This is a genomic window from Bordetella genomosp. 5 (genome assembly GCF_002261315.1).
Classification (GTDB): Bacteria; Pseudomonadota; Gammaproteobacteria; order Burkholderiales; family Burkholderiaceae_B; genus Bordetella.
Genome location: NZ_NEVP01000001.1, coordinates 1 through 115343 on the forward strand (window position 1 = coordinate 1; position 115343 = coordinate 115343).

The window sequence follows — 115343 nt, forward strand, 5'->3', positions numbered from 1 at the left end:
ACGTTCGATATCTTCTTCTGCCATCACTGCCTCGGGCAGATCGATTTAAGGACCGCGAAGTAACCTGGTCAACCTGTTACCCATGTCCCCGCACACCTGTCACCCATGTCCCCGGTCCATACACGCTCCCACCTTGGGGCGGCCCGGCGGTGGGAGGGCAGGCCCCCACGCCGCACTCGCTGCGCTCGCTTGCTGCCCCCCGAGGGGGCGCTCCCACCTTGGGGCGGCCCGGCGGTGGGAGGGCAGGCCCCCACGCAGCAGCTACGCGCGCTCGATCAGAACGAAAAAAGCCCCGCGACTCATCGTGAGCCGCGGGGCTTTCCGCCAATCGGAAATCAGGCCGATTTCTTCAGGGCTTGCACCTTGTCGGTGGCTTCCCAGGTGAACTCGGGTTCCGAGCGGCCGAAGTGGCCGTAGGCGGCGGTCTTGCTGTAGATCGGGCGCAGCAGATCCAGCATGTTCACGATGCCCTTCGGACGCAGGTCGAAGTGCTCGCGCACCAGCTTGGCGATCTGGTCGTCGGGGATGACGCCCGTGCCTTCGGTGTAGACCGTGATGTTGATCGGTTCGGCCACGCCGATGGCGTAGCTGACCTGCACCTGGCACTGGCGCGCCAGGCCGGCGGCCACGATGTTCTTGGCCACGTAACGGGCGGCGTAGGCGGCCGAGCGGTCGACCTTGGACGGATCCTTGCCCGAGAAGGCGCCGCCACCGTGGGGGCATGCGCCGCCGTAGGTGTCGACGATGATCTTGCGGCCGGTCAGGCCGCAATCGCCTTGCGGGCCGCCGATGACGAAGCGGCCGGTCGGGTTGACCAGGAACTTGGTCTGCGGCGTGATCAGGCCTTCGGGGAAGCAAGGCTTGATGATGTCTTCGATCACCGCTTCGCGGATGGCTTCCTGGGTGATTTCGGGCGCGTGCTGGGTCGAGAGCACGACCGTGTCGACTTCGACCGGGCGGCCGTCGACATAGCGGAACGTGACCTGCGACTTGGCGTCCGGGCGCAGCCACGGCAGACGGCCGTCCTTGCGCAGCTCGCTCTGGCGCTGCACCAGGCGGTGCGAATACCAGATCGGCGCGGGCATCAGGTCGGGGGTTTCGTCGCAGGCGTAGCCGAACATCAGGCCCTGGTCGCCAGCGCCCTGGTTCAGGTAGTCCTCGGAGGTGCGATCCACGCCCTGGGCGATGTCGGGCGATTGCTTGTCGTAGGCGACCAGCACCGCGCAACCCTTGTAGTCGATGCCATAGTCGGTGTTGTCGTAACCGATGCGGCGGATCGTGTCGCGGGCGACCTGGATGTAGTCGACGTTGGCGGTCGTGGTGATTTCACCGGCCAGGACGACGAGACCGGTGTTGCACAGCGTTTCGGCGGCGACACGCGCGTTGGGGTCCTGGGTGAAGATGGCGTCCAGAATCGCGTCGGAGATCTGGTCAGCGACCTTGTCGGGGTGACCTTCGGAGACGGATTCGGAAGTGAAGAGAAAATCGTTGTTGGCCACAGATGCGTCCTTCAGAGCCGGCCAAGCCGGTGCACAGGTTGAACGAGGCGCGTTGCGCCCCGGATCGGGTTCCCTGGCGGGAGGTCATCTGGGCGCGACGCTTTAGCGGATTTGGCATGGCACAAGCCATGTCGTCGCCCCGCAAGTTGTCGGTTAACTCGGCGACCTGCCGATTTTAGGCGAAAATGCAGGGTTTATGCTCAGAGGACAGCGGGAGTTCCGGCCCTGTTCTTCATTCTGGCGCCGCGACGTGGCGCCCGCGCGCGCGCCGTCCGTCCGTTATCGCCGTATTTTCCTCATGCTGATTGCCCTGTTCCGCCTGATCGCCGCCCTGCCGCTGCCCGTGCTGCACGCGGGAGGCCGCGTGCTGGGCCGTCTCGCCTACGCCTGGCCCGGCAAATACCGCCAGCGCCTGCGCGCCAACGCCGCGCAGGCCGGCTACGACTCGCCCGCCTTCGCGCGCCGCGCCGCCGGCGAGATCGGCGCCATGATCGTCGAAATGCCCAAGGTCTGGTTCCGCAACGAAGACAGCCTCGCCAAGGTTATTTCGGACGACAACGATGTGGTGAGCCAGGCGCGCGCCGAAGGCCGCGGCATTCTGTTTCTCACGCCGCACCTGGGCTGCTTCGAGATCACGGCGCGTTATCTGTCGCGCCAGATGCCCATGACGGTGATGTTCCGCCCGCCGCGCAAGCAGATCCTGGCGCCGCTCCTCGAAACCGCGCGCAACAGCTCGGCCGTCAACGCCGTCCCGGCCACCATGCAAGGGGTGCGCGAGTTCGTGCGCGCGCTGCGCCGCGGCGAGTCGGTCGGCATGCTGCCCGACCAGGCGCCGGGCGTGGGCGACGGCGTCTGGGCGCCGTTCTTCGGCCGCATGGCGTACACCATGACGCTGCCGGGCAAGCTCGCGAGCCAGACCGGCGTGGCCGTCATTCTCACGGCCGGCGAGCGCCTGCCGGGCGGGCGCGGCTGGCGCATCCACTACGTGCGCGTGCCCGAGCCGCTGCCCGCGGATCCGGCCGCCCAGGCCGCGCTGTTCAATCAGTCCATGGAAACGCTGATCCGCCGCTTCCCCCAGCAATATCTGTGGGGCTACAACCGCTACAAGACGCCGCGCGGCGCGCCGCCGGCCCCGGCCGACGCCCCGGCCACCGCCACGCAATGAGCACCTTCAAGACCCGCGCCCTCACCGGGCTGTTCACCTGGTTCGCGCGCCTGCGCCCGGCCAGCCGCCAGCGCGCCGGCGCGTTCGTGGGCTGGCTCGCGCTGCGGCTGGGCAAGTCGCGCGTTCGCATCGTGCGCAAGAATCTCGATCTCTGCTTTCCCGATGTCACCCCCGAGCAGCGCGAGCAATGGGTGCGCGAGCACTTCCGCGCGCTCGGCCAGTCCATCGTCGACCGCGGCGTGCTCTGGTACGGCAGCCCCGAGTCGATTCGGGAGATGGTCACGCAGACCGGCGCCGATCGCATCAACACGCTGGCGGCCTCGGGCCGCCCGGTGATCCTGCTGGCGCCCCACTTCATCGGGCTCGACGCCGCCGCCACGCGCCTGACCATGGAGGTGCCCAGCGGCGCCACCATGTACACGCCGCAAAGCGACCCCGACGTGGACGCGATCGTGCGCGCCGGCCGCGCCCGCTTCAACGAGGTGTTTCTGGTGTCCCGCAAGGACGGCATCCGCGACCTGATTCGCCATTTCCGCGAAGCGCGGCCGGTGTATTACCTGCCCGACATGGATTTCGGCCGCAACGGCTCGGTCTTCGTGCCCTTCTTCGGCGTCCAGGCCGCCACGCTGGTCGCCACCGCGCAGCTCGCGCGCAAATGGAACGCCGCGGTGCTGCCCATCCTGGACTTCTGGGATCCGGCCACCGGCAAGTATCACGTCGAGGTCCTGCCCGAGCTCGCCGATTTCCCCGGCGATGACTCGCTCGAAGACGCGACCGCGCGGCTGAACCGCGAGATCGAGGGCTGGGTGCGCCGCTGCCCCAGCCAATACTATTGGGTGCACCGCCGTTTCAAGACCCGGCCGCTGGGCGAGGCGAAGTTCTACTGAGCGCTGCTTTTGCCGGTCGGAATGGGCGATAATCGTCCGATGATCTGGAACTTCACCAAAATGCACGGCGCCGGCAACGACTTCGTCGTGCTCGACGGCGTGCGTCAAACCATCGACATGACGCCCGAACGCGCACGCGCGCTCGGCGATCGTCATTTCGGCGTGGGCGCCGACCAAATCCTGCTGGTCGAGCGCTCGACCCGCCCCGACGCCGACTTCCGCTACCGCATCTTCAATAACGACGGCAGCGAAGTCGAGCATTGCGGCAACGGCGCGCGCTGCTTCGTGCGCTTCGTGCACGAGCAGGGTCTGTCCGACAAAAATCCGCTGCGCGCCGAGATCATGGGCGGCGCCATCCTGGTGCTCGACGAGTCCAGCGATCAGCAGGTCACGGTCGACATGGGCACCACCCGCTTCGAGCCCGAAGCGCTGCCGTTCGACACCGCCGGTCTGGCGTCGCGCCAGCAGGCCCACGACACGCTCTACGAATTCCCGCTCGACGCGGCGCCGGGCTGGGCGCAGGCCGCCCTGCCGCGCAGTGTCGAGCTCTCGGCCATCGCGATTTCCAATCCGCATGTGGTCCAGATCGTCGAAGACACCGAGACGGCCCCGGTCGAGGTGATCGGCCCGATGCTCGAATCGCATCCGCGCTTTGCCCGCCGGGTCAACGTCGGCTTCATGCAGATCATCGACCCGCACAACATCCGGCTGCGCGTCTACGAGCGCGGCGCAGGCGAAACCCTGGCCTGTGGCACCGGCGCCTGCGCGGCGGTCGCCGCCGGCGTGCGCCGCGGCCTGCTGGATTCGCCCGTGCGCGTGCAGACGCACGGCGGCGTGCTGACCATCAACTTCGACGGCCAGCACCTGCGCCTCACCGGGCCGGCCACGTCGGTCTTCAACGGCCAGGTCGACATCGATGCGCTGGTCTTCTCCATGGCCCTGAGCCGCTGACGGCGCGCCGTCGCGTCCGCTAATCCCCGAGTCATGTCCACTACCGCTCCCGCCTACTCCGCCCAAGAGATCGCCGACTTCCTGCAACAGAACCCCGGCTTCTTCGAAGCGCACGCCGAGGTGTTCTCCACGCTGCAGATCCCGAGCCCGCACGGCAACCGCGCGATCTCGCTGGCCGAACGCCAGATCCTGACGCTGCGCGAACGCACGCGCACGCTCGAATGGCGCCTGAACGAACTCATCGGCAACGCCGGCGACAACGAATCCATCAGCGCGCGCATCACCTCGTGGTGCGCGCGGCTGCTCGCCGAAGACCAGGCCGCGCACGTGCCGGGCGAGATCGCCCTCGGCCTGGCCGAGCAGTTCGACCTCGACCACGCCGCCCTGCGTCTCTGGAACCTCACCGCGATCCCGGCCGACGGCTACGGCGCGCCGGTCTCCGAAGACGTGCGCGCCTTCGCCGACAGTCTCAAGACGCCGTATTGCGGCAACGACACCGAGTTCGAGGCGGCCTCGTGGCTCGACGGCAAACCGCGCTCGCTGGCCCTGGTGGCGCTGCGCGCCACGCCCGATGCCGACGCCTTCGGTCTGCTGGTGCTGGGCTCCGACGATCCGGCCCGGTTCACGCCGGAGATGGGCACGGCCTTTCTCGAAACCATCGGCCGGCTGGCTTCGGCGGCCGCCCAGCGGCTCGCGCGCACCCCGCGCGCCTGAGCCCCGTCACAGGCGCCCCCATGACCGCGCCCGCCGACGACACGATCGCGCTCACCGCGCCGATGCAGGCCTGGCTGACGCATCTGCAGACCCAGCGCCGTTATTCCGACCACACGCTGTCGGGTTACCGGCACGAGCTGCGCCGTCTGGTGCAGCTGCTCGCCGCGGCACGCGTGACGCCCGAAGGCGTGGCCAACGGCCACATCCGCCAGTTCGTCGCGCGCCTGCATGCCCAGGGCCTGGGGCCGCGCAGCCTGGCACGCACGCTGGCCGCCTGGCGCGGCTTCTATCAGTGGTGGGCACCAACGGCGGGTCTGGCCGGCAATCCGGTCTCGGGCGTGCGCGCGCCCAAGGCGCCCCGCGCCCTGCCCAAGGCCCTGTCCGTCGAACACGCCCAGGCGCTGCTCGACCACGCCCCCGCGCGCCTGGCCACCGATCCCGCCGGCAAGCGCGACCACGCGATATTCGAACTGTTTTATTCGAGCGGGCTGCGGCTGTGGGAGCTGGTGGGCCTGGATTTCGAATACCGCAAATCGGCGCAGCATGAGTCGCGCGGCTGGCTCGATCTGGCCGAAGGCGAAGTGATCGTGCTGGGCAAAGGCGGCAAACGCCGCAGCGTGCCCGTGGGCGCCTCGGCCCGCACCGCGCTCGCGCAATGGCTGGCCGTGCGCGATCAGCTCGCACGCGACCCCACCGAAGCGGATGCCGCCGCGCTATTCGTCGGCGCACGCGGCGCACGCATCTCGCCGCGCGTGGTGCAGGCGCAGCTGGCCGCGCAGGCGCTCGCCGCCGGCCTGCCCTCGCACGTGCATCCGCATGTGCTGCGCCACAGCTTCGCCAGCCACGTGCTGCAGTCCGCACAGGATCTGCGCGCGGTGCAGGAGATGCTGGGCCACGCCAACATCTCCACGACCCAGGTCTACACCCGGCTCGACTTCCAGCACCTGGCGCGCGCCTACGACCAGGCGCATCCGCGCGCCACGCGCAAACGCTGAAGCTTTCCCCGGCGGGTCGCCCGTCGACGTGCAGCCGGCCAGGCGCGGCTGGCGAGGCGCGGCCGGCCAGGCGCGGCCGGCTAGGCGCGGCCGGCTAGGCGCGGCCGGCTAGGCGCGGCCGGCTAGGCGCGGCCGGCCAGGCCTCGCCGCCTTCCTTCCATCAATACGTCAGACGCACCCCGAGCATCACCGTGCGGCCCGGCAGGGGCGCCACGCGCGAGATGAACGACGCGTGGTTGTACGCCAGCTTGTTGAGCAGGTTGTTGCCGCGCAGGTACACCTCGTAGCTGGTCGGGCCCATCGCACCGCGATAGCTCAGCGTGGCGTTCACCAGGTCGTAGCCCGGCGTCTCGCTCTCATAGGCCGCGATATCGTTCTGGCGGAACACGTGCGCGTACTCCACGCCCGCGCCCCAACGCTGCCAGCGCGCATCGGCCCGCACGCCCAGACGCGCGGCCGGGATGCGCGGCAGGTCGCCGTCGCCGCCCGTCAGCTTGCCGCGCACGTAATCGCCGAACACACCGGCCGAGTACACCGGCGTGAACTGATAGCGCAGTTCGCCTTCGATACCCGCGAACGTCGCATCGCGCTGGGTGTACTGGATCAGACGGAAATCTTCGAACTGATCCAGCGTGTTGGCGTAGATGTAGTTGCTGACGCGGTTGTGGAACACGCTGGCGCGCGCGGTCAGGTCGCCCGAATGCTTGCGCAACGTGAAGTCGATATTGCGCGAGGTTTCGCGGCCCAGGCCGGCATCACCGATTTCGTAGGTGTTGGTTGCCAGGTGCACGCCATCGGCATACAGCTCCTGCGCGTTGGGCAGACGCTGCGAACGCGAGAACGACAGCGTGGCCGAGTACTGCGGCGCGAAGTCCCACACGGCGGCGGCGGAATACGAGGTGCCGCTCTGGCTGTTGCGGGACGCGTCGCCGGTCGGGCGGATGCGCTGCCAATCCTGGCGCGCACCGAGTTCGAAGCGCCAGCTTTCTCCCAGGCGGTATTCCTCGAGCAGGAACAGACCCAGCGTATTGGTCTTGCTGCGCGGCAGAAAGGCTTCTTCGCCATCGGCGCGGAAATCGCTGTAGGCGTGTTGCGCGCCGAAGACCCCGCGCCAGCCGAACAGCGGCTTGTGCGTGAGCTCGAGCCGCATGTCGTGCGCCCGGTTCTTGAAGGTGGTGCCCACCTCGCCGCCTTCGATCTCGTCGTGGCGATAGTCGGTCAGGCCGCCACGCAGGCGGATCAGTTCGAATCCGGCGAACGGATCCCGATACTCGGCGCGCAGGTCGACGCGGTCGCTGCGCAGCTTCACGTACGGCACGGCGCCATGATCGTGGTCATGGTCGTGATCGTGTCCGTCTTCGTCGTGGTCGTGATCGTCGTGACCGCCGCAATGCAGATGCGTGCCGTGCGGATGGCAACCTTCGTATTCGTGGTTGTGCCCGGGCAGGCCGTACTCGCTCTCCAGGTGCGTGAACGAAACGCCCACGTAGCCGCGCGGCGTGATCCACGACATGCCCACCGAGCCCTGTGCCGATTCCGCATACGAGCCTTCGAGCTTGTTGCTGCTCCAGTTCGGCACGCGGTAGTCGTCGGAACGGCGCTTCAGGCCCTCGACGCGGACGGCGAATTCGCCCGCGCCGGCGGTGATGCCCACGGCACCCGCGCGTTCACGCGTGCCGGTCGAGCCGCGCAGTTCGAGCTCGGCCTCGACGCCGCGATCGGGCACGGCCGTGGGAATCTTGCGGTCGATCACGTTGACCACGCCGCCGATCGCGCCGCCGCCATACAAGAGCGCGGCCGGGCCACGCAGCACTTCGATGCGTTCGGCCAGGAGCGGCTCGGTGGTGACCGCGTGGTCGGGCGAAATGGTCGAGGCGTCCATCAGCTCGGAGCCATCGCTCAAGACCTTCACGCGCGGCGAGGTCTGGCCCCGGATCACGGGTCGCGACGCGCCGGCGCCGAACGTATCGGCATGCACGCCGGGCTCGTTGGCCAGCGTCTCGCCCAGCGTGGCGCCTCGGCGCAGCAGCAGATCGTCGCCCTGGAGCACGGTCACGGGACGGGTGGCGCGGTCGGCCTCGCCGCCGAGCGGATCGGCCGAGACCGTCACCGGCGCGAGCTCGCGCACAGGTGCCTGTGCCTGTGCCTGTGCCTGTGCCTGGGCCTGGGCCTGGGCCTGGGCCAGCGGCGCGGCCGCCCACAGCGCCATGGCCAGCATCGGCACGTGCGGCCGGCGCAGCGCGCCGCCCGCCAATGCCGTCGCACCCGGCACGCGCTTCACGCTGCGCGCCTGCCCCATTCCTCTCGATTTGCCCGGCTTGTGGCCTCGCATCGCCCTGCTCCCTGGATGTTATATAGTTTCAACAAGGCCGGAATGATATAACATTCTTTTTCCAACGCAAGCCATGCGCAGCAAAAAAGCGGCGCGGGATCGCTCCCGGCACCGCTTTTCAAGGCCTCGCGCGCGATCGCGCATGGCCGGCAAACACTCAGAACCGCGTGCGGGCGGCGCTCAATTCAGCGCAAGCTGTCCGCCCAGCAGCAGGATGCCGAGGGCCAGCACGAAGACGGCGGCCAGTGCGTCGATCAAATAACGCAGCCGTGCGGCGGCCGGCGACGAGAGCCGGGCACCCAACCGCACCGCGCCCGCGCGGGCCCAGGCCGCCAGCATCGTGAGCACGGCCACGGTCAGGCCGGTGCCAACGCCCATGGCCAGGGCGGCCGCCACACCGGCGATAAAAAAGCCTTGCGCCAGCGCGAACACCAGCACGATCAGCGCGCCGCTGCACGGGCGCAGGCCCACCGCCGCGATCGCCGCCGTCGCACGGCGCAGATCCAGCTTGCCGGAAACGGCGTCGGCGGGCGCCACATGCGCGTGACCGCAACCACAATCGTCGTGATGGGAGTGGGCGTGCTCGTGCGCATGTGCATGCGCGTGACCATGCGGCTGCACAGGCATCGGCTGGTCCGCGTGTCCGTGCCGGTGCCCATGCTCATGTGCGTGCGCATGCTCATGATCATGACCGGCGTGATGGACATCACCGCCATGAGCGCCATGCGCATGGCTCGCGGCGCGCGCCGGCAACAACGGGCGCACCGCCTTGCGCCACACCAGCCACAGTCCCAGCGCCACGATGAGGCCATACGAGACCATCTCGAGCCAGGCGGTGGCGCGGTTCATGCCGGCGGCGGTCACGCTCAGCACCCAGCCCAGCACCGCCACCATGACGATGGCGACCAGTGCCTGCAACAACGCCGACACCAGGGCGAGAATCGCGCCATTGCGTGCCGTTTGCCGGTTCGCCACCACATAGGCCGCGATCACGGCCTTGCCGTGCCCGGGCCCGAGCGCATGAAAGACCCCATAGGCGAAGGACAGGCCGAGCAGCAGCCAGGCTGCCGTGCCGTCGGCCTGCCAGGCGCGCACCGCGCCGGTCAGCTGCCGATAGAAGTGGGATTGCCACGCCGCGATCTGGCCGAATACACCGGACATCCAGCCCGGGCCGGCGCCGCCGGACTCGGGAACGCCGAAAGGATGGGACTGGGCCCACGCAGCCTGCGCCAGGCCCAGCGCCAGTACCGATCCGCACAGCCACAACACCGCGCGCCAGAGACGCGCGCGGGAATCCTGCCTTACGAGCATGTCACCTCGATACGATGGGTGAGGCCCTTGGTGATGGCGTAGAGCTCATCGGGCAAGGCCTCCGGGTCGGCGGGGATCGCCGCCAGTTGCTGCATGGTCTGCCAGTCGAGTTCGCGCGGCTTCTGGTAGCGCTGTTTGCAGCCGGCCGGCGCCTGCGCCATCGTGATGGCGCCGGGCGCGTCGAAGGCGTAGGCCACGAAGTAGGTCGGATCGTAGATGTCGATCTGCACCCCGTCGGGGCCGACCTTGGCCGGCGTCGCGAGCGGCAGCTCGAACGACAACGCCAGACGGCCCTTCTCCCACGTGACCCGCGCATCGCGCGGCGGGCCGTAGGTCTGCATGGCCTCGCGCACCGTCACGCGCGTGAAGTAGTGCGAGATTGGTTCGCCCAGTGCCTTCATCCAGTCGTCGGCCATGCCACGCAGGATCTCGGGCGAGAAGCTGCCATCGGCCTGCTTCTTGAGCCCCTGCGTGGCGTAGGTGCCGAACATTTCATCGAACTGCCAGTGTTCGCGCACGGCCGCCAGCCGGCCCTGCGCATCGAACACCACGGTGGCGCGGGCGTCGATCCACATGTGCGGATGCGCCTGCGCCGGCGCGGCGGTCATCATGAGGACGGCCGCCGCCCCGGCAGCGCTCAGCGCCGCAACGCCGCGGCGAGTTGATCCACGTTCCATTCAAACATCCCGAGATAGGTAGCGCCCGGCTGCCCCGGCTGGGACAACGCATCGGAATAGAGCGTACCACCCACCTTGGCGCCCGTTTCGCGCGCGATCTGCTCGACCAGGCGCGGGCTGGAGATGTTTTCGACAAACAGCGCGGGCACCTGTTCCTTGCGCACTTGGGCGATGATGCGCGCGACGTCGGCGGCCGAGGGTTCGGACTGCGTCGACAGGCCTTCGACCGGGATGAAGGTCACGCCATAAGCGTCGCCAAAATAGCCGAACGCGTCGTGCGAAGAAACAATCTTGCGGCGCGCCGGATCGATGGCGCCGAGTGTTGCGCGCGTCTTGGCGTCGAGGGCTTCGATACGGGCGACGTAGGCGTCGGCACGCTGACGGTAGGCCTGCGCATGGGCAGGATCCACGGCCGCCAGGCCGCGCTCGATGTTGCGCACGTAGATCACCGCATTGCGCAGATCCTGCCAGGCATGCGGGTCCAGCACGTGATGATGCGCGCCGTGCTTGTGCGCATCGTCATGCTTGTGCGCGTGCTTGTCCGCGCCGGCCTTGGCACCATGATCGTGGTCGTGCTTGTGATCTTGGTCGTGCTTGTGATCGTGGTCGTGATCGTGGTCGTGGTCGTGGTCGTGGTCGTGGTCGTGGTCGTGGTCGTGGTCGTCATGATCATGATCGCCGTCGTGCTCGTCGCCCCCCTGGAAGCGGCGCACCTTCACGCCCTCGGCGGCCACCACGGTCTGGCCCTTGAAGCCCGCCGCCTGCGTCAGGCGCGGCAGCCAGGTTTCGAAGTCGATGCCATTGACCACCAGCAGCCGGGCCCGCGCCAGTTCGCGCGCATTGCCCGGCGTCGGCTCATAGGTGTGCGCATCGCCATCGGGCCCGACGAGCGTGGTCACCGACACGTTGTCGCCGCCCACTTCGCGCACCATGTCGCCCAGGATCGAAAAACTGGCGACCACCGGCACGGTCTGGGCGGCGGCGCCCGCCCCCCACAACGCGGCGCCCGCGGCGAGCGCCAGCGCGGCACCGCGTCGTCCTGCCCATGCCCAGGCCGCGCCCGTTGCGCGGCGTGCGTTCTTGTTCATTGCATCTCTCCCGTGATTCGCGTGCCGCGGCGGCGATGACGCAGCCCCAGCCATATGCCACCCAGCGGCCCGATGGCCACCGAGCCCAGATAGATGACCCCGGCGGCCAGGATGATGGCGGGCGAGGCCGGTAGATCGAAGTGAAACGACAGCAACAGACCGACGACGCACGAGGCCATCGCCAGCGCCGTGGCCAGCGCGATCTGGCCGCCCACGCTGCGGGCCCAGAACCGCGCGCTCGCGGCGGGCAGCATCATCAGCCCCACCACCATCAGCGTGCCCAGCACCTGAAAGCCGCCGACGAGATTGAGCACCACCAAGGTCAGAAACACGCCGTGCGCCCAGGCGCCGGCACGGCCCTGCATGCGCAGGAAGCCGGGGTCGAAGCATTCGTAGACGAGCGGGCGATAGACCAGCGCCAGGGCCAGCAACGTGACCGACGCCACGCCGGCCGCCATATAGAGCGCGTCGTCGTTCATGCCCAGCACCGTGCCGAACAGCACGTGCATCAGGTCGGTACTGGACCCGCGCAGCGACACCAGGATCACGCCCAGTGCCAGCGAAATGAGATAGAAGGCGGCGAAGCTGGCGTCTTCACGCAGCGGCGTGAGCCGGGTGACCAGCCCCGAGAGCAGCGCCACCGCAAGACCGGTGAGGATGCCGCCCGCCATCATCGCGCTCACCGACAGGCCGGCGAGCAGATAGCCCGCCGCGACGCCCGGCAGGATCGCGTGCGACATCGCATCGCCCATCAGGCTCATGCGGCGCAGCACCAGAAACACGCCCACCGGCGCGGCGCCCGCCGCCAGGGCCAGCGCGCCGGCCAGGGCGCGGCGCATGAAGCCGAACTGCACGAAGGGATCGGCCAGCGCGTGCACGACGGATGCCCACAGCGTCATGGCGCCTCCGCGTCGAGGGCCACGACGGTCGGCGCCCAGGCCTGCACCCGCCCCACCCCGTCCTCGCGCCCGAGCAGCAGCGTCTGATCGAAATAGCGCCGGGCCACCGCACGGTCGTGCAGCACGGCGATCACCGTGCGCCCCTCGACATGCAGCTCGCGCAGCAGCCCGCAGAGCGAATGCACGGTCTCGCGGTCGACTGCGGCGAACGGCTCGTCGAGCAGCAGCAACTGTGCATCCTGCACCAGCAGGCGCGCGAACAGGGCGCGCTGCAGCTGCCCGCCCGACAGTGTATCGAGGCGGCGGCCCGCCAGGCTCTCGATGCCGGTGCGCTGCAACGCCTCGGCCACGCGCCGCCGCTCGGTCGCGTCCATGCCGCGCCAGGCGCCCGTGCGGCACCACGCGCCCATCGCGACCAGCTCATGAACGTCGATCGGAAAGCCGAGATCCAGTTCGGCGCGCTGCGGCAGCCAGGCCTGCGCCACGGCACGCGCCGCGGGCCGGTCGAGCGACCCCGAGAGCGGCGCGAGCGCGCCGGCCAGGCCCTTCATCAGCGTGGACTTGCCCACGCCGTTCGGGCCGAGCACGGCCGTCATCGAGCCGCGCGTGAAGCCGCCACTGACGCCGCGCACCACGGCCTCGCCGGCCCAGCCGAAATCGGCGCGGTCCAGCGTGAGCAACGCATCCGCCGTCGTCATGCCGCCCCCGGGCCCATCGCCCAGGCGATCAGCAGCCAGATCAGCGCCACCGCGACGGCGGCACCGAGCAGGCGCCGCCAGGCCGGTTGGCGCAGCAGGGAAAAGGCAGGACGGACGGGAGGGGGAGAAGACGACATGGCGGACCGGCGCAGCGGACAGATGGGCGCTGCCAGCAAGGGCCACGCGGGAACAAGGAAAAACGCGGCGCCGGGGCGCCGCGCAAAAAGTGCGCGCCGTGCCGGTGGACCGGCGCACCAAATATTATGTTATATCATAACAATACGACTTGCCAAACGGGTCTTTGGCGCGAAGCCCTGCGTTTTCTGCTACCTTCGCGTCATTCCGGTCCGCCCTTGCGCTCTCTTTTCAATCGCGGCCCGGTTCACCACAGAACGCCATGTCCGCCACTTCCCGTACCTCCCGCGCCGATCACGTCAGCGAGCAACTGCGCCTGGCCGACACGCTGTGCGCCGAGCGCGGACGGCGGCTCACCCCGATCCGCCGCAAAGTGCTGGAGTTGCTCCTGCGCGAAGGCCGCAGCCTGAAGGCCTATGAGCTGCTGGAGGCGATGCGCGCCGTGCATCCCGGCGCGGCGCCCCCCACCGTGTATCGCGCCCTGGACTTCCTGATGGAAGAAGGCCTGATCCACCGGCTCGACGCCGTCAATGCCTGGACCGCCTGTCATGACGCGGCCGGCGCGCCGCACGACCTGCTGGTGGTCTGCACGGGCTGTGGCGCCGTGGCCGAGGTCAGCGACCCCGCCATGAGCCGCCAGCTGGCCGAGCGCGTGGCCCAGACCGGCTTCGCGCTGGCCACGCACGAAACCGAGATCCGCGCGCTGTGCCCGCAGTGCCAGAAAGACCCGGCCAAGGCCGGCGCGGCACACGCCCATCACCACCACTGAGGCGCCCCGCGCGCGCCCAGGCACGAAACGTGCTGCCTCTGGCTCTTGAATTGGCCAGATTTGCCCCCATTTGACCGGATCAACCGATACCTGGCTGCTTACGGGGCATCATCTGCACCCATCCCGGCCCAGGGTTGCCACGGGTTTGCCCGTGACTGCCGACTGTGCTGTAATCCTGCGTCCGGTCGCGTATGCGACCCCTTGCAGCCCCAATATCGAGCCGCGCTGCCGCGTCCTGCGAAGGACACAGCAAAGTGACGGCAAGCCCGCCGGCCCGCAAGTCTCCGAGATCCGCTCTCAGACACCCGCGGCGCCCGCCGGCCCGCCCCACGATCTGGCCATGCGCGGCCCGAACCTAGCCTCTAGCACCGCCATGAACACCCCGCGCAGTTTGGACAAAATGGTTCCCGTCACCATCCTCACCGGCTTCCTCGGTGCAGGCAAGACCACCCTGCTCAAGCGCATCCTGACCGAATACCACGGCAAGCGCCTGGCCGTCATCGAAAACGAATTCGGGCCGGAAAGCATCGACAACGACCTGCTGGTGCAGGACAGCAACGAAGAAATCATCGAGCTGTCCAACGGCTGCATCTGCTGCACGGTGCGGGGCGACCTGATGCGCACGCTGGCCGATCTGCGCACCAAGCGCGAAGCCGGCGAGCTGACCTTCGAGCGCGTGATCATCGAGACCACCGGCATGGCCAACCCCGGCCCGGTGTGCCAGACGTTCTTCATGGATGACGAGATCGCCGAGTACTACCGTCTCGACGCCGTCATCACCGTGGTCGATGCCAAGCACGGCATGGCCACCCTCGACGCCCAGGAAGAGGCCCAGAAGCAGGTCGGTTTCGCCGACCGCATCCTGGTCTCCAAGAAAGACCTGGTCAACGATGTCGACTACGAAGCGCTGCGCGCCCGCCTGGTGCAGATCAACCCGCGCGCGCCGATCACCCCGGTGCACTTCGGCGAAGCCGACCTGAAGTCGATCATCGACATCAGCGGTTTCAACCTGAACTCCATCCTCGACATCGATCCGGAGTTCCTGGCCGACGAGCACCCCGACGCCAAACACGATCACGACCACGATCATGGCCATGGCCACGATCATGGTCACGACCATGACCACGACTGCGGCGCACACTGCGATCATGGCCATCATCACCATCATCACAAGCACAACGACGACATCGGCGCGTTCGTGTTCCGCTCGAACAAGCCGTTCGATCCGGCTCGCCTCGAAGAATTCCTGGGCGGCGTGGTGCAGGTGTATGGCCCCGACCTGATGCGCTACAAGGGCATCCTGTACATGAAGGGCATCAACCGCCGCATGTTGTTCCAGGGTGTGCACATGATGATGGGCGCCGAGCCCGGCAAGCCCTGGACCTCTTCGGAGAAGCCCTCGACGAAAATGGTCTTCATTGGCCGCAAACTGCCGCAGGAGATTTTCACCCGCGGTCTTGAGCAGTGCCTGGTGGGCTGAAACAAGCCCGCCGCACAATAAAGCAACCCAGTAGAACCGTACTGCGAGGATCCCTGGCGCACGTACATCAAGGTTATACGGCCAGCCGGAATGCGCCGGAAGGCGGGATCTGGATCGATTCATAGTGGAGTGTTTTCATGGCTACGAAGGCAGCAACCAAAAAAGCAAGCAAGTCGACGAACGAGGCGACGACTGATCTGCCCAGCGAACAGGATTTGCTGGCCATGTCCGAAGCCGACTACATGAACGACCGCCAGCTGGCGTTCTTCAAAGAGCGGCTCAAACAACTCGAACAGGACATCCTGGCCAACGCCGGCGAGACCACCGAGCACCTGCGCGAAACGCAGTTCGTACCCGATCCGGCCGACCGCGCCACGATCGAAGAAGAGCACGCGCTCGAGCTGCGCACCCGCGATCGCGAGCGCAAGCTGCTCAAGAAGGTGCAGCAGGCCATCGCCCGCATCGACAGCGGCGAATACGGCTGGTGCGAAGAAACCGGCGAGCCGATCGGCGTGCCGCGTCTGCTCGCGCGCCCCACGGCCACCCTGTCGCTCGAAGCCCAGGAACGCCGCGAGATGCGCCAGAAGCTGTACGGCGACTGATCCTCCGATCGTCACAGTTTTTTACGCCACACAGGGCTATGCTGGTTCTCCAGCATGGCCCTTTGTCTTTTGGGAAGCGCCCGCGCAGGCCGCGGATCGCCGCGGGCCTCGCCAGGGCGATGGCACCCGACAAGTTGTCTTGAAATCGCGCCGACCATCCCCAGCTAAGACCTTCAAAGGAAGGAACGCATGGAACAATTTCACGCCACTACCATCGTCTGCGTCCGCCGGGGCAATCACGTCGCGCTGGGCGGCGATGGTCAGGTCACGCTGGGCAACATCGTCATCAAGGGCACCGCGCGCAAGATCCGCCGCCTGTACCACGACAAAGTGCTGGCCGGTTTTGCCGGTGCCACCGCCGATGCCTTCACGCTCCAGGAGCGCTTCGAGGCCAAGCTCGAAAAACACCAGGGCCACCTGATGCGTGCCGCCGTCGAGCTCACGCGCGACTGGCGCACCGACCGCGTGCTGCGCCGTCTCGAAGCCATGCTCATCGTGGCCGACGTCGAGCACACGCTGGTGCTCACCGGCAACGGCGACGTACTCGAGCCCGAACACGGTCTGGCCGCCATCGGATCCGGCGGCGCCTATGCGCAATCGGCCGCGCTCGCGCTGCTGCGCAACACCGAACTCGCGCCGGAAGTCATCGTCAAACAGTCGCTGGAGATTGCCGGCGACCTGTGCATCTATACCAACCAGAATCACGTGATCGAGACGCTGGGCGGCTGACGCCCCCGCGCCCGGAAGGACCCGACCGCCATGTCCGCATCGAACATGACCCCCGGAGAGATCGTCTCCGAACTCGACAAATACATCATCGGCCAGAACCGCGCCAAGCGTGCGGTTGCCGTGGCGCTGCGCAACCGCTGGCGCCGCCAGCAGGTCGCCGAGCCGCTGCGCCACGAGATCCATCCCAAAAACATCCTGATGATCGGCCCCACCGGCGTGGGCAAGACCGAGATCGCGCGCCGTCTGGCCAAGCTGGCCAACGCGCCCTTCATCAAAATCGAAGCCACCAAGTTCACCGAGGTGGGTTATGTGGGCCGCGACGTCGACACCATCATCCGCGACCTGACCGAATACTCGATCAAGCAGACGCGTGAGATCGAGATGCGCCGCGTGCGCTCGCATGCCGAAGACGCCGCCGAAGACCGCATTCTCGATGTGCTCGTGCCGCCGCCCCGCAACGCCATGGGCACGCCCGAGCGCGGCGAAGACAGCACCACGCGCCAGACCTTCCGCAAGCGCCTGCGCGAGGGCCTGCTCGACGACACCGAGATCGAGATCGAGATCGCCCAGGCCGCGCCGCAGCTCGACGTGATGACCCCGCCGGGCATGGAAGAGATGGCGGAGCAGCTGCGCGGCATGTTCGCCGGCATGGCCCGCGACAAGACCAAGCCCAAGAAGATCAAGATCAAGGAAGCCCTCAAGCTCATCACCGAGGAAGAAGCGGCCAAGCGCGTCAACGAAGACGACATCAAGACGGCCGCGATCGCCAACGTCGAGCAGAATGGCATCGTGTTCCTCGACGAGATCGACAAGATCGCCGCGCGCCAGGAATCCGGCGGCGCCGAAGTCTCGCGCCAGGGCGTGCAGCGCGACCTGCTGCCGCTGGTCGAGGGCACCACGGTGAACACGCGCTACGGCATGGTGCGGACCGATCACATCCTGTTCATCGCGTCGGGCGCGTTCCACCTGGCGCGTCCGTCGGATCTGATCCCCGAACTGCAGGGCCGCTTCCCGATCCGCGTCGAGCTCGACTCGTTGTCGGCCGACGATTTCGTGCGCATCCTGTCCGAGACCGACGCGTCGCTGGTCAAGCAGTACACCGCCCTGCTCGAGACCGAAGGCGTGACGCTCGACTTCACCGACGAAGGCATCAAGCGGCTCGCGGAGCTGGCCTTCTCGGTCAACGAGCGCACCGAGAACATCGGCGCGCGCCGTCTGTACACGGTGATGGAGAAGCTGCTCGACGAGCTGTCCTTCGACGCCACCGCCAGCAGCGGTCAGGCCGTGAAGATCGACGGCGCCTACGTGGATGCCCAGCTGGCCGAAACCGCCAGCAGCCAGGATCTCGCGCGCTACGTGCTGTAACGCAACGCCGCGATATCAGCGGGCCCCGCGCGGGCCCGCGGCACCAACGACAAGGCCCGGCATTGCCGGGCCTTGTGCATGATGGGTCGCGCGTCAGGCGCCGCAGGCCGACGTGTCGTGCGTCACGCCGCGTGCGTCAAACGCCGTGCGCCAGGATTATTTGGAAATCGCCGTGACGATGTACCGCCCATCCTTGCGGGTGGCGGTAAACGACACTTTGTCGCCGGCCTTGATATCGGCGAGCAGCTTGGGCTCGGCCTGATACACCAGGGTCATGGCGGGCAGGTCGAGCGCGGCGATCGCATCATGCTTGATCGTCACCGTGCCGGCAGCCGGGTCGATGCGCCGGACTTCGCCGCTGGCGCTGGCCTGCTGGGCGAACGCCATGGGCGTGGCCAGGCTCACCACGGCCATGGCCGTGGTCATGGCGAACGTCGAACCGAGTTTGCGGGAAAAGCCCATCTGTACCTCCAAAACAGCGGTGCGCCGTGGCGCACCCACCTACACAGCATAGCGTTTATGCAGCGGCTCCGACCCTGTGCAAACGCAACAAGTCTGACCATATTTATACCGTACCGCACCGCGTCTCCCGCCGCCCGGCGCCCGGCGCCCGGTGCCCGGCGCCCGGGTGCCCGGCGCACTAAAATAGCGGCCCGGATTTCATTCTGCAAGGATTCGTCATGGCCAACCGCTTGTCCGTCATTGCCACCCGTACCGGAGACGATGGCACCACCGGCCTGGGCGACGGCACGCGCACGCCGAAAGACGATGCGCGGGTCATCGCCATGGGCGATGTCGACGAGTTCAACAGCACGCTCGGGCTGCTGCTCTGCGAAGAACTGCCCGCCGATGTCGCGACCGACCTGCTGACGATGCAGCACGATCTCTTCGACATGGGCGCCGAGCTATGCATTCCGGGCCATGTCGCGGTGGCTCCTGAGCAGGTGGCGTTCCTGGATGCGCGGCTGGCGCACTACAACGCCAATCTGCCGCCCTTGCGCGAATTCATTCTGCCCGGCGGCAGCCGCGCCGCCGCCCTCGCCCACCTGGCGCGCACCAGCGCGCGCCGCGCCGAGCGTGCCGTCATTGCGCTGGCCCGCCAGGCTTCGGTCAACGCGCCGCTGCGCCAGTACCTTAATCGCGCCTCCGACCTGATGTTCGTGCTGGCGCGGTACGTCAATCAGGAAAAGGGCCTGCCCGACGTGTGCTGGACCAGCCGCAATTCGCGCGTGCAGCCCTGACATCCACGCGGCGGGCCCGGCCAGGGCCTGCCCCGCGTCGTCGCCATTTGTTTTTGTGAGAGTGTTGCCCCTCACCGTGTGCATCACTACGGCTTCCGTCCGCGCGATCCGCGCTTTCCTGAAGCCAGCACACGATGTCTCCTATCCAGGCTCTTTCCCGCGCCGGCGCTCGCCGGGCGAGTGCGTTTCTCATCGTTCTGATCCTGTCGGCCTGCGGTGGTGGAGGCGGAGGAGGCGGCGGCGGGGGTGGTAGCGGCGGTGGTGGCGCAGGCGGCGGAGGCACGACCGGTGGCGCGACCGGAGGCGCGACGGGAGGCACGGCAGGCGCAACCGGAAGCACCGGAGGAAGAGGCACCGGAGGAGGAAGCACCGGAGGAGGAGGCACCGGCAGCGCAGGAGGCACCGACAGCGCCGCCAGCACGAACACCGCGCCCACCCCCAGCGTTCCGACCTCCAGCGCGCCGGCCGAGGAGGCGCCGAACAACGCGGGGGATCCCCTCGCGGCGCCCGCCCCGACCGCGGCCAACTTCAATGCCCAAGGCGTGCGCATCGGCGTCCTCGACGGCGGCTTCAACGGCGACGGTATCCTCGACCACCCCGCCGCCGTGGCCGCCGCCTTGCAGGAGATCATCGCGCCCGAAGACGCCGAGCTCGGCTCGCACGGCGCGATCGTCAGCCGGGTGATCGGCGGTCGGGACATCGGCGACGGCTTTCCACAGGGGCTCGCCTACGGCTTCAGCCTGTACCAGGCCAACGCGGGCGCCATCGTGACCGAGGCCATGCTGAGCAACCGGCTGGGCGCGTTCGCCGCGCGCAACGTGAGGATCGTGAACAACTCCTGGTCACTGCCGTCCGACCCTGCCTTCCTGCTGCCCGATGGCGATCAAACGCGGCCCGACTCGCTCATGGTGACCACGCTGTTTCCGCCGCTGCGCACGGCCGTCCTCACCAACGGCATGCTGCTGATCTGGGCCGCCGGCAACGAAACGCAGGACAATCCTTATCTGATGGCCGGCGCGCCCGCCGTCGACCCTACGCTCGAGCGCGGCTGGCTCGCCGTCGTGCAGCTGCAGGCCGACAACACGCTCTCGCCCTGGTCCAATGCCTGCGGCGTCGCGGCCAACTGGTGCCTCGGCGCGCAGGCCCCCAACAACCTGCGCGGCACCTCGTTCGCGGCCCCGGTCGTCACGGCCGTGGCCGGCCTGGTCTCGCAGGCCTACCCCTGGATGGACAACAGCGCGCTGCGCCAGACCATCCTGTCCACCGCTGACGACCTCGGCAATCGCGCGCTGTACGGCTGGGGACGCGTGAATCCCGAGCGCGCGGTGCGCGGGCCGGCCCTGTTCGACACCGGGCTCACGCTCGGCGGCAACTTCGTGGCCAACTTCGATGCCGTGCAGTCCACCTTCTACAACGACATCGCGGGCAATGCCGGCCTCGACAAGCTCGGCACCGGCACCCTGATCCTCACGGGCAGCAACACGTACGCGGGCGCCACGAACGTGCTGGGCGGCACGCTCGGGCTCTCCGGCAGTCTTGCCAGCGACGTGAACGTCGGCGCCGCCGGCACGCTGCTCGCCAAGGGCGGCGTGGTGAATGCCTCGGTCAACAACGGCGGGCGCACCGAGGCCCGCGGCACCGGCCTGCACATCACGGGCGACTACACGGCCCAGGACACGTCGACCACCGCCGTGCAGCTCGGCAGCATCATCACGGTCGGCAGAACGGCCACGCTGGCCGGTTCCACGTTGCAGGTCCTCAAGCCCGAGGGCAGATACGTGGTCAGGTCGCGCGAAACCGTCCTTCGGGCTGGCAGGCTCGAGGGCACGTTCAGCAGGGTCACGGCCGAGAACGGCCTGCTGTACGTCGTCAGCGCCCGCTACTCGGCCACCCAGGTGGAACTCGACACCCAGCGGCGCAACGTCGCGCACGCGGCACAGGATTTCTTCGGCGCCGACGCGACCCGCCAGTCCGCCGGACACGCCGTCGAGACGGCCTTCCGGGCGGCCGACGCGAAGGTCCAGGGCGCGGCGAGCAGCGCGTCGGACGCCTTCGTCGCCGCCGCGGCCAAGCTGCAATCCGTGGCTTCGCGCACCGCACTGGGCAACACGCTCGACAGCGTGAGCGGACAGATCTTCGCCTCGTCCCAGGCCCTCGCCTTTCAGCAGTCGCAAACCGTCGACCGCGCGCTGACGCACCGTCTGGACAGTCTGGCGTCGGCCATGGCCGCGCCGGGTGCCTGGCTGAACCTCACCGGCGCCGCCGGCACGCTGGCCCAATCGGGGTTCGCCCGCGCGGACACGCGCCTGTTCGCCGCACAGGCGGGCGCAGATCAGCGCGTCGGCCCGAGCACCGTGCTCGGCGGCGCCTTCACCTGGTCCGACGCCAACGCACGCTTCGATCGTCATGGCGGCGGCGCCACCAGCCGTGGTCAGGGCGTGTCGCTATACGGCCGCCAGGGCGACGACACCGGCCCGTACCTCGCGGGCCGCGTGGGTTACGACTGGCTGCGCGCCGACGTCAGGCGCGAGATTCTGGCCGGCGACGCGCGCCGCGTGGCCAGCGCGCGCCAGGATCGGATGGCGAGCGCCTACGCCGAGCTCGGCTACACCTTCGCAGATGACGACGACCGCCTGACGCCCTTCGTCGGCGTCTCCTACGATCGCCTGCAACGCGGGCGCCTCGACGAAAGCGCCCATGCGTTCGGACTGAAGGCCGCCGCCGCGACGCACGCGCAGGCGGGGGCCGCGAGCGGCATGCGTTTCAGATGGAAGCCCGGCAGCTGGGCCGGACGCGATACGGTGTTTTCGGCTTATGCGGCCTATCGCTATGCAAACGCCGAACGCCTCGATTTCACGGCCGCCTTCACGGGCGCGCCGGACGCCACGTTCCGGGTCCAGGGCATCGGACTACGACGCCACAGCGGCTGGGCCGGCGTGGGCGCGGCCAGCGGGCTCGATGAACGGCTGTCGTGGTTCGTGCATTACGACGTGCAGGCCAGCGCGGGCGGCGTCGCCAATCACGTGCTCTCGGCCCGCATGCGCTACCGCTACGACTGAGCCCGGCGCTACCGCGATCGATCGCGGCACGCCGAGGCAGCGGCCCGCAGGGCGGGCCGTCCGGCTCAGTTCACGCCGGCGGCGTGGGCCTGTTCGTCGGCGTGGTACGAAGACCGCACCATGGCGCCCACGGCGGCATGCGAGAAGCCCATCGCGTAGGCCTCGCGTTCGAACATCGCGAAGGTGTCGGGATGCACGTAGCGCAGCACCGGCAGGTGATGCTCGGACGGCTGCAGGTACTGGCCGATGGTGATCATGTCGACGTTGTGCTCGCGCATGTCACGCATGACCTGCAGGATCTCTTCGTCGGTTTCGCCCAGGCCCAGCATCAGGCCCGACTTGGTCGGCACCTCGGGATGCAGCTTCTTGAACTCGGCCAGCAGCTTGAGCGAGTGCATGTAGTCCGAACCCGGACGGGCCTGCTTGTACAGGCGCGGCACGGTTTCGAGGTTGTGGTTCATCACGTCGGGCGGGCCGGCGTTGAGAATGGCCAGCGCGCGATCCAGACGGCCGCGGAAATCGGGCACCAGCACTTCGATGCGGGTGTTGGGCGAGAGCTCGCGGATCTGCGTGATGCAATCGACGAAGTGAGCGGCGCCGCCATCGCGCAGATCGTCGCGGTCGACCGAGGTGATCACCACGTACGAGAGCTTGAGCGCGCCGATCGTGCGCGCCAGGTTGCGCGGCTCTTCGGTGTCGAGCGGGTCGGGGCGGCCATGGCCCACATCACAGAACGGGCAGCGGCGCGTGCACTTGTCGCCCATGATCATGAACGTGGCCGTGCCCTTGCCGAAGCATTCGCCGATGTTGGGGCACGAGGCCTCTTCACAGACCGTGTGCAGATTGTGCTCGCGCAGGATGCGCTTGATGTCGTAGAAGCGCGAGCCCGGGGCGGCGGCGCGCACGCGGATCCACTCGGGCTTTTTCAGGCGTTCGGCCGGAACGATCTTGATCGGAATGCGCGCGGTCTTGGCTTGCGACTTCTGCTTCTGCGTGGGGTCGTAGGCCGGGGCGGCGGCCTGCGCTTCCTTCGAGGGATCGGGAGACTCGACGATCTGGGACATGAGGCACCTTCAGGCCCGGGCGGCGAACGGCCAGGCGGTCTGGGGAAAAAAAGGCATTTTACTCCCCCGCCGTCGCGAGGCCGGATCCGGCCCGCGCCGACGGGGCGCGACAGGTGGCGGGCGGCAGGCCCGCCGGGGGCTGGGCAGCGCGGCTCTGCGCGGCATCGATCGCGCGGGCCAGTGCCGCCGCGAGCTCGCGGGCCAGCACCTCGCCCACGTCACGCGGACCGGCCACGACACCGCACGCCGCCATATCGACGGTGCGCAGGCCTTCGTAGCCACAGGGATTGATGCCGTCGAAGGGCGTCAGGTCCATGGCGACGTTGAGCGCCACGCCGTGATAGGCGCAGCCGTTGCGGATCTTGATGCCCAGCGCGGCGATCTTGGCCAGCTCGTCGCCGCCCTGCGCGACGTACACGCCCGGCGCGCCGGGCTTGCGACAGGACTCGATGCCGTGCCGCGCGAGCGTGGCGATGGTGGCGTCTTCGAGTAGCGCGACGTACTCGCGCACGAACAGGCCGGCGCGGCGCAGGTCGAACAGCGTGTAGGCCACGACCTGGCCCGGCCCGTGATACGTGACCTGACCGCCGCGATCGCAATGCACGACCGGCACGCAGCCCGGATTGAGCAGGTGGGCGGGGCTGCCCGCCTGGCCCAGCGTGTACACCGGCGCGTGCTCACAGAGCCAGATCTCGTCGGGCGTGGCGGGCTGGCGCGCCGCCGTGAAGGCGCGCATGTCGTGCCACACCGACGCGTAGTCGGCGGGCGCATCGAGCCACGTGATCATCCGTGCGATTCCGGCCGCCAGCGCTTACAGGACGATGGACACCATGGGGTGGCCATGCAGCGCGCGGTACAGCGCGTCGAGCTGCTCGCGCGAGGTGGCGCGCACGGTGAACGTGAGGCCGAGGTAGTTGCCGCCCTTGCTGGGCCGCATCTCGACCGACGCGGGATCGAAGGCGGGATCGTGCTCGAGCACGATGGCGGTGAGTGTCTGGGCGAATTCCGGATGCTGCTTGCCCATCACCTTGATGGGGAAGTCGGACGGATATTCGATGAGGGATTCTTCGGGGGGGATATTCATGGTGTGGACCAGCCTCTGCGAGAGCCTGCCCGCGTGGCACGGCCACCGCCGGGCGGCGCATGCCGCCCGGGCGACGTGAAACGGCTACAGGGCAGCGATGCGGGCATCATAACCCGCGCGCAGTCGTGCAAAAACAGGGCCGGGCTTGCCGGTGCCCACGGGCTTGCCGTCGAGCTGGGTGACGGCGAGCACTTCCTTGGTGGCCGAGGTGATGAGGATCTCGTCGGCGGACTCGACCTCGGCGCGCGGCAGGGCGCGCATCTCGAACGGGATGCCGGCCTCCTGTGCGAGCTCCGCCATCAGGCCGTACCGGATCCCTTCGAGGATCAGGTTGTTCTTGGGCGGCGCCAGCAGCGTGCCGTTGCGCACGACCCAGATATTGGCCGACGCGCCTTCGCTCAGGAAGCCATCGCGGAACTGCAGCACTTCTTCGACGCCCGCGTCGACGGCGGCCTGCTTGGCCAGCACGTTGCCCAGCAGGGACACCGATTTGATTTCGCAGTGCAGCCAGCGCTCGTCGGGGATCGAGATCGTGCTGACGCCGCGCTCGCGCTGCGCCTGGCCGGGCGGCACATAGGGCGTCGCCATGCCGAACAGGGTGGGTGTGACGGGCTCGGTGGGAAAGCCGTGGTCGCGCTTGGCGACGCCGCGCGTGACCTGCAGGTAGATGAGACAGGTGGGCGCTTCCGAGCGGATCACGAGCTGATCCACCAGGGCGACCCAGCCCGCGTGCTCGAGCGGGGCGGGGATGCGGATGGCCTTGAGGCTGCGCGCCAGCCGCGCGAGGTGCTCGTCCATGCGGAACACCTTGCGGTTGTACACCGGCACCACTTCGTAGATGCCATCGCCAAAAATGAAGCCGCGGTCGAGAACCGAAATCTTGGCTTCGTCGAGCCGTGTGAACTCGCCGTTGAGATACACCTGGCTGTCGCCCGGCATGCCCGGAATCATGGAATGCTCCTGAGGGATGTGGCGGCGAGCCGGCCCCGGCTCGCCTCGCCGCAGGACCGGATGCCGGGGCGGCCGGCACGGCGGGCGACCTGGCGGCAGCCACGCGGGCGGCACGCGCCGTGGCGCGGCCCTGCATCGCGCAGCTTACACCCGGCGGACGCCGTTGCCCACGGCGCCCGGCTCAGGCATTACTGGAACCAGCGCTTGACCGTGTCGACCATGCGGCCGAAGAAGCCGGCGCGTTCGACATCTTCCTGCACCACCAGCGGCTCGACACGCAGCACCTTGTTGTCGAGCGTGAGTTGCAGCGTGCCGACCTGCTGGCCCTTGGCGAGCGGGGCGACGAGCGGATCCGTGCGCTGCGCCACCGGCTTGATCTCGCCGGCCTTGCCGCGCGGCACCGAGAGCACGACCGGATTCGGCGGGCCCAGCTTGACCGTCTCGACCTTGCCTTCCCAGACGCGCGCATCCAGGCCCGGCTGCGCCTTGTCGTAGAGCTTGACCGTGTCGAAGTTCTGGAAGCTCCAGTTGAGCAGCTTCAGGCTTTCTTCGGCACGCGTGGACTCGCTGTCGGCGCCCAGCAGCACCGTGAGCACACGGCGATCACCGCGCAGCGCCGTCGACACCAGGCAATAGCCGGCGGAGTCGGTGTGGCCCGTCTTCATGCCATCGACCGACGGATCGGCCCACAGCAGGCGGTTGCGGTTGGGCTGCGTGATCTTGTTGTACGTGTAGCTGCGCTGCTTGTAGTAGTGGTAGTACTCGGGGTGATCGGCCACCAGGTGCGCGGCCAGCGTGGCGAGGTCGCGCGCGCTGGTGATGTGCTGCGGATCGGGCAGGCCGGTGGCGTTCATGAAGTGGGTGTCCTTCATGCCCAGCCGCTGCGCCTGCTCGTTCATCAGCGCGGCGAACGAGGCTTCGCTGCCGCCCACGGCCTCGGCCAGCGCGACCGAGGCGTCGTTGCCCGACTGCACGATCATGCCCTGGATCAGTTCGTCGACCGTGACGGGTTTGCGCGGCTCGATGAACATGCGCGAGCCGCCCGTGCGCCAGGCGTGCTCGGAGACCGGCACCTGCTGATCGAGCGTGAGGCGCTTTTCGTCGAGCGCATTGAAGACCACATACGCCGTCATGATCTTGGTGAGCGATGCGGGCTCGACCTTCATGTCGGGATTGGAGCTGGCCAGCATCTGGCCGCTGCCGACGTCGATGGTGACCCAGGCCTTGGCCGCGATCGTCGGCGCGGGCACCGCCGAGAGCTCGCCCACGGCCACCGTCGGGGCTGGCGCGGCGGTCGTGGTGGCCGGCGCGGGCGCGGCCGTCTGCTGTGCCTGCACGGGAACGCTGGCGGCCAGCATGGCGGCCAGAACAGCACCCGTGAGCACGCGGCGCGCGAAAACGGTAGGAGCGGTGGCGGAGGAATCTGCGGAGAGGGGCAAGGTCTTCATCGGCTACGAATGGGGGGGAAAGAGGCGCCGGCTCTGGTGGCCGGCTCGAGGCACACAATTATAGGCAGCGTATCCGACAGCCCCCGGCGGGGAATGTTCCGCAACATGCAACCCGATGCTACGCGTTCAATCCAGCGCGACTTTGAGGCGGGCCTGCACGAGCTGGCGCAGCGAGAGCAGCTTGCCGTGGAAGAAATGCGATGCGCCCGGAATCACGACCAGCGGCAGGTTGCGCGGCCGCGCCCAATCCATCGCTTCGGCCAGCGGCACGACTTCGTCGGTCTCGCCGTGCACCAGCAGCGCATCCTCGGGCAGCTGCACCTCGCGGAACTGGAAACGGCCGACGGCCGGTCCCATCAGCATGACGGCGGCCGGCGCGCGTGCCGCGTCCTGCTCGGCCAGCGTGGCATACACCTGCGCGGCCACGGCGGTGCCGAAGGAAAAGCCGCCCAGCACCCACGGCAGATCCGCGAGTTCGGGATGCTGTTCCCGCACCTGTTCGACCAGGCCCAACATGTCTTCGGTTTCGCCGACCGCCTTGTCGAAGGTGCCTTCGGAGCCGCCCACGCCGCGGAAATTGGGGCGCACCGCGAGCAGACCGTGCTGCACGCAGGCCCGCGCGATCGTGGTCACGACCTTGTTGTCGCGTGCGCCGCCCTGCAGGGGATGCGGGTGCAGGACCAGTGCCCAGCCACGCGGCGCGTCGTCGGGCCAATCCAGGGCACATTCGATGCGGCCGGCGGCGCCGGTGAACGAGGCGATATCAGTACGGGCAGGCATGGCAGGGCGAACTCGGTAAGCAGTGAACGAAGAGGAATGGTAACCGGCGCGCCCGCTAAGGCGCCGCCCGCGTGGGCGCGGCCGCTGGCGGCAGCGTGCGCGCCAGCCAGGCGGCGATCTCGTCGGCGGCCGCGTCGGTGGCGCGGCGCAGTGCCTGCACGCCGCCCGGCGCATCCTGCGTGGCGGCCGGCACCGCGTGGGCCACGCGCACCTGACCCAGCACCTTGCGGTTCTGCACGGCGATGGCCTGCAGCACGATGCGGCCTTCGCTCTGCTGGCCATCGGTGGCGAAGACCTGCTCGAAGCGCATCAGCGTGACCTGCACCTGGATCGCGGCCGGGATCGCGCTGTCGGCCATCACCGGGCCTTCGCGCGACAGCCGGTCGATCAGGCGCTCGCGCACCAGCGTGGCGGGCGGCTGGCTCCAGCGATAGGTCGCGTACGAGCGCGGGCTCGCGCTCTCGCCCACGCGCCACACCACGCCGCTGTCGTTGAGCGCGGGCGCGGCCGTGTAGGCGAGCTGGATCGGCACGCGGGCCGGCAGCGGCGCGCCCGTCGTGGGCGCGCTGTCCGGACCGAGGTCGAACAGCGTGGGGGAATCGGCCACGCGGCCCACGCTGCAGCCGGCCAGCAGCAGCGCCGCCAGCAGGACCGGCGCGGCCAGGAATGCGCGCGGGCGCATCGAAGAATGCATGCTCATCGGCTTCATCTCCCAAATCCGGCGAAGCCGGCCTCGCCCGGGCCGGGCGCCGCGGGCGCCGGTCCGAACAGAATCGATTGCGGGGTGTCGCCCACGTTGCGCAGCGTGCGGTTGGCGCTGCGCGCGGCCGAGTCGACGCTGCGCGCCATGTTGGTCATGGCGGGCAAGGTTTCCTGATCCAGCCGTGACGCCGCATAGGCGATGTCCTGCAGGCTCGAGGTGGCGAGCGACAGCGGCCCGTTGGGCGCGTTCAGACGCGCCACCGCCTCGCGCGCCGACTGCGCCAGCAGGCCGATCTCGCGCGAGCTCTTGTCGATCGAATCGACCAGCGGCCCCGCCTTGGCGAGGGCCGGCCCGAGTTCGCGGCTGGCATCCTTGAGCTGCGCCGTGATGGCGGTGACGTTGTTCAGCGCCTCGGTCAGTGCCTGCACGTTCTGCGGGCTCACGATGTTGCGCAGCTGCTCGGCGGTCTGCTCGAAGTTGTTCAGCAGCGCCCCGCCGCGCTGTTCGACGCGCTCGAGAAACCCGGGGCGCAGCGGAATCGTGGCCGGACGCTCCTCGGTGGACGCCAGCCGGCGGCCGGAGCTGCCGTCGTCGCGCAGATCCACGTTGGCCAGACCGGTCACGCCCTGCACGCCGATCTCGGCCCAGGTGGACGCGGTGATGGGCGTGGTGGGCGCGACACCGATGCGGATGCGCACCTGGCCCGGCCGCTCGGGATTGAGGCCGAGCGACTGCACCTTGCCCACCGGCACGCCCTGATAGCGCACGGCCGATTGCGCCGACAGGCCGCTCACCGGCGTGGTCGACACGATCTCGTACACCGTGACGGCGGCGCGGTCGCGGCCGACCCAGATGGCGATCAGCGCGGCGGCCACCAGCAGTACCAGTGTGAACGCGCCCGCCAGCAAGGCGTGACTACGATTTTCCATTGCCCGGCTCCTTGGGTGCCAGATCTCCCAGCGCGCGGCGGCCGCGCTCGCCCAGGAAAAAGCTGTGTATGAAGGGGTGATCGACTTTCAGCACCTCGGGCACCGTGTCGCAGACGATCACGCGTTCCTCGGCCAGCACGGCAACGCGCGTGGCCAGCGCCAGCAGCGTGTCGAGATCGTGCGTGACCATCACGACGGTGAACCCGAGCTGCCGATGCAGCGCACGGATCAGGTCGACGAATTCATCGGAGCGCACGGGATCCAGCCCGGCCGTGGGCTCGTCGAGAAAGAGCAATTCGGGGTCGAGCGCCAGCGCGCGCGCGAGCGCCACGCGCTTGACCATGCCGCCGGACAGATCGGAGGGGTTCTTGCCCGCGTCCTGCGCGGTCAGGCCCACCATCGCGAGGCGGCTCATCACCACGTCGCGCACCAGGTCCTCGGGAATGGTGCGCAGCTCGCGCAACGGCAGGGCCACGTTGTCGAACACGGTCAGCGCCGAAAACAGCGCGCCCGCCTGAAACAGCATGCCCCAGCGCGTGGAGAGCCCCATGCGCTCGCGCGGCGTCAGCCCCGCGAGCGGATGTCCCAGCACTTCGACCGTGCCGGCCGCGGGCGGGTTCAATCCCAGCAGCGTGCGCAGCAACACCGTCTTGCCCGAGCCCGAGCCACCCACCAGCGTCATGATCTCGCCCGGATAGACGGTGAGGTTGAGCCTGTCGTGCACCACGTGGTCGCCGAAGGCCGTGCGCAGGCCCTGCACCGCAATCACGGGGCGCACGGTGAGCTCGGACTCGGCGAACAGGCGGGCTTGGACGGCGGTGTTCATCAGATCCTCAACAGGCTCAGCACGATCGCGAACAGCGCGTCGACCAGGATCACGCCGGTGATGGCCGTCACCACCGATGCGGTGGTGCCGCGTCCCAGGCTTTCGGTGTTGGGCTGGATGCGCAGGCCGAAGTGGCAGGCGATCAGGGCGATGAGGACGCCGAACGTCACGCCCTTGGCGACGCCGATCCAGTAGTTGGTGAGCGTGATGGCATCGGGCAGCGACTTGAGGAACCACTCGGCCGACACGCCCAGCTGCGCCTGCGCGGCCAGCATGCCACCGAGCAGCGCCATCGCATCGGTCCAGATCACGAGCAGCGGCATCGTCACGGCGAGCGCGACCACGCGCGGCAGGATCAGGCGCTGGCTCTGCGAGATGCCCATGACCCGCATCGCATCGAGCTCTTCGGTGACGCGCATCACGCCGATCTGGGCCGTGATGGCCGAGCCGGAGCGGCCGGCCACCAGAATGGCCGCGAGCACCGGGCCCAGTTCGCGCACGATGGAGACCCCGAGCAGACGCACGATGAAGCGGTCCGCGCCGAAGAGCTGCAGCTGCTGCGCCGACAAGTAGGAGAGCACCACGCCGATCAGGAAGCCGACCAGCGCGGTGATGCCGAGCGCCTGCGCGCCTGTGCGATAGATCTGTGCCGAGATTTCGCGCCACGGCGCCCGCGCGGGCCGCGCCAGCATGGCGCCGAAGTCGAGCACGAGCTGGCCCAGCATGATGAGCAGGACGTAGCCATGATGCGCGGCGTCGAAGATCGCCTGACCGATCGCGCGGATCCAGCCCAGGCGATCCGTCGGGGGCTCGGGCGGGCACGGCTCGCCGCGATGGCGCGCCAGGGTATCGAAGACGTCGCGCTGACCGTCGGTCAGGCGGACGCGCTCGGGCAGCCGCTCGCCCCAGGCCCGCCACAGCACGGTGGCGCCGATGGTGTCGAGCCGGCCAATATCGCGCAGATCCCAGCGGGCATCCTTGCCGGCGCGGGCGAGCAGGGCCCGGCGCGTCTGGACCTCGCCGGGTGCCGACAGGGCCTCGATGCTCCAGTCGCCGGCCACCACGCAAACGCCGCTGTCCAGCCGCAATGGCTGGGCGGGACGCGCGGCGGTATGGGGGTTTTGATGCATGTATCGTCGAACACTGAACCGTAAGTCGCACCGTAACAGAATCATATACGGCCCGCCCGGGTCGAGTGACCTACAATCCCGCCCATGTCAGTACCCGCCAGCCCCCTCGCCTTGCCCGCGCCCGACGAATTGGCGCGCGCGCTCGCTGCCCGCCTGCCCGGATTCCAGGACATCGCCTGGGTTGCCGAAACCGGCTCCACCAACGCCGATCTGATGGAACGCGCCCGCGCCGACGCCGGACCGCGGCCGTGGCTGCTGGGTGCGCACGCGCAGCAGAGCGGCCGCGGCCGCGCGGGCCGCGCCTGGGCCAATGCCGTGGGCGACACGCTGATGGTGTCCTGTGCCTACGAGATCCGGGTCCCGCCCGCCCGGCTGCCGGCGATTTCGCCGCTCGCGGGCCTGGCCGCCTGCGAGGCCCTGCGCGGGCTCTCCGGCTCGGCCGGCCTGTGCGTGAAGTGGCCGAACGACGTGCAATGGCACGACGCCAAGCTGGCCGGCATTCTGGTCGAGTCGGTCCGCACGCCCGGCACCGACTCGCACACCGTCGTGATCGGCATGGGCGTGAATCTGCGTGCCGCTGCCGCGCTGAGCGCGTCGCTGGGCCGCGAGGTGGCCGACTGGAGCCAGGTCACGGCGCACAGCCCGAGCGCGCCGGCCCACATCGCCGACATCGTGGCCGCGCTGGCCCTCGCCTGGCAGGACGCCATCACCGAGCTCGAGCGCGACGGTTTCGAAGCCTTCCAGGCCCGCTATGCCGGCCTCGACGCGCTGATCGGCCGTCCGGTCACCGTGCAGGATCAGGGCCGCGTGCTGCATGAAGGCGTAGCCTGCGGGCTCGACGGATTGGGCCGGCTGCAGGTCCGCACCGAGCACGACACGATCACCGTGTCGGTCGGCGAGATTTCCGTGCGGGCCCGCGCATGAGCCCCGTCGCCCTGCCCTCGCTCACCCTGCTGATCGACTCGGGCAACAGCCGGCTGAAGATCGGCTGGCTGCGCGCCGACGGCGCACGCGAACCCGAGCCGCTCGCGTTCGACAACCTCGATTTCGAAGCCTTGGGCCGCTGGCTCGACACGCTGCCCGAACGCCCGGCCCAGGCCGTGGGCGTGAACGTGGCGGGCGCGGCGCGCGGCCAGGCGATCGCCGACACCCTGGCCCGCTGCGGCTGCGCCGTGCAGTGGCAGCACTCGCGCCGCGACGCGCTCGGACTGCGCAACGACTACGCCAAGCCCGAACAGCTCGGCGCCGACCGCTGGGCGGCCCTGCTGGGCCTGCTCTCGCGGCTGCCCGCCGGGCATCCGCCCGCGATGCTGGCCTGCTTCGGCACGGCCACCACCCTCGACACGATCACGCCCGACAATGTCTTTCCGGGCGGCCTGATCCTGCCCGGCCCGGCCATGATGCGCGCGTCGCTCAAGCACGGCACAGCCAACCTGCCGTTGGCCGAAGGCCCGGTCGCCGACTTCCCGATCAACACCTTCGAGGCCATCACGAGCGGCATCGCGGCGGCGCAGGCCGGCGCGGTGGTGCGTCAATGGCTGGCCGCGAGCCAGCGGCACGGCGCCCCCGCCGAGATCTATGTGGCGGGCGGCGGCTGGCCCGAGGTGCGCGATGAAACCGAACGCCTGCTGGCCGAGGTCGGCGCGGTGACCATGCCGCGCGTGCTGCAGGGGCCGGTGCTCGACGGGCTGGCCGCCCTGGTCACCCACGGCGCGGTGCAGGCATGAGCCGTGCTGCAACCCCCCATTCCGATTACCAGGGACGCTGATCCATGCGCATTCTGTTCTTCCTGATCGTGCTGGCCAACGTGTGGGCCTATGGCCTGGGTCAGGGATGGCTGGGCATCCGGCCCGACGACGAAGGCCGCGACTACCGTCGCGCCGCGCAGGAACTCAACGCCGATCGCGTGGCCGTGCTGCCGCTCGCGGCGGGCAGCCAGGGCCGCGCGCCCTGAGCGTTCATTCTTCGCGCCGCGCGGGCCTGAGCCAATCCGAAATCGCCGCCACGGTGCGCGCCACCGCGCCGGCATGCGCGCTGGTCCAGCGGCGCGCGGCGTCGGCCCTGGCCGACAGGGCCGGCGCATCGCGCAGCCAGGCCTGAGCCAGCGCCACCGCGCCGGCGGCATCCGCGGCGCGTTCGGCCGCACCGGCCTCGATGGCATCGGCCACCGCCTGCTCGAAATTGTGCGTATGCGGCCCCACGATGACGGGCGTGCCGGCCGCGCAGGCTTCGATGAGGTTGTGCCCGCCCAGTGGCGCGAAGCTGCCCGCCACGATGGCCACGTCGGCGCAGGCGTAATAGAACGGCATCTCGCCGAGCGAGTCCCCCACCACCACGTCCACCGCCGCGTCCGGCACGCCGGGATGCTCCGAGCGGCGCGCGACGCGCAGTCCGGCGTCGCTCAAATGACGCGCCGCCTCGTCGAACCGGTGCGGGTGCCGCGGAATCAGCAAAAACAGCACGCGCGGCGCCTGCGCCCGGGCCGCCGCGATGGCCGCCGCGAACGGCGCGTCTTCGCCCTCGCGCGTGCTGGCGATCGCGATGACGGGACGATCGCACGCCGCCCGCCACTGCCGGCCCGCCTCGAGCTGTGCCGCGGGCAGGCTCACATCGAACTTAAGATTGCCAATGACCTGGATGCGCGTCGCGCCGGCCTCGGCCAGGCGCACGCCGTCGTCCGCGGTCTGCACCAGCACGCGGTCGAGTCCGGCCAGCGCCTCGCGCATGACCTCGCCCTGGCGCCTGGCGCGGCGCAGCGAGCCGGGCGAGAAACGGCCATTGACCAGCGCCATCGGCACGGCCGCCGCGCGCGCGGCGGCCAGCACGTTGGGCCAGATCTCGCGCTCGACGATCAGGCCGCAACGGGGCCGCGTGGCCGCCAGAAAGCGCGCTGCCGCCGCCGGAAAATCGTAGGGAAGCCAGGTCTGGCGCAACTGCCCGCGCGCGATCGCGGCCTCGAACAGCCGTGCGCCTTCGGCGCGGCCGGTGGCGGTCATGTGCGTGAGCAGCAGCGGCAGGCCGGCGTCGAGCAGGGCCTGGATCAGGGGTTGCGCGGCGCGGGTCTCGCCCAGGCTGACCGCGTGCACCCAGACCGGCACATCGTCGCGGGCAGCCTCGGCGGGCACGTGACCGAAACGCTCGCGGCCGAGGATGTCCCATTGACCCGGCGTGCGGCGCGCGCGGCGCCACATGAAGAGCCAGAGCAGCGGCGCCAGCGCGCGCAGGGCCAGGGTATAGCCGCCGCGCCGCATCTCAGGATGCCGCCAGGGCCTGTTCCACCGAGGCCATCACGGCCTCGCGCGAGGGCGAGGCGCCGCGATCGCCCAGGCTGGCCGTGAAATTGGAGCCGACCAGCGGCGTGCGCACCGGCGTGGAGGCCCGGTAGATGCCGATGGTGGGACGGCCTAGCGCGGCCGACAGATGGGTCAGACCGCTGTCCAGGCCCACCATCAGGCGCGCGCCGGCCAGCATGCGGGCCACGGACGTGAGATCCATGCGGGGCAGGATCTCCACGCCTTCCATGCCCGACACCAGCGCGGCCGCGCGCTGCGTTTCCTGTTCGTTGCCCGCCAGCAGGCGCAGCGTGCAGCCGGCGCCCTGCAGGCGGCGGAACACCGCGCGCCAATCGTCTTCGGGCCAGAGTTTGTCGTCGCGGCTCGCCGACGGCATGATGATCGCGTAGCCGCGATCGCTGTTCACATGATGCAGCCGGCGGCCGTCGTCGCCGCCGATCGTGAGCTCCGGCAAGGGATCGGTCATGGGGCGCGCGAACCCCTGCAGGCCGAAATCGGGCGAGCCGGCGTAGGTATAGCCGAAGGTCTGCGCGGCCAGCTTGCGCTGACGGATGACGGCGGGTTGCCAGAACTCGACGCGATGGCGCACGTTATAGAAGAGCGAGGCCAGCGGCTCGCGCGCCGAACGCCAGTCCAGCCCGTGACGCACGCCGTGCGTCTGGCGCACCAGCCAGGCGGATTTGAGCAGCGCCTGCATGTCGAGCACGATGTCGTAGGGTTCGGAGCGCAGGCGTTCGCGCAGTTCGGCGCGCTCGCGGCGCACCTGCTCGGACCACCAGGCTTTGCGCCAGCGGCGATGCGCGACTTTGATGACGTTGGTCACGGCGGGATGCCATGCCGGGATCTCGGCGAACGCTTCTTCCGCGATCCAGTCGATCTTGGCGTCGGGGACATGCCGGGCGATGTCGGAAATCGCGGGCAGCATGTGCACCAGGTCGCCGAGCGAGGAGGTGCGGACGATCAATATGCGTGTAGCCATCAATAAAGGACGCGCCGCGGTGACGGCTTAGGGTTCGAGAGTGCTCGAAATGTACAACAATTAGCTACGGGGCTGAAAGCGCGGGAGGTGCCGCTCGGGCGTGCACTTTTTCGGTGCGCGCGCCCTGACGCCCCGTGAGCGGCGGAATCAGGGACATGGCGACCAGAACCCGGGGGCCGAGACAATCGGGCACCAGGCTGGCTTGGTCGCCCCTCACGCCTTCCTTATAATCGCGTTCTTAGTCCGGCACGCGCCGGGCGTCCGGATCCGCCACGAGCGCAGACCGGCACACCAGTGGGCCATGCCCGAATCACGGCGAACGCGCCCGAACACCGAATGTTGAAACGCACGCCCATCTGGCTATTTGTTAGCGCGCTCGCGCTCATGCCAACCCTCATGCTCTCGACTTCGACGGGAGGAAGCAAGGCTTATTACATTCTCCTGCTGGGATCGCTGGTACTCATCCTCATGATGCCGGGCTCGCAGCGTGCGATTCAGCGCCAGGACCGCCTGCTCTGTGCGGCCTTCGCCCTGCCCTTGCTGGCCGCGATCGTGAGCGCCGCCGCGAATCACGTCTGGAGCGACGTGAACTTCGAACGCGGCTTCAGGCTGGCCCTCGGCGCGCCGCTGATGCTGCTGGCGATGCAATACATCGGGCAGGAGCGCCTGCGCCATGCCCTGTGGGGAGTGATCCTGGCCGGCGTGGTCTCGACCGCCTGTGTGGTCGCGCTGATCTTTCCCGACTTCACCGAACGCCCCCTGACGCCCGCGTTCAATGCGGTGACATACGGCAATCTGATGCTGCTGATGGCGGTCATCGCCCTCTTTTCGATCCCGATTCCGCTGCTGCCCAACGCGCGCCTCGACAAGGCCGTCAAGCTGCTGACCACGACGGCCACGTTCATCGGCTTCATTCTGACCCAGACGCGCAGCGGCTGGATCGCCCTGCCCATCTTCATCGTGCTGGCGCTGGTGTTGTTCACGCGCATGCGCCATCCGCTGCGGCTGGGCGCCGCGCTGCTGTGCCTGCTGCTGGGCGTGCTCGCGCTCGGCTCGCTGAACCCGACACTGCGCGACCGGGCCGAGCTGATCCTGAGCGAGACGTCGGAATGCATGACGGACAACGCCACGGCGGATACCTCGATCTGCGTGCGCCTGCAGCTCTGGCGCAGCTCGCTCGAGATGGCGGCCCGCCACCCGCTCACCGGCGTGGGCAGCGGCGCCGCGTTCCAGCAGTCCCTGCGCGAGGCGCAGCAACGCGGCGAGGTATCCGAGTACGTCGCGTCCAATTACGGCGAACCGCACAACGACCTGATCGAGGCCGTCGCGGTCAATGGCGCGCTGGGCGCGATCGCGCTGCTGCTGCTGTATTTCGTGCCGGCCGGCGTGTTCCTGCGCCGGCTCGTGACCCTGCAGGCCATGCCGCTGCGGGCGGCGGCCGCGATGGGCGCCGCCACCTGTCTGGGCTTCGCCATCTTCGGCCAGACCGAATTGATGTTCCGCGGCATGCGCACGGTGGGGTTCTACGTGGTGCTGGTCATGCTGTTCGCCGCGCTCTCCAGCGCCAGACCGGCTCGTCCACATACCGGAGCGCAAGACCCCGGCGCGGCCTGAGCGTGCCCGTGACACTCCTGATATTTGAGCGTACAGTGGTTCAAAACATATCAGGAGACAGCCATGCGCATTGCCGATGCCCAATGGATTCCCTCCACGCAGCACCAGACCTGGGACGCCTTGCTCGACCCGGCGGTGCTGCAGAAATGTCTGCCGGGCTGCGTTCAGATCACGCAACGCACCCCGAGTGAATATCACGTGGCGATCCACGCCAAGTTTCCCGGTATCGACGCCCAATACGAGGGCGAGGTACTGCTCTCCGAGCTAAAACCGCCCCATTCGCTGTCGCTTGCCTTCGAAGGCAAGGGCCCGGCCGCCGGCATGGCCATCGGCACCGCCCAGGTCACGCTCTCCGACAAAGACCGCGGCACGCGCGTGGCCTACACGGTGGCGGCCATGGCGGGCGGCAAGCTGGCCGAATGCGGCGAGCCGCTGATCCTCAAGGCCGGCGGCAAGATGGTCGAGCGCTTCTTCGCCAATTTCATCGACCACATGGCCGCGCAGCCCCGGCTCGAGCCGCCCCCGCCGCCGCCCGAACCCGAGCCTCGCGGCCTGGCCAACTCGCGCTGGTCCTGGGTCGCGGCCCTGGTGGTGGTCGTCGTGCTGGTGGGATATCACAGCTTGTTCAAATGAGCGCAAGGCAGCGGTGATATCCTTTTCGCATGAGCGCCCCATCACCCACCCCTGCCGAATCCGTTCCCCCTACGCCCCCCGCTCACTCGCGCCATGACCTCCTGATGGCCATGGCCGGGGTGGCCGCCACCGTGGTTCTGGTGGCCTTCGATTCCACCATCGTCAGCACCTCGATGCCCCGGGTGGCCGCCGCGCTCAACGGCATGGCGCTCTATGCCTGGGTGGGCACGGGCTACCTGCTCGCTACCGCCGTCTCGATCATGATCTTCGGCCGGCTGGGCGACATGTTCGGGCGCAAGCCCCTGATGCTCGTGTCGGTGGCCGTGGTGGCGCTGGGCTCGATCGCCTGTGGCCTGTCGCAGTCGATGGAGCAGCTGATCGCCTTCCGCACCCTGCAGGGGGTCGGCGGCGGCATGATGATCGCGACCGCCTTCGCCGCGCCAGCGGATCTGTTCCCCGACGCGCGCGAGCGGGTCCGATGGATGGCGATGGTGTCGGCGGCCTTCGCTATGGCCAGCGGCATCGGGCCGGTGCTGGGTGGCGCCGCCACGCAGGCGCTGGGCTGGCGCGCCGCGTTCTTCATCGCGCCGATCGCCGCCGCGGCCGCCTTCTTTCTGCTGTGGCGCTATTTCCCCCGGATCCCGCCCGCGCACTCGGGCAGCGCCCGCATCGACTGGGTGGGCGCCATACTGCTGGTGATCGGCGTGGGCGCCCCGCTCGCCGCGCTGGAGCTGGGCTTCGCGCCGGGCGACCGCGCCCATCCGATGCTGGCGGCCGCGCTCGCGGTGGCCGGCGTGGCCGCGCTCGGCATTCTGCTGCCCTACGAACGCCGCACCACCAACCCGATCTTCCCGTTGCGCGTGCTGGCCGGTGCCGAACCGCGCCTGCTCAATCTCGCGGCGGTCGCGGTGGGCGCGGTGATGTTCATCCTGATTTTCTACAGCCCGCTGCTGCTGCAGAACGAGCTGCACTACTCGCCCAGCCAGGCGGGCCTGGTGCTCACGCCGCTGGTGGCCGCCATCCCGCTGGGCAGCATCGTCAACGGCCGCCTGTTTCCGAAGCAGACCGAACCGCAACGCCTGATGGTGTTCGGCGCGCTGCTGCTGGCCGTGGGCTCGGCCATGGTGCTGGCGATCGGCACCGACACGTCGGTGTACTGGATCATCGCCGCCTTCACGGTCAATGGCACGGCGCTGGGTTTCCTGCTGCCCAACCTCACGCTGTTCATGCAGATGCTCAGCGAACGGCGCGACGTGGGCGTGGCCTCGGCCCTGGTGCAGACCACGCGGGCGGTGGGCAGCGCGGCCGGCACCGCGCTGGTCGGGATCGCCATCACGCATTCCTCGGTCCTGTCCGGCGTGCGCGCCGGCCTGATACTCTGCGTCCTGCTCTCGCTCGGCGCCGCCGTGGTGGCGCATCGCGTCAAGATGAAAAACCTGATGATGCGACGCGCGAGCTGATCGCCCCGGCCGCGCGGCCGCCCTCTCCTCTTCTGTCGTCATCATCATGCAGCGTCGTGATCTCCTCGAGTTGCTGGCCCTGGCCGCCGTCTGGGGCGGCTCGTTCCTGTTCATCCGCGTCGCCGTTCCCGAATTCGGTCCGGCGGCCCTGATCGAGCTGCGCGTGGGCCTGGCCGCGCTGTTCCTGCTGCCGCTGGCCATCGCGCGCCGCCGCCTGCCCGTCATTGCGCGCCACTGGAAGGCCATCCTGGTGGTGGGCGCGCTCAACGCCGCCCTGCCGTTCCTGCTCTATGCCTACGCGGCCCAGTCGCTGGGCGCGGGCTTCCTGTCGGTGGCGAACGCCGTCACGCCCGTGTGGGGCGCGGTGATCGGCTGGATCTGGCTGCGCGACCGCCTGCCCGCCGCCCGCGTCGCGGGGCTGATGCTGGGCTTCTGCGGCATCGTGGTGCTGGTCTGGGACAAGCTCGATTTCAGCGCCGGCGGCACCGGCTTCGCCGTGCTGGCCGCGATCTCGGCGCCGATCTTCTACGGTGTCGCCGCCAACTGGACCAAGCGTTACCTCACCGGCGTGGATTCGCTGTCCAGCGCCACGGGCAGCATGCTGGGCGCGGCGCTCGTGCTCGCGCCGCTCGCGAACATGTACTGGCCCGAACAGCCCGTCTCGTTCGAGGCGTGGCGCGCCACGGTGCTGCTGGCCGTGGTCTGCACCGGCATGGCCTACATCGTGTTTTTCCGCCTCATCGCCGTGCTGGGGCCCACCGCGGCGGTCAGCGTGACCTTCCTGGTGCCGGTATTTGGGGTGTTCTGGGGCGTGTGGCTGCTCGACGAGGCCCTGACCCCGCAGATCCTGGCCGGGGCCGGCGTGATCCTGGCGGGCACCGCGCTGGCGCTCGGGCTGGTGCGGCTGCCGGGCCGCCGCCCGGCCTGAACGGCGGGCCGCGGCCTCCGGACCTCAGTACTGGCCGGTGCGGCCGGTGAGCGCCACGCCGATGCGCAGCACCGTATAGGCCACCGTATCGATGGCGCGCCACCACCAGGCGCGGCGGCGGTACTCGATCGGGCGCACGAAACGCCCGCCTTCCTCGATCGCGGTTTCGAGCCGCGTCTGCAGATCCCAGGCGAAGGGCTGATCGTCGACCACCACATTGGCCTCGCGCGCCAGCAACAGGCTGAACGGGTCGAGGTTGGATGAGCCCACCGTCGCCATGTTGTCGATGACGGCGACCTTGGCGTGCAGATAGCCCGGCATGTATTCGTAGATCTCGATGCCGTCGCGCAGCAGCTGGTCGTAGAGCGCGCGCGTGGCGTAATACTGCATGTAGTACTCGGGCTTGCCCTGCAGCAACAGCCGCACCCGCACGCCGCGCGAGGCGGCCTGGGCCAGCGCCTTGCGGAACTGATGGCCCGGAAAGAAATAGGCGTTGGCGATGAGAATGTCGCGCCGCGCATGCTCGATGCCGTACAGATAGGCGCGTTCGAAGGTCTGACGATGGCGCAGGTTGTCGCGCAGGATCAGCGCGCCCCGCAGGTTGCCGCAAGGCGCCGCGTGCAGGTGGCGCGGCTTGCGCAGCCGCAGCCGGCGCCAGTCGCTTGGATGACGCCGCACGCGAGCCCAGTTCAGCCGCACCCAGAGCAGATCCTGGGCGTAGATGATCTCGGGCACGAGCGGGCCGCACACGCGCACCGCGAAATCGAACCGCGGCGCCGGGATGTGATCGTGTTCGTCGAGATCGTCGAAGTCGTCGACCACGTTGATGCCACCCACGAAGGCCGTGTGGGCGTCGATCACCGTGACTTTGCGATGCAGGCGGCGCAGGCGGCTGCGCGAAAACCGGAGCCGGCCCCACCAGCGCGGCTCGGGGCGGAAGATGCGGCATTGCCCGCCGGCGGCCACGATGCGCTCGCGCACCGCCTCGGCCGTGCCCGCGCTGCCAAAACCATCGATGACCACGCGCACCTTGACGCCGCGCTGGGCGGCGCGCTCGAGGCTGTCGAGCACGCGGCGGCCGGTGCGGTCGAACACGAAAATGTAGGTCTCGAGGTGCACGCTGGTGTGCGCGGCATCGATCGCCGCGCACAGGGCGGGGAAGAAATCCGCGCCATTCTGCAGCAGGTCGATCTGGTTGCCCTCGGTCCAGTGAATCCGGACGATGCTGGGTTTCACGGCAGCTCGAGCTCCGTCAGGAGCGGCGCATGATCCGAGAGCTTGGCCCACTCGCGCCCGCGCAGCACCCGTGCGCTGCGCACGGCGAAGCCGCGCTGATAGATGCGATCGAGGCGGAACCACGGAAACACCGCCGGGAACGTGCGGGGCGGTGGCAGCGGGCAGTAGGCGCCGCCCATGCCGAGCTGGTTCTGGCGCTCGAGCATGGTGGTGCTGCCGGGCACGCCGCGCAGCACATTGGTGAGGCGGCGCATCGAATCGCGCAGGCGCGGCAGATCGCCGCCGGCCGTGCGCGGCGCATGCGAAAACACTTCGTACAGGCCCAGCTGCTGCACGAACATGGGCGCGAGCCGGTCGCCCCAGTCGTTGAAGTCACCGGCGATCAGCAGCGGCGCGCCGTCGGGCACCTCGCGCTTGATGCGTTCGGTGAGCAGCTGGATCTGCCGCGCGCGGCTGCCGGCAAACAGCCCCAGATGCACGACGAAGCAGTGCACCTCGGTGCCGCCCACGTCGATGCGCGCATGCAGCATGCCGCGCTGCTCGAGGCGGTGATCGGAGATGTCTTCGTTTTCGTGGCCCAGAATCTCGAAACGCGACAGCAGGGCGTTGCCATGGTCGGTGGAGGGGCGCACGGCGTTGCGGCCGTAGGCGGCCTGCATGCGCAGGGCGGCCGCGAGGGATTCGTGCTGCTGATCGAGCACCGACGATTGCTGGTTGCGCCCCTGCACTTCCTGCAGGAACACCAGGTCGGGCCGAAGACCGTACAGGCCCAGGCGCAGGTCGTTGAGCGACTCGCGCGTGCCGAGCGAGGACCGGCCTTTGTGAATGTTGTAGCTGACTACGCGAATAAGCGACATAGAGTCGTATGGCGCCTCATCAGAACAGAAGCTTGGGACGGAACGGCCCGGGTGCTCCTGCCTGCCCGGGCCGCCGCGGCGCCGTCTCGCACGGCGCCGCGTTTCCAGCTTACCTTACTTCACTTCGGTGTTGCGCAGACGGATGTGCAGCTCGCGCAGCTGCTTCTCGTCGACTTCGGACGGCGCCTGGGTCAGCAGGCACTGTGCGCGTTGCGTCTTCGGGAAGGCGATCACGTCGCGGATCGACTCGGCGCCGGTCATCATCGTGACGATGCGGTCCAGGCCGAAGGCGATGCCACCGTGCGGCGGCGCGCCGTATTGCAGCGCGTCGAGCAGGAAGCCGAACTTCTCACGGGCTTCTTCAGCGTCGATCTTGAGCGCGCGGAACACCTTGCTCTGCACTTCTTCGCGGTGGATACGGACCGAGCCACCGCCGATTTCCCAGCCGTTGAGCACCATGTCGTAGGCCTTGGCGAATGCCTGGCCCGGATCGGTCTGGAGGAAGTCCTCGTGACCGTCCTTGGGGCTGGTGAACGGGTGGTGGGCGGCGGTGTAGCGGCCTTCTTCTTCGTCGTATTCGAACATCGGGAAGTCGATGACCCACAGCGGCTTCCAGCCCGCGGCCGACAGGCCGGTCTTTTTGCCGAATTCGCTGTGACCGATCTTCACGCGCAGCGCGCCGATCGCATCGTTGACGACCTTGGCGCGGTCGGCGCCAAAGAAGATGATGTCGCCGTCCTGCGCGCCGGTGCGGGCGAGCAGCTCGGTGATCGCGGCATCGTGCAGGTTTTTCACGATGGGCGACTGCAGGCCCTCGCGGCCCTTGGCCACTTCGTTGACCTTGATGTAGGCCAGGCCCTTGGCGCCGTAGATGCCGACGAACTGGGTGTAGGCGTCGATCTCGCTGCGCGAGAGCTCGGCACCGCCCGGCACGCGCAGCGCCACGACGCGGCTGCCCGCGGTGGTGGCGGCGGCCGCGAAGACCTTGAAGTCGACGTCCTTCATGATGTCGGCCACGTCGGTGAACTCGAGGTTCACGCGCAGGTCCGGCTTGTCGGAGCCAAAGCGCTGCATGGCTTCGGTCCAGGTCATGGTGGGGAACTGCTCGGGCAGCTCGACGCCCTGCACCACCTTGAACACGTGGCGGATCATGCTTTCGAAGATCGCGCGGATCTCGAACTCGTTGAGGAACGAGGTTTCGCAATCGATCTGCGTGAATTCAGGCTGGCGGTCGGCGCGCAGGTCTTCGTCGCGGAAGCACTTGGTGATCTGGTAGTAGCGGTCGAAACCCGACACCATCAGCATCTGCTTGAACAGCTGCGGCGACTGCGGCAGCGCGAAGAAGTGGCCGGCGTTCACACGCGAGGGCACGAGGTAGTCGCGCGCGCCTTCGGGCGTGCTCTTGGTCAGCATCGGCGTTTCGATGTCGATGAAGCCGAGCTCGTCCAGGAACTTGCGCACTTCGATCGACACGCGGTAGCGCAGCATCAGGTTGCGCTGCATCTGCGGACGGCGCAGATCGAGCACGCGGTGCGTGAGGCGGGTGGTCTCGGACAGGTTGTCGTCGTCGAGCTGGAACGGCGGCGTGACCGACGGATTCAGGATCTCGAGTTGCTGGCACAGCACTTCGACCTCGCCCGACGCCAGATCGGCGTTGGTCGTGCCTTCGGGACGCAGGCGCACCAGACCGGTGATGCTGACGCAGAATTCGTTGCGCAGGCGCTCGGCGCTGCCGAAGGCTTCGGCGTTGTCCGGATCGAACACGATCTGGGCCAGACCGGTACGGTCACGCAAGTCGATGAAGATGACCCCGCCGTGGTCGCGGCGGCGGTTCACCCAGCCGTACAGGGTGACAGTCTGGCCGAGATGGTCACGGCAAACCTGGCCGGTGTAGCAGGTACGCATGCGGGATAACTCCGTGTATAGGCTGTGAGCGTAAGGGTTACGGTTCGGCGCGCGGGGCCGGAGGCTCGCCGTGCGTCGGGGATAGGGCTTCGGGAGGATGGCCTGCCTGGACTGGCGGGGCCACCACCCCCATCGAAACGATGTACTTCAGGGCTGCGTCGACCGTCATTTGCAACTCGATGATCTGGTCGCGCGGCAGGATCAGAAAGAATCCGGAGGTCGGGTTCGGCGTCGTGGGCACGTACACGCTCAGATGCTCGCCCGGCAGATAGGATGCCACTTCACCGTTGGGCGTGCCGGTCAGAAAAGCGATGGTCCATGACCCTTGACGCGGGTACTGGATCAGCACGGCCTGACGGAAAGCCCGGCCGTTCGGCGCCAGCACGGTGTCGCTGACCTGTTTGACCGAATTGTAGATGGAACGCACCAGCGGGATACGCCCGAGGATACGTTCCCATTGGTCGAACAGGCTGCGGCCCAGCAGATTGGCGCCCAGCACGCCGGTCACGAGCACGACCGCGATCACCAGCACGAATCGAAAGCCTGGGATCCCGACGCCGAACAGCGATTCGGACGACAGGAACCGCGGCACGAAACCTTCGAGCGTATCGACCAGCAGACCGAGCACCCAGACCGTGATGGCCAGGGGCATCCAGATCAGCAGGCCGGTGATGAAGTACTTCTTGAACACGGCGTGCCCGCGGGGTGGCTCAGCTGGCCGTGCCGGACGTGCCGCCGCTCGCGGCCGGGGCCGCGGGGGCCGCTGCCGGGGCGGCCGGAGCCGACGCGGCGCTGTCGCCTGCCGGCTTGCCGCCCTGCGAGCCACCACGGAAATCGGTGACGTACCAGCCCGAGCCCTTGAGCTGGAAGCCGGCGGCGGTCACTTGCTTGGTGAACGTTTCCTGGCCGCACTCGGGGCAAACCGAAAGCGGCGCGTCGGAGATCTTTTGCAGGACGTCGTTGGCAAAGCCGCACGCACTGCACTTGTAAGCGTAGATAGGCATGAAGTCAGGTTCCAGGCCAGGCGCCACACGATGTGGCGGGACATGGCGGCGGGCGCACGCGGCGCCCGCGGGCTGCCGAAGGCGACGAGCCGGTCCGGCAAAAACTACGGGAAAGACTTGAATTTTAGCGTTTTTCCGCGGCCGTACCGGGATCGGTGCTCAGACGGGCAGCAGGAACATGCAGGCCGCCACGCCGGTGGGCACCAGCGCGGCCAGAAACAGCTTGCCCGACGAGATGCTGCCATCCGGAAATTGGTTCTTCAGGATGGCGAACCCGGCGGGGTTGGGCGCGTTGGCGATGACGGTCAGACCCCCGCCGGTCACGGCGCCGGCCACCAGCATGTAGCGCCAGGCATCGCTCGTGCCTTCGACCAGCGAACCCAGATACGTGAGCGCCGCGTTGTCGGTGATCGCCGTGAGCGCGGTGGCGCCCCAGTAGAGCACCGTGGGCGAGAGGCCGCCGAGCAGATCCTGCAGCCACCACTTCTGCAACCCGCCCAGCACCACCAGCCCGGCGAGGAAGAAGCCGACCATCAGGCCCTCCTTGATGAGCAGGCGATTCTGATGGCGCTTGTAGGCTTCGGCAAAGCCGATGAACATCATGAGCAGGCCGAGGAAGACGGCCGGGTGGTGTGCGGTGAGCACCACGGCGACCAGGAACACGAGGTGCACCAGAATGACCCACGCGGGCACCGCGGTGCGCGTGTCCTCGCCCTCGCCCGCCGCCACGCCCTTGCCCAGCCCGCCGTCGACCAGCGCCTCGCGGCAGAGGAAGGTGAGCAGCGCCGCGTTGATGATCACGGCCACCGCCGCGCGCCAGCCGAAGTGCGTGGCCATGAAGGTCGTGTCCCAGCCGAACGTGGACGCCACCATCAGCACCGGCGGCGCGGCATACGACGTGAGCACGCCGCCGATCGACACGTTGACGAAGAGCACGCCCAGGGTCAGATACTTGAAGCCGGCGCGCCCATGCACGCGGAAATAGCCGTCACGCAGCAGAATGGCCGCGAGCGTCATGGCGGCCGGCTCGGTGATGAACGAGCCGCCCAGCGGCACCAGCGCCATCACCACGAAAAAGGTCGCGAGCTCGCGCCGCAGCGGCAGGCCGCGCGCCACGATCTTGACCATGCCACCGACCAGCTCGAGGATGGGACGGCTGGCGGCCACCACCATGATCACGAACACGAACAGCGGCTCGGTGAAGTTGCGCGTGTCCATGTACTCGATCGCGCTGCCCGTGCCGGACAGCAGGGCCATCGCCACGATGAGCACGAAGGCCCACACGCCGAACACGGCCTCCACCTCGGAGAGCAGGTGCCACACCCCCGCGTGCGGGCCGTTGCGGTGCGCCATGCGGGCAAAGAAAGGCACCGAGAAGGTATGGATGACGGCCACCGCGAACAGCAGGGTGGCGATGAGCTCTAAGGTGGACGGCATGAATGAATCCGTGGGCGACCGGGCGCCGGCGAAGGCGGGCGCGGACCCGTACAGGGTGGGAAGTGGCGCAATATACCGCAGCGGCCCGCCGGGGTCTTTCAGGCAAAGCCCGTATGTCCTGTGTACGGCCAGACGCGGCGCGCCCGGCAGCGGCGGGACGGCGGACCGCGGCGGCGCGGCCCGGGCGGCCCGACGCGCGGCTCAGGCCGCCCGGGCCTGCGCGCGCGCTTCGCGAATAAGCCGCGCGCCCTTCTCGGCGATCATGATCGTGGGCGAGTTGGTATTGCCCGACGTGATGGTCGGCATGATGGACGCGTCGACCACGCGCAGCCCGGTCACGCCATGCACGCGCAGCTCGGCGTCGACGACCGCATGCGGATCGCGCCCCATCTTGCACGTGCCCACGGGATGAAAGATCGTGGTGCCGATCGCGCCGGCCGCGGCGGCCAGGTCTTCGGCGGATTGCGCGGCCTCGCCGGGCCGATACTCTTCGGGCCGGTAGCGCGCCAGCGCGGGCTGCGCCACGATCCGGCGAGTCAGCCGGATGCTGTCGGCCGCGACCTGGCGATCCTCGGGCGTGCTCAGGTAATTGCACAGGATTTCGGGCGCCTCGAGCGGATCGGGCGACACGATGCGTACGTAGCCGCGGCTGGTCGGACGCAGATTGCAGACCGATGCCGTGAACGCAGGAAAGGCGTGCAAGGGATCACCGAACTTGTCCAGCGACAGCGGCTGCACGTGGTATTCGACATTGGCGCGCGGCTGGTCCGGGCTGGAGCGCGCAAAGGCGCCCAGCTGCGAGGGCGCCATGCTGAGCGGGCCGCGCCGGCCCCACGCGTATTGCGCGCCCATCATGAACTTGCCCCACATCGTGGCCGCCACGGCGTTGAGCGTACGCGCGCCATGCACCCGATAGACCAGCCGCAGTTGCAGATGGTCCTGCAGATTGCCCCCGACACCGGGCAGGTCGTGCACCATCTGCACGTTTTGGTACTCGAGCCAGTGCCGTGGCCCCACGCCCGACACCTGCAGCAGTTGCGGCGAGCCCACCGCGCCCGCGGCCAGGATGACCTCGCCGCGCGCGTAGGCGGTGCGCACGCCCGCCGCGTCGGTATGGAACGCCACGCCTTGCGCACGGCGCTGCTCGAACACGATGCGGCGCGCCCGCGCGCCGGTGATCACATGAAGGTTCGGACGCTTCATCGCGGGCCGCAGGAAGGCCTTGGCCGTATTCCAGCGAATGCCGCCGCGCTGATTGACCTCGAAGTAATCGCAGCCTTCGTTATCGCCCTGGTTGAAGTCATCGATCTTCGGAATGCCGGCCTGCGCGGCCGCGTCGCGAAACGCATCGAGCAATTCCCAGGACAGGCGCTGGCGCTCGACCCGCCACTCGCCACCCGCGCCATGAAACGCGTTGGCGCCGGCATGATGATCTTCGCAGGCCTTGAAGAGCGGCAACACGTCGTCCCAGCCCCAGCCGGGGTTGCCGAGCGCGGCCCAGCCGTCGTAGTCGGCGCGCTGGCCGCGCATATAGATCATGCCGTTGATGGACGAACAGCCGCCCAGCACGCGCCCCCGCGGATAACCGAGCTCGCGGCCATTGAGCCCGGGCTCGGGTTGGGTGCGATAACACCAATCGGTGCGCGGGTTGCCGATGCAGTACAAGTAACCCACGGGGATGTGAATCCAGTGCCAGTTGTCGGCCCCCCCGGCCTCGAGCAGCAGCACGCGGACAGCCGGATCGGCCGACAGCCGGTTGGCCAGCAGGCAACCCGCCGAACCCGCCCCCACGATGATGTAGTCGTATGTCAGATCGGTCGCGCCGCCAGCCTTGCCCATGGGGTGATGTCTCCGGAACGTTGCACGTGCGTCCGCGCAATTCGTCAGACCGGAGTTGTAGTCCAGGGCCAGCCTCCTGCCTACTCGGGTCGTCCCCAGGAAAAATCAGGACGGAACCTAAATGCGCTAAGGTGGTCAGGTTTATTCAGGAATCTGTCAGGCACGCGCGATGCGTTCCGACAGTTCGCGATGACCGCCCACCGCCCGCCCCGACCGGGGACGCGCCGCAACCGGAGAACCCAAATGCAAGTGCTCACTCACACTAAGAACCGCATGTTTCCAGGATTGAAGCTTGCGTTGTTGGGCACCGCCGCCGCATTGATCGCGCTTCCGGTGGCGGCCCAGGCCGAGAATCCCCCGCGCTGGGTCGAGCTGGACGTGCCTTATGTGCCCACCCCCGACGGCGCGGTCGCCAAGATGCTCGAGATGGGCGAGGTCGGTCCGCGCGACACCGTCATCGACCTGGGCTCCGGGGACGGCCGGATCGCGATCGCCGCCGTGCGCGACCGTGGCGCACAGACCGCCATGGGCGTGGACATCGACCCCGCGCGCGTCAAGGAAGCCAACGCCAACGCGCGCAAGGCCAAGGTCGAAGGCCGCGTGACGTTCAAGAAGCAGGACCTGTTCAAGACCGACATCTCGAAGGCGTCGGTCCTGACCATGTATCTGCTGCCCGACGTGAACCTCAAGATGCGCCCTGTGATCCTCGACAAGCTCGCGCCGGGCTCGCGCGTGGTGTCGCACGCCTTCACCATGGGCGAATGGGAAAGCGACCGCCGCGAAATGGTCGACGGCCGTTCGCTCTATCTGTGGATCGTGCCCGCCAAAGCCGCCGGCACCTGGCAGGTGCAAAGCCCCGAGGGCGCGTTCTCGCTCACGCTGCAGCAGCAGTTCCAGAAGGTGCAGGCCAGCGCCGAACGTGACGGCAAGGCGCTACCGGTGAGCGCGGCCACGCTGCGCGGCCCCGAACTGCGCTTCACGCTGGACGACGGCGGCAAGCCGCGCCAGTTCGTGGGCATGATCGAAGGCGACCGCATGCTTGCCCGCTCCGGCGACGGCCTGCAGGCCGATTGGCAAGCCACGCGGCAGGCCCGATGAGCGGCCCCCAGGATGGCCTGACCCTCTCCGCGCCCGCCGAGTCCACGCAACCGCCCCGCCTGTCGGTGCTCGACGCCGTCGCCGTGCTGGTCGGCGTGGTGGTCGGCATCGGCATCTTCGGCTTTCCGCCGCTGGTGGCGCAGCATGCGTCATCCGAGTTCGTGTACCTGGCATTGTGGGCCGCGGGCGGATTCGTGATGCTGATCGGCGCGCTCTGCTACGCCGAACTGGGCGCGTCCTATCCGGGCGCCGGAGGCGAGTATCTGTACCTCACGCGCGCCTGGGGCGCGCGCGCCGGGCTGCTGTTCGCCTGGGCGCGCTGCACCGTGATCCAGACCGGCGCGATCGCCGTGGTGGCCTTCATCTACGGCGAATATGCGCAGCAACTGCTGCCGCTCGGCCCCTACGGGGTGGCGCTGCATGCGGCCCTATCGGTGGTGGCGCTGACCGCGCTCAACATCGCGGGCACGCAGCCATCCAAGCGTCTGCAGTGGGTGTTCACGATCCTCACGCTCGCCGCGCTGGCGGCCGTGCTGCTGGCCGGCCTGACCGCCGCGCCGCAGACCGACGCCACCGCGATCGACATCGCGCCGCTGGCCGGCAACACCGCCGGTCTGCTCGGCATGGGCATGGTGTTCGTGCTGCTCACCTATGGCGGCTGGAACGAGGCCGCGTACCTGAGCGGCGAGCTGCGCGATCCGGGGCGCAACATGAGCCGCGTGCTGCTCGCAGGCACGGTCGTGGTGACGGTCGCGTACCTGCTGATCAATCTGGCGCTGTTGCAGATCTTCGGCCTGCAGGGGCTGCGCGACACCAACGCCGTGGGCGCCGCGGTCATGCAGCTCGCGGCCGGCCCCTACGCCGCGGCCTCGCTCAGCATGCTGATCTGCGCGACGGCGTTGAGCACCATCAACGGCACGATCCTCACCGGCGCGCGCCTGTACTACGCGCTCGGCCGCGACGTGCCGCGCCTGCGCGGTCTGGCGGGCTGGAGCGCGCGCGGGCACGCCCCCGTGAACGCGCTGCTGGCCCAGGGCGGCATCACGCTGGTGCTGGTGCTGATCGGCGCCTTCAGCGCCAACAGCGTGCAGACCCTCGTGGCCTACACGGCGCCGGTGTTCTGGCTGTTCATGATGCTGGTGGCCGCATCGGTATGGCGTCTGCGCCAGCTCGACCCCGACCGGCCGCGGCCTTTCCGCGTGCCGGCCTACCCGCTCACGCCCGCCCTGCTGGCCTTGGCGTGCGCGGGCCTGGTCTATTCGAGCTCGGTGTATGCGGGCCTGGGCGCGCTGCTCGGGATCGCGGTGCTGATCGCGGGCATACCGCTGTTGCGCATGCTGCGGCCGGCTCAGGCGCAGGGGTAGCGACGGTCGAGCTCGGCCACGGCCGCGTCGAGCTGGTCCACCAGCGCGGCGCCGGCCGCGGCCATCGGCGCCCGCACCTGCGCGCGGATCATGCCCTGGCGCGCGAGCAGGCCCTTCACCGGGCCCGGATTGGGCTCGGCGAACAACAGCTTCATGATGGGCGCCAGCGCGTGGAACAGCTGACGCGCCAGCGCCACCTGCTGCGCCTGCATGGCCTGGTACAGCGCCACGAACAAATCCGGCCGCACGTGCGCCGAGGCGGCGATCAGGCCGCTGCCGCCCAGGGCCAGCGTGCCCAACACATTCAGGTCTTCGCCGGCCAGCACCTGCAGGCCGCCGTGCGCGATCAGCGCCTGGGTCTTCTCCACCGAGCCGCCGCAATCCTTGATCGCGCGGATGTTGGGATGATCGGCCAGCCGCAGCAGCGTGGCCGTATCGATCTGCGCGCCGGTGCGATACGGAATGTCGTAGAGCAGCAGCGCGGCGGGCGAGGCCTCGGCCAGGGCCTCGAAATAACTCAGCAGACCGGCCTGGCTCGGGCGCACGTAATACGGCGCCGGCGCGAGCAGGCCGGCCAGCGGCCGCGTCGCGAACACGGCCAGGCGGCGCAGCACGTCGCGCTGATGATTGCCGGCCAGCCCCATCACCACGGGCATCGCGCCCGCCTCGTCCAGCACGGTGTCCAGCGTGGTGAGCTGCTCGTACTCGTCCATGGCCGCGGCTTCGCCGGTGCTGCCGCACACGACCAGGCCGTCGACGCCGGCGCGCCGATAGTGGCGCACCAGACGGCGCAGCGCGGCGAGGTCCGGTCCTTCGTCATTGAACGGGGTGACCAGCGGCACCCACACGCCGTGGAACGACGCGGGCGCGCTGGCCGGAAGCGCGGCGCGCGCGGCGGCCGTCGCGGCCTCGTCGAGAATGGATTGGGCCGTGGCGCCGGCGGCGGCGGAAAGCGTTGCGATCGACATGAGCACTCCTTCGGTGCGGACCGTAATGGTGACCGTGCAGATACGCGAAGGGGTGTAGAGAAAGGGAATGCGCGTGTGAGCGCAGCCGGTTTCGCCGCTGTTCCGTCGCCCATCTGACGGAACAGCAAGCTCCGGTCAGATGAGCTGCTGTTTTTTGGATTTCAGGCCGGCACGCGACGACACCGCACCGAAGGCGCGGGAGAGGTCTGCGTGGGAAAAGGCCTGGTTCATGAAAACAGTATCGGGATAAAAGAGGATCGCCGAGCCGGCATTCTGCCGCGCCCCGCGCGCGCCTGTCAACGCGGCGGCGCGTTGAGGCTCTCCGTGAAGATCTGGCAGAGCGCTTCCATGCCGGCGCGGTCTTCGTCGTCGAAACGGCCGGGGGTCGGGCTGTCGACATCCCACACGCCGAGCAGCGCGCCGTTGCGTTCGAGCGGCACCACGATCTCGGAGCGCGAGGCCGCGTCGCACGCGATGTGGCCCGGGAACGCGTGCACGTCGGGCACCACCTGCGTCTCGCGCGAGCTGGCCGCCGCGCCGCACACGCCGCGCTCGAGCGCGATGCGCACGCACGCCGGTTTGCCCTGGAAGGGGCCGAGCACCAGCTCGCGGCCGTCGAACAGATAGAACCCGGCCCAGTTGATATCGGGCACCGCCTGCCACACCAGGGCGCTGAAATTCGCGGCGTTGGCGATCAGGTCGTATTCGTCGGTGAGCAGGGCTTTCATCTGCGCGGCCAACTGGCGGTAGAGCTCGGGCTTGGATTCGGCGGAGAACGTGGCGGCTTCGAACATCGTCTGGTTTCTACTTGTAACTGTACCGGCAAAAATCGGTGGGATTGATTTTAGGGGCGTTTCACGGGGCCACGGCCGGGCGCGGGCCTTATGCAACAATTAGTTTTTACCGCAAGTGTCTATACCTCTCTTCGATACCCCTGCCATGGACAAGCCCTTCGAACCCGCGTGTTCGTTTTCCGAACGCGCCCAGCAACTCACCAGCTCCGCCATCCGCGAGATCCTGAAGGTCACCGAGCGGCCCGAGGTCATCTCGTTCGCCGGCGGCCTGCCCGCCCCCGGCGGCTTCCCGGTGGAAGTGGTACGCGCCGCGTTCGACAAGGTCCTGTCCACCAATGGCCGCGCCGCGCTGCAGTACGGCCCCACCGAAGGCTATGCACCGCTGCGCCAATGGGTGGCCGACGACCTGAACAAGGCCGGCGCCGACGTCACGGCCGACCAGATCCTGATCGTGTCGGGCTCGCAGCAGGCGCTGGATCTGCTCGGCAAGGTGCTGATCGACAAAGACAGCAAGGTGCTTGTCGAAGACCCCAGCTATCTGGGCGCGCTGCAATCGTTTTCGCTGTATCAGCCGCGCTTCGTGCCGGTGCCCACCGACGAGGGCGGTCTGATTCCCGAGGCGATCACGGCCGAGCTCGCCGCCGACGCGCGCTTCCTGTACGCGCTGCCCAATTTCCAGAACCCCACCGGCCGCACGCTGAACCTCGCACGCCGCGAAGCACTGGTGGCGCGCGCCGCCGAATTCGGCCTGCCCATCATCGAAGACGACCCCTACGGCGAGCTGCGCTACGCCGGCGAGCCGCAGCCCGGCCTGCTGGCGCTGGGCAACCGGGTCGGCGCCACGGTGATCCGCCTCGGCACGTTCTCGAAGGTGCTGGCACCGGGCCTGCGCCTGGGCTACATCGCCGCGCCGCGCAACATCATCCACAAGCTGGTCCAGGCCAAGCAGGCCACCGATCTGCACACGCCCACCCTCACGCAGATGGCCGTCTACGAGATCGTGAAAGACGGCTTCCTCGACGAGCACCTGCCCAACGTGCGCGAGATCTATCGCAAGCAGGGTCGCGCCATGCTCGACGCCATCGAGCAGGAGTTCCCCGCCACGGTGAGCTGGACCAAGCCCGAGGGCGGCATGTTCCTGTGGGTCACCCTGCCCGAGCACATCGACAGCGCCAAGCTGCTGGCCGCCGCGGTCGAACAAAACGTCGCCTTCGTGCCCGGCGGCCCGTTCTACGCCGGCTCGCCGCGTCACAACACGCTGCGTCTGTCGTTCGCCACCGTGCCCGAAGACAAGATCCGCGCGGGCATCGCGATCCTGGGCAAGCTGCTCAAGTCGTACGTCTGACCGGCGCGTGAACGGACGCCGGGCTCATCCCGCGTCCGTTCGTGTCTGCGATCGTGTCTGCGATTGTGTCTGCGATCGTGTCTGCGATCGCGTCTGCGTTCGTGTTCGTGTCTGCGTTCGCCCGTGCGCTCTCGCGTAGCGTGCCCGCCGCGCTCTCTCGTAGCGCGCCTGCTAGTATTGAGCCTCTGGCCACGCCGGTCGCAGCCACGCGGACACTTCCGCGCCGGGGCGTCCCGCGTCGGCGAGGTTTCCCGCCCTGCACCGGGCGCCCGAATCCCGCCGCGCCATCTCATCGCGTCCGCCTAGCCACAGGCTGCGGCCGCGCGCCTCGTTCCAACCGCCAACGCCTGCCTGCCGTGAGCACGCCTCAATCCACCGCCCCCGATCTGAACGACATTGTTTTCGACGACTGGGTCGAACGTTGGCTGCCGCGCGCGTGGCGCCCCTACGCGCGGCTGTGCCGCCTCGATCGTCCGATCGGCACCTGGCTCACGCTGCTGCCCTGCATCGCAGCGCTGGTGCAGGCCTCCGGCGGCATGCCGGACCTGCGCCGCCTGATCGTGTTTTCGCTCGGCGCCCTGCTGATGCGCGGCATTGGTTGCACGGTCAACGATATGTGGGACCGCGATATCGATCGCCACGTCGAGCGCACGCGCTTCCGGCCGCTCACCAGCGGCCAGATCACCATGCGTCAGGCCGTCGTGTTCCTGATCGCGCAACTGCTGGTCTGTGCGTCGTTGCTGTTCTTCATCAACGAACTGAGCCGCTGGTGGGCGCTCGCCGTGCTGCCGTTCGTGTTCATCTATCCCTTCTGCAAGCGCGTCACGTACTGGCCGCAGGTCGTGCTGGGCATCTGCTTCAACTGGGGCATGCTGATGGCCTGGTCCGACACGCACAATGCCGTGCCGCTGGCGGCCATCGCGATGTGGTTCGGTGCCGTGCTGTGGCAGGTGGGCTACGACAGCATCTACGCCTACATCGACGTGCGCGACGACCGCAGCCTCGGCCTGCATTCCACCGCGATGCGATTCGGTGACCGGGGCAAGACCTGGATCGGCGGGTTTTACGTGGCCGCCGTGGCGCTGTGGGCCTGGGCCGGCTACGCCATGGGCCTGAGCTGGCCCTATCAGGTGGGCATGGCCGCCGTGGCCCTGCACCTGGCGTGGCAGCTCAAGGAGTTCGACATCCGCCGGCCGGAGCGCGGCCTCGCGCTGTTCCGCGCCAACCTCTGGACCGGCGTGCTGCTCATCGTCTCGGCCTTCGCCGGCACGCTGTGAGCGCCACGATGCCCGCCACGCCGCTGACACCGATCGGCTGACCGCCCGCGAGGCCAACACCGATCGGCTGACCCGCCGCGCGACACTCCCGCCGGGGAGCCCGACGAGAAAACCGCCTTCGAGGCGGTTTTTTCATTCCTGGGTATACCGGCTCTTGCCCCCATGGATGGGAGCAATATCCCCACCGGTGGGATAGTTAACCGATGTAACCAGCCATTCTTCACACGGATGGAATAATGTTTTCTGGAAATACGGGTTTATCCGGGGGGTCGGAAAGTCCAGAATGTCTTCAACGGGAAACAAACACGAACACGACGGATAGGCCGCCGAGTCCGAACCCTTGTGTAGGACCCCTGGAGAATAATCATGAAGACCCTTGCTACCGCAGTTGTACTGTCGATGTCCCTGATGGCTGGCGCCCAAGCCGCCGACCTCAGCCAAGAACCCACCCGCGCCCAGGTTCAAGCCGAACTGGCTCAAGCCAAGGCGCAAGGCCAATACACCTTTGGCGAAGAAGCCTACCCCGCCGCGCTGCCCCAGACCCAGGCGCTGAGCTCGCAAGACGTGGCGCAGCAACTGGCGCAAGCCAAGGCAGAAGGCGAAGTGACCTTCGGCAATCTGGACTACCCGCCCCAAGCAGCCGTGAGCGGTCCGAGCGAAACGCGCGCTCAGGTGAAGGCCGATCTGGCCCAGGCCAAGGCTGACGGCACCGTCACCTTCGGCAACCTGGACTACCCGCCCCAAGCAAGCTGATCCGGTTCACACCGGCACCGGGTATCGGCCCCCGTTCCGATCCCGCAACGAAGCCCGCCTCGCACGGCCCCTCACGGCCCGCGGCGGGCCTCGACCTTTGGCGGCGCGGATCGGCAGCTCGCCAATAGTGAATCTCCGTCGGCCAACCGCAGAGGGCCAAAACGTACATTTCGGTGGAATAGGTAGTCATATCGTCGGCCATTCGGCGACTTATCGTCGTTTTACCAGCTACGTTTCGACAGCCCTCGCCGCTAGCATGGTGCAGCCCCTCAACCCCACTCTGTTGGAGCCGTGCCATGTCCTCTACCCCGATCACCATCCTCGGCGCCGGCAAGATCGGCTTTGCCATTGCACTGCTTCTGCACCGCACCGGTGACTTTCACGTGCGGGTCGCCGATCAGGATCCCGCTCGCCTGGACGCGGTGGCCGCGCTCGGCTGCGACACCGTGCAGGTGCGCGGCGATGCCGGCATGCGCGAGGCCATTGCCGGCCAGTACGCGGTGCTCAATGCCCTGCCCTTTCATTGCGCCGTGAGCGTGGCCGGCCTCGCCGCGGAGGCGGGCGTGCATTACTTCGATCTCACCGAGGACGTGGCCAGCACGCGCGCCGTGGCCGCGCTGGCGTCCGAGGCCCGCACCGTGCTGATGCCGCAATGCGGGCTCGCGCCGGGATTCATCGGCGTGGTCGGCCACGACCTCGCCCGCCGCTTCGAACAGGTGCTCGATCTGCGCATGCGCGTGGGCGCCTTGCCGCGCTATCCCTCCAATGCGCTGCGCTACAACCTCACCTGGAGCACCGAGGGCCTCATCAACGAGTACTGCAATCCCTGCGAGGCGCTCGTCGACGGCGAGCTGCAACGCGTGGCGCCGCTCGAAGGCTACGAGACCTTCACGCTGGACGGCGTCGAGTACGAGGCCTTCAACACCTCGGGCGGCCTGGGCACCCTGCCGCACACGCTGGCCGGCCGCGCCCGCAACGTCGACTACAAATCGGTGCGATACCCCGGCCATTGCGACATCATCAAGCTGCTGCTCAACGATCTGCGCCTGCGTGAACGCCGCGATCTGCTGCAGGAGATCCTGGAATCGGCGATCCCGTCGACCGAGCAGGACGTGATCGTGATCCTCGCCAGCGCCAGCGGCTACCGGGCGCGCCGCCTGGTGCAGGAGTCGTTCGTGGCGCACATCCACGGCGCCGAGGTCGACGGCCATTTCCTGAGCGCGATCCAGCTGACCACGGCAGCGGGCATCTGCGCCGCGCTCGATCTCGTGCATGGTGGCCGGCTGCCGCAGCAGGGCTTCGTCGGCCAGGAGCGCATCGCGCTCGCCGACCTGCTCGCCAACCGCCACGGCCGCGTCTATGCCGGCCGCGCGGTGGCCGACATGGCGACGCTCTAGTCCGCGATCAGGCCCAGCCTTCGAGCCGAAGCGTCGCCCGCACCAGACGCTGCTCTTCCTGCTCGATCTCGCTCAGGCTGCGCCGCACGCTGTCGACATGGTCGGTGGCGGCGCGGTGCGCCTCGTCGGGCTGGCGTTCGGTCACCGCGCGAAAGAGCCGCGCATGCTGCAGATCGATCTGCTGCTTGTGCGGCTCGCGGTGATAGAGATTGTTGACGCACGCATAGACAGAGCCCAGCAGCAGATCCGTGAGCGACTGCAGCGTGTGCACCAGCACCGCATTGTGCGAGGCCTCGCAGATCGCCAGATGAAACGCGTGATCGTGATTCGCATGCGTGGCCACGTCGGCCCCGGTCTCGTGCGCCGCCATCATCGCCTCGTAGCGGCGGCGGATCATGATGAAGTCGGCCTCCGTGCCGCGGATCGCGGCCAAGCGCGCCGACTCGCCTTCGAGCAGCGAGCGCACTTCGAGCAGGTCGTAGAGGGTGCGGGGCTGCGAGTGGAACAGATGCACCAGCGGGCCCGCATCGATCTGCGACATGCGCGCCACGAACGAACCGCGACCCTGCTCGGTATGGATGATCTGGCGCGCGCGCAGCAACTGCAGCCCCTCGCGCAGGGCACTGCGCGACACCTTGAGCTTCTCGGTGAGCCGCCGTTCCGAGGGCAGCGGCTGGCCCGCCTTGAGCACGCCATCGAGGATCAGGCGCTCGATGCGCTCGGCCACGGCCTGGGCCACTTGCGGGCGCTGGCCCGCGTCTGGGGTATCCATAGTTCTCCGCACCAACTGGTATGACCAGCGCGCGCCGCGTGGGCGCCGCTGCCGGGATGAATTCTCAAGCTGTTGAAATCACATCATAAAACGGCATTTCACGGCAGGCATCCGAGCACACAAACTGGTCTGACCAGTGCCATGGAGGCTGGACAGCCCGGCCGCCGAAACGCGATGATGCGACATGGCCGTGCACCGCAGCATCCGGGTACCCGGCGCCTCTTCATCCCCACCTCATCTTTCTCTTCATCGAGACCGCCATGACCGAGCGCATCCCGCACCACGGCCTGCAAGTGGCCACCGTCCTGCACCACTTCATCGAAGACGAGCTGCTGCCCGGCACCGGCGTCGACAGCGACGCCTTCTGGAGCGGATTCGCCGCATTGGTGAACGACCTGGCGCCGCAAAATCGCGCCTTGCTGGCCGAGCGCGACCGCCTGCAGGTCGAGCTCGACACCTGGCACCGCGACCATCCCGGCCCGATTCGCGACCATGCCTCGTACCGCGCGTTTCTGGAGCGCATCGGGTATCTGCAGCCGGCGCCGGCGCACGTGCGCGCCACGACCGCGCAGGTCGACAGCGAGATCGCGATCCAGGCCGGGCCCCAACTGGTGGTGCCGGTGTCCAACGCACGCTACGCGCTCAATGCCGCCAACGCCCGCTGGGGCAGCCTGTACGACGCGCTGTATGGCACCGACGCGATTCCGGCCAGCGCCGGCGCCGCGGGCCCCGAATACAACCCGCAGCGCGGTCAGGCGGTGATCGCGCGGGCCCGCGCCTTCCTGGACCAGGCGGCGCCGCTGGCGCAGGGCTCGCACGCCGACACCACCGCCTACGCCATCGCCGACGGCAAACTCGTGGCCACCGTCGCGGGCAAACTGGTCGGTCTGGCCGATCCGGCGCAACTGCTCGGCTTCCAGGGCGAAGCCGGTTTCCCCACCGCCATCGTGCTGCGTCATCACGGCCTGCACTTCGAGATCCAGATCGACCGCCAGCATCAGATCGGCGCCACCGACGCCGCCGGCGTGAAAGACGTGCTGGTCGAGGCCGCGCTCACCACCATCATGGATTGCGAAGACTCGGTGGCCGCGGTCGATGCGGAAGACAAGGTCCATATCTATCGCAACTGGCTCGGCCTGATGCGGGGCGACCTGTCCGAAAAGGTCAGCAAGGGCGGCAATACGTTCACGCGCCGCATGGCGCCCGATCGCGAATACCAGGGGCTGGACGGCAACACGTTCACGCTGCCCGGGCGCTCGCTGATGTTCGTGCGCAACGTGGGCCATCTGATGACCAACCCCGCCGTGCTGGACGCCGACGGGGCCGAGGTGCCCGAGGGCATTCTCGATGCCGTGATTACGGTGCTGGCCGCGACCGCCGACCTGGCGCTCAAGCGCAACTCGCGCACCGGCTCGATCTACATCGTCAAACCCAAGATGCATGGCCCGGCCGAAGTGGCGTTTGCCAACACGCTGTTCGACCGCGTCGAAGACCTCTATCGCCTGCCGCGCAACACGGTGAAGATGGGCATCATGGACGAGGAGCGCCGCACCAGCGTCAACCTCGCGGCCTGCATCGCCGCCGCCTCGCAGCGCGTGGCGTTCATCAATACCGGCTTTCTGGATCGCACGGGCGACGAGATGCATACCGCAATGGAAGCCGGCCCGATGCTGCGCAAGGGCGACATGAAGTCCAGCGCCTGGATCACCGCCTACGAGCGCAACAACGTGCTGACCGGCCTGGACTGCGGCCTGCGCGGCCGTGCGCAGATCGGCAAGGGCATGTGGGCCATGCCCGACCTGATGGCCGCCATGCTGGAGCAGAAGATCGCGCACCCCAAGGCCGGCGCCAACACCGCCTGGGTGCCCTCGCCCACCGCGGCCACGCTGCACGCGATGCACTACCATCAGATCGACGTGCAAGCCGTGCAGCAGGAGCTCGAGCGCACCCAGTATGCGCAGGTGCGCGACAGCCTGCTCGAAGGCCTGCTCACCGTGCCGGTGGGCGATCCCGCCGCCTGGACGCCGGACGCCATCCAGCAGGAGCTCGACAACAACGTGCAGGGCATCCTGGGCTATGTGGTGCGCTGGATCGATCAGGGCGTGGGCTGCTCCAAGGTGCCCGATATCCACGACGTGGGCCTGATGGAAGACCGCGCCACGCTGCGCATCTCGAGCCAGCACATCGCCAACTGGCTGCGCCACGGCATCGTCGACGAGGCCCAGGTGCGCGCGACCTTCGAGCGCATGGCGGCCGTGGTCGATGGCCAGAATGCCAACGACCCCTACTACCAGCCGATGGCCGGCCGCTTCAGCGGCTCCTATGCCTACCGGGCCGCGTGCGCGCTGGTGTTCGAAGGCCTGACGCAACCCAACGGCTATACCGAGCCGCTGTTGCATCAGTACCGCCTCGCCTACAAGGCCGTGCACGACTGAACGCCGCGCAGCACAGCCCTGCAAACCGCCGCCCGGCTGCCCGCCGTGGCGGCGGTTTGCGTTTTCGCACGACCGTGCTAAATTGCGGGCATGGACACACACGCTTCCAAGAGCGAGCTCACGCTCGCGGCCATCGTGGACGCCGCCCTCGACATGGCGGCGAGCCAGGGCATGGAATCGCTCTCGCTCGGCGAGGTCGCGCGCCGTCTGGGCATCAGCAAGAGTGGTGTCTTCTCGCGCGTCGGCTCGCGCGAGGCCTTGCAGCGTGCCGTGCTGGATGAATACGATCGCCGCTTCGTCGAGGCGGTGTTCACGCCGGCGATGCAGGCGCCGCGCGGCCTGCCGCGCCTCGACGCCCTGGTCGGCAACTGGATTACGCGCGCCGCAAATGTGGACACCCACACCGGCTGCATCTATGTGGCCGGTGCGTTCGAATACGACGACTTCGACACGCCGCTGCGCGAGCGGCTGCAGGAAAACGTGCAGCGCTGGCGCGCCGCGCTCGAACGCACCGCCGTGCAGGCGCTCGAGGCCGGGCACCTGCGTCCGGACACCGATGCACGTCAACTGGTCTTCGAGGTTTACAGCCTCATGGTGGGGCTGATGCACGATGCCCGCTTCCTGCGCGATCCCGAGGCGCCCGAGCGCGTGCGCCTCGCCTACCGCAGGCTGATTTCCACGTATCGCAGTTTCTCCGCCGCCTGAGCCCCGAGCCAGGCGCGCTACCCGGCCCGCGTCCGCGGGCCTTTTGCAGGCTTATTTTCGCACGGTCGTGCGAAAGGAGTGCGTCATGAACGCTTGGGTTCTGGTCGGTCTGATGGCCATGGCGGGTGGCGTGCGCGCCTGGCTGGGCTGGCGCGCGCTGCTGCGCCAGCTGCCCGATAAAAACGAGGACATCAGTCTGTTCTGATGTCCTCGCGCGATCTTGGTGGGCGGGTCTTAGCGGGCCGATCTCGGTGGCCCGATCGTAGTGCCCAATTTTCTCGGCCCGATCATCTTGCCGATCTTATTGGCCCGGGAAGATCCAGACGTGCTCCGCGGGCAGCGCGATCCGGCAGGGCCCGGGCTCGCGGCCTTGCGGGCCATACGCTCGCAGCGACAGGCCGCTGGCCGGCGTCTCGGCCGCGCCGCGGAACAGATACTCCCAGCGATCGCCTAGGTACATGCTCGTGAGCAGCGGCAGATCGAGGTGATTGCCGTCGGCATCGTCGGCAAGCCGCACGCGCTCGACGCGGATCACGCCCGTGGCGGGCTGACCCGCGGCCACGCCCTCGCCGGCATGCCCCCACAGCGCCCAGCCCGGGCCCTCGATGCGCGCACGGCCATCGCGCACTTCGCTGACACGGCCGCTCAGGCGATTGTTGCTGCCCATGAACTCGGCGGTGAACAGCGTGGCGGGCGAGCCGTACATATCCTGCGGCGTGCCTTGCTGCTCGATGCGGCCGTTGTTGAGCAGCAGGATGCGATCGGAGATCGCCATGGCTTCGCTCTGATCGTGCGTGACCATCAGCGCCGACAGGCCCAGGCGCACGATCAGCTCACGCAGAAACGCGCGCGCTTCTTCGCGCAGCTTGGCGTCGAGGTTGGACAGCGGCTCGTCGAGCAGGATCACCGGCGGGCTGTAGACCAGCGCGCGGCCGATGGCCACGCGCTGCTGCTGGCCGCCCGACAGCTGATGCGGATGCCGCTGACCCAGCTTGCCCAGGCCGAGCTGGTCGAGCACGTCCTGCACGCGCGCACGCACCTCGGCGGCGGGCACGCCGCGCAGCTTCAAGGGATACGCCACGTTGTCGAACACGGTTTTGTGCGGCCACAGCGCATACGACTGGAACACCAGCCCGAGGTTGCGCTCTTCGGCGGGAATCTCGGCGCGGCGCGCGCCGTCATAGACGACCCGGTCACCGATCAGAATGCGGCCGGCCTTCGGGCCTTCCAGCCCGGCCACCGCGCGCAGCAGCGTGGTCTTGCCGCTGCCCGAGGGCCCGAGAAGCGACACCACCTCGCCCTGCCGCAGATCCATCGACACCCCTTTGAGCACGGGGTTGTCGCCGTAGTCCAGATGCAGATCTTCGACGGAAAGCTCAATCATGAAGTTTGACTCCGAAACGCAGGGCGATACCCAGGCCGATCACGACCAGGACGATATTGATGAAGGAGAGCGCGGCCACGATGTCGATCGCGCCCGAGGCCCACAACGAGACCAGCATGGAGCCGATGGTCTCGGTGCCGGGCGAGAGCAGATACACGCCGGTGGAGTACTCGCGCTCGAAGATGAGGAACATCAGCAGCCAGGCGCCGATCAGGCCATAGCGCGCGAGCGGCACCGTGACATGGCGCGTGACCTGTCCGCGACGGGCACCCGCGCTGCGCGCGGCTTCTTCGAGTTCGGGCGCCACTTGCAGCAGCGTGGATGAGATGAGGCGCAGGCCATAGGCCATCCAGACCACCGTGTAGGCCAGCCACACGCTGAAGATCGTGCTGCGCAGCGAGCGCAGCCATTCGATCGGCGATTCGCGCACCCACTCGGCAAACGGGAACGACGAGAGGATGCCCCCTTCGTCGAAGGCGTTGTCCAGCCACATCGGCACGAACAGAAACAGCCACAGGAACGCCAGACCCGCGAGCAGACCCGGCACCGCGCGCGGCACCAGCACGCTGTAGTCCAGGAAGCGCGTGGTGTTGTCCGGCTTGCGATGCATGGCCAGGCCGACGAACAGATAGCAGAACACCGCCAGCGCCCCGCCGAACACACCGATCGCCACCGAGTTGACGATGGCGCGGATCAGGTTGGGCTGCGCGAACACGGTGCGAAAGGCCTCGACCGACAACACGTCGAAGAGCGACACGCCCATGCCCCAGTTGGAAACGAAGGCGCGCAGCAGCACACCCACGAGCGGCACCACGATGGTGACGAACAGCCAGAACGCGACCACGGCGCCCGCCACCCAGCGCCACTTGCCGAGCGGCAGCGCGCGTGCACGCGAGGCCTTGCCCTTCATCGTGACGAACCGGTTCGCCGAACGCATCAGCCGGCGCTGCAACATCACGAGCGGGATCGTCATGCAGATCAGCACCACGGCGACCGAGGCCATCAGGTGATAGGACGGGATGCCCAGCTTATTAGTGAGTTTGTAGAGATAGGTGGCCAGCACCAGGTTGCCTTCGGGATCGCCCAGCACCAGCACGAGACCGAACACCTCCAGACCCAGGAAGAACAGCAGCACCGTCGCGTACAGAATGGCGGGCCGCACCATGGGCAGGCTCACCGAGACCATCACGCGCAGCGGCGATGCTCCGGCCACGCGCGCCGCCTCTTCCACGTCGGAGCCCATGCTGCGCAGGGCCGACGAGATGTAGAGATAGGCGTGCGGCACGTGCGTGAGGCCCGCGATGATGACGATGCTGGTCAGCGAATAAATGTTCCAGGGCACGAAGCCCAGCAGCTGCTGCGCCCAGGCCGAGAAGAACCCGACCGGGCCGGCCGCGACCACATAGCCGAAGCCCAGCACCATCGGCGACACGAACACCGGTACGAGGATCAGGGGCTCGATCCAGCGCCGGCCCGGCAGGTCGGTGCGAATCATCAGGAAGGCCAGCATGCCGCCCAGAGGAATCGAGATCGCCGCCAGGCCGAAGGCCAGGATGAAGCCGCTGCGCAGCGCTTTGTAGAAGTCCGGATCGTCGAAGATGAACCGGTAGGCGTCCAGGCTGAATACCTTGGACGGCGAAAAGAACGGCGCCGAGAGAAAGCTCTGGATGATGATGAACGACAGCGGCGCGTAGATCGCCAGAGCCGTCAGCAGCACGACGACGCCGCGCGGCAGCGACTGCCATTTCCTGCGCAATGCCAGCATGGAGAATCCTGTATCGATGAACGGAGTCCGGCGCCGCCGCGCCCCGGCCGCGACGGGCCGGTGACGGGCGGGCCGAGACGTGACGCCGCGCCTTACTTGCCGGCGGCGGCGCGCCAGTCCTTGATGAACTGCAGACGCTTATTCTGCTCGAGGTAGTCGAGCAGGGTCTGGTCGACGGGGATCGGCTTGAGCGCCTTGCCCAGCTTCTTGGTCATGCCATCGACGTCGTTGTCGCCCTCGATGTCGTCGCGGATGGAAGCCATGTCGGCCTTGTTCGCGACGATCTCCTGGCCCTTCTGCGACAGCAGGTAGTCCATCCACAGCTTGGCTGCATTGCGGTTCTTGGCCTTCTTGCTGACGAAGGCCACGCGCGAGAGCACCAGCGTGTAGTCGGTGGGGTACGACACGCCCAGCGACGGATCCGACTTGGCGCGCGTCTCGGCGTAGGAGCCCAGGATGTTGTAGCCGATCAGGTTCTCGCCCGAGGACACGCGCTCCATCATCGTGCCGGTGGACGACTGCACGATCAGGCCGCCCTTCGCCATCTGCGCGAGGTTCTCGAAGTACTTGGGATCGTTGGCCTTGTCCTGCACGGCCAGCATGAAGCCCACGGCCGACTTTTCGATGTCGTAGGTGGTGACCTTGTTCTTGAACTTGTCGGGCTGGCTGGCGATCAGCTTGGCCAGCGCGGTGTGCGTGGTCGGCACTTCCGCGGCCGGGATCAGGCGCTTGTTGTAGATGAAGACCGCGGGCTCGTAGGTCGTGCCGTAGGCGGCGTCTTTCCACACGGCCCACGACGGCAGCTTGCCGGCTTCGGGCGAGCGATAGGTGAGCGCGTAGTCGGTGGCGAGCTTGAGCGCCGAGTCCATCGACGAGCTCCACACCACGTCGCCGCTGCCGCCACCGGCCGCCTGCTCGCTGATGTAGCGGTTGTACAGCTCGGTGCTGTTCATGTCGTTGTATTCGACCTTGACCCCCGGATACGCCGCTTCGAAGCCCGCGATGATGGGGCCGGCAGCCTTGGTGTCGGTGGTCGAATAGATGATGACCTTGCCCTCTTTCTTGGCGCCGTCGATGATCTTCTGGTAATCGGCCGGATAGCCGGCGGGAATCTGCTGCGCGTGCGCAGCCGTGATACCGAACGCAGCGACGCAGGCGGCCGCCAGGCAGGACTTGGCAAACATATTGTCTACTCCATCTTCGATGAGGGGATCTGGCTCTTCGGCCAGCCTGCCGGCATCTTAGGAGTGGGCGTCTGTCGGCGTCCTGTCATGGCGCGTCCGCGCGCGCTGGGGAAATCCCTGATCAGCGCGCGGGCGCGGCGCCCTTTGTCACAGGGGTTTCCGGCGTATCGGTGACCAGCCGCATCCAGCTCTGCACGAAGCGCGAATGACGGCGCTGATCGAGCCCGACCAGCAAGGCCGGGCTCAGCACCACCGGCTGCACGATGCCCGGCGCACGCGCCTGCAGCGCGTCGGCGGTCCAGGGGCCGGGGGTGCCCTGCACCAGCGCGCCCAGGCCCGCGTGCGTGGCCGCCACTTGCTGGCCCGCGGGCGACAGCAGCCAGTCGACCAGCGCGCGCGCGAGCTCGGGGTGCGGGGCGCGCCGCGCGATCAGCACCGAGCGCGCGAGCACCACCATGTAGTCTTGCGGCAGCACCACACCGATCTTCGCGCCCGCGGCCTCGCGCGCCAGCGCGTACGAGCCCAGCATGTTGTAGCCGAGGTCGATCTCGCCCGCCTCGATCTGATCCAGGATCTCCGCGCTGGTGGCCGACAGCCGCACACCGACCTGACCCAGCGCGTTCGCGACGGCCCAGAAGCTGGACGACACGAGCTCGTCCTGCTCGGCCAGCAGATAGCCGAGGCTGCTCGCCGCGATGTCATAGGTCCCGACCCGGCCTCGCAACGCGTCGCGATCCGTCTCGAGCAGGCGCAGCAGGGCCTGCCGCGAGCGCGGCACCGTGTCAGGCGTGAACCGGTCGGGGTTGTAGACGATGACCGCCGGCTCGAACGTGAAGCCGTACACCTCATTGCGCCACATGGCCCACGCGGGCAGGCGCTGCGCGTAGGGCGAGGCATAGCTTGCCGCGTAGCCATCGTTGGCCAGGCGGATCTGCAGGTCCACCGCGGATGAGATCAGCACATCCACGTCGTCGAGCTTGCCGGCGATGGCGGCTTCGTAAAGCTCCCGGCTACCCATCTCGCGGTACTGCACCGAGACGTCCGGCCGCTCCGACTGAAAGCCCGCGATCAGCGGCGCGATCACCGGCGTGTCGGTAGGCCCCGCCACGACCAGCGTGCGGCCGGTTTTTTGCGGCGCCGGATACTCGCTCACCACCGCAACCGGTTGCGCGTACAACTTTCCGCCCGGCATGCCGCCCAGCGCCGCCAGCAGCGCCACGGCCACGGCCGTGACGAGCCGGCGCCGGCCCGTCGGCGCGGCGCTCGGGCGGGCCGCCAGCGCCAGCACGACCCGCACGCTGAGCCCGCCGCCCGCGCGATCCTGCAGCATCAATGCCCCGCCATGCGCCTGCACCACCGAGCGCACGATCGCCAGGCCCAGGCCCGACCCGCTCGCCTGCGCGCCATGGCGTCCGCGCTGAAAGCGCTGCTGCACCACTTCTTTTTCATCGTCGGCGATGCCGGGACCGCGGTCGGCGACGGTGATCGCCAGCCGGTATCCCGCCACCGGTGTCACGCTGATATCCACCACGCCCTCCGGTGCATAGCGCAAGGCGTTGTCGACCAGGTTACGCAGCATCTCGCGCAGCGCGACGCGATCGCCCATCACCCGCGCGCGCCGCAGCTCGGGCGCCACGGCGATGCGCAGACGCGCGGCCTCCAGCGGCCCGATGCGATGCCGGGTCTCGTTCAGAATCTGCGCCACGCCGACCCGCTCGCGCTCGCCGGTGCCGAGCCGGTGCGTGATCGTGGCGTCCATCAGCAATTGATTGATGAGCTGGCTGGCGTGCGTGGCGTTCTGGTGAATGCGCCGCACGCGCTCGCGCAGCCGGTCCACGTCGGGCTCTTCCAGCGCGACCTCGGCCTGCGCGCGCAACGACGCGAGCGGCGTGCGCACCTGGTGCGCGGCGTCGGCCACCAGCGTATTGAGCGAGGCCATCATGCCGGCCAGGCGCTGCATGAAGGCGTCGAGCGCCTGCGCCAGGCGGCGCACTTCGCTGGGCACCGGCGCGCGCAGCGGCGCCAGATCGTCGGGCGCGCGATGACGCAGCTCGCGCTCCACCACCGCGAGCGGCGCGAAGGCGCGCTCGATACCGAACCACAGCAGGGCCAGCGCCACCAGCGCCAGCACCACCAGCGGCCACACGCTGCGATTGAGAATCTCGGCCGCCAGCGCCTCGCGCGCGCCGAGCGTCTCGGCGACACGGATCGTGACCCACCCGGCATGCTGCCCCGCCGACACCAGCCGGCCCACGGTCGCGACCCGCACGGGCTCGTCGTGATAGCGCAGGGTGGTGAAAACGGGCGTGGCGCTGGTGGCCACCGGCAGGCCGGGCGCCAGATCGGCATAGCCCGTCACGGTGCGGCCGTTGGCCGCCAGAATCTGATAGAACACCCGCTCGCTGCCCGACAGCATGGCCAGCGACGAAAACGGCGGCTCGGCCGTCACGCTGTCGTCCTCGATCTGGACCGAGCCCGCGATGGTCAGCGCCGAGGCCGCCAGCAGGCGGTCGAACGCCTGCTCGGCGGCGCGATGCGCATACCCTTGCAGAAAGAAGAACAAGCCGACCGAGGCGCACGCGAGCAGCGTGAGCGCCAGCAGAAAAACCCGGCGCCGGATCGAGGCGCCTTCAGCCGGCTTCATCGACACGCGCCTGGTAGCCGACGCCCCGCACGGTCACGATATCCACCGTGCTGCCCGCGAGCTTCTTGCGCAAGCGCGAAATCAGCAGCTCCAGGGCGTTGAGGGAAACATCGTCGACGTCGAAGAGTTGCGCCATCAGACGCTCCTTCACGACGGTCTGCCCCATGCGCGCCAGCATGATCTCGAGCAGCCGGAACTCGCGCCGGCCGAGCTCCAGCGGCGTGCCGCGCACGCTGGCGGTGCGGCTCGCGACGTCGACCGCGAGGTCACCGTACTGCGTGAGGCTGGTGGTTTGTCCGGCAGGCCGGCGCATCAGGGCGCGCAGCCGCGCTTCCAGCTCGCGCAGGTCGAACGGCTTGACCAGATAATCGTCGGCGCCGTGATCGAGCATGTCGATCTTGTCTTCGATTTCGGCGCGCGCCGTCATCACGATGACGGGCGTCTCGAAGCCCGCCGCCCGCAATTCGCGGATCACGGCGAAGCCATCTTTCAGGGGAAGGGTGATGTCGAGCACCAGCGCGTCCCAGCGCTCGGCCAGGCCCCAGCGCACCGCCTGCTCGCCGTCGCGGACCCATTGCACGCTGTGCCCGGCGATGCGCAGCTTGCTCTCCACCGCATCACCGAGGTCGGGGTTGTCCTCGACCAGCAGAATGCGCATGCTGTCTCTCCGTATCGGTATCGTTATGCGAGAGCAGTGTAGCGCCGGCGTGCGCCGCAAGATAGGCGCACGCCGCGTGTGGAAACACCTGTCAGCAAGCTGTCATGCGGCCAGCCGTTTGCCGAGCGGCGTGTGGCTGATGACCCACTTTTCGAACTCGGCCACGCAGAACACCAGCAGTCCCGCGCCGAGCACCTCGGCCCAGTTCAGCAGCGACAGCGGCGCCGACTGGAACACCGTGTGCATGATGGGCAGATAGGTGTAGCCCAGTTGCAGCAGCAGGCAGACGCCGATCGAGATCAGCACGTAGCGGTTACCCAGCAGCCCCTCGCGGTTGAGGATCGAGCCGAACACCGAGCGGCTGTTGAGCAGGTAGAACATCTCGGCCATCACGATGGCGTTGACGGCCATGGTGCGCGCGGTCTCGATCGAGGTGCCGTTGTGCAGCTCCCAGAGGAACATGCCGAGGCCACCCGCCATCATCAGCACCGACACCATCAGCACGCGCCACACGAAGAAGCCCGAGAGCAGCGGCTGCCCGGGCGGACGCGGCGGACGATTCATGATGCCGGGTTCGACCGGCTCGAAGGCCAGCGCGAGGCCCAGGCAGCTCGAGGTGACGAGGTTGATCCACAACACCTGCGCCGGCGTGATCGGCAACGCGAGGTTGAACAGGATCGCCACGATCACGATCAGCGCCTCGCCGCCGTTGGTGGGCAGCATGAAGAGCACGAACTTGCGCAGGTTGTCGTAGACGCCGCGCCCTTCCTGCACCGCGGCCGCGATGGTGGCGAAGTTGTCGTCCGCCAGCACCATGTCGGCCGCCTCCTTGGCCGCCTCGGTGCCCTTCAGGCCCATCGCCACGCCGACGTCCGCGCGCTTGAGCGCGGGCGCGTCGTTGACGCCGTCGCCGGTCATGGACACCACCTGCCCGCTCGCCTGCAGCGCCTGCACCAGGCGCAGCTTGTGCTCCGGGCTGGCGCGCGCAAACACGTCCACGCTCATCACGGTGTCACGCAGGGTCGCGTCGTCCATCAACGCCACCTCCGCGCCCGTCACGGCGGGCTTGCCCACGCCGATGTCGAGCTGCGCGCCGATCGCGCGCGCGGTTTCGGCGTGATCGCCGGTGATCATCTTCACGACGATGCCGGCATCGTGGCAGCGCGCGACGGCCGCGATGGCCTCGCTGCGCGGCGGATCCATCATGCCGACGAGTGCCAGCAGGGTGTATCCGCCCTCCATGTCGGCGGCGCTCAGACCGGCCTGCGCCGGGTCCGCGCGCTTGACGGCCAGCGCCAGCAGGCGCAGCCCCTTGGCGGCCGTATCCGTCGCCATGCGGCGCCAGTGATCCACGTCCAGCGCGGCGGGCGCGCCGTCGCGGCCCATCTGGTCGACGCACATGTCGAGGATGCGTTCGGGCGCGCCCTTGGCGTAGGTCAGGGCCTCGCCCGTGGCGTCGCGGTGCAGCGTGGCCATGTAGCGATTCTCGGATTCGAACGGAATCGAATCGATCCGCGGCCAGGCCGTGCCGGCCTCGTCCTGCGTGCAGCCGGCCTTCTCGCCGAGCACCAGCAGCGCGCCCTCGGTCGGGTCGCCCTCGACCCGCCAATGCGAGCCATCGGGGCGCAGCGCCGCGTCATTGCAGAGCACGGCGGCGCGCACGGCCTGTCCCAGCGCCGGATAGTTCGCGATCTCGATCGCGCGGCCGTCGAGCGTGCACGCGCCGCCGGGCTCGTAGCCCACGCCGCTCACGTCGAATGCCTGGCCCGCGCACACGACGCGCTGCACCGTCATCTCGTTGCGCGTGAGCGTGCCGGTCTTGTCGGAGCAGATCACCGTGACCGATCCCAGCGCCTCGACGGCGGGCAGGCGCCGCACGATGGCGCGACGCTTCGCCATGCGCTGCACGCCCAGCGCCAGCGTGACCGTCATCAGCGCCGGCAGGCCTTCGGGGATGGCCGAGGCGGCCAGCGCCACCACCATCATGAACATGTCGGCCGGCGTGTGGCCGCGCCACAACGTGCCCACCAGGAACAACAGCGCGCAGACGGCCAGGATCACGATGGCGAGCGCGCGGCCGAAACGATCGACCTGGCGCAGCAGCGGCGTGCTCATCGCCTCGATGCCGCTGAGCATCTGGTTGATGCGGCCCAGTTCCGTGTGGCTGCCGGTCGCCACCACCACGCCGCGGGCCTGGCCATAGACCACCACGGTGCCGGAATATGCCATGCCGTAGCGGTCGCCCAGCGGCGCCTGCGCATCGACCGCGTCCACGCCCTTCTCGACGGGCAATGATTCGCCCGTGAGCGCCGCCTCTTCGATACGCAGTTCCTTGACCGCGATGAGCCGCAGGTCGGCCGGCACGCGGTCTCCGGAGATCAGATGCACCACGTCGCCCGGCACCAGCTCGGCCGCATCGATCTCGCGGCGCTCGCCGTTGCGGCTCACGAGCGCATGGGGCGACAGCATGGCGCGGATCGCATCGAGCGCGGACTCGGCCTTGCCCTCCTGGATGAAGCCGATGACGGCATTGATCAGCACCGCGGCCAGCAGCACGCCGGTGTCGATCCAGTGACCGAGAATCGCGGTGATCACGGCCGACACCATCATCACGTAGAGCAGCACGTTATGGAACTGCATCAGGAACCGCATCAGCGGGCCGCGGCGGCGCTGCTCGGGCAACCGATTGGGGCCGTGTTCGGCCAGCCGGCGCGCGGCCTCATCGTCGGCAAGACCCGTCTCGCGGGTGTTCAGCAGGGCTTCGGCGTCGGCGGCGGTCAGCGTGTGCCAGGCGGGGCTGGCGTCGCGGGCGGTCGGGGGAGGACGGGAGGCAGTCGGGGCGCGGTCAGTCATGGTCCGTATCCTTGGGGGTGGCAGGGAAAACGGCGCGCGGTGCACTTACACATCGGCACGCTACGATGGCCAGACAGGCGCGCAAGCGGGCCCGGTGGCCAAGTTCATCGTAGCCAGGGGCCCATTTCTGCGCCTTGATCCCGGACAATACTCGCCAATCCTGATCCGCCGTTCTGATCCCGCGTGGCGCGGGCATGGCGGTTGCTGCGCTGGTGTTCCCCTTCCCTGCCCCTGCGGAGGCCGCCCCCATGACTGTTCATCGAGCCTTCTCGCGCGCCACGTCGCGCCTGGCCGCGCTGCTGGCGGCCGCACCGCTGGCCGCCTTCGCACAGCCCGCCGCCGACCGCATGGGCAGCGCGCCGACGCCGGCCCGCCCGGCGGCGCCGCAATACCAGCCGGCACCGGCCCGGCCCGCCGTGCCGCAGTACCAGCCGACGCAGCCTCCGACCGTGCCGGCGCCCACGATGCCGGGCATCAACCGCCCCGGCGCCATGGCGCCGAACGCGGCGCAGCCCCGCCCGCAGGATCGCGCCCGCCAGAGCGACCGTCCCGCCGCCGGATCGATCGACAACACGACGCAACGGCCGCGCAGCACGCTCACGCCCCGGCCGGCTCCGCGGCCCGACCGCTACTAAGCCGTCAAAGGCGCGCCGCGACGCGCTCAGGCCGTCACCACCGCCAGCGCGAACCCATCCCAGCCTTTCTCGCCCACCGTCTGCAGCGCGGTGATGTCCAGCCGCAGATCGCGCGCGGCCTCGGTGAAGAACGCATGCGCGCCGCGCACGTCGGCATCGTCGGCCGCGGCCGCATCGGCCAGGCGGCCCGCGCGCGCGATGTTGTCCGCCACGATGACGCTGCCCCGCCGCAGCAAAGGCATGACGAGCCGCAAGTAGACGAGGTTGTCGGCCTTGTCGGCATCGATGAAGACCATGTCGAACGGCGCGGTGCCGACACGCGCGAGCGCCGCCAGCGTCTCGCGCGCATCGCCTTCGATCAGGGTGATGCAGCCGCTCATGCCGGTGGCACGAAAGGTCTCGCGCGCCACGCTCGCCCGCAGCGCATCCGCCTCCAGCGTGATCAGCTCGCCCCCCGGCGGCAGCGCGCGCGCCATGCAGAGCGCGCTGTAGCCCCCGAGCGTGCCGATCTCGAGGATGCGGCGCGCGCCGCACATGCGTGCAAAAAGCTGAAGCAGCTTGGCCTGGTTCGGCGCGACCTCGTGGGCCGGCAGACCGGCATCGCGGGCCCGCGCGAGCGCGTCATCCAGCTGGGCATCGCTCAGATGCAGGGTCTGCGCGAAGTAGGTATCGAGCGCTTGCCAGCGCAGGGAGTCGGTCGGCGGGTTCATAACGGCCTCGGATCGCGGGGTTCTGAATGACGCCCATCTTAGGAAAGCCGGCACGCCCGCGACAGCCAGTAATTCGGCGGCTCTGCGTGAGTTTTCCTGACATACTGGTGTCGTGCCGTCCTGGCAGGATGCTTCCTCATGCGCAAACTTCCTCCCCTCTCGGCGCTGCGCGCCTTCGACGCCGTGGCCCGCAGCGGCTCGGTCACCGCCGCCGCGGCCGAACTGCATCGCACCCACGGTGCCGTGAGCCGGCAGCTACGCGCGCTGCAGGAGCACCTCGGCGTGCCGCTCTACGCCCGCCAGGGCACGGGCATCGTGCTCAACGACGCCGGGCAGGCGCTGCAAACACTCATCGGGCCGCTGTTCGACCAGCTCGAAGATGGTTATGCCCGGCTGCAGCAGCGGGCGCGCCAGCCCGGCCTGCACGTGGCCTGCAGTGCCACCTTCGCGATGCGCTGGCTGGTGCCGCACCTGGCCGAGTTCTATCGGGCCGAGCCCGAGATCCGCATCCGCCTGTCCATGACCTCGGCCCGCGAGATCCGCGCCGAAGGCGCCGACCTGCTGATCGCCTGGGACCTGAGTCACTACCCCGAGACCGAGCGCGAACGCGCCATCGCGCTGGCGCCGATTGCCTTCGGGCCAGTGTGCCGGCCCGACTACGACTGGCGCGCGCGCGGGGCCGTGCGCATCACGCACGAACACACCACCAGCGCCTGGACGCTCTGGCGGGCCCGGTGGCGCGCGCACCGCCCGGCGGCGGCGGGCGCCGCCCTGCCCCGCGCCAGCGAACTGCCCCGCCGCGAGATCGCGTTTCCACACACCCACCTGTGCATCGAAGCCGCCGCGGGCGGCCTGGGCATGGCGTTGGTCGAATCGCGCCTGGTGCAGCGCGAGCTGGCGGACGGCAGCCTGATCGCGCCCTGCGGATTCGTGCCGGTCGACGGCGCGATGATGGTGCTGCCCGCGGGCGAGCTCGACGCACAGGCGGCGCGCTTCGTCGACTGGCTGCGCGCGGCGCTGCTGCGCTGACCCGCCACGCACACAACGATCGGCTCGCGCCCGTCGGTCAGCGCACGTCGCTTAACGCGTGTCGCACAACGCACGTCGCTCAACGCGCGTCGGCGAAGACGTCGCGCAGCCACTGCACGAAGGTGCGCACCCGCACCGAAAGCTGGCGGTTCTGCGGATAGAGCGCCGACACCGGTAAGGGCGGCGGCGGATACGCCGGCAGCACGACGCACAGGCGGCCATCCGCGAGCTCGGCGGCCAGCCGGTAGCGCGGCACCTGCACCAGCCCCAGGCCCGCCAGCGCGCAGGCGGTGTAAAGCTCGGCGCCGGTCACGCTGACGGCGCCGGCCAGCGCCACCTCGCGCGTGCGGCCCGCCACGTCGAACTCCAGCGGCAAGGCGCGGCCCGACCGGCTGGAGACGAAGTTCACCGCGCGATGCTGTGCCAGGGATTCCAGGTCCTGCGGCGTGCCATGGCGCTCGAGATAGGCGGGGCTGGCCACAGTCACCTGCTCGAGCATCGCCACGCGCACGCCGACCATGCTCGAATCTTGCAGGGTGCCCGCGCGCAGCACGCAGTCCACGCCTTCACGCACCAGATCCACCAGCCGGTCGTCCTCGCCCAGATGCAGCTCGAGGCCGGGGTTGCGCGCCAGAAAATCCGGCAGGGCCGGCACCACGAAACGGCGCGCCAGCGTGCCCTGCATGTTCACCCGCAGCAGCCCTTTGGGCGCCGCGTCGCGGAACGCGCCCTCGGCCTCGTCCAGATCGGCGAGCAGCCGCACGCAGCGCTGGTAGAACGCCTCGCCATCGGGCGTGAGCCGCACCGCGCGCGTCGTGCGCTCCAGCAGACGCGTGCCGAGGCGGGCCTCCATCCGCTTGATCAGGTTGGTGAGCGTGGCGCGCGGGATGCGCAGATCCTCACCGGCCCGCGTAAAGCTCCCGCGTTCGGCGATCCGCACAAAGGCCTGCATTTCCTGGAAACGGTCCATGGCTCGGCATCATTGTTTATGCAAACGAAATAATCTTACCCCGCCAAATCCGATTATCTTTCCATGAGAATGATCGAAGATAGCGTCATCCAGGCCGATCCACGGCCTCCCTCACCCCGGAGCCCCTCATGTCCCAAGCCCAACCCTCCCAGCGAGTCGCACTCGTGACCGGTGCCTCGCGCGGCATCGGCGCGCGCATCGCCACCCGCCTCGCGCAAGACGGCCACGCCGTGATCGTGAACTACGCCTCGCGCTCGGAAGAAGCCGAGGCGGTGGTCCAGACCATCCAGGCCGCCGGCGGCCGCGCCCTCGCGGTCCGAGGCGATGTCTCCCAGCCCGGCGACGTGGGCGCCCTCTTCGACGCGGCCCAAGCGGAGTTCGGCCAGCTCGACGTGCTCGTGAACAACGCGGGCGTGATCTCGACGCAACCGCTCGCGCAATACAGCGATGAGGAGTACGCGCGGCTGTTCGACATCAACACGCGCGGCACCTTCAATACCCTGCGCGCCGCCGCCACGCGCCTGGCCGACGGCGGACGCGTCATCAACTTCTCGACCACCGCGCTGGCCCTCGCGCTGCCGGGCTATGCGATCTACAACGCCAGCAAGGCCGCGGTCGAAGCCTTCACGCATGTCTATGCGAAGGAGCTGCGCGGACGCGCCATCACGGTGAACGCCGTCGCGCCCGGCCCGGTCGCCACCGAGCTGTTCAAGAAAGGCAAGACGCCCGAACAGATCGAGCATTTCACGAAACTGCCGCCGCTCGAGCGTCTGGGTCAGCCCGACGACATCGCCGAGGTGGTGGCCTTTCTGGCAAGCCCGGCCTCGGGCTGGATCAATGGGCAGATCATCCGCGCCAACGGCGGCGTGGCCTGACACAACGCGTGCGCGCGGCCGGGCGCGCGGCCTCGCCGGCGCTCAGGCCAGCGCCTCGAGCGCCGTGTCGCAGATGCCGAGTTGCTGCGCCATCAACACCAGATCGGCGAAGGAGCGCGCCTGCATCTTGCGCATGGCCTGGCCGCGGTGGATCTTCACCGTGACCTCGCTGATGCCGATCCGGCCCGCGATCTGCTTGTTGAGCAGGCCCCGCACGGCAAGGCCCATGACCTCGGCCTCGCGCGGCGTGAGCGACTCATAGAGCGCGCGGATCGCGGCAGCGCGCCGCGAGCCGCGCCGCCGCTCCCGGTCCTTGTCGAGCGCGGCCGTCACGGCGTCGAGCAGGTCCTGATCCCGGAAGGGCTTGGTGAGGAAGTCTTCAGCGCCGCCTTTCATCGCGGCAACCGTCATGGCGATGTCGCCATGGCCCGTCATGAAGATGATGGGAACGCGTTCGGCCTGCTGGCGCAGCCGGGTCTGCAATTCGAGCCCGCTCGGCCCGCGCAGACGCACGTCGAGCAGCAGGCAGCTCGGCACATCCGGCAACGGCGCATCGAGCAGCGCATGGGCCGAGTCATGAAGCGCGACCCGCAGGCCCACCGACCGCAGCAGGCTGCTCAGCGCCTCGCGCAAAGGCGCATCGTCGTCGACGACGATCACCAGCGCATCGCCGTCGTCGGGGTGCTTGTCTTCCAGACTCGAGTGATTCATCTTTCTCCCGCCAGCAGATAGCGGGGTCGCGGCGGGCCGCCCCCGTAAACGCGGCGGATTATATCGGCGCCATCCACGCGGAGTTCGTACGCCTACATTCAGTTTCGTTACGGCGTCCCACGCTTCGGGACGCCGTGCACGACGACGGTGAAACGCCGTTTCGGATCGCACGCCGAGACGCGCATCTCACTCATAAAATCCGGGCCTAATACCAACAGACAATGGCTTGCACGCCGGCGACACATTAGCCTTGGGTCCGGCGCACGGCAGATTGCACCGCTCACGGCATGCCTGGAGAATTTCCGATGACACAAACCCCCTCTTCCCCCGACCTGATCCTGATCAACGGCAAGTTCGCCACGCTCGACCGGCAGAACCCGCAGGCCGACGCCGTGGCCATCAGCGGCGGCCGCTTCAGCGCCGTGGGCGAGCGCGACGAGATCATGCGCACCGCCACGAGCGCCACGCGCGTCATCGACCTGCAGGGGCGGCGCGTCATCCCCGGGCTGATCGACAGCCACATGCACATCATCCGGGGCGGCCTGAACTACAACCTCGAACTGCGCTGGGACGGCGTGCGTTCGCTGGCCGACGCGATGCGCATGCTCAAGGAGCAGGCCGACCGCACGCCGGCGCCGCAGTGGGTGCGCGTGGTCGGCGGCTTCACCGAATACCAGTTCGCCGAGAAGCGCCTGCCGACGCTCGAAGAGCTCAACGCCGCCGCGCCCGACACGCCCGTGTTCATCCTGCACATGTATGACCGTGCCCTGCTCAACGGCGCCGCGCTGCGCGCCGTGGGCTATACCAAGGACACGCCGAATCCGCCGGGCGGGGAGATCATCCGCGACGCCTCGGGCAACCCCACCGGCCTGCTGCTGGCCAAGCCCAACGCCACCATCCTGTATTCCACGCTGGCCAAGGGCCCCAAGCTGCCCGCCGAGTATCAAAAGAACTCCACGCGCCACTTCATGCGCGAGGTCAACCGGCTGGGCGTGACGGGCGTGATCGACGCCGGTGGCGGCTACCAGAACTACCCCGACGACTATCAGGTCATCGAAGAGCTGCACCGCGAAGGTCAGCTCACGATCCGCCTCGCCTACAACCTCTTCACGCAAAAGCCCAAGGAAGAGCTCGAGGATTTCAAGAACTGGGCCGACACCGTGCATCCCGGCCAGGGCGATGACCTGTACCGCCACAACGGCGCCGGCGAAATGCTGGTCTATACCGCTGCGGACTTCGAAGACTTCCGCGTCGAGCGGCCCGACATGGCGCCGTCGATGGAAGCGGACCTCGAACCGGTGGTGCGGCTGCTCGCCGAGAAGCGCTGGCCGTGGCGCATGCACGCCACCTACGACGAGACCATCTCGCGCGCGCTCGACGTGTACGAAAAGGTGGCGCGCGACGTGCCCTTCGAAGGCCTGAACTGGTTCTTCGACCACGCCGAGACCATCACCGACCGCAACATCGACCGCATTGCGGCCCTGGGTGGCGGCATCGCCGTGCAGCACCGCATGGCGTATCAGGGCGAGTATTTCGTGGAGCGCTACGGCGCCCGCGCCGCGGAGGCCACCCCGCCGATCAAGCGCATGCTGGAGCGTGGCGTGAAGGTCGGTGCCGGCACCGACGCCACCCGCGTCGCTTCCTACAACCCGTGGGTATCGCTGTACTGGCTCACCACCGGCAAGACGGTGGGCGGCATGTCGCTCTATCCGCAGGCCAACGTGCTCGACCGCGAAACCGCATTGCGGCTCTGGACCGAAGCCAATACCTGGTTCTCCACCGAGGTGGGCAAGAAAGGCCAGATCCAGGTCGGCCAGCTCGCCGATCTGGCGGTGCTGTCGGCCGACTACTTCAGCGTGCCCGGCGACGACATCCAGGACATCACCTCCGTGCTGACCCTGCTGGGCGGCAACGTCGTGCACGGCAGCGACGAGTTCCGGCCGCTGGCGCCGGAGCTGCCGCCGGCCATGCCGGACTGGTCGCCCGCCCGCCACCACGGCGGCTACGTGCCGCGCCCGCAGCTCGCCACCCGCGGCGCGGCGATGCGCTCGCTGTGCGCATGCAGCACGAGCTGCGGCGTGCACGGCCACGCGCACGCCTGGGACACCGCCGTGCCCACGTCCGAGCGCAACCGCTTCTGGGGCGCGCTCGGCTGCTCCTGCTGGGCCTTCTGACGCCGAGGCTGCCCATGAAGCTCTATCTCGTTTCCCTCGGCGCCGGCGTGCTGGTCGGCGTCATCTACGCGCTGCTGCAGGTGCGCTCGCCGGCGCCGCCGGTGGTCGCGCTGCTCGGGCTGTTGGGCATGCTGATCGGCGAGCAGGTGGTCCCGCCGGTCAAGCGCTGGCTCGCGGGCGAACCCGTCACGATCTCCTGGTTTCATTCCGAATGCGTGCCGAAGATCACCGGTATGCCGGGGCCGGCGGCCGGCGCTCCGGTGGCCGGCACTCCGGCGGCCGGCGCTCCGGTGGCCGGCACTCCGGTGGCTGGCGGCCCGGTGGCTGGCGGCCCGGTGGCCGGCGGCCCGGTGGCCGGCACTCCGGCAGCCGGCGCTGCGGTGGCCGGCACCCCGGTGGCCGTGGCGACCGCCCCCGTCACCCCGACCGCCACCACGCCGCCCGAAAATAAATCGAGCTGACAGCCCATAAGCGCCAAACTATAAAAAGACGCATTTGTTTTTAGAGCATTTGCGATCTCGCGCCATAGGGGGAGGGGAAACCGCTTGTTTCCCAGCGGCTTAGGCAATTACGGCATAATAGTTGCCGACCTTTCCCCTCTGTGCGGCGACCTCGCGTGTCGCCGCGGCTCCTAAATAATGACAATTATCGTTACCGGCGGCGCCGGCTTCATCGGATCGAATTTCGTGCTGGATTGGCTGGCGCAGCATGACGAGCCCGTCATTACGCTCGACAAGCTCACTTATGCCGGCAATCCGCGCAACCTGGATTCGCTGCGCGGCGATAGCCGCCACCAGCTGATTCACGGTGATATCGGTGACACCGCCCTGGTAACGAAGCTGCTGCAAGAGCACCAGCCGCGCGCCGTGCTCAATTTCGCGGCCGAATCTCACGTCGACCGCTCCATTCACGGGCCCGGCGAGTTCATTCAAACCAATATCGTCAGCACGTTCCAGTTGCTCGAATGCGTGCGCGCTTATTTCAACGCGCTGCCCGAGTCCGAACGCAACGCCTTCCGCTTTTTGCACGTGTCCACCGACGAGGTGTACGGCACGCTCGAAGCGGGCGACGCCGCGTTCACCGAACAGCATCAATATCAGCCCAACAGCCCGTATTCGGCGAGCAAGGCCGCGAGCGATCACCTCGTGCGCGCCTATCACCACACCTACGGCATCCCGGTGCTCACCACCAACTGCTCCAACAACTACGGGCCTTATCATTTCCCCGAAAAGTTGATCCCGCTGGTGATTCACAACGCACTGGGTGGCAAGCCGCTGCCGATTTATGGCGATGGCCAGCAGATCCGTGACTGGCTCTACGTCAAGGATCACTGCAGCGCGATCCGCCGCGTGCTCGAGGCCGGCAAGCCGGGCGAGACCTACAACGTCGGCGGCCACAACGAAAAAGCCAACCTCGACGTCGTGCACACGATCTGTGCGCTGCTCGACGAACTCAGCCCGCGCGCCGACGGCAAGTCGTATCGCGATCAGATCGAGTTCGTGAAAGACCGCCCGGGCCACGACCGCCGCTACGCGGTCGACGCGGGCCGGATCGGCGCCGAGCTGGGCTGGAAGCCCGCCGAGACCTTCGACTCGGGCATCCGCAAGACCGTCCAGTGGTACCTGGACAACCAGCAATGGGTTCAGGACGTGACATCCGGCGCCTATCGCGACTGGGTATCGAAGCAGTACACCTGACAGCATGGCTGACCAAGTCGCTATCCTGCTCTGCACCTACCAAGGGCAGGCGTTCTTGGCCGACCAACTGGCATCGCTCGGCGCACAAACGCACCAGAACTGGACGCTCTTCATCTCGGATGACGGATCGCGCGACGGTACGCTCGCGCTGATCGACGACTTCCGCCAGAAGTGGGGCGAATCGAGAGTCCATCTGCTGGCGGGCCCGCGCCAGGGGTTCGTCGCGAACTTCCTGAGCCTGACCTGTCATCCCGAGGTGCGGGCCGATTACTACGCCTACGCCGACCAGGACGACATCTGGGACGCGGACAAGCTCGAGCGGGCCCTGGCGTGGCTGCGTACGGTCGACCCGACCCGTCCGGCGCTGTACTGCTCGCGGACCCGCCTGATCGATGGCGTCGGCCAGCCGATCGGCGAGTCGCCGCAGTTCAACCGCAGCCCGGCCTTCGCCAATGCGCTCGTGCAGAACATCGCCGGCGGCAACACGATGGTGTTCAACAATCCCGCCATGGCGCTCATGCGCACCGTCGGTCCGCAAGCCGACGTGGCCGCGCACGACTGGCTGACCTATCAGGTGATCAGCGGCTGTGGCGGCGAGGTGCACTACGATCATCGCCCGTCGCTGCAATACCGCCAGCACGACGGCAATCTGATCGGCGCCAATCGCAGTTTCAGCGCGCGCCTGTCGCGCGTGCGGCAACTGGCGCAGGGCCGGCTGCGCGACTGGAACACCCGCAATCTGCGGGCGCTCGAGCCGCTGCACGACCACCTGAGCGAGGACAGCCGCCGCCGGCTGAACCGCTTCTCGCAAGCCCGGCAGGCAAGTCTGCCGGGCCGAATCTCGGGGCTCTACCGCAGTGGCGTTTATCGCCAGACGACCCTGGGCAACCTCGGTCTGCTCGCCGCGGCCATTTTCAACAAGATCTAAAAATGAAAGTTCTACTTCTCGGCAAGAATGGACAGGTCGGACGCGAGCTGCAACGCACGCTGCTCCCGCTCGGGCAGCTGGTCGCGATGGACCGCACCGAGGCCGATCTGGGCCAGCCCGACACGCTGCGCGCCGTGATCGAGCGGGTCGCGCCGGACGTCATCGTCAATGCGGCCGCCTACACGGCGGTGGACAAGGCAGAGACCGACGCCGACGCCGCGGGCCGCGTGAATGCTCAGGCCGTGGCCGTGCTGGCCGAGTGCGCGGCGCGCCGCGGCGCCCTGCTGGTGCATTACTCCACCGACTACGTCTTCGATGGCACGAAAGCCGGCCAATACCTCGAAGACGACGCCACCGGCCCGCAGAGCGTCTACGGCCGCACCAAACTCGAGGGCGAGCAGGCCATTGCGCAGGCCGGCTGTGCCAACCTCGTGCTGCGCACGAGCTGGGTGTTTTCGTCGCATGGCGGCAACTTCATCAAGACCATGCTGCGCCTGGCCCGCGAGCGCGACGCGCTGCGCGTGGTGGCCGACCAGCATGGCGCGCCGACCTCGGCCGAGCTGATCGCCGACGTCACCGCGCACGCCATCCTCGCGCACGTGCAAGGCCGCCTCGGCTCCGGTGTCTATCACCTGGTGGCCAGCGGCGAAACGACGTGGCACGGCCTGGCGACCTACGCCATCGAGCGTGCCCGCGCCAACGGCATGCCGCTGGCCCTGCCGCAGGGCGCGGTGGCGCCCATCACCACGGCCTAATACCCTGTTCCTGCCCGGCGTCCCGCCAACTCTCGTCTCGACAACACCAAGCTCGCCAGCGGCCTCGGTCTCGCGCTGCCGGCCTGGCAGGTGTATGTCGATCGCCTGATCGATCAACTCACTTCGACGGATACGCCATGAAACGTAAAGGCATTATTTTGGCCGGAGGTTCCGGCACCCGACTGCACCCCGCGACGCTCGCGCTGAGCAAGCAGCTGCTGCCGGTCTTCGACAAGCCGATGATCTACTACCCCCTGACCACGCTGATGCTGGCGGGTATCCGGGACATCCTGATCATCTCGACGCCGCAAGACACGCCGCGCTTCGAACAGCTGCTGGGCGACGGCTCGCGCTGGGGCCTGAATCTGCAATACGAAGTGCAGGCCTCGCCCGACGGTCTGGCGCAGGCCTTCATCATCGGCGAGAAGTTCCTCGATGGCGCGCCGAGCGCGCTGGTGCTGGGCGACAATATTTTCTACGGCCACGACTTCCATCTGCTGCTGGCGCGCGCGTCCGCGCGTCCCGATGGCGCGAGCATCTTCGCCTATCACGTGCACGATCCCGAGCGCTACGGCGTGGCGGAATTCGATGACAACGGCCAGGTGCTGTCGCTCGAAGAAAAGCCCAAGCAGCCGAAGTCCAGCTACGCGGTGACCGGCCTGTATTTCTATGATTCGCAGGTCGTCGACATCGCCAAGCAGGTGAAGCCCTCGGCACGCGGCGAACTCGAAATCACCGACGTCAACCGCGCCTATCTCGAACAGAAGCAGCTGGCGGTCGAGATCATGGGCCGCGGCTACGCCTGGCTCGATACCGGCACGCACGAGTCGCTGCTCGAGGCCGGCCAGTTCATCGCCACGATCGAGAGCCGTCAGGGCCTGAAGGTGGCGTGCCCCGAAGAGATCGCCTTCCGCCAGGGCTGGATTTCGCCCGAACAACTCGAGGCACTTGCCGAGCCGCTGTCCAAGAACGGCTATGGCCAGTATCTCAAACGTGTGCTCAAAGAAAAGGTCTATTGATGCAAGCCATCCGACAACAGATTCCGGACGTGGTGCTGTTCGAGCCCAAGGTGTTCGGCGACGATCGCGGGTTTTTCTTCGAGAGCTTCAATCAGCAGCAATTCGAATCCCTGACCGGCCTGAAGACCCAGTTCGTCCAGGACAACCACTCGCGCTCCGCGCACGGCGTGCTGCGCGGCCTGCACTATCAAATGCAGCAGCCGCAGGGCAAGCTGGTGCGCGTCACGTCGGGCGAGGTGTTCGACGTGGCCGTCGACCTGCGCCGCTCGTCGCCCACGTTCGGTCAGTGGGTCGGCGTGCACCTGTCCGCACAGAACAAGCGTCAGCTGTGGGTGCCGGAAGGCTTCGCGCACGGCTTCGTGGTGCTGTCGGAGTCGGCGGAGTTTCTGTACAAGACCACGAACTACTACGCGCCGCAGCATGAGCGCAGCATTCTGTGGAACGATCCGGATCTGGCCATCGAATGGCCGATCAGCACGGACCCGATCCTGTCCGCCAAGGACCAGCAGGGCGTGCTGCTGAAAGACGCCGACACCTACGCCTGATGGCGAGGCCGCGGGCCGGGCGAATCAAGGTTCGACGGCCCGCTTTCTGTGTCTGACTACAGAAGCAGGTGGCACGCGGGCGCGGCCTGCCTGCGCTCAGCGCGCGACGGCGAGATCCGCCACGGCCGTGCTGAAGTAGGTCTTGCTGACGTCGTCGATCTCGGTCGCATCGAGATTGCCGGCCGCACTGGCCAGCGCCAGCCGCGCCTGGATGAATTGCAGACGCGATTTGCTCAGATCGAGCCGCGCCTGATAGAGCTGGTCCTGGGCATCCAGGATATCGACGATCGTGCGGGTGCCTGCCTGGAAGCCCTTCTGCACGGCCTTCAGCGCCTCGGCGCTGGACGTGGCCGCTACCTCGAGGGCCGCGACGCGCTCGGCGCCACTCACCACCCCTTGATACTGCCGGGTCACCTCGACGGCGATCCGCTCGCGCGTGGCGGCCAGCTCCTGGCCGGCGCGATCGCGATTGAAGCGCGCCTGATCCACCTGGGCGCTCGTCATGCCGCCCGAGAAGATCGGCACGTTGATCTGCACCCCGACCGACGTGGTCGTGCTGTCCTGATCGCGGGTCGACAGCGTTTCCGCCGAGACCTTGCGGCGGGACGCGATGGCGTCCACGGTGGGCAGGTGACCGCCGAACGCACGATCGATTTCCTGATCGGAGATCTTGTAGGCCTGCAGGCCCGAGCGGATTTCGGCGTTGTCCTGCATCGCCCGGCCCATCCACTGCTCGAGGTCGCGCGCGGCCGTGCGGCGCGCGTCGAACGGATCGATGTTGGTCAGTTGCTGCGGCGGACGGCCGATCATTTCCTGGAGCTCGCGCGACGCGACGATCAGGGCGTCCTGCGCCTGGATCAGATCGGCGCGCGCCAGGTCGCGGCGCGACTGGGCCTCGCGCACGTCGGTGACGGTGCCCTCTCCCAGATCGAATCGGCGCTTCGCCACGGTGATCTGCTGCTCGTTGGCCTTGAGCTTGCCGTCCAGCAGCTTCACGTTTTCGTACGACAGCAGCGCCTGCAGATAGCGATTGAACAGGCGCACCGCCGTGTCCTGCGCCTTGGTGTCGAACACGGCCAGCCCGTAGTCGGCGCGTGAGTGACCCTGGCGGTACTCCGCGAAACGCCCCCAGTTGAAGACGGTTTGCGTCACGCGGATCTCATTGGTGCGCGACATGTAGTCGAGATCGGTGCGGGCCACGCCACCGAACGCATCGGGTTCTTCGATGTCGCCGCGGATCTTGTTGCGACCGATCGCCCCGCTCACCTGCGGCAGCAGCTGAGCCCGGCCCATGGCGCGGTTGGTCTGGCTCGCGTCGCGCTCGCTCTCCGCCGCCTGGTAGGTGGGATCGTTCTCCAGCGTCAGCCGCCATGCCTGCGACAGCGTCAGCGGCGCGTTGGCGGGGATGCTGGCTACCGGTGCGGCGGCCGTCGTCGCGGGCGCCGCACGGGCCGTTGCCACCCCCGCTGGGGCCGCCCCGGCGGGGGCCGTCTGCGCCGCGACGCCGGTGGCCACGGCCCACAGCAATCCCGCGGTGGTGAGCAAGGCGCGCATTTATTGCTCCTTGAAAGAGCGGTCGACGCGTTCGAGCAGCGGCTTGAGCAGATAGTTGAGCATGGTGCGCTCGCCGGTGCGAATCATCACCGATGCCGGCATGCCGGGGCGAATCGTGTTCTGGCCGAGCAGCTCCACGCCTTCCGGCGTCACTTCGACCTGAGCCAGGTAATAGGGGACTTCGCCCTTGGGATCCGTCAGGCGGTCGGCCGAGACGGTCAGTACCTTGCCCGGAATATTCGGCGTGCGCGCGTGGTTGAAGGCCGGGAACGTGATCTCCACATCGAGACCGGTCTCGACCCGGTCGATCGACTGCACCGGCACCTGGGCCTGCACCAGATAAGGCGCATCGTTCGGCACCACTTCCATCAGCGTCGCCCCCGGCGCCACCACGCCACCCACCGTATGAATCTGCAGATTCATGATGGTGCCGTCGATCGGCGAGCGGATATCCGTTTCCTGCACGCTGTAATCGAGCGCCGACAGCCGGTCACCCAGCGCCGTCACTTCTTTCTGGATATCGCTGAGCTGCGACTGCACCTCTTTTTGATAGTCCTGCGTGCGCTGCAGGATGCGCAGCTTCAGCTCGGAGACCTGGTTGCGCGTGCGGCCGGCGTCGACGATATCGGTGGACAGGGCGGCCTGCAGCTGGGCGGCGTCGCGCTCCAGCTCGAACATGCGATTGCGCGGCAGATATCCTTCGCGCGCGAGATCGCGCACGCCGGCCAGCTCGCGGCCGATGTAGGCGATCTGCTGGCGGCGGTTGCGCTGCACCTCTTCGAGGCCACGCAGCTGCTGTTCCGCGCCACGCTGATTCTCTTTCAGGATGCCGATCTCGCCTTCGAGCGCGCGCGTGCGCGTCTCGTAAAGACTCTGCTGCGCCCGCGTGGCCGTGATGTAGCGCGGATCGTCCTTGAAGCGCTCCACGAAGGCCGGATCCTGGACGATCTTGCCGGTGCCGTCGCGCTCGGCCAGCAGGCGCGCCTGCACGGCCTTGGCCACGATGTACTGCGAGCTCACGACGCCCTGCTCCGCACGCGCACGCGTGGGATTGAGATGCACCAGGACCTGACCCGCGTGCACCTTGTCACCTTCGCGCACCAGGATCTCTTCGATGGTGCCGCCTTCCAGATGCTGGATGGCCTTGCGGTTGCCGGCGACCTGCACGTAGGCATTCGCCGTCACACCGGCGTCCAGCGGCGCGAAAGCCGCCCACAGCGCGAATCCGCCGAACCCGACGAGCAGCACCACGAGGCCCCAGCGCATCGGCGCATGGGCATTCGTATCGACCTCCGCCGGTACGTCGGCGCCCTTATTGGCGATTTGCTTCTTGAACCACATTGTTCTCGAGACCCGTTAAAGACTGGCGGCCGGGGCGGCGAGCGGCGCGCCTTGCTGAGCACTGAGCTGCTGCGCCTGCGTCCGCTGCTTGCGCAGCGTGTCCAGCACGGTTTCCCGCGCACCGTACATCACCATCACGCCATCGCGTACGACCATCAACTTGTCGACCGCGTTCAAGATATTCATGCGGTGCGTGACCAGCAGCACCGTGGCGCCCAGCTGCTTGAGCTGACGCACCGAGTTGACCAGGGCGGCCTCGCCCTGATCGTCCAGATTGGAGTTGGGCTCGTCCAGCACGATCAGCGCGGGATCGCCGTAGACCGCGCGCGCCAGCGCCACGCGCTGACGCTGGCCGCCCGACAGCGAGGCGCCGTCCATGCCCAGGCGCGTGTCGTAGCCGTTGGGCAGGCGCAGGATCATGTCGTGCACGCCGGCCAGCTGCGCCGCCTTGATGACCTTGGCCGAATCCGGCTCGCCGAAGCGGGCGATGTTCTCGGCGATCGTGCCCTCGAACAGCTCGATGTCCTGCGGCAGATAGCCGATATGCGGACCGAGCTCGTCCTTGTTCCAGAGATACACGTCGGCGCCATCCAGGCGCACGTTGCCGGCCTGGGCGGGCCAGACGCCGACCACCAGACGGGCCAGGGTCGACTTGCCGGATGCCGAGGGGCCGATCACGCCGACCACTTCGCCCGGCTCGATCTTGAAGCTCAGGCCCTTGAGAATGGCTTGCTTGGCGCCCGGCGCCGTGGCGAACACGTTGTCGAACGACAGCTGGCCACGCGGACGCGGCAGCGACAGCGTGTTGCCGCGCGGCGGCGCTTCCTTGAGGATCTCGTCCAGACGGGCGTAGGCCGCGCGGGTCGACACGAGCTGCTTCCAGGTGCCGATGGCCTGCTCGACCGGCCCCAGCGCCTTGCCCAGCAGAATCGAGCACGCGATCATCATGCCCGGCGAGATCTGGCCTTCGATCACCAGCAGCGCGCCGGCGCCCAGGATCGCGGACTGCAGAAACACGCGCACGAAACGGCTGACGGTGCTGATACGGGCGGCGCTATCGGACGCCTGGGTCTGCAGCTTCAGCACGCGCTGATGCTGCTTGCGCCAGCGTTCACGCAGGCCGGGCAGCATGCCCATCGCCTCGATCACTTCGGCGTTGCGCAGGTGGTTGTTGGCGAACGCGGCGGCCTGCAAGGCCGACACGTTGGCATCGCCCAGCGGCTTGTCGGTGGCGAGCTTGTTGAGGTAGGCCAGGCCGAACAGAATGATCGAGCCGCCCAGCGTGATGAAGCCCAGCAGCGGGTGCACCATGAACGCGACCGCCATATAGATGGGCGTCCAGGGCGCATCGAAAAAGGCGAACAGCGCGCTGCCGGTGAGGAATTGCCGCAGGTTGGTGAGATCGTGCGTGGCCTGGGCCGGGTTGCCCCCGGCGCGGCGCAGATTGCGCTCGAACGAGGCCGTGAAGACGCGATTGCTCAGCATCTCGTCGAACTTGTTGCCCACGCGGATCAACACCGACGAGCGCGCGAATTCGAGCAGCGCCGACAGCAGGAACAGACCGGCCACCAGGACGGTCAGCATGAGCAGGGTCGTTTCGTTGCGGCTCGCCAGCACCCGGTCGTACACCTGCAGCATGTACAGCGACGGTGTGAGCGCAAGAATATTGATCACACAGCTGAACGCGGCCAGACCGTAGAACGTCTTGCGAAAGCGGTACAGGGCCTCGCCCAACTCAGTGCGACGGGAAGGCTTCATGGAAAAACCTATGGGAGTGGCCGGAAAACCAGCCTGAAATATGCGAACCGAAGTCGGTCATCAGCAGCCCGGAAAGCCCTGCAAAAAGGCAGTGTCCGCCTCATTGCAGCGGCGCTGGCCGCGATTCAGAAAAGCTGCCAATGGTAACACGCACACCTGACAACAAGCCCAGGGTCACCCCGGGGAACGGGCCCCGCAAACAGGGTGTGTACCGGAGGCCACACGGCCGGGCCTCCGGTCCGGACATCAGCTGTGGCCGAACGGGAACACCCCGTCGTCATTCAGGAAATCGAGATTGATGTCGCCGTACTGGTCGGTGGCCAGGGCTGCCTTGCCGGCGGCCGAGCGGGCCCGCGCGCGGATGCCGAGCTGCTCGAGCTGCTGCATCGACAGCAGCTGGCAATACGCCAGCGGCATGGCGTGCGACTGCATCAGGGCGCCGAGCACATCGCCCGACTGCTGCTTGAGCTTGGCCTCGTCGACGCGGAACAGGCCCTCGATCCGGTTGGTGCCGCTGGCGAGTTCAAGGTTGATCTCCCAAGGCTGGATCAGGCCATGCTTTTCCAGCACGTCGCAGGCGAAATTGGTCTGCCGGCGGTTCAGCGTCACGGCCTCGTGAAACGACAGCATGCCCGCCACCTTGGTGGCCGGCTCGCCGTTGTCTTCGAAGAAGCGTTCGCCGCCCTCGTCGCTCAGCTGGCCGCTCTCGACATCGAAGCACAGCACCTCGCGGCCGTCGTCCGTGCGGCCCAGCGCGAACGGGTAGCCGCGGTACACGGAGGGGATGTAGCGGCCGGTCCAGCGGCCGTCGTCGGACACGAACAGGTTGGTGTTCGCCACCAGGCCCTGCACGCCCATCAGCCCGAAGCCGCCTTCCGGACGGCGCGCGAACGCGAGCGGCATCTCGAGCAGCACCTTGTGCGCTTCGCGGGCCACGACCGGCACCAATGCGTCCGTGCCGGCAAACTTGTACGAGGTCTTGAGGAGCCAGCGAGCGTCTTTGTGCTGCGAGGGCGAAAGGGCAACGAACTTGGGCATGGGCGAAGGAGACAGTTGAGGTACGAAAACGCGCGTGGTGGCGTCGGACGCTGACGAGGGATCCGTCAGACTAAGAGATATAGCATGCTTCGACCGGGCGGCGCCAATCGGGTTCCCGGGGGTGATGCGGCCCCGCGAGGAGGGACTGGCGCGTGGGGTACGGCTCGCGTTACCGCAGCTGGGACGGCACGGTGCCGAACATGGCCGCGCTGCACGTTCGGGCTGCGCTCGCGGGTGCGCAATTGCTGCACTCGCTGCGGCGCGAGGCGCTGCTCACGCTGCTGCACTCGCCGCTGCGCACGCTGCTGCACTCGCCCCCAAAGAAGAAGGGCCCGATTGCTCGGGCCCTTCTTCAGACTGCTACGTGCTTAGCGTCTTGCGACGCGAGAGGACATTCGCACGCCCTCTCCCTTCGAATTCTCGCTTAGGCGAGGAATTCGATGGTGGCGCCGTCGGTGACCAGCTTCGTGGCGTCAACGCCGGTCAGCTTGATCAGGCTGTCGCCAGCGATGTCACCGGCCGTTGCGTCAGCAACGAACGAGTAGGCATCGGCGCCGAACTTGAACAGCACTTGCTCGCCCGAACCGACGTTCGCGCTCAGGGCGGTCACGACAGCGGTCAGCGTGGTGTTGGCGGCCAGGAAGCCGGTTTCGAACGAAACCAGGCCGTTGGCGTCCACTTCACCGACGTTGCTGATGGTGCCCGTAGCAACGGTAGCGGCCAGCTCAACCGAGTCACCAGCCGAGAAGTCGGTGATCGTGTCGACCTTGTCGATCGTGCCGTTGGTCAGCGAAACCAGCGAGTTGGCGGTCGTGAACTGGAACACGTCGTTGCCAGCGCCACCGGTCAGGATGTCCTGACCCAGCGAAGCCACCAGCGTGTCGTCACCAGCGCCACCGTTCAGCGTGGCGGTGTGGCCAGCAGCGGTGTTCGTGGACAGCAGGTCCTTGCCAGCGCCGCCGTTGATGGTGACGTTGACGTTAGCCAGCGAGGCGCCAGCGGTCAGCGTTTGGCCGCCCAGGTAGTCCGAACCGTCGATGGTGACGTTGGCCAGCTCGGCCGAGCCGAAGCTTTCCACGACCAGCGAGTTGGTCGAAGCAGCGTTGCCGCCGGTGATGTTCACCGTCAGCGACGAGCCTTCCACGCCATTGGCGTTCAGCTGAGCGATTTGACCAGCCGAGACGAAGTTGCCGTTCGAATCAACGGTGGCAGCCAGGTCCAGATCAACGGTTTCCACGCCCGACACGGCCACGCCGTTCGACACGTTGGCGTCAGCAGCCAGCTTGAGCGACAGCTCGTCCGACGAACCGGTCACGCCGGTGAAGGCGAATTCGACGTCGGTCGTGCCAGCACCGATGGTGATGTCCGAAACCAGCGCGCCAGCGTACGAAGCGCCCGAGGCGTTCGTGAACGACAGGGTTTCAACGCCCGTGCCGGTGACGGTCACGTCAGCGGCGTCGTTGATGGCGATGTTTTCGACCGAGGTCAGACGGACGGCGGTAGCGCCGGCGCCGGTGATGACCAGGGTGTCATCGCCAGCAACGCCATTGACCGAAGCGGTGGCAACGGTGGCGGCGTCCAGGGTGAACGTGTCGTCGAACTGGGTGCCCACAGCCACGGTGCCAGCGGTCACGGCGATCGGAGCAGCTTGCGATTGGCCAACCAGGTTGGCGAAGTCGCCGGTCTGGCCGGTGGTGCGCGATTCGTACAGACCGTAGGCCAGGTAGTGGCCCAGCAGGTCAGCGGTTTGCTCGGCGGTCAGGTCCGACGCGTCTTCGATACCGAAGGCGGTGCGCAGGTCTTCGTTGGCAGCGGCGTAGGCCGAAGCGTCGAATTCCGAGGGATCCAGATCAGCGTCGTCGCTGAAGGCACGACCTTCGAAGATGCCGTACTGAGCATAGTGATCCAGCGCTTGACCCAGGGTCAGGCCAGCGGCGATCAGATCAGGGTTGCTTTGCAGGTAGAACGAAGCGTCGAACCAGGCGTTCGGCAGACGGGGAGCGCCAGCCTTCGATTCTTCGAAAGCACCGTACTTGGTGTAGTGGGCTTCGGCGGTTTCCACGGTGATGCCGGCCAGAACCAGATCCGGGTTGTTCTGCAGGTAGTACTGCGCGTTGAAGTACGGATTAGCCATTTTGTTGGTCGTCCTTTGTGTTGCGGGTTACACCCATCGATGGATGTTACCTGAGCTGTGGAAGGGACTTTGAAGATACCTTTACCCTAGCATCCAGTAACATCGCGGAAGTTTAAAGCAACATTTCGAGAGAGTCCATGACAATGCTGCGAGTTAGCAGCGCATTTCATGCTCCGAAGCTACTATTCACGCAAATTGCGCTTCCCGCTCAAATCAATTGTTAGTGAATATGTGGGGTCAGGGGCGGTCCCGGGATTGCCGGTGACTTCTCGCCACGATCGCCACATGTCATACAAGTAGACCGGGAATGACACCAAATTTGCGACGGTTGTCGTCGATTGTCGTCAGATTGGCGTGGACCCTCCCTCTTTAAGAATGTCTTTAACGATCACGTTCCGTCCTGCGAAAGTACGCGCCCCGTGGAGCGCCCTCTCGGGCGTTTCGCCTAGGCCTGGACCAGCCCGGATGGTGTCGTTTGCACACCACTTTTATGACTAGACCTACCGGCTACCGGCCCGACATCGACGGGCTACGCGCCTTTGCCGTGACTGTTGTCGTCCTCTACCACGCTGCCCCCGATTGGCTCCGGGGCGGCTTCGCGGGCGTCGACGCGTTTTTCGTGATCTCGGGCTTTCTGATCACGCGCATCCTGTTGTCGGAGTCCGCGGTCGCGGGCGAAAGGCGCGGTGCGCTCAGCACGTTCTATGCCCGACGCATCCGCCGCCTGTTCCCGGCCCTGGTCGTGGTGAGCGCGGCCAGCCTGGCGCTGGGCGCGCTGTTTCTGCTGCCGGCCGACTACGCCCAGCTGGGCCGGCACACCGCCGCGGGCGCGGCCTTCGTCGCCAACCTGGTGCTCTGGCAGGACGTGAACTACTTCGCGGGCGTGGCCGAGGCCAAGCCGCTGCTGCATCTGTGGTCGCTGGGGATCGAGGAACAGTTTTACCTGTTGTGGCCGTTTTTACTCTGGCTGCCCCCGCGCCGCCGCGGCGTCCTGCTGTGGGTGCTGGGCGGGGTGACGCTGGCCAGCCTGATCGCCTCCGGCTGGCTGAGCGTGAAGGATCCGACGGCCGGGTTCTACGCCCCGTGGTCCCGCTTCTGGGAGCTGGGCGCCGGCGGCCTGCTGGCCGTCTGGGGCCTGGGCCGCGACGGCCAGACCCCGGGCCCGTCCCGGCGGGCCGACCTGCTGTCGTGGATCGGGGTCGCCCTGCTGGCCGTGACGCTGATCGTCGCCCGGCCCGACCGGCTCTTTCCCATGCCGGCGGCGCTGCTGCCGGTGGCCGGTGCCCTGCTGCTGATCGCGGCCGGGCCCCACGCCTGGGTCAACCGCCGGCTGCTGTCGCGTCCGGCCGTGGTCTGGCTGGGCCGGATCAGCTACCCCCTCTATTTGTGGCACTGGCCCATGCTGTCGTTTTTGCGGGTGCGCTACACCGACCTGGCCGGACCGGCGCTGGCGCTGGCCACGGCCGCCGCGATCGCGGCGAGCGTGCTGCTTGCCTGGCTCACCTATCGTTATATCGAGCAGCCCATCCGGCACGCCCGCAATCCCGGCCGCCGCACCACGGGCCTGCTCGCGGCGGCGATGGTGGCGACGGCCGGCGCGGGCGTCTGGATCTGGAGCCAGCAGGGGCTGGCGCAGCGCCTGCCCGAGAGCGTCCGGACCCTGGCCAGCGCGCCGCTGCTGACCCCGGCCTGGCACGCGGGCCTGCGCGACGGGATTTGTCACAACATGATCTACCGCGGCAACCTGGGCGACCCCGCCACCTGTTTCCCGGCCGGCCATCCCAGCGCCCTGCTGTGGGGCGACTCCCATGCGGCCGCGCTCTTTGCCGGCATGGCCACCCTGCCGGGCTGGTCGATGCAGCAGGCCACGACCGACGCGACCGCGCCGCTGTTCGGCACCGACCTGCGCAACAATCTCCAGCGTCCGCTGGACACCATCAACACGCGCATCCTGCAGCAGGTGTCGGCGCAGCCGCCCGACCTGATCCTGCTGCACGCGTTCTGGGAAGGCTACAAGCTCTCGACCGAGGCGCTGCAACGGGCCCTGGTCGACACGGTGGAGCGGATCCGCCGTGCCGCCCCCGGATCCCGGGTGGTCGTGCTCGGGCCGGTGCCGGTCTGGCGCTCGTCTTTGCAACAAAACCTGCTGAACTACGCCCGCGGCCACGACGGCGCGCTCGCCCCGGCGCAAATGGCCTACGGCCAGCTGCGCTCCAGCCGCGCGCTGGATCAAACGCTGCAACAGGGCCTGGCCCAGGCCGGCGTGGACTACATCTCGCTGTATCCGCTGCTGTGCCAGGATCGGGCCTGCCTGGCGCGCCGGGACGCCACCCCGGAAGGGCTGGCCTACGTCGATGGCGGCCACCTGTCGCTGAGCGGCGCGACCACCCTCGCGCAACGCCTGTTGCCTCTGTTACAGCGTGACGGTGTGACCGGGAAATGACGGTCACACGCGGCACTACAATAGCGCCTTTCCCGATCGCATGACCCGACGCACATCTATGACGCCAGCCCCCGCAACGCCAGCCAGCCGCTTCACGCTCTGGCAGCATCGCCGTCTGCTTATGACCCTGACCTGGCGCGATGTGCTGGGACGCTACCGAGGCTCCGCGGGCGGATTGGTCTGGTCTTTGGTCACGCCGATTCTGATGCTGTCGGTCTATACCGTGGTGTTCAGCGGCATCTTCCGGGCGCGCTGGTCGCAGGACACGCAAAGCCCCATCGACTACGCCCTGCAATTGTTCGTCGGGCTGATCATTCACGGCCTGGCCGCCGAGTGCCTCAACCGCTCGCCGGGCCAGATCGTCGGCAACGTCAGCTACGTGAAGCGCGTGGTGTTCCCGCTCGAGACCCTGCCGGCGGTGGGTCTGCTGTCGGCGCTGTTTCACTTCCTGATCAGCCTGACCGTGCTGCTCGCCTTTTATGCCATCGTGCACCACTCGCTGCACCTCACCGTGCTGTGGCTGCCGGTGATTCTGCTGCCGTATTTCGTGCTGCTCGCCGGCGTGGCGTGGGCATTGGCCGGCCTGGGCGTGTATCTGCGCGACGTCAGCCAGATCACCGGGCTGTTCACCACGATCCTGATGTTTCTCTCGCCGGTGTTCTATCCGGCGTCCGCGCTGCCGGACAGCTTCCAGACCATCTTCGCCTTCAATCCGCTCACGCTGATCATCGAACAATCGCGCCAGGTCGTGCTGCACGGCGGCCGGCCCGACTTCGCGGCGCTGGGGGTGTACAGCCTCGTGGCGTGCGTGGTGGCGGTCGTCGGCTACCGTGCTTTCCGAGTGATGAAAAAAGGATTCGCTGATGTGCTCTGACATCGCCATCTCCGTGGCCGACGTCAGCAAGACGTTCCGCCTGTACCGCCGTCCGCAGGATCGCCTGCTGCAGCGCCTGTTCCCGAAGAAGAAAATGTTCCGGGAGTTTCACGCGCTGTCGGGCGTGAGTTTCGACGTCAAGCGCGGCGAAACCGTCGGCATCATCGGCCGCAACGGCTCCGGCAAATCCACGCTGCTGCAATTGATCTGCGGCACCCTGACCCCCACGCTGGGCCAGATCAGCGTGCATGGCCGCGTCGCCGCCCTGCTCGAGCTGGGCGCGGGCTTCAATCCGGAATTCACCGGGCGCGAAAACGTCTACCTGAACGCCGCGATCCTGGGCCTGAGCCGGCAGCAGATCGACGCCCGGCTGCAGGACATCTTCGACTTCGCCGAGATCGGCGATTTCGTCGACCAACCGGTCAAGACCTATTCCTCGGGCATGTACGTGCGGCTGGCCTTTGCCGTCATCGCGCACGTCGATGCCGACATCCTGATCATCGACGAAGCCCTGGCCGTGGGCGACGCGCTGTTCACGCAAAAGTGCATGCGCTTCCTGCGCCGCTTCCGCGAGACCGGCACCGTGCTGTTCGTGAGCCACGACAGCGCGGCCGTCACCAACCTCTGTCAGCGCGCGATCTGGCTGCGCGAAGGCCAGGTCGTCGAACAGGGCGAGGCCAAGGCCGTGTGCGAGTCTTATCTGGCCTCGCTGTTCGAAAGCAACAACCGCAAGGTGGTGCGCGAGGCCGCGACGCCCGCGACCGAAGTCGAGTGGGTCGACCAGCGCCGCGACTTCATCAACGCCAGCAATCTGCGCAACGACCTCGAAGTGTTCCGCTTCGATCCGGCGCAGGCGAGCTTCGGCGAGGGCGGCGCGACCGTCGAAAACGTGTTCCTGTCCAACGACGCGGGCGAGCCGCTGGCGTGGGTGGTGGGCGGCGAGGCCGTCACGCTGCATCTGCGCGTGCGCGCCAATCAATATCTCGAACGACCCATCGCCGGCTTCTACGTCAAAGACCGCCTGGGCCAGACGCTGTTCGGCGACAACACGTATCTCACCTACGCCGACGATCCGCAGCCGGTCGAAAGCGGCGCGGTGTTCAACGCCCGCTTCCGCTTTCCCATGCCGCTGCTGCCGGTCGGCGATTATTCGATCGCCGTGGCGGTGGCCGACGGTACGCAGGCCGAGCATCGCCAGCACCACTGGATCCACGATGCGGTGTTGTTCCGCTCGCATCACAGCGGATTGGCCAACGGCCTGGTCGGCGTCCCGATGCTCGACATCAGCCTGGAACCCTCCGCCGATGACAAGGCCTGATCACAGGACCACGCCATGAGCACCGACGCGCTCCGCTATCACTACGATTTCGACCCGAGCGGCGACGGCACGGCGGCGCGCGTGTGTCGCCTGGCCGCCGCGGGACAGCGCGTCCTCGAGCTCGGTTGCGCGGCCGGCGCCATGTCCGCCGTGCTGAGCCGTCACTACGGCTGTGAAGTCACCGGCGTCGAGTACGACGCCGCCGCCGGCGCGCTGGCGCGCGAGCACTGCGCCGAGGTGCTGCAGGCCAACCTGGACCTGCCCGACTGGTCGGCCCCGCTGGCCGGCCGGCGCTTCGACACGGTGCTTGCCGCCGACGTGCTCGAGCACCTGCGCGATCCGCGCCAGTGTCTGGCACGCGTCCTGCCGCTGCTCGAACCCGACGGCCAGCTCGTGATCTCGGTGCCCAACATCAGCCACGCCGGCGTCATCGCGAGCCTGCTGTGCGATGACTTCGCCTACCGCGACACGGGCCTGCTGGACCGCACCCATATTCACTTCTTCACCGCGCACACGCTGGGTCAGGCACTCGCCGACGCGGGCTTCGTCGTCGAGTCGTTCGATTCCGTCGACACCGGCCCGTGGCATCCCGAGTTCGCCGAATACTGGGCGCGCCTGCCCGAGGCCGTGCGCGAGTGGCTGGCGCAGAATCCCGCCGGACGTGCGTTCCAGATCCTCGTCACGGCCCGCCCCGCGCGGCCGGCCGAGCCGGCCTCCGACGTGCTGAACCCGCGCCGCGAGGCGCAGCAGCACTGGCTGGCGCAGCCGCTGGCCGCACGCGACGACGCGGCCACCGCGCAGCTGCGGCAGGCCCTGGCAGACGCCGAGGCACAGCGCGACGACGCGCTGGCCGCCCGCCGTGCCATCGAACAATCGACCTTCTGGCGCATCACCTCTCCGCTGCGCCGCCTGTTGTCTCTACTGCGCGCGCGCTCATGAACGAACCCATGCCGGCCTCTCCGCTCGTCAGCGTCATCATTCCCTCGTACAACCACGACCGCTTCCTGCAGGAGGCGATCGACAGCGTGCTGACGCAGACGAACGTCGCGCTGGAACTGATCATCGTCGACGATGGCTCGCGCGACGACTCCTGGGCGCGCATCGAGCGCGCAAGCGCCAACGACGCCCGCGTGCGCGCCTTCGCGCAAACGAACCAGGGCGCGCATGCGGCGATCAACGCCGGCCTGCGCGCCAGCCGCGGCGACTACATCGCCATCCTGAACTCCGACGATCGCTTTCATCCCGGACGCCTGAGCCAACTGGTGGCGCTGGCGGGCGAGGGCTACGACTTCATCGCGACCGGCCTGCGATTGATCGACCAGGCCTCGCAGCCGATCCCGGACGCGCCCTGGCTCGACGAATATCGCCGCATGCGCCAGGCCGCCAGCCAGCGCGGCACCTGGGAAGCGCTGCTCGAGCGCAACTTCACGGTCTCGACTTCCAACTTCTTCTTCAGCCGCGCCCTGCTGGACGCCATCGGACCGATCCGGCCGCTGCGCTACAACATGGACTGGGACTGGGCCATCCGAGCCTATCTGCACGCGCCCGACCGGTTCGTGTGGCGCGACGACCTGACGCTGTGGGATTACCGGATTCACGGCGCGAACACGATTCTCGGCGGCCTGCCGCGCTCCGCGATCGAAGCCAACCACGTGCTCTACCGCGCGCTCGCCAAACGCTACGCCGTGCCGGGCCCCGCGCTCGCCGGTCTGCGCCGGCACTACAAGCTGGTGCGCCAGCAGCAGTGCCACGTGGTGGCCCGCGAGCGCGATACGTTCTGGGATGCGAAGCTGCAGGAGGCCCATGCGGGCTGGTCCGCCACGCGCGACGCCCATGACGAGGCGCACGCGCGGCTCGGCCAGACGCTGACCGAGCTTGGCGAAACTCGCACCACCCTCGCGCAGACGCAGGTGGTGGTGGCACAGACGCAGAACGCGCTGGCGCAGACCCAGTTCGAACTCGAAGCCATCCGCAACTCGCGCAGCTATCGCCTGGGCATGACGCTCACCAAGCCCCTGCGCTGGTGGAAAGACCGGCACCACCGCGCGGCCGCGCCGGCACAGCCGGCTCCCGTGCCCGCGCCCGTGCCGGCGCCCACGTCCGCCACCGCGGCCAACGTGCCGGTCGTGGCCGGCCCGCCCGCGCCGCGTTATCGCAAGCTGGCGCTGGATCGCCCCGCCGCCACGCCGGCCGCGCCGCGCGTGGCCGTGCACATTCATCTGCACTACACCGACCTGCTCGACGAAATGCTCGACGCGGTGGCGCATCTGCCCGGCCCGTTCGACCTCTTCATCACCACCAATCAGGACGCCCAGGCGTTGCGCGACGCCACGCACGCCCGCTTCCCCGGCGCGCAGGTGTGGCAGTGCCCGAACGTGGGCAAGGACATCGGCCCGTTCATCGATGCGCTCCAGCGCCATCGGCTGCATGAGTATGAGCTGGTGCTCAAACTGCACGGCAAGAAGAGCCGCAATCAGCCCAGCTACATGAACGCCGTGCGCGGCCTGTTCGGCAAGGATATCCAGGACGGCGACGACTGGCGCCGCAAGCTGGTGGCGCCGATCAGCGGCAGCACGGCCCGCGTGCAAGCCATCTACGACGCCTTCGAGGCCGATCCGCAGCTGGGCATGGTGGGCGCCGCGCGCTTCATCTGCCGCGCCCCCGATGCCGACGCCAGCGCCTACCTGGCCCTGTGCGCCCGACTCGGCATTTCCCAGGAGATTCTGTTCTTCGGCGGCACGATGTTCTGGGTGCGTGGCGCCGTCCTCGCTCCCCTGGTCGACGCGGGGCTCACCCAGGACGACTTCGACGCCGCGCATCAGGCCAGCGTGGAGAGTTCGCTCGAACACCAGATGGAACGCGTGTTCGGCGGCCTGACCGCCCTCGCCCGCATGGAGGTCGGCGGCGTCGCCGACCTGTCCGCACGATAAGTACAATGAGCCCGGCGCCCGGGGCGCCTGGCTCGATAACCGCTCCTCCATGAACTATTTTCAAACACCCGTATTCCTGATTGCATTCAACCGGCTCGAAGCCCTGCTTCAGGTCGTGGCATGGTTGGAACGCGCCGGCTATACCAATATTCACATCATCGATAATGCGTCGACCTACCCGCCGTTGGTCGCGTATCTCGAAACCTGTACGCATCACGTGCATCGCATGGACCGCAATTACGGTCACCTGGTGCTGTGGGACAGCGGCAAATTCGATCACATCATCAAGACGCAGAATTTCGTGCTGAGCGATTGCGATATTCTGCCGGACCAGGATTGCCCGCCCGACGTCGTGGAAAAACTCGCCGGGATTCTGGCGCGTTATCCCAACTTCACCAAAGTGGGTTTATCGCTGCGCATCGATGATCTGCCCGATCATTATTCGCTCAAGCGCAAGGTGCTCGAATGGGAAGCCCCGTTCTGGGAGCATCCGCTCGAAGAAGGCACCTTGTTCGAGGCCGCGGTCGATACCACGTTCGCCTATTACCGGCCGGGCATCGCCCCCAAGGACAAGCGCTGGTGGCGCTCCATCCGCACCGCCGCGCCCATGACCGCGCGGCATCTGCCCTGGTACGCCAATACCGATAAGCTGTCCGAAGAAGACATCTACTATCAAACCCACTTGAAGGAAATGTCTTCGCAATGGAGCACCACCGACCCGGTCGTGCTCAAAGAACAAAACATCAAGCTGCAGGCGGAAGTCCACGCACTGCGGCATGAGCTCGAACTGCTGCGCCAAAGCCCGGTAGCGCACTGGAAAATGACGACACGGCGCCGGATCATTCAGCTTCTGGATAAATTCGGGGTAGGCAAACTGGCTCGCGCCATCCGCAACAAGATTTTCGGCCGCTGGCCGTGATTCCCGCGACACGCTCGCCGGTTAGACACGTTTTCTGAAAAGCGAAAAATGAAATACTTCTTCACGTCCATCAATAACGCCTACATCCCCAAAGCCATCACGCTCGCGGAATCGCTGCGACGCGTTTATGGCAGCGAAGCGCATGTCACCTGCATGCTCTCCGACGCGAAGCGCGACGACATCGATTATTCCGCCTTCGACGATGTATTGACGATCGACCAGCTCGACCTGCCCGTGCCCTCGCTCGAGGCATGGATCTTCAAGCACACCGTGGTCGAGCTGTGCACGGCGGTCAAGCCCTGGGCGTTCAAGAAGATCTTCGCGCGCTACAACGCCGATACGGTGCTGTACATGGATCCCGACACGGTGGCGTACTCGCCGCTGGACGAGATCTACGAGACGCTGGCGCAGCATCCGGTGATTCTCACGCCGCACGTGAGCGTGCCGGCTCAGGACGACGACGATCTGTTCGACGGCGAAATGCTCGGCTGCCTGCGCCACGGCGTGTTCAACCTGGGCTTTCTGGCGCTCGCGAATCACGGCGAAGGCGTGTCGTTCCTCGACTGGTGGGCCGAGCGTTGCCTGCACTGGTGCTACGACGACGCCAACAAGGGCCTGTTCACCGACCAGCGCTGGATCGACCTGGCGCCCTGCTTCTTCCCGACCCTGCACGTGTTGCGCCACCCGGGCTACAACATGGCGACCTGGAACCTGTATTACCGCCAGCTCAGCAAGGACGCGCAGGGCAACATCATGGTCAATGGCACCGAGCGCCTGCGCTTCTTCCACTTCTCGGGTTTCGACATCGGCACGCACGAGCTGATGCTCAAGAAGCACGCCCCGCGCGACACCCTGCTGCACGAAATGAGCGACTGGTACATCGAGCAGCAGAAGCGCCACGAGCAAGAGCGTCTGGGCCGCCGCCCCGGCGTGCACGACTTCCTCGCCGACGGCACCAAGATCGAACGCGACTGGCGCTTCACGTATCGCGCCGACGCCGACCTGATCGCCCGCTTCCCGCGCCCGTACAGCGAAACCGGCTTCAAACAGTGGATCGAGCGCAACCAGTCGGCCGCGCCCCAGACCGTCGAGCGTCAGCCCACGCTGCTGGGCAAGGTCGCCAATCGGATCAAGCGCCACCCGCGTCTGGTGCTGTGGCTGAACCAGGCGCTGCCGGCCACGCTGCGCGCGCGGCTCAAGCGCCGGCTGTAAAAGACTGCGAGACCCGGCGCATCAGCGAGACAGCCGATGCGCCCCCTCCGGCCATTCCGCCAGCAGCACGGGCGGCGCCGACACGGCGACGCCCCCGGGCGCACTGACGCGCACCGACACGACACGCCCCAGATAGCGGGCATCGATATCGTCGAACTGGAACGAGCTCAGATCGCCCGCGGCGGCGTAGAGCGCGGCCTGCCCCATCAGATAGCGCAAGCGGCCCGTGATCAGCGCGTAGCGCGCTTGATCGGCGCGATCTTCCATGCGCAGCACGTCGAGGTTGCTCGATACGCCGAGGCGGAAGCCTTCGCGCACGGCCTGCAGCGCGAGCTCGCTGGACTCCACCGCGCGGGTCAGCGCGGCGACGCGTTCGACGCCGCTCTGCACGGCCGTGTACTGACGCGTCACTTCGGCGGCGGTTTTCTCGAGCGCGGCATCGAGCTCTTCCTGCCGCTGCCGCTGGATCGCCACCGCCCGCGCCTTGTTGGCCGAGTTGTAGCCGCCCGTGAAGATCGGAATATTGACCTGCACCCCGATGGTGAAGGTGTTGCTCTTCTGGCTCAGCGTCGACAGGTTTTCGCTGTCGGCCTTGGCCAGCGCGGCGACCAGATTGACCGTGGGCAGGAAGCGGCTCTGCGCCACCGACAGCTCGGCGTCGGCCACCGCCACGGCTTCGCGCGCGGCGCGCACCTCGGCATTGTTGGCACGCGCACGCTCCTGCCAGACCTGCAGATCCTCGGGCATCGGTTGAGGCTGCTGCGAGTTCGCGCCCCACACCGAAATAAAGTCGGGGCGTACGCCGGTCACGGCGGCCAGCGAACGGATCGCGATCTCGAGCTGGTCGTAGGCGGAAATCGCGTCGGCCCGTGCCACGGCCAGGCGCGCCTCGGTCTCCTGCGCATCGCGCGCCGACCCCTCGTTATGCTCCGCCAGCGCGAGCTGCGTGCGCACCTGCGTTTCAAATGAACGCACGCGGCCGTACTGCAGTTCGAGGTTTTCGTAGGCCAGCACCAGATTGAAATAGCTCTGGGCCCAGCGGGTCGCGGCCTGCTGCTGCTGCACGGCGAACTGCTGCTGCGCCTGATCGGCCAGGGCGCCGCCACGCCGGTAATTGGAATACAGACCGTAGTCGAGCAGCGGCTGCTGCAACTGCAGATACGCGCTGGTGCTGTCGTAGTCGAGGTCGAAGCCCACGCGCTGGCCCAGGAAATTGGGCTGGCTCGCGCGGCCGGTCACCTGGCTCTTCACATAGCCGCCCTGCACCTGCGGAAACAGGCGGGCGCGGCCCAGGTTCCGTTCGGTCTCGCCGGCGTTGCGCGCACTGGCGGCCGCGCGCAGCACCGGGTCGTAGCTCTGTGCATCGCGCCACACCGTGGACAGGCTCGTGACATCCACGACCTCGCCGACGGCATAGCCCGCGGGCCGGGCGGCAGCGGGATTCCACGACACCTCATCCTGCCCGTGCGCGAACGGACTCGACAGGCACGCGATGGCGCACAGCAAGGTACCCCGCCAGCGCGCATGTCGGAGTCGCGGGGTCGCAACTTCGCAACGCGCCGGCGTCGGCGGCAGAGAAAACGGAAATCGCATAGGGAAGAGAAGAGCGGATGCGTGAAACGTTCAGCACCGCGGCGGCACGGGCGGCAAAGCGCCCACATGCGGAGGAAAATAGTACCACGCCGGCCCCCGATTCCCGGCCGCGTGGCCGGGCCCCGCCCCGCGGGGGAATCAGTGCCGGCGCTTCTTCTTGACGATCATCCACTTGGGCATGCGGAACAGCACCAGGCGGCGATACAGCACGATGTACGTCGCGGCGAACGCGAAGGTACAGAGCATCAGGATCACCGGCGACTGCCAGAACAGCACCGCCGGAATGCCCGCCAGCGACGACAGCACCCACAGGTACGGCGACGTGAGCGAGTTGCGCTGGGTCATGTGGCGCGCCTCGCGCGAGCCCACGGCCCAGCGCACCACACGCTTGTAGATCAGCATGTGCAGATGCACGCCGTCGGGCGCGCCGGGCGAGCGCCCCCGCAGGAATCGCTTCCGGTAAATCGAAAACAAGGTTTCGAACACAGGATAGATGCACAGCAGCAGCGGGAACCACGCAGAGATCTGCGGGTGCCGCGCCAGCATGAGCACCGACAGCTCGCCGATCACGAAGCCCAGGAAATACGCGCCGCCGTCGCCCAGAAACACGTGGCCGCGCGGATAGTTCCACACCAGGAATCCGAGCACGGCGCCCAGCGTGGTCAGGGCCACCACCAGCAGGAAGCGGTCGCCGATATAGAACGAGACATAGGCCAGCCCGGCCAGAATCATCGCCGACACGACCGCCGCCAGACCGTTGAAGCCGTCGATGATGTTGATCGCGTTGGCCGCGCCACCGATGGCGAACGCGGTCACGAGCAGCGAGATCGGAGCGAAGGTGAGCAGCCAGTCCACGCCGATGATGTCGAGCCGGGTGACGGCGCCATCGAGCAGGTAATAGGCCATCACGCCCGACAGCATCGCCAGCCCCAGACGCACCAGCACCCGGACCTGCTTGGTCAGGTCTTCGAGGAAGCCGCCCATGAACACGGGCGCGGCACAGGCCAGCAGCAGCACGACGCTCGGCAGGATGTCCGGTTCGCGGAACGCCACCAGCGCACAGCCCACCAGCATCGCAATGATGAGCGACAGCCCGCCGATACGCGGGACGGGCCGGCAATGGAATTTTTGAATGCCGTCGAGGTCGTGATCGGCCGTCAGGCCGCCGTGCCAGGAGCGATACCGCACGATCAGCAGGGTCGAGATCAGGGAGACCAGGAATGCCACAAGGACATACAGCATGAGAAACGAACCAAGTTAGATTTTAAAATTGTAAGCTGCGTACGCGCCTTACCCAGGCGCAGCAGTGTGACCGCTCGCTTCACGGGACGCCCGAAGTCCCTGGCAACTTTGCCGCGCCACCCCTCGCCGCGGTCAGCCTCCGGCGCAATTCTAAGCCACCGCGGCGTGCCCACTGCCCGCCCCCGGCAAACATTTCCCTGAATTTCATCTCTGCCGCCCCCATGGGATGCGTGCCACCGGCCGCGTTGCCCGCACGGGCGGCCTTCCCGCCAACGGTGGGGGCAGCGGCGCGTGGCGCCGGACACCGTTGATCGTCAGGAGCCCTCGCGCACTATCGGACCGACCGCCCCGGAGGACCGGCGTGCGGGCGCGGCAACCATGGGCACCGCTTACGCACCGGCGCAGCTCAACAACCGACTGTCATGAGCATGAGCTCCACGCACCCAAGCCAGCGCCTTGGCCTCGAACAACACCAAAGAAAAAGCCCGCTCCAAATAGGAAGCGGGCTCTTGCGCGGGAAGGCGCGCTGGCGATCAGAACGGAATGTCGTCGTCCATGTCGGCCAGGTTGGCGCCACCGGACTGCGCGGGGGCCTGGCGCGGCTGCTGTTGCTGCGCCGGGCGCTGGGGCGCCGGGGCGCGCTGCTGGCGCTGCGGGGCCTCGTCGTAGCCGCCACCGCCGCCACCGTAGCCGCCCTCGCCGCCGCCTTCGCGGCCACCCAGCATCTGCATCTGGTCGGCAACGATTTCGGTGCTGTAGCGGTCGGCGCCGGTGTCCTTGTCTTGCCACTTGCGGGTCTTCAGGCGGCCCTCGATGTAGACCGAGCGGCCCTTCTTGAGGTACTCGCCGGCGATTTCGGCCAGGCGGTTGTACATCACGACGCGGTGCCATTCGGTCTCTTCGCGGCGCTCGCCGCTCGCCTTGTCTTTCCACTGGCTGGTGGTGGCGATCGAGACGTTGCAGATGGCGGCGCCATCCGGGCTGTAGCGCACCTCGGGATCGCGCCCCAGGTTGCCGACGATGATTACTTTATTGACCGATGCCATGACCGAAGCCCCTCAATGGTTGTTTACTGCCCGCGCCCCCGCGGAAGCGCACCGGGCAGCGTACAACGCAAAATGCTGTTTAAGACTGGCCTCAACGAACACGCCGGTTCCGAGCGAAACCGGCGTGAGGATGAGGCATTGAATGGCCGTCATTATCGACGATTAGACCCGGCCCCGCAAAGTGCCCGGCGGGACGTCGATGTCACTCGGGGTAACACCTGCACGGCCGGGCCGGATACCCGCGCCGCCTCAGGGCAGCGGCTTGAGCGCCCAGGTCACGGCCAGCCAGGCCAGGGACAGGGCCGCGGCCAGCAGGAACACCCCGTTGGCCCCGCCGTGCGCCGCGATCCAGCCGCCCAGCGCCCCGCCCGTGAACAGGCCGGCCGCCTGCGCCGTGTTGTAAAAGCCCAGGGCCAGGCCCTTGTACGACTGCGGCGCCACGCGCGACACCAGCGACGGCTGCAGGGCTTCCAGCACGTTGAACGCCACGAAGAAGCCGATCAGCGCCAGCACCAGCGGATAGAAGCCGGCCCCCGCCGCGAGCGGCAGCAGGCCACACACCACGATCAGCAGGACCACCGACGCGCGCAGGGCGCCGCGATGGGCGCGGCGCTTTTCGGCCACGAACACCATGGGCACCATCAGCACGAACGACGCGAGGATGACGGGCAGGTAGACATGCCAGAGCTCGGCCGGGTTCAGGCCGCCCAGGCGCAGCAACAGCGTGGGCACGACCACGAACAGCGCCACCTGGATCAGATGCAGCACGAACACCCCGAAATTCAGGCGCAGCAGGTCGCCATGCAGCAAGACCTCGCGCGGCCGCGCGTTCATGGCGCGCGCCTGGGTGCGCGGCACGACCGGCACCGCCCAGCGGGCGACCGCCAGGCACACCAGCCCCAGCGAGGCGATGGTCCAGAAAAGACCGGGCAGGCCCCAGGCGCCCACCAGCACCGGCGCCAGCACCAGCGACAGCGCGAACGACAGCCCGATCGACCCGCCCACCATGGCCATGGCGCGCGTGCGCACCTCGTCGCGGGTCGCGTCGGCCAGCCAGGCGGTCACGGCGGCGGAAATGGCGCCCGAGCCCTGGATGGCCCGGCCCACGGTGATCCAGAAGACGTCGTCGGCCAGCGCGCACACGACGCTGCCCGCCACGAACAGCAGCAGGCCGGCCAGCACCACGGGCCGGCGGCCCCAGCGGTCGGAGGCCAGTCCGAACGGGATCTGCATCACGGCCTGCGTCAGGCCGTACATGCCCAGCGCCAGCCCGACCCGCACCGGATCGTCGCCGCCCGGCAGGCCCTGCGCGGCCACGGCGAACACCGGCAGCAGCAGGAACAGGCCCAGCATGCGACAGGCGAACAGCCCCGCGAGCGCGACGCTGGCGCGGCGTTCGGAGGGGGTCAGTTTCAGCTTGGGATGCGCGGCCATGAAGAGTGGGCTGGGTGAATAAGACGGGGGAGGACGGCCGGGCAGGCCCGACGCCTCGATTCCGAACCGCGTCGGCGCACCGGCGCGGTAAGCCCCTCGCCGTTCAGTCGGCGTGGGCACGACTGCATACGCCTTCAGGTTCGGCGCGCTATAGTACCAAGTTGGCCTTTGAAACTGCTTAAACCGGGTCGGATCACCGCGGGTCGCTGCGACCTCGCCGGAATCCCGCCTCACCGGTATCGGGCAGGCTCAATGCGCCGCGCAACACCGAAGCCGCGGGCCGGAAACGGCCCGGGCCACTCGCGCAAAGGGCTACATGGACGAGATACGCATCAGGGGTGCCCGCACCCACAATCTCAAGAATGTCTCGCTGGACCTGCCTCGCCACCGCCTGGTGGTGGTCACGGGTCTGTCCGGATCGGGCAAGTCGTCGCTCGCGTTCGACACCCTCTATGCCGAGGGGCAGCGGCGCTACGTCGAAAGCCTGTCCGCCTACGCGCGCCAGTTTCTCCAGCTGATGGACAAGCCCGACGTCGACCTGATCGAGGGCCTGTCCCCGGCGATCTCGATCGAACAAAAGGCCGCGGGCCACAATCCGCGCTCCACGGTCGGCACCATCACCGAGATCCACGACTACCTGCGCCTGCTCTACGCACGCGTGGGCACACCCTATTGTCCCGACCACGGCCTGCCGCTGCAGGCCCAGAGCGTGAGCCAGATGGTCGACGCCGTGCTGGGCTGGCCCGAAGAGGCCCGTCTTGCGGTGCTGGCGCCGATCGCGCGCGCCCGCAAGGGCAGCTTCGAAGACGAATGCGCCAGCCTGCAGGCGCAGGGCTATGTGCGGCTGCGCGTCGACGGCAAGCTGGTCGAGATCGACCAGATGGAGCCCCTGAAGAAAACCGAGAAGCACGACATCGACGTGGTGATCGACCGCCTGCGCGTGCGTGCCGAGAGCAAGCAGCGGCTGGCCGAGAGCTTCGAGACGGCACTGGGTCTGGCCGACGGCCGGGCGCTCGCGCTCGATCTCGACAGCGGCCGCGAGCAGGTGTTCTCCAGCCGCTATGCCTGCCCGGTGTGCAGCCACAGCCTGCCCGAGCTCGAGCCGCGTCTGTTCAGCTTCAACAATCCCATGGGCGCGTGCCCGTCGTGCGACGGCATCGGTCAGGTGGGTTTCTTCGACCCCAAGCGGGTCGTGGCCTTCCCCGAGCTCAGCCTCGCCGCCGGCGCCATCCGCGGCTGGGACAAGCGCAATGCCTTCACGCATTCGCTCCTCACCAGCCTCGCCACGCACTACGAATTCGATATCGAAACGCCCTTCGAAGAGCTCTCGGCCGATGTGCGCGACAAGGTGCTCAACGGCTCGGGCGAAGAAGAGATCTCGTTCTTCTACCTCAACGAAAAGGGGCGCAGCAGCGTCAAGCGCCACCCCTTCGAAGGCGTCATCCCCAACCTCGAACGGCGTTGGCGCGAGACCGACTCCACGACAGTGCGCGAAGAGCTCGGCAAGTACCGCAACATCAAGACCTGCCCCGACTGCGGCGGTTCGCGCCTGCGCCCGGAAGCGCGCCACGTGCTGATCGGCGACGAAGCGCGCGAAGGCCAGGAGCGCGGCCGCGCGATCTACGAGGTCGAGGCGATGCCGCTCTCGACCTGCCTGGGCTGGTTCCAGGCACTGACGCTCACCGGCGCCAAGCAGGAGATCGCGCAACGCATCGTGCGCGAGATCGAGGCGCGGCTGAGCTTTCTGAACAACGTCGGCCTGAACTATCTCTCGCTCGACCGCAGCGCCGACACGATTTCCGGCGGCGAGGCGCAGCGCATCCGGCTGGCCAGCCAGATCGGGTCGGGCCTCACCGGTGTGATGTATGTGCTCGACGAGCCGTCCATCGGTCTGCACCAGCGCGACAACGACCGCCTCATCGGCACGTTGCAGCACCTGCGCGATCTGGGCAACAGCGTGATCGTGGTCGAACACGATGAAGACATGATCCGCGCGTCCGACTGGGTCGTCGACATGGGCCCGGGCGCCGGCGAACACGGTGGCCAGGTGGTCGCACAGGGCACGCCCGACGCGGTCCAGCGCGATCCGCAATCGCTCACGGGTCAATACCTGAGCGGCGCGCGCGCCATCGCGGTGCCCAAGCGCCGCCCGGTCGACGGCGAGCTGCCCTGGCTCACGCTCAGCGGCGCCACCGGCAACAATCTCAAGTCCGTCGATCTCAGCATTCCGGCGGGCCGACTCGTCTGCGTGACGGGCGTGTCCGGTTCGGGCAAGTCCACCCTGGTCAACGACACGCTGGCCGTCGAAGTGGCGCGCCAGCTCAACCACGCCCAGGGCGAGCCCGCGCCGCACGCGGCCATCACGGGCCTGGAGCATTTCGACAAGATCATCAGCGTCGACCAAAGCCCGATCGGCCGCACGCCGCGCAGCAACCCCGCCACCTACACCGGCCTGTTCACGCCGATCCGCGAACTCTTCGCCGGCGTGCCCGAAGCCCGCACGCGCGGCTACGATCCCGGCCGCTTCAGCTTCAACGTCAAGGGCGGCCGCTGCGAGGCCTGCCAGGGCGACGGCGTGGTCAAGGTCGAGATGCACTTTCTGCCCGACATGTACGTGCCCTGCGACGTCTGTCACGGCAAGCGCTACAACCGCGAAACGCTCGAGATCCGCTATCGCGGGCGCAACATCAGCGAAGTGCTCGACCTCACGGTGGAGCAGGCACTCGAATACTTCGAATCGGTGCCGGCAATCGCGCGCAAGCTGCAGACCCTGATCGACGTGGGCCTGTCGTACATCCGTCTGGGCCAGAGCGCCACCACGCTGTCGGGCGGTGAAGCGCAGCGCGTGAAGCTCTCGCTCGAACTGTCGCGGCGCAGCACCGGCCGCACGCTCTACATTCTCGACGAGCCCACCACCGGCCTGCATTTCCGCGACATCGAGCTGCTGCTCGAAGTGCTCAACCAACTGGTCGAGAGCGGCAATACGGTCCTCATCATCGAGCACAACCTCGACGTCATCAAGACGGCCGATTGGCTCGTGGACATGGGCCCGGAGGGTGGCGACGGCGGCGGCCGGGTGGTCGCGCAGGGCACGCCCGAAGACGTGGCGGACAGCCCCGACAGCCACACCGGCCACTATCTGGCACGCGTGCTGGGCCGCAAAAAAACCAAGTAGACTTTCCGTCGATCGGGCCGGTGCGTACCTGCCCGCCCGCGCTCTCCGCGCACTTCCCAGACGGCAAGTCCATGGTCACCCTGTTCATCGGCAACAAGAATTACTCCTCCTGGTCCCTGCGCGCCTGGCTGGCCCTGCGCGCGGGGGGCGTGCCCTTCGAAGAACGCAAGCTCGGTCTCTTCACCGAGGCCTTCACCGAGCAGCTCGGCCGCGTCACGCCCGCCGGCCTCGTGCCGGTGCTGCTCGACGGCGACTTCGCGGTGTGGGATTCCCTCGCGATCTGCGAATACGCCGCCGAACGCCATCCCGATCTCGGTCTGTGGCCGGCGGAGGCGCGCGCACGCGCCCGCGCACGTTCGGTGTCGGCGCAGATGCACAGCGGCTTCACGCAGCTGCGCTCCGTGATGCCGATGAATATCGAAGCGCATCTGCCGCACGTCGACGTCAGCGCGGCCGCCAAAGACATCGCGCGGGTGCAGGACATCTGGCAGGCCACGCGCGCGGAGTTCGGCGCGGGCGGCGACTTCCTGTTTGGCCGGTTCAGCATCGCCGATGCTTTCTACGCCCCCGTCGTGTCGCGCTTCACCACCTACGGCGTGGCCGCCGAGGGCGCGGTGCGCGACTACATGGACGCCGTGCTGGCGCTGCCCGCCATGCGCGAATGGACCGAAGCGGCGCTTGCCGAGCAGACCTTCGTGGCGGCGGACGAGCCCTATCGCACGCAGCGCTGACACCCGCAGGCGGCGGCTTTAATACCGACTCGCCGGTCGTTATAACTGGACTAGGGGGTCGCCAGGGTCGTGCAAGTGACTTGGGGTAAATTCGCGGTAGGGTGCCCCCCGCGCCCGGCTTCCCTCACCTCGCTTCCCCTATGGACGCCACCTGTGAACTCCGCATCGCCAGCGCCCTCTACGAAGGCGTGGCCGATACGCAGCAATGGCAACGCGCGCTACGCATGGCGGCACGCGCGGTCGACACCGACCGTTGCGCGCTGCTTGCCCGCAACCGCGCCACGGACCAGGTCCGGGTGATCGAAACGACCGGTCTGCAGGAAGACCTGCTGGCCGAGTACGAAGCCCACTATCACCGCATCGACGAGGTCCTGCCGAGCGTCGATCGGCTGCCCAGCGGCAACTGCCTGCTCGATCAGCGCGACATCGGCCTCGCCGCCATGCGCCGCTCGCCCTTTTATCAGGATTTCCTGCGTCGCCACGGCATCGGCTCGCTGATGGTCACGCGCACGCTGCACACCGACGACACGGAGTGGAGCATGTCGTTCCAGCGCGGTCCCGATGACGGCTTCTTCGAACCCGAGCACGAACAGACGCTGTTGCGCATGTTGCCGCACTTCCAGCGCGCCCTGAAGTTGCGCGTGCAACTAGGCGAGCTGGAGCAGCGCGCCCGGCTCGGCCGCGCGGCGCTCGACATGTTCGGTACGCCCTTGTTGCTGTGTTCGCCGGGCGGGCGTGTGCTGCTCGCCAACGAATCCGGAGAAGAGTGGTTCCGCCGTGCCGGCCCGCAGATGGTGAACCTGCCCGCTTGGCGCCGCCTGCTCGTGCGCGCCACCGCGCCCGCGCCGCACGCGCTCGCCGACGCGCACCGCCTGCCCGACGGCACCCTGCTGGTCTCGCTGCCGGCGCCTCCATCATGCCGCGAAGCCGCCGGACGCGACGAGCCGCTCGCCCTGATACTCGTGCACGCTCACCTCACGCCGCGGCCCGTGCCGCACGGCGTGTTGCGCGAGCTATTTCGTCTGAGCGCGGCCGAATGCCGCCTGCTGGATTGTCTGGTGCATGGCGCGACGCTGCCGCAGGCATCGCAGCAGCTGGGCATCGCGCTCGAAACCGCGCGTACGCAGAGCAAGGCCATCCTGCAAAAGACCGGCGCGCAGCGCCAGGGCGGCCTGTTGCGCATGATGAGCGTGTTGCAGAGCCCCACGCCGCACTGATCGCATCGCGCGGAGAAAAGCGAGCACGCCGGCGGCGCTGCGCAAAAAAAAGAACCGCCGATTCTGATGCGACGGGAGCCCCGAGTGCCGCATCACAATGGGCGGTTAAGCACGGCGAATGTGCACCCACGATGCTAGGGGCGGCCAGGACCATGCGCATCACCCCTTTGGGTGAAAATCGGCCCGACCTAGGGTAGTCCCCGGGGTGCTCCCAAGCCCGCGGCCCGCGGGCTCACGCCATGTCGAAGAGACGGCGATGCTCGCGGATCGCGTAGCGATCCGTCATGCCGGCGATGTAGTCGGCAATGGCGCGCGCCTGCGCGACCTCGGTCTCGCGCCGGTAGTCCGGCGGCAGCAGGCGCGGATCCCCTAGAAACACCTCGAACAGCTCGCGCACGATGCGGCGCGCCTTGCGGGTCATGCGCATGACCTGATAGTGGCGGTACAGATTGTCGAACAGGAATTTCTTGAGCTGATCGGCCTCGCGCCGCACCTCGGCCGAGAAGCCGGCCAGCGGACCGGCCATGCGCGCCTCATCGGCGGTGGCGGGGCCCGCCTGGTGGATGCGAGCCAGCGAATGCGCCGTCAGGTCGATGATCAGCGTGTTGATCATGCGGCGGATGGTCTCGGCGGTAGCACGCCGCGTGGGCAGGCGCGGATACTGCGCCAGCACGGCTTCGTAATGCCGCGCGAAGATGCCGACCTCGAGCAGTTGCTCGACCGTGATCAGGCCCGATCGCAGCCCATCGTCGATGTCGTGATTGTTGTACGCGATCTCGTCGGCCAGGTTGGCCAGCTGCGCTTCGAGCGAGGGCTGGGTGCGATCGAGAAAACGCGCCCCCACGTCGCCCAACTGGCGCGCATGCGCAACCGAACAGTGTTTGAGAATGCCCTCGCGCGTCTCGAAGCAGAGGTTCAGGCCATTGAACTCGGCGTAGCGCTCTTCGAGCTCGTCGACCACGCGCAGGCTTTGCAGGTTGTGCTCGAAGCCGCCGGCCTCGGGCACGAGCTCGCGCATGCAGGCGTTGAGTTCGTCCTGGCCGGCGTGGCCGAACGGCGTATGGCCCAGATCGTGCGCCAGCGCGATGGCTTCGGTCAGGTCTTCGGACAGGCGCAGGCTGCGCGCCAGCGTGCGGGCGATCTGCGCCACCTCGAGGCTGTGCGTAAGACGCGTGCGGAACAGATCGCCCTCGTGATTGACGAAGACCTGCGTCTTGTACTCGAGCCGGCGAAAGGCGCTGGCGTGCACGATGCGATCGCGATCGCGCTGGAATTCGCTGCGGTTTTCGGGCGCCGGCTCGGGGTGCCGGCGGCCACGGCTGCGGGCGGGGTCGGATGCATAAGAAGCCAGATCATTCATCGCACTCACCACCGTCCCGCCCTCGCTCATCGAATCGTACGTTCCAGTACCGCTGCCACCGCGTTGGCCGGCGCGCCGCGGGTGACGGCCTCGCCGATACGCGGCAGCAACACGAATTTGATTTCACCGCCTTCGGTTTTCTTGTCGACCTGCATGAAGGCGATCCAGCGCTCCAGGCCCAGGTCGGGCGCCACCACCGGGCAACCGATCGCCTGCACCAGGGCACGCACGCGCGCCACATCGGCCGCCGGAAAACCGCAGACCTCGGCCGACAGCTCGGCCGCCTGCACCATGCCGCAACCGACGGCTTCACCGTGCAGCCACTCACCATACCCCAGACCGGATTCGATCGCATGACCGAAGGTGTGACCCAGGTTCAGAATGGCACGCAGGCCCGACTCGCGCTCGTCCTTGCCCACGACCTGCGCCTTGAGTTCGCACGAGCGCCGGATCGCATGCGCGATCGCCGCGGGCTCGAGCGCACGCAGCGCGGCCGCATTCTGCTCGCACCACGCCCAGAACGGCGCATCGAGGATCAGACCGTACTTGATGACCTCGGCCAGGCCGGCGGACACCTCGCGCGCGGGCAGCGTGGCCAGCACATCGGTGTCGATCTCCACCGCCACCGGCTGGTAGAACGCGCCGATCATGTTCTTGCCCAGCGGATGATTCACCGCCGTCTTGCCACCGACCGACGAATCCACCTGCGCGAGCAAGGTGGTGGGCACCTGCACGAAGCGCACGCCGCGCATGTACACCGCGGCCGCGAAGCCCGTCATGTCGCCGATCACGCCGCCGCCCAGCGCCACCAGCACGGCGCGGCGGTCCAGGCGATGCTCGAGCATCGCGTCGAAGATCAGATTGAGCGTCTGCCAGTCTTTGTGGGCCTCGCCGTCGGGCAACTCGATGCGCAGCACCTTGCGGCCGGTGCGCGCGAGCGCGGCTTCGGCGCGTGCGCCGTACAGCGCCCCCACGGTGGGGTTGGTGACGACGGCGATGGTGGTGGCATCGGACGGAATGGCCTCATCGAGGCGGTCCAGGCGGCCCGGCGCGATGCGGATCGGATACTGGCCGCCCGGGGTATCGACGTCTACTACGTTCATTTTTGCTTCTCGTACGCCTGCAGCTTGGGCAGGATGGATTTGACCAGCGTCGCGATCGGGGCCGAACCCGTCTCGATGACGATGTCCGCGACTTCGACATACAGCGGTTCGCGCTTGACCATCAGGTCGCGCAGCGTGCCGCGCGGATCGGCGGTGGCGAGCAAGGGGCGATTGCGGTCGCGGCAGGTGCGGCGATACAGCTCATCGACGCTCGCGCGCAGATAGAGCACGATGCCACGGGCCTTCAGCGCGGCGCGATTGTCGTCGGCCAGCACGGCGCCGCCGCCGGTGGCGAGAATAATCCCGCGCCGTTGGGTACACTCTTGCAGAGCAGCAGCCTCGCGCCGCCGGAAGCCCGTTTCGCCTTCGATCTCGAAAATCACCGGCACGCGCACACCACAGCGCGCTTCCAGTTCATGGTCCAGATCGACGAATTCACGTCCCAGCGCGCGTGCGAGGCCGCGGCCTATGGTGGTTTTGCCCGCACCCATCATTCCCACCAGGAAGATAGGCAGATCGTGCGGCAGGCGCAGCGTGGGCTCGACGCACTCGGGCGGGCACGCACTCGGCGCCGCTTCCGGGCAATCGTCGGGCAGCGGCTCGGGATCGGGCCCGGCGCAGGCGTTGGCGGAGAGATTCATGACGGCATTATCCCATCGCCGCCAGTTGCCCGCTTACCACACCGATTTATTTTGTTACAGAAACCGGACAGCCCGCGCCAGGACTGACCGGAGATCACCGTAAAATCGCCGCGATGAGCAAGCGTCCCAATACGTCCAAA

Annotated in this window: 98 protein-coding genes and 2 pseudogenes (1 of these 100 running past the window's edge); 48 read left to right on the top strand and 52 right to left on the bottom strand. The window is 68.0% G+C overall.

Translation table 11 applies throughout. The features are described 5' to 3' along the window. Nucleotides 1-335: 335 nt before the first annotated feature. Nucleotides 336-1499 (bottom strand): methionine adenosyltransferase, encoded by a 1164-nt coding sequence (gene metK / locus CAL25_RS00005; protein WP_094797908.1) that lies wholly within the window; start codon nt 1497-1499, stop codon nt 336-338. Between the two features lie 196 nt (nt 1500-1695). On the opposite strand from metK, the gene CAL25_RS00010 reads away from it, so the two are divergent. Genes CAL25_RS00010 through xerC form a run of 5 tightly spaced genes read left to right on the top strand, consistent with a single transcriptional unit; the run spans nt 1696 to nt 6211 of the window. Beyond that, nucleotides 1696-2664, top strand: a complete 969-nt coding sequence (locus CAL25_RS00010) for a lysophospholipid acyltransferase family protein (RefSeq protein WP_094797909.1) — start codon at nt 1696-1698, stop codon at nt 2662-2664. Then, nucleotides 2661-3551, top strand: coding sequence for a lysophospholipid acyltransferase family protein (locus tag CAL25_RS00015; RefSeq protein ID WP_094797910.1), 891 nt, complete (start codon nt 2661-2663; stop codon nt 3549-3551). The genes CAL25_RS00010 and CAL25_RS00015 overlap by 4 nt, the downstream gene beginning before the upstream one ends. A 21-nt stretch (nt 3552-3572) precedes the next feature. Further along, nucleotides 3573-4502: a diaminopimelate epimerase gene (gene dapF / locus CAL25_RS00020; protein WP_094797911.1), complete on the top strand. Its 930-nt coding sequence runs from the start codon at nt 3573-3575 to the stop codon at nt 4500-4502. Between the two features lie 33 nt (nt 4503-4535). Continuing rightward, nucleotides 4536-5216, top strand: coding sequence for a DUF484 family protein (locus CAL25_RS00025; RefSeq protein ID WP_094797912.1), 681 nt, complete (start codon nt 4536-4538; stop codon nt 5214-5216). Nucleotides 5217-5236: 20 nt separating this feature from the next. Further along, nucleotides 5237-6211 (top strand): tyrosine recombinase XerC, encoded by a 975-nt coding sequence (gene xerC / locus CAL25_RS00030; RefSeq protein ID WP_094797913.1) that lies wholly within the window; start codon nt 5237-5239, stop codon nt 6209-6211. 160 nt (nt 6212-6371) lie between these two features. Here the strand turns inward: xerC and CAL25_RS00035 are convergent, their stop codons facing one another. The 7 genes from CAL25_RS00035 to CAL25_RS24150 all read right to left on the bottom strand — a co-directional run bounded on the left by CAL25_RS00035 (nt 6372) and on the right by CAL25_RS24150 (nt 13353). Further along, complete coding sequence (locus tag CAL25_RS00035; protein ID WP_249278938.1) at nt 6372-8429, bottom strand: TonB-dependent receptor domain-containing protein; 2058 nt, start codon at nt 8427-8429, stop codon at nt 6372-6374. A 294-nt stretch (nt 8430-8723) separates the two neighbouring features. After that, on the bottom strand, nt 8724-9854 hold the full coding sequence (locus CAL25_RS00040) for a nickel/cobalt transporter (protein WP_094797915.1): 1131 nt from the start codon (nt 9852-9854) through the stop codon (nt 8724-8726). Then, complete coding sequence (locus tag CAL25_RS00045; RefSeq protein WP_249278939.1) at nt 9845-10429, bottom strand: DUF1007 family protein; 585 nt, start codon at nt 10427-10429, stop codon at nt 9845-9847. The genes CAL25_RS00040 and CAL25_RS00045 overlap by 10 nt, the downstream gene beginning before the upstream one ends. A 62-nt stretch (nt 10430-10491) precedes the next feature. Further along, nucleotides 10492-11619, bottom strand: coding sequence for a metal ABC transporter substrate-binding protein (locus CAL25_RS00050; protein ID WP_094797917.1), 1128 nt, complete (start codon nt 11617-11619; stop codon nt 10492-10494). Then, on the bottom strand, nt 11616-12518 hold the full coding sequence (locus CAL25_RS00055; RefSeq protein WP_094797918.1) for a metal ABC transporter permease: 903 nt from the start codon (nt 12516-12518) through the stop codon (nt 11616-11618). Before CAL25_RS00055 ends, CAL25_RS00050 begins: the two co-directional genes overlap by 4 nt. Further along, nucleotides 12515-13216, bottom strand: coding sequence for a metal ABC transporter ATP-binding protein (locus CAL25_RS00060; RefSeq protein ID WP_094797919.1), 702 nt, complete (start codon nt 13214-13216; stop codon nt 12515-12517). The genes CAL25_RS00055 and CAL25_RS00060 overlap by 4 nt, the downstream gene beginning before the upstream one ends. Then, on the bottom strand, nt 13213-13353 hold the full coding sequence (locus CAL25_RS24150; protein ID WP_170948352.1) for a hypothetical protein: 141 nt from the start codon (nt 13351-13353) through the stop codon (nt 13213-13215). The genes CAL25_RS00060 and CAL25_RS24150 overlap by 4 nt, the downstream gene beginning before the upstream one ends. A gap of 260 nt (nt 13354-13613) precedes the next feature. Here CAL25_RS24150 and CAL25_RS00070 point away from each other — a divergent pair, with 260 nt between their 5' ends. The 5 genes from CAL25_RS00070 to hslU all read left to right on the top strand — a co-directional run bounded on the left by CAL25_RS00070 (nt 13614) and on the right by hslU (nt 18296). Continuing rightward, nucleotides 13614-14120, top strand: a complete 507-nt coding sequence (locus CAL25_RS00070; RefSeq protein WP_094797921.1) for a Fur family transcriptional regulator — start codon at nt 13614-13616, stop codon at nt 14118-14120. Nucleotides 14121-14493: 373 nt separating this feature from the next. After that, the gene (locus tag CAL25_RS00075; RefSeq protein ID WP_094797922.1) at nt 14494-15600 is read left to right on the top strand and encodes a CobW family GTP-binding protein; all 1107 of its coding nucleotides are present in this window, start codon (nt 14494-14496) and stop codon (nt 15598-15600) included. Nucleotides 15601-15737: 137 nt separating this feature from the next. Then, a complete protein-coding gene (dksA, locus tag CAL25_RS00080) occupies nt 15738-16202 on the top strand; it encodes an RNA polymerase-binding protein DksA (RefSeq protein ID WP_094797923.1) in 465 nt (154 codons plus the stop codon). 189 nt (nt 16203-16391) lie between these two features. Next, nucleotides 16392-16931 carry an ATP-dependent protease subunit HslV gene (gene hslV / locus CAL25_RS00085; RefSeq protein ID WP_094797924.1) on the top strand — a complete coding sequence of 180 codons (540 nt, stop codon included), beginning with the start codon at nt 16392-16394 and terminating at the stop codon, nt 16929-16931. A 30-nt stretch (nt 16932-16961) separates the two neighbouring features. Beyond that, a complete protein-coding gene (gene hslU / locus CAL25_RS00090; protein ID WP_094797925.1) occupies nt 16962-18296 on the top strand; it encodes an ATP-dependent protease ATPase subunit HslU in 1335 nt (444 codons plus the stop codon). A 156-nt stretch (nt 18297-18452) separates the two neighbouring features. On the opposite strand, the gene CAL25_RS00095 is transcribed toward hslU, so the two are convergent. After that, the gene (locus CAL25_RS00095) at nt 18453-18758 is read right to left on the bottom strand and encodes a copper-binding protein (RefSeq protein ID WP_094797926.1); all 306 of its coding nucleotides are present in this window, start codon (nt 18756-18758) and stop codon (nt 18453-18455) included. A 218-nt stretch (nt 18759-18976) separates the two neighbouring features. Between CAL25_RS00095 and CAL25_RS00100 the strand changes: the two genes are divergently transcribed. Then, entirely contained in the window at nt 18977-19537 is a 561-nt protein-coding gene (locus tag CAL25_RS00100; protein ID WP_094797927.1) for a cob(I)yrinic acid a,c-diamide adenosyltransferase, read from the top strand. A gap of 542 nt (nt 19538-20079) precedes the next feature. Then, nucleotides 20080-22596 (top strand): autotransporter domain-containing protein, encoded by a 2517-nt coding sequence (locus CAL25_RS00105; RefSeq protein WP_249278899.1) that lies wholly within the window; start codon nt 20080-20082, stop codon nt 22594-22596. Between the two features lie 65 nt (nt 22597-22661). On the opposite strand, the gene lipA is transcribed toward CAL25_RS00105, so the two are convergent. From lipA to CAL25_RS00155, 10 genes are all read right to left on the bottom strand, one after another. Further along, nucleotides 22662-23660 (bottom strand): lipoyl synthase, encoded by a 999-nt coding sequence (gene lipA, locus CAL25_RS00110; protein WP_094797929.1) that lies wholly within the window; start codon nt 23658-23660, stop codon nt 22662-22664. A gap of 58 nt (nt 23661-23718) precedes the next feature. After that, nucleotides 23719-24447, bottom strand: a complete 729-nt coding sequence (gene lipB, locus CAL25_RS00115; protein ID WP_094797930.1) for a lipoyl(octanoyl) transferase LipB — start codon at nt 24445-24447, stop codon at nt 23719-23721. Between the two features lie 24 nt (nt 24448-24471). After that, nucleotides 24472-24744 carry a YbeD family protein gene (locus CAL25_RS00120; RefSeq protein WP_094797931.1) on the bottom strand — a complete coding sequence of 91 codons (273 nt, stop codon included), beginning with the start codon at nt 24742-24744 and terminating at the stop codon, nt 24472-24474. Between the two features lie 84 nt (nt 24745-24828). Next, nucleotides 24829-25695 carry a D-amino acid aminotransferase gene (locus CAL25_RS00125; RefSeq protein WP_094797932.1) on the bottom strand — a complete coding sequence of 289 codons (867 nt, stop codon included), beginning with the start codon at nt 25693-25695 and terminating at the stop codon, nt 24829-24831. A 188-nt stretch (nt 25696-25883) separates the two neighbouring features. Continuing rightward, nucleotides 25884-27143, bottom strand: a complete 1260-nt coding sequence (locus CAL25_RS00130; protein ID WP_094797933.1) for a D-alanyl-D-alanine carboxypeptidase family protein — start codon at nt 27141-27143, stop codon at nt 25884-25886. A 126-nt stretch (nt 27144-27269) separates the two neighbouring features. Further along, complete coding sequence (locus CAL25_RS00135; protein ID WP_094797934.1) at nt 27270-27923, bottom strand: alpha/beta hydrolase; 654 nt, start codon at nt 27921-27923, stop codon at nt 27270-27272. Between the two features lie 55 nt (nt 27924-27978). Continuing rightward, nucleotides 27979-28617 (bottom strand): ABC-type transport auxiliary lipoprotein family protein, encoded by a 639-nt coding sequence (locus CAL25_RS00140; protein ID WP_432759220.1) that lies wholly within the window; start codon nt 28615-28617, stop codon nt 27979-27981. Between the two features lie 11 nt (nt 28618-28628). Continuing rightward, nucleotides 28629-29555, bottom strand: a complete 927-nt coding sequence (locus CAL25_RS00145) for an MlaD family protein (RefSeq protein ID WP_094797935.1) — start codon at nt 29553-29555, stop codon at nt 28629-28631. Further along, the gene (locus tag CAL25_RS00150; protein WP_094797936.1) at nt 29542-30381 is read right to left on the bottom strand and encodes an ABC transporter ATP-binding protein; all 840 of its coding nucleotides are present in this window, start codon (nt 30379-30381) and stop codon (nt 29542-29544) included. The genes CAL25_RS00145 and CAL25_RS00150 overlap by 14 nt, the downstream gene beginning before the upstream one ends. Then, on the bottom strand, nt 30381-31511 hold the full coding sequence (locus CAL25_RS00155) for an MlaE family ABC transporter permease (RefSeq protein ID WP_094797937.1): 1131 nt from the start codon (nt 31509-31511) through the stop codon (nt 30381-30383). Before CAL25_RS00155 ends, CAL25_RS00150 begins: the two co-directional genes overlap by 1 nt. 84 nt (nt 31512-31595) lie before the next feature. On the opposite strand from CAL25_RS00155, the gene CAL25_RS00160 reads away from it, so the two are divergent. From CAL25_RS00160 to CAL25_RS00170, 3 genes are read left to right on the top strand one after another with little or no spacing between them, the layout of a single operon-like run. Continuing rightward, on the top strand, nt 31596-32435 hold the full coding sequence (locus tag CAL25_RS00160) for a biotin--[acetyl-CoA-carboxylase] ligase (protein ID WP_094797938.1): 840 nt from the start codon (nt 31596-31598) through the stop codon (nt 32433-32435). Next, nucleotides 32432-33238 carry a type III pantothenate kinase gene (locus CAL25_RS00165; protein WP_094797939.1) on the top strand — a complete coding sequence of 269 codons (807 nt, stop codon included), beginning with the start codon at nt 32432-32434 and terminating at the stop codon, nt 33236-33238. Before CAL25_RS00160 ends, CAL25_RS00165 begins: the two co-directional genes overlap by 4 nt. Nucleotides 33239-33282: 44 nt before the next feature. After that, nucleotides 33283-33465, top strand: a complete 183-nt coding sequence (locus CAL25_RS00170; protein WP_094797940.1) for a hypothetical protein — start codon at nt 33283-33285, stop codon at nt 33463-33465. 4 nt (nt 33466-33469) lie between these two features. Here the strand turns inward: CAL25_RS00170 and CAL25_RS00175 are convergent, their stop codons facing one another. Together CAL25_RS00175 and waaC are read right to left on the bottom strand one after the other, a co-directional pair. After that, a complete protein-coding gene (locus tag CAL25_RS00175; RefSeq protein WP_094797941.1) occupies nt 33470-34762 on the bottom strand; it encodes a 3-deoxy-D-manno-octulosonic acid transferase in 1293 nt (430 codons plus the stop codon). A 1-nt stretch (nt 34763) separates the two neighbouring features. Continuing rightward, a complete protein-coding gene (waaC, locus tag CAL25_RS00180; RefSeq protein WP_094797942.1) occupies nt 34764-35783 on the bottom strand; it encodes a lipopolysaccharide heptosyltransferase I in 1020 nt (339 codons plus the stop codon). 396 nt (nt 35784-36179) lie between these two features. Between waaC and CAL25_RS00185 the strand changes: the two genes are divergently transcribed. The 4 genes from CAL25_RS00185 (at nt 36180) to CAL25_RS00200 (ending at nt 40418) form a co-directional block, all read left to right on the top strand. Next, a complete protein-coding gene (locus CAL25_RS00185) occupies nt 36180-37397 on the top strand; it encodes an O-antigen ligase family protein (protein WP_249278901.1) in 1218 nt (405 codons plus the stop codon). A 63-nt stretch (nt 37398-37460) separates the two neighbouring features. Beyond that, nucleotides 37461-38030 (top strand): CoxG family protein, encoded by a 570-nt coding sequence (locus CAL25_RS00190; RefSeq protein WP_094797944.1) that lies wholly within the window; start codon nt 37461-37463, stop codon nt 38028-38030. Between the two features lie 104 nt (nt 38031-38134). Continuing rightward, nucleotides 38135-39490 (top strand): MFS transporter, encoded by a 1356-nt coding sequence (locus tag CAL25_RS00195; protein ID WP_094797945.1) that lies wholly within the window; start codon nt 38135-38137, stop codon nt 39488-39490. 46 nt (nt 39491-39536) lie between these two features. After that, nucleotides 39537-40418: a DMT family transporter gene (locus tag CAL25_RS00200; RefSeq protein WP_094797946.1), complete on the top strand. Its 882-nt coding sequence runs from the start codon at nt 39537-39539 to the stop codon at nt 40416-40418. A 24-nt stretch (nt 40419-40442) separates the two neighbouring features. On the opposite strand, the gene clsB is transcribed toward CAL25_RS00200, so the two are convergent. The 7 genes from clsB to CAL25_RS00235 form a co-directional block, all read right to left on the bottom strand. Further along, a complete protein-coding gene (gene clsB / locus CAL25_RS00205; RefSeq protein ID WP_094797947.1) occupies nt 40443-41654 on the bottom strand; it encodes a cardiolipin synthase ClsB in 1212 nt (403 codons plus the stop codon). Further along, a complete protein-coding gene (locus tag CAL25_RS00210; protein ID WP_094797948.1) occupies nt 41651-42511 on the bottom strand; it encodes an endonuclease/exonuclease/phosphatase family protein in 861 nt (286 codons plus the stop codon). The genes clsB and CAL25_RS00210 overlap by 4 nt, the downstream gene beginning before the upstream one ends. Nucleotides 42512-42625: 114 nt before the next feature. Then, a complete protein-coding gene (gene aspS, locus CAL25_RS00215; RefSeq protein WP_094797949.1) occupies nt 42626-44416 on the bottom strand; it encodes an aspartate--tRNA ligase in 1791 nt (596 codons plus the stop codon). A gap of 37 nt (nt 44417-44453) precedes the next feature. Further along, nucleotides 44454-45068, bottom strand: a complete 615-nt coding sequence (locus CAL25_RS00220) for a DUF502 domain-containing protein (protein ID WP_249278941.1) — start codon at nt 45066-45068, stop codon at nt 44454-44456. 58 nt (nt 45069-45126) lie between these two features. Beyond that, nucleotides 45127-45420, bottom strand: a complete 294-nt coding sequence (locus tag CAL25_RS00225) for an FmdB family zinc ribbon protein (RefSeq protein WP_094797950.1) — start codon at nt 45418-45420, stop codon at nt 45127-45129. Between the two features lie 159 nt (nt 45421-45579). After that, nucleotides 45580-46857, bottom strand: a complete 1278-nt coding sequence (locus CAL25_RS00230) for a putative Na+/H+ antiporter (RefSeq protein ID WP_094797951.1) — start codon at nt 46855-46857, stop codon at nt 45580-45582. A gap of 201 nt (nt 46858-47058) precedes the next feature. Then, nucleotides 47059-48696, bottom strand: coding sequence for a GMC family oxidoreductase (locus CAL25_RS00235; protein ID WP_094797952.1), 1638 nt, complete (start codon nt 48694-48696; stop codon nt 47059-47061). 243 nt (nt 48697-48939) lie between these two features. Here CAL25_RS00235 and CAL25_RS00240 point away from each other — a divergent pair, with 243 nt between their 5' ends. Together CAL25_RS00240 and CAL25_RS00245 are read left to right on the top strand one after the other, a co-directional pair. Then, nucleotides 48940-49794, top strand: a complete 855-nt coding sequence (locus tag CAL25_RS00240; protein ID WP_094797953.1) for a 50S ribosomal protein L11 methyltransferase — start codon at nt 48940-48942, stop codon at nt 49792-49794. Further along, on the top strand, nt 49791-51158 hold the full coding sequence (locus CAL25_RS00245) for an APC family permease (RefSeq protein WP_094797954.1): 1368 nt from the start codon (nt 49791-49793) through the stop codon (nt 51156-51158). Before CAL25_RS00240 ends, CAL25_RS00245 begins: the two co-directional genes overlap by 4 nt. Here the strand turns inward: CAL25_RS00245 and dapA are convergent. Together dapA and CAL25_RS00255 are read right to left on the bottom strand one after the other, a co-directional pair. Further along, complete coding sequence (dapA, locus tag CAL25_RS00250; protein WP_094797955.1) at nt 51143-52126, bottom strand: 4-hydroxy-tetrahydrodipicolinate synthase; 984 nt, start codon at nt 52124-52126, stop codon at nt 51143-51145. The genes CAL25_RS00245 and dapA overlap by 16 nt on opposite strands. A gap of 296 nt (nt 52127-52422) precedes the next feature. Next, nucleotides 52423-52920 (bottom strand): GAF domain-containing protein, encoded by a 498-nt coding sequence (locus CAL25_RS00255; protein WP_094797956.1) that lies wholly within the window; start codon nt 52918-52920, stop codon nt 52423-52425. Between the two features lie 145 nt (nt 52921-53065). On the opposite strand from CAL25_RS00255, the gene CAL25_RS00260 reads away from it, so the two are divergent. The 4 genes from CAL25_RS00260 (at nt 53066) to CAL25_RS00275 (ending at nt 57692) form a co-directional block, all read left to right on the top strand. After that, nucleotides 53066-54265, top strand: a complete 1200-nt coding sequence (locus tag CAL25_RS00260) for a PLP-dependent aminotransferase family protein (protein ID WP_094797957.1) — start codon at nt 53066-53068, stop codon at nt 54263-54265. Between the two features lie 356 nt (nt 54266-54621). After that, nucleotides 54622-55542 carry a 4-hydroxybenzoate octaprenyltransferase gene (ubiA, locus tag CAL25_RS00265; RefSeq protein ID WP_094797958.1) on the top strand — a complete coding sequence of 307 codons (921 nt, stop codon included), beginning with the start codon at nt 54622-54624 and terminating at the stop codon, nt 55540-55542. Between the two features lie 366 nt (nt 55543-55908). Beyond that, entirely contained in the window at nt 55909-56295 is a 387-nt protein-coding gene (locus tag CAL25_RS00270; protein WP_094797959.1) for a DUF4148 domain-containing protein, read from the top strand. A 296-nt stretch (nt 56296-56591) separates the two neighbouring features. Beyond that, nucleotides 56592-57692: a saccharopine dehydrogenase family protein gene (locus tag CAL25_RS00275; protein WP_094797960.1), complete on the top strand. Its 1101-nt coding sequence runs from the start codon at nt 56592-56594 to the stop codon at nt 57690-57692. Between the two features lie 7 nt (nt 57693-57699). On the opposite strand, the gene glcC is transcribed toward CAL25_RS00275, so the two are convergent. Beyond that, complete coding sequence (gene glcC / locus CAL25_RS00280) at nt 57700-58464, bottom strand: transcriptional regulator GlcC (protein ID WP_094797961.1); 765 nt, start codon at nt 58462-58464, stop codon at nt 57700-57702. A 260-nt stretch (nt 58465-58724) separates the two neighbouring features. Here glcC and CAL25_RS00285 point away from each other — a divergent pair, with 260 nt between their 5' ends. Beyond that, a complete protein-coding gene (locus CAL25_RS00285) occupies nt 58725-60899 on the top strand; it encodes a malate synthase G (RefSeq protein WP_094797962.1) in 2175 nt (724 codons plus the stop codon). A gap of 90 nt (nt 60900-60989) precedes the next feature. Further along, on the top strand, nt 60990-61604 hold the full coding sequence (locus CAL25_RS00290; protein ID WP_094797963.1) for a TetR/AcrR family transcriptional regulator: 615 nt from the start codon (nt 60990-60992) through the stop codon (nt 61602-61604). A 301-nt stretch (nt 61605-61905) separates the two neighbouring features. Here the strand turns inward: CAL25_RS00290 and CAL25_RS00300 are convergent, their stop codons facing one another. The 6 genes from CAL25_RS00300 to CAL25_RS00325 form a co-directional block, all read right to left on the bottom strand. Further along, nucleotides 61906-62988 (bottom strand): ABC transporter ATP-binding protein, encoded by a 1083-nt coding sequence (locus tag CAL25_RS00300; RefSeq protein WP_094797964.1) that lies wholly within the window; start codon nt 62986-62988, stop codon nt 61906-61908. Beyond that, nucleotides 62981-64753 carry an ABC transporter permease gene (locus tag CAL25_RS00305; RefSeq protein ID WP_094797965.1) on the bottom strand — a complete coding sequence of 591 codons (1773 nt, stop codon included), beginning with the start codon at nt 64751-64753 and terminating at the stop codon, nt 62981-62983. The genes CAL25_RS00300 and CAL25_RS00305 overlap by 8 nt, the downstream gene beginning before the upstream one ends. Before the next feature lie 92 nt (nt 64754-64845). Next, complete coding sequence (locus CAL25_RS00310; protein WP_094797966.1) at nt 64846-65937, bottom strand: ABC transporter substrate-binding protein; 1092 nt, start codon at nt 65935-65937, stop codon at nt 64846-64848. Nucleotides 65938-66058: 121 nt separating this feature from the next. Next, entirely contained in the window at nt 66059-68581 is a 2523-nt protein-coding gene (locus CAL25_RS00315) for a sensor histidine kinase (RefSeq protein ID WP_094797967.1), read from the bottom strand. Then, entirely contained in the window at nt 68568-69239 is a 672-nt protein-coding gene (locus CAL25_RS00320) for a response regulator transcription factor (protein ID WP_094797968.1), read from the bottom strand. The genes CAL25_RS00315 and CAL25_RS00320 overlap by 14 nt, the downstream gene beginning before the upstream one ends. Nucleotides 69240-69341: 102 nt before the next feature. Then, nucleotides 69342-72092, bottom strand: coding sequence for a cation-transporting P-type ATPase (locus tag CAL25_RS00325; RefSeq protein WP_094797969.1), 2751 nt, complete (start codon nt 72090-72092; stop codon nt 69342-69344). Nucleotides 72093-72340: 248 nt separating this feature from the next. On the opposite strand from CAL25_RS00325, the gene CAL25_RS00330 reads away from it, so the two are divergent. Continuing rightward, the gene (locus CAL25_RS00330) at nt 72341-72727 is read left to right on the top strand and encodes a hypothetical protein (RefSeq protein WP_094797970.1); all 387 of its coding nucleotides are present in this window, start codon (nt 72341-72343) and stop codon (nt 72725-72727) included. Nucleotides 72728-72753: 26 nt separating this feature from the next. Here CAL25_RS00330 and CAL25_RS00335 read toward each other — a convergent pair whose 3' ends face one another. Next, nucleotides 72754-73437: an O-methyltransferase gene (locus CAL25_RS00335; protein WP_094797971.1), complete on the bottom strand. Its 684-nt coding sequence runs from the start codon at nt 73435-73437 to the stop codon at nt 72754-72756. A gap of 138 nt (nt 73438-73575) precedes the next feature. Here CAL25_RS00335 and CAL25_RS00340 point away from each other — a divergent pair, with 138 nt between their 5' ends. Then, the gene (locus CAL25_RS00340) at nt 73576-74466 is read left to right on the top strand and encodes a LysR substrate-binding domain-containing protein (protein WP_094797972.1); all 891 of its coding nucleotides are present in this window, start codon (nt 73576-73578) and stop codon (nt 74464-74466) included. A gap of 79 nt (nt 74467-74545) precedes the next feature. Here CAL25_RS00340 and CAL25_RS00345 read toward each other — a convergent pair whose 3' ends face one another. Continuing rightward, nucleotides 74546-75436 carry a LysR family transcriptional regulator gene (locus tag CAL25_RS00345; protein WP_094797973.1) on the bottom strand — a complete coding sequence of 297 codons (891 nt, stop codon included), beginning with the start codon at nt 75434-75436 and terminating at the stop codon, nt 74546-74548. Between the two features lie 128 nt (nt 75437-75564). On the opposite strand from CAL25_RS00345, the gene CAL25_RS00350 reads away from it, so the two are divergent. Continuing rightward, nucleotides 75565-76311: an SDR family oxidoreductase gene (locus tag CAL25_RS00350; protein WP_094797974.1), complete on the top strand. Its 747-nt coding sequence runs from the start codon at nt 75565-75567 to the stop codon at nt 76309-76311. A 42-nt stretch (nt 76312-76353) separates the two neighbouring features. Here the strand turns inward: CAL25_RS00350 and CAL25_RS00355 are convergent, their stop codons facing one another. Continuing rightward, nucleotides 76354-77022, bottom strand: coding sequence for a response regulator transcription factor (locus CAL25_RS00355; RefSeq protein ID WP_094797975.1), 669 nt, complete (start codon nt 77020-77022; stop codon nt 76354-76356). Between the two features lie 305 nt (nt 77023-77327). On the opposite strand from CAL25_RS00355, the gene CAL25_RS00360 reads away from it, so the two are divergent. The 7 genes and pseudogenes from CAL25_RS00360 (at nt 77328) to rfbC (ending at nt 84140) form a co-directional block, all read left to right on the top strand. Next, nucleotides 77328-79196, top strand: coding sequence for an amidohydrolase (locus CAL25_RS00360; RefSeq protein WP_094797976.1), 1869 nt, complete (start codon nt 77328-77330; stop codon nt 79194-79196). 14 nt (nt 79197-79210) lie between these two features. After that, nucleotides 79211-79474, top strand: a pseudogene (locus CAL25_RS00365) (DUF1427 family protein); the annotation flags it as partial. A gap of 360 nt (nt 79475-79834) precedes the next feature. Then, nucleotides 79835-80893: a dTDP-glucose 4,6-dehydratase gene (gene rfbB, locus CAL25_RS00370; RefSeq protein WP_094797977.1), complete on the top strand. Its 1059-nt coding sequence runs from the start codon at nt 79835-79837 to the stop codon at nt 80891-80893. Nucleotides 80894-80897: 4 nt separating this feature from the next. Beyond that, nucleotides 80898-81821: a glycosyltransferase family 2 protein gene (locus CAL25_RS00375; protein WP_094797978.1), complete on the top strand. Its 924-nt coding sequence runs from the start codon at nt 80898-80900 to the stop codon at nt 81819-81821. Between the two features lie 2 nt (nt 81822-81823). Next, a pseudogene (gene rfbD, locus CAL25_RS00380) lies at nt 81824-82717 on the top strand (dTDP-4-dehydrorhamnose reductase). Then, nucleotides 82714-83595, top strand: a complete 882-nt coding sequence (gene rfbA / locus CAL25_RS00385) for a glucose-1-phosphate thymidylyltransferase RfbA (protein WP_094797979.1) — start codon at nt 82714-82716, stop codon at nt 83593-83595. Before rfbD ends, rfbA begins: the two are co-directional and overlap by 4 nt. Beyond that, on the top strand, nt 83595-84140 hold the full coding sequence (gene rfbC, locus CAL25_RS00390) for a dTDP-4-dehydrorhamnose 3,5-epimerase (RefSeq protein WP_094797980.1): 546 nt from the start codon (nt 83595-83597) through the stop codon (nt 84138-84140). The genes rfbA and rfbC overlap by 1 nt, the downstream gene beginning before the upstream one ends. Before the next feature lie 96 nt (nt 84141-84236). Here rfbC and CAL25_RS00395 read toward each other — a convergent pair whose 3' ends face one another. The 5 genes from CAL25_RS00395 to CAL25_RS00415 form a co-directional block, all read right to left on the bottom strand. Then, the gene (locus tag CAL25_RS00395; RefSeq protein WP_094797981.1) at nt 84237-85694 is read right to left on the bottom strand and encodes a TolC family outer membrane protein; all 1458 of its coding nucleotides are present in this window, start codon (nt 85692-85694) and stop codon (nt 84237-84239) included. Then, nucleotides 85695-87035: an HlyD family type I secretion periplasmic adaptor subunit gene (locus CAL25_RS00400; RefSeq protein ID WP_094797982.1), complete on the bottom strand. Its 1341-nt coding sequence runs from the start codon at nt 87033-87035 to the stop codon at nt 85695-85697. 15 nt (nt 87036-87050) lie between these two features. Further along, nucleotides 87051-88793: a type I secretion system permease/ATPase gene (locus CAL25_RS00405; protein ID WP_094797983.1), complete on the bottom strand. Its 1743-nt coding sequence runs from the start codon at nt 88791-88793 to the stop codon at nt 87051-87053. A gap of 246 nt (nt 88794-89039) precedes the next feature. Then, on the bottom strand, nt 89040-89831 hold the full coding sequence (locus CAL25_RS00410) for a SapC family protein (RefSeq protein WP_094797984.1): 792 nt from the start codon (nt 89829-89831) through the stop codon (nt 89040-89042). Nucleotides 89832-90255: 424 nt separating this feature from the next. Next, on the bottom strand, nt 90256-91965 hold the full coding sequence (locus CAL25_RS00415; RefSeq protein WP_094797985.1) for a hypothetical protein: 1710 nt from the start codon (nt 91963-91965) through the stop codon (nt 90256-90258). 490 nt (nt 91966-92455) lie between these two features. On the opposite strand from CAL25_RS00415, the gene CAL25_RS00420 reads away from it, so the two are divergent. Genes CAL25_RS00420 through CAL25_RS00450 form a run of 7 tightly spaced genes read left to right on the top strand, consistent with a single transcriptional unit; the run spans nt 92456 to nt 101661 of the window. Next, the gene (locus CAL25_RS00420; RefSeq protein WP_094797986.1) at nt 92456-94408 is read left to right on the top strand and encodes an acyltransferase family protein; all 1953 of its coding nucleotides are present in this window, start codon (nt 92456-92458) and stop codon (nt 94406-94408) included. A gap of 40 nt (nt 94409-94448) precedes the next feature. Beyond that, complete coding sequence (locus CAL25_RS00425; RefSeq protein ID WP_432759214.1) at nt 94449-95282, top strand: ABC transporter permease; 834 nt, start codon at nt 94449-94451, stop codon at nt 95280-95282. Beyond that, nucleotides 95272-96600 (top strand): ABC transporter ATP-binding protein, encoded by a 1329-nt coding sequence (locus tag CAL25_RS00430; protein ID WP_094797988.1) that lies wholly within the window; start codon nt 95272-95274, stop codon nt 96598-96600. The genes CAL25_RS00425 and CAL25_RS00430 overlap by 11 nt, the downstream gene beginning before the upstream one ends. A 15-nt stretch (nt 96601-96615) precedes the next feature. After that, a complete protein-coding gene (locus tag CAL25_RS00435; protein ID WP_094797989.1) occupies nt 96616-97539 on the top strand; it encodes a class I SAM-dependent methyltransferase in 924 nt (307 codons plus the stop codon). Further along, nucleotides 97536-99530, top strand: coding sequence for a glycosyltransferase (locus tag CAL25_RS00440; protein ID WP_094797990.1), 1995 nt, complete (start codon nt 97536-97538; stop codon nt 99528-99530). The genes CAL25_RS00435 and CAL25_RS00440 overlap by 4 nt, the downstream gene beginning before the upstream one ends. Before the next feature lie 49 nt (nt 99531-99579). Then, nucleotides 99580-100449, top strand: coding sequence for a cell division protein ZapB (locus CAL25_RS00445; protein ID WP_094797991.1), 870 nt, complete (start codon nt 99580-99582; stop codon nt 100447-100449). A 48-nt stretch (nt 100450-100497) separates the two neighbouring features. Further along, complete coding sequence (locus CAL25_RS00450) at nt 100498-101661, top strand: hypothetical protein (protein ID WP_094797992.1); 1164 nt, start codon at nt 100498-100500, stop codon at nt 101659-101661. Between the two features lie 21 nt (nt 101662-101682). Here CAL25_RS00450 and CAL25_RS00455 read toward each other — a convergent pair whose 3' ends face one another. The 4 genes from CAL25_RS00455 to CAL25_RS00470 form a co-directional block, all read right to left on the bottom strand. Further along, entirely contained in the window at nt 101683-103167 is a 1485-nt protein-coding gene (locus CAL25_RS00455; protein WP_170948353.1) for a TolC family outer membrane protein, read from the bottom strand. Nucleotides 103168-103392: 225 nt separating this feature from the next. Next, a complete protein-coding gene (locus tag CAL25_RS00460) occupies nt 103393-104496 on the bottom strand; it encodes an MraY family glycosyltransferase (protein WP_094797994.1) in 1104 nt (367 codons plus the stop codon). Between the two features lie 533 nt (nt 104497-105029). Beyond that, nucleotides 105030-105542, bottom strand: coding sequence for a single-stranded DNA-binding protein (gene ssb, locus CAL25_RS00465; RefSeq protein ID WP_094797995.1), 513 nt, complete (start codon nt 105540-105542; stop codon nt 105030-105032). Nucleotides 105543-105791: 249 nt separating this feature from the next. Next, nucleotides 105792-106976, bottom strand: a complete 1185-nt coding sequence (locus CAL25_RS00470) for an MFS transporter (RefSeq protein WP_094797996.1) — start codon at nt 106974-106976, stop codon at nt 105792-105794. A 316-nt stretch (nt 106977-107292) separates the two neighbouring features. Between CAL25_RS00470 and uvrA the strand changes: the two genes are divergently transcribed. The 3 genes from uvrA to CAL25_RS00485 all read left to right on the top strand — a co-directional run bounded on the left by uvrA (nt 107293) and on the right by CAL25_RS00485 (nt 112099). Next, complete coding sequence (gene uvrA / locus CAL25_RS00475) at nt 107293-110151, top strand: excinuclease ABC subunit UvrA (RefSeq protein ID WP_094797997.1); 2859 nt, start codon at nt 107293-107295, stop codon at nt 110149-110151. Nucleotides 110152-110222: 71 nt separating this feature from the next. Continuing rightward, nucleotides 110223-110882 carry a glutathione S-transferase family protein gene (locus CAL25_RS00480; RefSeq protein WP_094797998.1) on the top strand — a complete coding sequence of 220 codons (660 nt, stop codon included), beginning with the start codon at nt 110223-110225 and terminating at the stop codon, nt 110880-110882. 140 nt (nt 110883-111022) lie between these two features. Next, nucleotides 111023-112099, top strand: coding sequence for a helix-turn-helix transcriptional regulator (locus tag CAL25_RS00485; protein ID WP_094797999.1), 1077 nt, complete (start codon nt 111023-111025; stop codon nt 112097-112099). 232 nt (nt 112100-112331) lie between these two features. Here the strand turns inward: CAL25_RS00485 and CAL25_RS00490 are convergent, their stop codons facing one another. The 3 genes from CAL25_RS00490 to CAL25_RS00500 are packed head-to-tail and all read right to left on the bottom strand — an operon-like array spanning nt 112332 to nt 115203. Next, on the bottom strand, nt 112332-113489 hold the full coding sequence (locus CAL25_RS00490; RefSeq protein ID WP_094798000.1) for a deoxyguanosinetriphosphate triphosphohydrolase: 1158 nt from the start codon (nt 113487-113489) through the stop codon (nt 112332-112334). Continuing rightward, nucleotides 113486-114562: a 3-dehydroquinate synthase gene (gene aroB / locus CAL25_RS00495; RefSeq protein ID WP_094798001.1), complete on the bottom strand. Its 1077-nt coding sequence runs from the start codon at nt 114560-114562 to the stop codon at nt 113486-113488. Before aroB ends, CAL25_RS00490 begins: the two co-directional genes overlap by 4 nt. Then, nucleotides 114559-115203: a shikimate kinase gene (locus CAL25_RS00500; RefSeq protein WP_094798002.1), complete on the bottom strand. Its 645-nt coding sequence runs from the start codon at nt 115201-115203 to the stop codon at nt 114559-114561. Before CAL25_RS00500 ends, aroB begins: the two co-directional genes overlap by 4 nt. Before the next feature lie 113 nt (nt 115204-115316). On the opposite strand from CAL25_RS00500, the gene CAL25_RS00505 reads away from it, so the two are divergent. After that, nucleotides 115317-115343 carry the beginning of a penicillin-binding protein 1A gene (locus CAL25_RS00505; RefSeq protein WP_094798003.1) on the top strand. Its footprint extends 2418 nt past the window's final position, so the window shows 27 of its 2445 coding nt (coding positions 1-27); the start codon lies at nt 115317-115319; its stop codon lies off the right edge, out of view.

Coding starts and splice junctions, on each gene's coding strand:
- CAL25_RS00445 (WP_094797991.1), top strand. CDS start 99,580: ATGAACTATTTTCAAACACCCGTATTCCTGATTGCATTCAACCGGCTC.
- hslV (WP_094797924.1), top strand. CDS start 16,392: ATGGAACAATTTCACGCCACTACCATCGTCTGCGTCCGCCGGGGCAAT.
- CAL25_RS00095 (WP_094797926.1), bottom strand. CDS start 18,758: ATGGGCTTTTCCCGCAAACTCGGTTCGACGTTCGCCATGACCACGGCC.
- CAL25_RS00015 (WP_094797910.1), top strand. CDS start 2,661: ATGAGCACCTTCAAGACCCGCGCCCTCACCGGGCTGTTCACCTGGTTC.
- ssb (WP_094797995.1), bottom strand. CDS start 105,542: ATGGCATCGGTCAATAAAGTAATCATCGTCGGCAACCTGGGGCGCGAT.
- CAL25_RS00245 (WP_094797954.1), top strand. CDS start 49,791: ATGAGCGGCCCCCAGGATGGCCTGACCCTCTCCGCGCCCGCCGAGTCC.
- CAL25_RS00395 (WP_094797981.1), bottom strand. CDS start 85,694: ATGCGCGCCTTGCTCACCACCGCGGGATTGCTGTGGGCCGTGGCCACC.
- CAL25_RS00335 (WP_094797971.1), bottom strand. CDS start 73,437: ATGAACCCGCCGACCGACTCCCTGCGCTGGCAAGCGCTCGATACCTAC.
- CAL25_RS00315 (WP_094797967.1), bottom strand. CDS start 68,581: ATGAAGCCGGCTGAAGGCGCCTCGATCCGGCGCCGGGTTTTTCTGCTG.
- CAL25_RS00305 (WP_094797965.1), bottom strand. CDS start 64,753: ATGCTGGCATTGCGCAGGAAATGGCAGTCGCTGCCGCGCGGCGTCGTC.
- CAL25_RS00055 (WP_094797918.1), bottom strand. CDS start 12,518: ATGACGCTGTGGGCATCCGTCGTGCACGCGCTGGCCGATCCCTTCGTG.
- CAL25_RS00010 (WP_094797909.1), top strand. CDS start 1,696: ATGCTCAGAGGACAGCGGGAGTTCCGGCCCTGTTCTTCATTCTGGCGC.
- lipA (WP_094797929.1), bottom strand. CDS start 23,660: ATGTCCCAGATCGTCGAGTCTCCCGATCCCTCGAAGGAAGCGCAGGCC.
- CAL25_RS00405 (WP_094797983.1), bottom strand. CDS start 88,793: ATGAAGCCTTCCCGTCGCACTGAGTTGGGCGAGGCCCTGTACCGCTTT.
- CAL25_RS00140 (WP_432759220.1), bottom strand. CDS start 28,617: ATGCATTCTTCGATGCGCCCGCGCGCATTCCTGGCCGCGCCGGTCCTG.
- CAL25_RS00290 (WP_094797963.1), top strand. CDS start 60,990: ATGGACACACACGCTTCCAAGAGCGAGCTCACGCTCGCGGCCATCGTG.
- CAL25_RS00325 (WP_094797969.1), bottom strand. CDS start 72,092: ATGACTGACCGCGCCCCGACTGCCTCCCGTCCTCCCCCGACCGCCCGC.
- waaC (WP_094797942.1), bottom strand. CDS start 35,783: ATGGCTACACGCATATTGATCGTCCGCACCTCCTCGCTCGGCGACCTG.
- CAL25_RS00230 (WP_094797951.1), bottom strand. CDS start 46,857: ATGCCGTCCACCTTAGAGCTCATCGCCACCCTGCTGTTCGCGGTGGCC.
- CAL25_RS00350 (WP_094797974.1), top strand. CDS start 75,565: ATGTCCCAAGCCCAACCCTCCCAGCGAGTCGCACTCGTGACCGGTGCC.
- CAL25_RS00170 (WP_094797940.1), top strand. CDS start 33,283: ATGCGCATTCTGTTCTTCCTGATCGTGCTGGCCAACGTGTGGGCCTAT.
- xerC (WP_094797913.1), top strand. CDS start 5,237: ATGACCGCGCCCGCCGACGACACGATCGCGCTCACCGCGCCGATGCAG.
- CAL25_RS00160 (WP_094797938.1), top strand. CDS start 31,596: ATGTCAGTACCCGCCAGCCCCCTCGCCTTGCCCGCGCCCGACGAATTG.
- CAL25_RS00470 (WP_094797996.1), bottom strand. CDS start 106,976: ATGGCCGCGCATCCCAAGCTGAAACTGACCCCCTCCGAACGCCGCGCC.
- CAL25_RS00165 (WP_094797939.1), top strand. CDS start 32,432: ATGAGCCCCGTCGCCCTGCCCTCGCTCACCCTGCTGATCGACTCGGGC.
- CAL25_RS00275 (WP_094797960.1), top strand. CDS start 56,592: ATGTCCTCTACCCCGATCACCATCCTCGGCGCCGGCAAGATCGGCTTT.
- CAL25_RS00460 (WP_094797994.1), bottom strand. CDS start 104,496: ATGCTGTATGTCCTTGTGGCATTCCTGGTCTCCCTGATCTCGACCCTG.
- CAL25_RS00175 (WP_094797941.1), bottom strand. CDS start 34,762: ATGCGGCGCGGCGGCTATACCCTGGCCCTGCGCGCGCTGGCGCCGCTG.
- CAL25_RS00300 (WP_094797964.1), bottom strand. CDS start 62,988: ATGATTGAGCTTTCCGTCGAAGATCTGCATCTGGACTACGGCGACAAC.
- CAL25_RS00345 (WP_094797973.1), bottom strand. CDS start 75,436: ATGGACCGTTTCCAGGAAATGCAGGCCTTTGTGCGGATCGCCGAACGC.
- lipB (WP_094797930.1), bottom strand. CDS start 24,447: ATGATCACGTGGCTCGATGCGCCCGCCGACTACGCGTCGGTGTGGCAC.
- CAL25_RS00075 (WP_094797922.1), top strand. CDS start 14,494: ATGAACACCCCGCGCAGTTTGGACAAAATGGTTCCCGTCACCATCCTC.
- rfbA (WP_094797979.1), top strand. CDS start 82,714: ATGAAACGTAAAGGCATTATTTTGGCCGGAGGTTCCGGCACCCGACTG.
- CAL25_RS00420 (WP_094797986.1), top strand. CDS start 92,456: ATGACTAGACCTACCGGCTACCGGCCCGACATCGACGGGCTACGCGCC.
- CAL25_RS24150 (WP_170948352.1), bottom strand. CDS start 13,353: ATGTCGTCTTCTCCCCCTCCCGTCCGTCCTGCCTTTTCCCTGCTGCGC.
- dapF (WP_094797911.1), top strand. CDS start 3,573: ATGGGCGATAATCGTCCGATGATCTGGAACTTCACCAAAATGCACGGC.
- CAL25_RS00440 (WP_094797990.1), top strand. CDS start 97,536: ATGAACGAACCCATGCCGGCCTCTCCGCTCGTCAGCGTCATCATTCCC.
- hslU (WP_094797925.1), top strand. CDS start 16,962: ATGTCCGCATCGAACATGACCCCCGGAGAGATCGTCTCCGAACTCGAC.
- CAL25_RS00360 (WP_094797976.1), top strand. CDS start 77,328: ATGACACAAACCCCCTCTTCCCCCGACCTGATCCTGATCAACGGCAAG.
- CAL25_RS00310 (WP_094797966.1), bottom strand. CDS start 65,937: ATGTTTGCCAAGTCCTGCCTGGCGGCCGCCTGCGTCGCTGCGTTCGGT.
- CAL25_RS00145 (WP_094797935.1), bottom strand. CDS start 29,555: ATGGAAAATCGTAGTCACGCCTTGCTGGCGGGCGCGTTCACACTGGTA.
- dksA (WP_094797923.1), top strand. CDS start 15,738: ATGGCTACGAAGGCAGCAACCAAAAAAGCAAGCAAGTCGACGAACGAG.
- aroB (WP_094798001.1), bottom strand. CDS start 114,562: ATGAACGTAGTAGACGTCGATACCCCGGGCGGCCAGTATCCGATCCGC.
- CAL25_RS00425 (WP_432759214.1), top strand. CDS start 94,449: ATGACCCGACGCACATCTATGACGCCAGCCCCCGCAACGCCAGCCAGC.
- CAL25_RS00285 (WP_094797962.1), top strand. CDS start 58,725: ATGACCGAGCGCATCCCGCACCACGGCCTGCAAGTGGCCACCGTCCTG.
- CAL25_RS00050 (WP_094797917.1), bottom strand. CDS start 11,619: ATGAACAAGAACGCACGCCGCGCAACGGGCGCGGCCTGGGCATGGGCA.
- CAL25_RS00355 (WP_094797975.1), bottom strand. CDS start 77,022: ATGAATCACTCGAGTCTGGAAGACAAGCACCCCGACGACGGCGATGCG.
- CAL25_RS00060 (WP_094797919.1), bottom strand. CDS start 13,216: ATGACGACGGCGGATGCGTTGCTCACGCTGGACCGCGCCGATTTCGGC.
- CAL25_RS00225 (WP_094797950.1), bottom strand. CDS start 45,420: ATGCCTATCTACGCTTACAAGTGCAGTGCGTGCGGCTTTGCCAACGAC.
- CAL25_RS00190 (WP_094797944.1), top strand. CDS start 37,461: ATGCGCATTGCCGATGCCCAATGGATTCCCTCCACGCAGCACCAGACC.
- CAL25_RS00185 (WP_249278901.1), top strand. CDS start 36,180: ATGCTCTCGACTTCGACGGGAGGAAGCAAGGCTTATTACATTCTCCTG.
- glcC (WP_094797961.1), bottom strand. CDS start 58,464: ATGGATACCCCAGACGCGGGCCAGCGCCCGCAAGTGGCCCAGGCCGTG.
- CAL25_RS00035 (WP_249278938.1), bottom strand. CDS start 8,429: ATGCTGGCCATGGCGCTGTGGGCGGCCGCGCCGCTGGCCCAGGCCCAG.
- dapA (WP_094797955.1), bottom strand. CDS start 52,126: ATGTCGATCGCAACGCTTTCCGCCGCCGCCGGCGCCACGGCCCAATCC.
- CAL25_RS00135 (WP_094797934.1), bottom strand. CDS start 27,923: ATGCCTGCCCGTACTGATATCGCCTCGTTCACCGGCGCCGCCGGCCGC.
- CAL25_RS00255 (WP_094797956.1), bottom strand. CDS start 52,920: ATGTTCGAAGCCGCCACGTTCTCCGCCGAATCCAAGCCCGAGCTCTAC.
- uvrA (WP_094797997.1), top strand. CDS start 107,293: ATGGACGAGATACGCATCAGGGGTGCCCGCACCCACAATCTCAAGAAT.
- rfbB (WP_094797977.1), top strand. CDS start 79,835: ATGACAATTATCGTTACCGGCGGCGCCGGCTTCATCGGATCGAATTTC.
- CAL25_RS00375 (WP_094797978.1), top strand. CDS start 80,898: ATGGCTGACCAAGTCGCTATCCTGCTCTGCACCTACCAAGGGCAGGCG.
- CAL25_RS00410 (WP_094797984.1), bottom strand. CDS start 89,831: ATGCCCAAGTTCGTTGCCCTTTCGCCCTCGCAGCACAAAGACGCTCGC.
- CAL25_RS00120 (WP_094797931.1), bottom strand. CDS start 24,744: ATGAATATCCCCCCCGAAGAATCCCTCATCGAATATCCGTCCGACTTC.
- CAL25_RS00480 (WP_094797998.1), top strand. CDS start 110,223: ATGGTCACCCTGTTCATCGGCAACAAGAATTACTCCTCCTGGTCCCTG.
- CAL25_RS00400 (WP_094797982.1), bottom strand. CDS start 87,035: ATGTGGTTCAAGAAGCAAATCGCCAATAAGGGCGCCGACGTACCGGCG.
- CAL25_RS00430 (WP_094797988.1), top strand. CDS start 95,272: ATGTGCTCTGACATCGCCATCTCCGTGGCCGACGTCAGCAAGACGTTC.
- CAL25_RS00200 (WP_094797946.1), top strand. CDS start 39,537: ATGCAGCGTCGTGATCTCCTCGAGTTGCTGGCCCTGGCCGCCGTCTGG.
- CAL25_RS00125 (WP_094797932.1), bottom strand. CDS start 25,695: ATGATTCCGGGCATGCCGGGCGACAGCCAGGTGTATCTCAACGGCGAG.
- CAL25_RS00040 (WP_094797915.1), bottom strand. CDS start 9,854: ATGCTCGTAAGGCAGGATTCCCGCGCGCGTCTCTGGCGCGCGGTGTTG.
- CAL25_RS00500 (WP_094798002.1), bottom strand. CDS start 115,203: ATGAATCTCTCCGCCAACGCCTGCGCCGGGCCCGATCCCGAGCCGCTG.
- CAL25_RS00150 (WP_094797936.1), bottom strand. CDS start 30,381: ATGAACACCGCCGTCCAAGCCCGCCTGTTCGCCGAGTCCGAGCTCACC.
- CAL25_RS00155 (WP_094797937.1), bottom strand. CDS start 31,511: ATGCATCAAAACCCCCATACCGCCGCGCGTCCCGCCCAGCCATTGCGG.
- aspS (WP_094797949.1), bottom strand. CDS start 44,416: ATGCGTACCTGCTACACCGGCCAGGTTTGCCGTGACCATCTCGGCCAG.
- CAL25_RS00195 (WP_094797945.1), top strand. CDS start 38,135: ATGGCCATGGCCGGGGTGGCCGCCACCGTGGTTCTGGTGGCCTTCGAT.
- CAL25_RS00330 (WP_094797970.1), top strand. CDS start 72,341: ATGACTGTTCATCGAGCCTTCTCGCGCGCCACGTCGCGCCTGGCCGCG.
- CAL25_RS00240 (WP_094797953.1), top strand. CDS start 48,940: ATGCAAGTGCTCACTCACACTAAGAACCGCATGTTTCCAGGATTGAAG.
- CAL25_RS00450 (WP_094797992.1), top strand. CDS start 100,498: ATGAAATACTTCTTCACGTCCATCAATAACGCCTACATCCCCAAAGCC.
- CAL25_RS00270 (WP_094797959.1), top strand. CDS start 55,909: ATGAAGACCCTTGCTACCGCAGTTGTACTGTCGATGTCCCTGATGGCT.
- rfbC (WP_094797980.1), top strand. CDS start 83,595: ATGCAAGCCATCCGACAACAGATTCCGGACGTGGTGCTGTTCGAGCCC.
- CAL25_RS00485 (WP_094797999.1), top strand. CDS start 111,023: ATGGACGCCACCTGTGAACTCCGCATCGCCAGCGCCCTCTACGAAGGC.
- CAL25_RS00045 (WP_249278939.1), bottom strand. CDS start 10,429: ATGTGGATCGACGCCCGCGCCACCGTGGTGTTCGATGCGCAGGGCCGG.
- CAL25_RS00260 (WP_094797957.1), top strand. CDS start 53,066: ATGGACAAGCCCTTCGAACCCGCGTGTTCGTTTTCCGAACGCGCCCAG.
- CAL25_RS00220 (WP_249278941.1), bottom strand. CDS start 45,068: ATGCCCCTGGCCATCACGGTCTGGGTGCTCGGTCTGCTGGTCGATACG.
- CAL25_RS00490 (WP_094798000.1), bottom strand. CDS start 113,489: ATGAGCGAGGGCGGGACGGTGGTGAGTGCGATGAATGATCTGGCTTCT.
- CAL25_RS00340 (WP_094797972.1), top strand. CDS start 73,576: ATGCGCAAACTTCCTCCCCTCTCGGCGCTGCGCGCCTTCGACGCCGTG.
- CAL25_RS00100 (WP_094797927.1), top strand. CDS start 18,977: ATGGCCAACCGCTTGTCCGTCATTGCCACCCGTACCGGAGACGATGGC.
- CAL25_RS00070 (WP_094797921.1), top strand. CDS start 13,614: ATGTCCGCCACTTCCCGTACCTCCCGCGCCGATCACGTCAGCGAGCAA.
- CAL25_RS00130 (WP_094797933.1), bottom strand. CDS start 27,143: ATGAAGACCTTGCCCCTCTCCGCAGATTCCTCCGCCACCGCTCCTACC.
- CAL25_RS00235 (WP_094797952.1), bottom strand. CDS start 48,696: ATGGGCAAGGCTGGCGGCGCGACCGATCTGACATACGACTACATCATC.
- CAL25_RS00025 (WP_094797912.1), top strand. CDS start 4,536: ATGTCCACTACCGCTCCCGCCTACTCCGCCCAAGAGATCGCCGACTTC.
- CAL25_RS00435 (WP_094797989.1), top strand. CDS start 96,616: ATGAGCACCGACGCGCTCCGCTATCACTACGATTTCGACCCGAGCGGC.
- CAL25_RS00415 (WP_094797985.1), bottom strand. CDS start 91,965: ATGGCTAATCCGTACTTCAACGCGCAGTACTACCTGCAGAACAACCCG.
- CAL25_RS00320 (WP_094797968.1), bottom strand. CDS start 69,239: ATGCGCATTCTGCTGGTCGAGGACAACCCCGACCTCGGTGATGCGGTG.
- CAL25_RS00210 (WP_094797948.1), bottom strand. CDS start 42,511: ATGTCGCTTATTCGCGTAGTCAGCTACAACATTCACAAAGGCCGGTCC.